This is a genomic window from Rickettsia hoogstraalii (genome assembly GCF_000825685.1).
Lineage (GTDB): Bacteria > Pseudomonadota > Alphaproteobacteria > Rickettsiales > Rickettsiaceae > Rickettsia > Rickettsia hoogstraalii.
Genome location: NZ_CCXM01000001.1, coordinates 1323504 through 1438846 on the forward strand (window position 1 = coordinate 1323504; position 115343 = coordinate 1438846).

A 115343-nucleotide genomic window follows, 5' to 3' on the forward strand; every position below is an offset into this window, starting at 1 on the left:
ATATCGTTAATTCTCTCATCTTTTTGAGAAGTCGATACCATACTTGCTAAAAATTCGCTTCTTCCTAAATTTCTATTAACATTACTTAAATATAGAGGTATGGTAGAGGCTTTAGTGTAATCTTGTGGAAATTTATCTATCTCTTCTTTAAATCTCTTTAAGAACTTTATTGTATCACCGAATATAGGATGAGTATTCCAGGAAAGAGCAGGAGGAGTCGGTATTGCTTCCTGCATTGGCGATGTATCTTTAGCTAATTCATCATTAAACAAGTTACGTATTTGGGGTAATACATTGTCGATATTAACTTGTTTCGGTGATGTATCTTTAGCTAATTCATCATTAAATAAATTGCGTATTTTGGGTAGTACATTATCGATATTAACATGTTTCGGTGATGTATCTTTAGCTAATTCATCATTAAACAAGTTACGTATTTTAGGTAATACATTGTCGATATTAACTTGCTTCGGTGATGTATCTTTAGCTAATTCATCATTAAACAAGTTACGTATTTGGGGTAATACATTGTCGATATTAACTTGCTTCGGTGATGTATCTTTAGCTAATTCATCATTAAACAAGTTACGTATTTTAGGTAATACATTATCGATATTAACTTGCTTCGGTGATGTATCTTTAGCTAATTCATCATTAAACAAGTTACGTATTTGGGGTAATACATTATCGATATTAACTTGCTTTGGTGATGTATCTATAGATAGTTTTTCATTTTGTAGCTCAGATATATAATCATCTACTGCTTCTTTTAATTTATCTAAAACGGCACTATTTTGGGAAGGAGGCAGCATTCCGGTGTCATCCCACTCTAAATCAGTATCAGTAGTTAGCATTCCGGTGTCATCCCACTCTAAAGCGATATTATCGCTTCTACGCTCCTCACGAGGGTCAGTTAGCTTATAGTAGTTTTTATTTAACAAACGAGGATCACGTGAATTTTCGCTCTTTTCATATTTCTTAATTTCTTCAAATATACCTAGTGTTTTATAAATATTATCTATTTCTTCTTGAGTAAGTCTTTCATTGCTTACTTCTTTTTGTTGGATAGATTTTTGTAGTTCTTTTGTTGCCGTTAACTTATCTTTTGTTGTATTTGAATTTGATAAAATTTTCGCTTGTGCTAAATCAAGAGCTTCAATTAAATTAGTAGAGCTGCTTTTTCCAAATGTGGTAGATAATTCTTCTTGACTTGAACCGATTCCTGAATCAATAGAAGAAGCTCTAGAAACATTATTAGATTTAGGATTAATATTTGCCTGTTGTACATAAGATTTGCCGGCATCTATTAATATTTTATCAGTGAATTGTTCTAGTTCATTGAATGAGTTTTCTAGTTTTGCAAAAAGTTCTGTTGAGGAATGTACTATTGCCGGTGATAACTTAGGTATAGAATCTTCAGGTATAGTTTCTAAAGAAGGAGAATATTTACTTGTTTCTTTCTGTAGTACTGATTCATTTTGCCTTATTAAATTTGATATATTTTTAAATTTATTTGCTAATTCTTCAGATAATATATCAATCTGGTTATTGTTATTACTTCCGGCATATAAGACTAGAGCCTCCTTTATATTTTGGGATATATTATCTGCATGATCTATTAATAACATCTTATATTGTAAATCTAATTCGCTTGAATTATTAGTATTACGGAAGTAATTTTTATTTACTGCTATACTTTTGCTGAATATATTTTTAGAAGCTTCTATAAGTTCTTTTTGCCCTTTCTCTTCTTTATTTTTTAACTCTTCAAATAAATTTTGTAAACCGTCTGAAAAATCTCCGGCATTATCAAGGTATAAAAATTTACTTCTTATAATCTCTTGTGCTTTTTGATTGGAAGCTTGTTGAGCTTTTTGTTTCTCTTGCATTGCTCTTAGAATGATATTTTTATCTAATGAATTAATCACATCATAAAAATTTTTCATTTCATCTAATTTTTCTCTAGGTTCTTTTATTTTTTGTAATCTTTCTCTTAATTCTTGAAATTTATCCCATTCATGTTGTTCAAGAAAAAATTCTTCTATTTTTGTATTTTTAGCATTAGGGCTTCCTCCGCTACTCAGGATTTTATTTCTAGCTGCCTGTAATCTAGATGGTTGATGAGAGTTGATATTATTAATCAAATCTAAAATTTCTTTTGATGTCTTATTAAATTCTTCATTATTAGTTGGATTTTTGATTGTTTCTTGAACTGCTTCCCTTAACTTTATTATCTCTTCTTTAAGGCTAAGCTCTACTTTTTGTTGAGCGTGTGTTATAGCTTGTTCGTTTTTTTGTGAGGTAAGTATTTTTTTATCTTGCTGTATATTTAAGCTATTTTTCCCTACTTTCTGAACCACTTCTTCCATCAATTGCAATAGATTAATATTGCCCTTTATTTCTAATCCTTGCTCATTAGTGATCGGTAATGAATTACTTAGTCTTAATAATTCTGAAAAATCTGAAGGGGATATTAGGACATCAAGTTGAGCCTTTGTTTTTCTACCTTTTCCGTCTTCCTTAAAGCCTTCAACTTTACCAATACTAATAGGTAGATTTTTTAAATAAATTTCTTTACTAGCACCCTGTATATTTTTATCATTTGCTACTTTGAAGTTAGCTTGTTGCTGAGAAACATACGGTCCCGGCTTTCTGGGGTCTAGTTTGTTTATTAGAGCTTCTATAAAATTAGTTGTACGTGTTATAGCTAGTTTATCTGTTTCTAAAATATTATTTAAATTAGTATTTTTTATTAAATAAAGATTTCTTATTAGCCGGTCTAATTCATTCTTATGTTTCATAATTTCCCTCTATTAATAAAAATAAACCAAAATATAATACCATTTATGTTAAATTAACAATACTAATAATTAGTATTTAATTCAATATTTTAAATCTTGTTGCATTTGTGCTTCAATAATATAATTTTATCATTTATTTTATCGTCTCAATAAGTTTTTTAACTCCCTCGACTGATTTATCAAATAGTGCTTTTTCCTCTGGAGTTAACTGTAGTTCTATTACTTTTATGACACCTTCTTTACCTATAATAATAGGTACTCCGACATATAAATCATTAACCCCATATTCACCTTGTAGATAAGCGGCACAAGTTAGAATTTGACGTTTATCTTTTAAATATGCTTCAAGCATTTCTATTGCTGAGGCTGCAGGGGCATAATAAGCAGAACCTGTTTTAAGTAATGCAACAATCTCACCGCCGCCGTTTCTAGTACGATCGATTATTTTTTCAATATTCTCATTACTTGATAAGCCCATTTTTATCAAGTCAGGTATCGGTATGCCTGATATTGTAGAATATCTTGCAAGAGGTACCATAGCATCACCATGACCGCCGAGAACCGTGCTATTAACATTGCTAACCGATACTTTAAATTCTTCAGCGAGAAAAAGATTAAATCTTGATGAGTCAAGTACGCCTGCCATACCTATTACTTTATTATGAGGTAGTCCGCTTTCTTTAAGCATGACATATACCATAACGTCAAGCGGATTGGTAATTACTATTACAAAGGCATCAGGAGCGTATTTTTTAACATTCCCTGCAACATTTTTCATAATACCGGTGTTAATATTAATTAAATCGTCTCTACTCATTCCTGGTTTTCTTGGTAAACCGGCAGTAATAATTATTGCATCAGATCCTTCAATATCTTTATAGTCGTTTGTGCCTTTTATTTTGATATCAGATCCGGCTATTGTACCGGCTTGCATCAGATCCAATGCTTTTCCTTGCGGTACTCCTTCAGCTACGTCAAATAACACAATATCACCGAGTTCTCTAAGGCTAATTAAGTGAGCAAGCGTACCACCTATGTTACCGCTACCTATTAATGAGATTTTTGGATTTTTTTTCATTACTCCCTCTACAAATATTAAATATGCTTAAATATGCCTATTACTATATTACAAATAGATTCAAGAAAAAAGAATTTTTAAATTATATTGTTAATTGGTTAATTCATAAAAATTAACCATTCACATTGACTTTATTAAAATAGATTAATATAATGCCGAGTCAAAAAAATACCATGAAACATGGAATTTTAATAAAATAACTAGAAAAAAGAAAATAACTATGCCTAAAATTTCTAAGTTAATAAATATTTTAAAATCTTGTATAGGAAAGGGGAATAATGCAAAAGAATGTAAAACCGTTCCAGATGTGTTTCATGATTTACGCATTAGTATTAACAATAGTCTTAATAGTAAAGATGTAAGCTTTGTACGGTAGATAGCCCAGAAAACAAAAGTACCCTACATCATGTAACTGACCTAGTAGAGCTTAAAGAATTGCTTCAAAAAAATATTGATCCTAATATACAAGATGAGAATGGTGATACTGCTTTAGAGGTTACAGGTAATTTTGAAAAAGCCAAAATGTTACTTGAATATGGGGCTACGGTGAATGACTATAAACAGATGGGTGAAGTATTATATTACTGTGGTCGTAACTCAGTAGAAAACAAAATTATTCTTTCACTATTAATGTATAATAATGCTAATACTAATTTTACAAAAGCAAACTTAGTAAGACAATGTAAAGAACCGCATGAAGAGGCAGAGCGGTTAATAAAACGAATTGAAAAAATAAAGGGCTTAATATATCAAAGTAAAGAAGTAGAGACGTTAAGAGTATATGTTGACAGATTACAGAACTTAAAAAATAAATATGAAAAAGCAAAGGATAGTAGCCAAGCTGTTTCAAAAATAATATTAGATTATATTGAAAATCAAGAGAGTGATAGTTTAAAAGCTAAACTTGTTACTACTTGTCAAAATCTAGGGTTAATCGAAGATTATTCGGAAGTAGCTCAAGAAAATGCATTATATAAGTGCTTGGATGAGGCTTTTGATTTACTTGATCAAGGATTAATAGGAGAGGATGCTCAAAATAACAGTAGTTTGATCAACTATTACGTGGATCGATTTCACGATTGTCCCTAGTGGTTAAGCTGACTTTGTTGTATGGTTTGATTTCATTCCTGCGTGGATTGGTTTTCTCGTCATTGCGAGAAAGTATTGTTGTGTGGATATAAAGGTCGTCATTGCGAGGAGGCATTGTTGCGTAGACCGGTAAAACCTACTGTGTTACTCCGTGGCTTGCTAACTAGGTCCATAAAAACAATAAAAAATACTAATAATTTTAGTATTTTTAACTGGATCCCGTGGTCAAGCCACGGGGGATGACAGAGGTAAAACTGATCCACGCAACAAGACCGCTCGCAATGACGACTTGGTATTCACGCTGGCAATGTCTTGCAGGATGATACACAAAACTATCAACGTTTTATCATCTTATTATAGTGTTCCGATAAAACTTTTACGCCGTATAGCCATAATAGACATACGATTACAAAGCTAAACATCAATAAACCGGCTATGTCGTTATGTACGGCGTTCGGGAAAATACTAAAGGATATGAATTGAATAATAGCACCTATTGATTTACCGATTTTAGTACCCATAACATCAACGGCAGCTTTACCTTTGGTCTTCATTTCACTATCGAGCGGAATATATACCATTTCTTTAGTAGCATCAAAAAGTGAATATTTTACGGATTTAGAAAGTACATGCCAAAGTCCGCCGATAAAAACTATAACGACAAGCGGCGAACTATAACCGAGAGTATTTACGATATTTCCTAGGTGATTTTCAAAAACCGTGAATGAAAAGAACATAACGCCTGCTCCAAACATCATAATCGGTGTTATAATAGCTCCCCAAAACCAGCCGCATATTCTAATTAAACTACTTCCTAAAAACGCACTAACTAACGTGAGTACTCCCGTCCAAAAAAACACTTCACCGTGATAGGATATAAAATCCTTTGTAGCAGGATAGAGTTGTTTTACTTTTGACATCCATAATCCTTCTATTAAGCTAATACTCATAGAATAAGACATTACAAGAAGACAAATAAAACCGAGATATCTAGAAGTTAATATTACTTTTGCACTTTCGATTAAGCTTAATTTTAATATATCCGTTCTTTGGTTTTTAAATTTAATATTTTTGTCTGTTTCTACGACTGATTTATCAATAAGTTTATGAAGAGCTAGACAAATTAATCCGGATATTAAAATAACCGTAATAAATGATTTTAAAAGGATTTCATTTGTATCGTTTAGATGAGAAAATAAAGGTAATAAGAAATGCTCACTCTTAGCAAAATAAATAATTACGGTTCCTGAGATGAGTAAATTAGTTTGTCCAAATAAAGTAAAAAATGAGTAAAATCTCGGTGCTTCTTCGACTTTAGTAATTTTATTTGCAAGCTGCCAATATAAAAGAGTAAATACTATAACTGGCCATAATTCTCCCATAATATAAAATAATACTAAACTCCACTGTCCCCAAATTATTAAAAACCATTTTAAGTGAGGAAGAACAGTGATATAGTGCTTAATTAATTCGGGATCGGGATGAAAAAACTCTCTGTATGGAAATAAAATAAAACCAAAAATTGCAAAGAAAAATAAAAAAGTACCGGTAATTACCCTAAAAACTTGCTCTGTTGTCATAATATTACAGAGTTTAGAATAAAGAATAACAAATAAAATTCCCATCGGCATTTCGCCCCAAAGTTTGATAAAACTCAATACTTCCGAGCTAATTAAGGTAACAACAAAACTATCTTTAATACTACGAACTAAGTTTTGATTAAGTAGAATAAAAAACATTAGTAAAGCCATCGGGATGAACTTGGTTAATTCATACGATCTAATCGGCCATACTATATGCCTAAATTTACTGTTTCTGGCTTTATTCCAAATTGTGAAGTTAGAATCCACGGCATCCATTGATTTACTATGAGCTTATTTTTTTAGTACCGGAGTGGATACTAGAGTCGTCATTGCGAGAAGAATTACGTAGTAATTCGACGAAGCAATCTCAGGAGTTTGTTATTATTTCATGAGATTGCCACGCAGCCTATGGCTGCTCGCAATGACGGAAAAACCGTTCCACGCAACAAGACTTTTGTAGGGATGACCCCCAACGTTTTTCAAAAACTGTCCGGCTATATTATTTTTTATGCAACCTAGACTATAATAAAAACTATGTCAAGATTTTTTAAAATAGTCTCATATATTGTTGTTAATTACATTTGTTATACTCAATCGCTGCTTTAATAAACTGAATAAATAACGGATGAGCTTCAAAAGGTTTAGATTTAAATTCCGGATGAAATTGTACTCCTACGAACCAACGAAGTTCCGGTAGTTCAATTATTTCTACAATCTCTTCATCTTTTGAAAAACCGCTAAATACTACTCCGTTTTTTTCAAAAATATTTTGAAATTCATTATTAAATTTATATCTATGACGATGTCTCTCATTTATTTCAAGGCTTTTATAAGCATTAGCTGCAATGGTACTTGCAACCAAACTACAAGGATAAGAGCCGAGCCTCATAGTCTTTTTTACATCAGACATCTTCCCAAACTTCGCTTCTAGGGGTAATTTGTACGTCGATCCGGTAACTCGAATCCTCACGTACGTTTGTGTACGCTGCGGTTCTGCGTTCCGTGTCTCCTTCAAATTCCTCCCTATAAGCGACTTTGGAAAGATGTCTATTTTCAATTGTTATTTTTGAGTCTTCACAGTTTTTATTTATTTTCTCAATAATTTTTGTACCGTCTACTTTAAATTCTTCCGTTACTGCATCTTTAATACCGATTAAGTTCTGAGCTATTTCGATTGTCGCAAGTTGCATACCGAAACATATTCCAAAAAAAGGTATGTTATTAGTACGGGCATATGTTATTGCTGTAATTTTTCTTTTAGTTGCCCGTTCTCCAAATCCGCCTGGTACTAAAATCCCGTCTATATTTAATAATTTTTTATTAATATTCTCTTCAGTTAGATTTTCAGCATTTATCCATACTAAATCAATTTTGTATTTGTAATAAATACCTGCATGATCAAGTGCCTCGATTACTGATTTATAAGCATCTTTTAATTTATGATATTAGCTATTATAGCAATTCTTACTTTTGAATTAGAATCTTTTAGCCTACCAATTATATCATACCATTTATCTAATTTGGACGGTACGACATTAATATTAAAAAATTTTAATACTTTATTGTCAAGACCTGAATTATGATACGCAATCGGTACTAAATATATATTTTTTGATCTATTGCTGGAATAACATACTCAGATTCTATATTACAAAATAAAGCTATTTTATCTATTTCGCTTTTTGAAATGTTACGTTCTGCACGACAGACTAGTATATTAGGTGTAATACCTATAGCACGTAATTCTTTAACTGAGTGTTGGGTAGGTTTTGTTTTTAATTCACGGGCAGTTTTAACATAAGGTAATAATGTTAAATTGAATAAATAAACAATTCTCGCTTTTTAATTTGTTACCGATTTGCCTTATAGCTTCAAAAAACGGTAGACCTTCAATATCACCGACTGTACCTCCTATTTCACAAATAATAAAATCAAAGCCCTTGGTGTTTGAAAGTATAAAATCTTTTATTATATTTGTAACATGCGGGATGATTTGAACGGTAACGCCGGTGTAATTTCCTAAACGTTCATCTTTAAGTAATTTTGAGTATATCGCTCCTGTCGTGATGCTATCAAACTTGCACGAGGAAACTCCGGTAAAACGTTCATAATGTCCAAGATCTAGATCAGTTTCTGCTCCGTCATCCGTTACATATACTTCTCCGTGTTCGTGAGGATTCATAGTCCCAGGGTCGACGTTAAGATAAGGGTCTAGTTTTCATACGCAAACTTTAAATCCTTTCGCTTGTAATAGCATAGCAAGAGATGCTGCCGTTAGACCTTTACCAAGTGATGAAACAACGCCGCCGGTAACAAAAATGAAACGTACCATTATTTATTATAAACCTAGTTTACTAATATTTTCGTAAAATTTTACTGCTTTTTTTTAAGTCTTCTTCCGTATCTACGGAAATAGGAACATTCTCAACTAAACATGTACCTATAGTCATACCGTTTTCAAGGACACGTAATTGTTCTAAACGTTCTGTTTTTTCTAAAAAAGTCGGCTTAAGAGATACAAATTTTTCTAAAGCGTTTTTGCGAAAACCATACATGCCTACATGATATAAAAATTCTTCTGCACCGTTTGGAATAAGACTACGCGAAAAATACAATGCTTTCCCCGCCGAGTCAACCGCTACGGTAACATTACTACTAGCTTCCACTGATTCCCTATCTACCTTTACTACCGGTGTAACAATATCGTATTCGCTGTTTTTTAAATATTCTATAATTTTCAAAATAGAGCTAGGTTCAATGAAAGGCATATCTCCCTGTACATTAACTATGTAATTAATATTTTGATTATTTGGAATTAATTTAAAAGCTTCATAAGTACGATCAGTACCGGTTGGGATAGCACTATCCGTAAATATTACTTTCCCTCCGACTTTTTTAATAATATTTGCTATCTCTTCCGAGTCGGTCGCAACATATGTATGCTCAAGGTTAGCCTGATTTACTTGTTTGAATACCCGCTCGATTAAAGTTATAGAACCGATAAGCTGCAGCGGTTTTTGTTTAAGCCTAGTTGAACTTAGCCTTGAGGGGATAATTATAGCCACATCCTGATGCTGCATAAACTTCCTATATATTAAATTAAAAATAATTGTTGACAGATTAGCCTTTTTCGGCGATAAAGTAAAACATAATTTTTGAATATATTTTCGTCATTGCGAGCGACTAAAAGGAGCGTGGCAATCTCGTTACTATTTACTGAGATTGCTTCGTCAATTACTTTGTAATTTCCTCGCAATGACGTAGGCTTTTTACTTATAAGCATAAATATATTTAAGAGCTCGTAGCTCAGTCGGTAGAGCATTTGACTTTTAATCAAAGGGTCCCGGGTTCGAATCCCGGCGAGCTCACCATACTTCTACACTGTGGGTTTGTAGCTCAGCTGGTTAGAGCACACGCCTGATAAGCGTGAGGTCGGAAGTTCAAGTCTTCTCAAACCCACCATTCAATCCACTAAAATCTATATTACATATCTAAAGAAGAATAAGAAATATTAGATTAATCAGTAATTTCTTTATATAAATAACATTTTTTCTCAATGAGTCTTTTTAAAGGTAGGAAGAGGTTAGAAGGTAGATTATCAAGAGCAAATCACTGCCAGCTTTCTACCTTATGAGGCTCAAGGTTTTGTAATTCATGCTCATTTAAACAATGAGCTTTAAGGAAAATCGAGACATAATGCTTTTGTTCTTTTTCAAAAATATCGTTAGTCACCGCTATAAATTGTGGGTTTTCAATGATTAGATTTGTTTCTTCTAAAACTTCACGGATAGCACATTCTTCAAATGTTTCTCCAAATTCTAAATGTCCACCGGCAGGAGCATAACTAGACTCACCATGGGAACTAATACGTTTACCTAATAAAATTTCATTTCTATTATTAAAGATTAAAATACCGATACCGATGCGTGGGTGGTTAGTCATATATTAAGTAGCTCCGAGTAAATGAAAAGTCGATATACGAAGTTCTATCTATTGACTTAATTAATAGCTTACGTTAATTTCCAAATCAAATAAAAAATATTGCTTATTTAAATACCGTGAGCTATTTGTAGATTATATTTAATATTTACCTGTAGTTATGAATTCTACCAATCAATCACCAAATAATAGCTTAACTCTCTCATGGCTTAAGCTTGGTATAGTGTCTTTAGGGCTTGCCGGTTTATATTCGATTATTTTGGTGGTATTACGTACCCCACAACTCGCTAGCTTTTTCCCGAATCCGCATATTTTCAAATCTGCTTTAATTATTCATGTTAATTTATCGGTATTAATTTGGTTGTTATCCATTACGGCTAGTGTTTGGGGGCATAAAACGTCATTGCGAGGAGCGAAGCGACGCGGCAATCCCAGGAATTTTGCACTTTTTCATGAGATTGCCACGCTCTCTACGTTCGCTCGCAATGACGTGTTTCGCTTTTACCCTAAACTCGCTTTTCTAGCTACTCTTCTAATCGCTATTTCCCCAATAGCCGGGCATAATCCGGTGATGAATAATTATATACCGATGCTTGAAAATATCGTATTTATTTTGGGGTTAAGCTTATTTGGTGTTACGTTGCTGTTATACGCTATGAGTGTTTTATATTTCTTCGATTGGATGAACTTAAATAGTCTAGTTAATTTTACAATATTATCGACTATTATAATGTTTATTTTAAGCTTCGTTTGTTTTGGATGGTCTTATAACGGCTTACAAAATATCATTCAAATTATTCCTATCGAGATAGAATTCTATTATGAATTACTTTTTTGGAGCGGAGGTCATTTATTACAATTTATATATACTCAAATATTAATATTTATTTGGGTGGTCTTATTTCAAAAGCTAATAGGTAGAGAATTAAAATTCCAAAAATTCTATCTGTTCTTACTTTATTTGAATTTTGTTTTCGGCATTCTTATAGTTTGCGGTCATATATCTTATGATATTATTGATGGTAGTTTTAAAGAGTTTTATACAAACCATATGAAATATCTAGGTGGTATTGCTCCTGTTTTATGTTTGATAGGTATGGGGTTTGAGTGGGTATGTCACTGTACCGTCATTGCGAGCGACTGTAAGGAGTGTGGCAATCTCAGGATGTTTGCTGAGATTGCTTCGTCAATTGCTATGCAATTTCCTCGCAATGACGATATCACCAAAACCACCTTCCTTTGCTCTATTACTTTATTTCTACTTGGTGGGCTTATAGCAATGAATATCACAGGTATAAATGTGGTAATCCCCGCTCATTATCACGGGTCTATAGTAGGGATTAGCATTGCTTGTATGGGGTATAGTTATTTGGGTATTGTGGGGTATCAACGTCATTGCGAACGACTAAAAGGAGCGTGGCAATCTCATGAGGTAATACAAAAACTCCCGAGATTGCCGCGTCGGCACTTCATGCCTCCTCGCAATGATAATATTATCAACTTCACATTCTACCTACTAACATTCGGGCAGATTCTGCACATACTCGGGCTAGCATTCGCCGGCGGTTACGGGGTTATGCGGAAAGATCCAAATAGCGTAATGCCGATGTCTGCTAAGCTATTAATGGGAATGATGGGCGGAGGAGGGCTGATTGCTATAGTAGGCGGCTTGATGTTTGTATATATTTGTGTTAAAGTAATGTTTTTTAAAAGTATAAAACCAGAACATGAGTAAACCGACTAGAGAAGAAGCTAAAGAAGCGGTAAGAACATTACTAAAATTCATTGGTGAAGATCCAAATAGAGAAGGGTTACTTAAAACTCCCGAGAGAGTAATTAATAGCTATGAAGAGATATTTTCCGGTTATGAAAAAGATATAGCTGAAATATTAAGTACCAAATTTTACGATACTTGTAATTTTCAGGACTTTATCTCGCTGGAAGGCATAAAATTTACCTCTTTTTGTGAACATCATATGTTACCTTTTAACGGTACGGTACATATAGCTTATATTCCGGATAATTGTATTATCGGTATAAGTAAGCTAGCACGAATAGTAAATATTTTTGCTAGAAGGTTACAAATTCAAGAAAAAATGACGGTACAAATAGCAGAAAGCGTACAGGATAATTTAAAACCGCTTGGTGTTGCCGTTAAGATTTCTGCTTTACATAGTTGTATGTCGATGCGTGGAGTGATGCAAGATAATAGCGTAATGAACACTATGCATTATACGGGTATATTTGCCGAGCAGCAGAAATATCGCCATGAGTTTTTAAACCTTACTGCTAAAAGATAGAATATCGATAACCAGTGGGTCATTGCGAGGAGCGTAGCGACGTGGCAATCTCGTCAAGCATCCTGAGATTGCCACGCTCCTTTCAGTCGCTTGCAATGACGATTAGGCATCTACGCAGGCAATGCCTTCTCGCAATGACGGAAAAATATATTAAACTAAAAAAATTCTATGTTATTATCAAAATATTTTTTACCTGTTTTAAAGGAAGAGCCAAGTGAAGCTCAAGTAACTTCACATAAATTAATGCTTAGAAGTGGAATGATTAGGCAACAAGCAGCAGGTATTTATACATGGCTTCCGCTCGGCTTAAAAGTATTAAAGAATATCGAGAATATAGTACGCTCGAATATGAATAAAGCAGGAGCTTTGGAAGTTCTAATGCCTTGCATCCAGCCGGCACATTTATGGATGGAATCGGGACGTTTTGATAATTACGGTAAGGAAATGCTAAAATTTCAAGATCGCCACGATAATACTTTATTATTTGGTCCGACTAACGAAGATATGATTACGGATATTTTTCGTCATAATATTAAATCATATAAGGATTTGCCTAAAAATCTTTATCATATCCAGTGGAAATTTCGTGATGAGATTAGACCACGTTTTGGCGTTATGAGAGGACGAGAGTTTCTTATGAAAGATGCTTATTCTTTTGATATAAACGAAGAAAATGCCGTTAAGACCTATAATCAGATGTATCAGGCTTATATAAATACTTTCAGGGATTTAGGCGTGTTTGCTATCCCTGTTATTGCCGATAACGGTCCAATTGGCGGCAATTTAAGCCATGAATTTCATATTATTGCCAAAACCGGTGAAAGTACTATTTATTACGATAAAAGATTTAAGACTTTAAAAGATAACCCTAATATTGATGTAGAGGAAATTAAAAGCTGGTACGCAGCAGCCGAAGAAAAGCATGATGTGAATAAATTGCCTATATCTGAACAAGAAATAACTAGCAGTAAAGGAATAGAAGTCGGGCATATTTTTTATATCGGCTCAAAATATTCGGTTAATATGAATGCTCTTATTAATGACGAACACGGTAAACTAACTCCTGTAGAAATGAGTTCTTACGGCATAGGTATTTCAAGGTTAGTGGCAGCTATTATAGAAGCAAATTGTGATGAGAAAGGTATTATATGGTCTTCTAACGTTGCTCCTTTTAAAGTTTCTTTAATTAATTTAAATATTCATGATAGTAAATGCGTAGAGCTTGCGGCAAAGGCTTATAAAGAGCTATCTGCTCAAAACATAGAAGTGCTATATGATGATACTGAAGCACGTGCCGGCAGTAAATTCGCAACACACGACCTTATCGGTTCACCTTACCAAATTATTATCGGTCCAAAAAAAGCAGCCGATGATATTGTTGAACTGAAAAACCGTAAAAATGGGGTGATGGAAGATATCGAGGTAGATGGTTTATCTAAACAAAGCAAAGTCTTATTTGTATGATAGATAGAGTAATATAGTACAAAAAATATCTTTATAAAAAATTTTAAAAATATCTCTAAAATTGTAAAGTTTTGTCGAACTTCTGAATAGCTCATTAAAATAAGGATTTCTTATCTAATATTTGACTAAATGTACTATGTGGCTAGCCGTAGAGGACTCGAACCTCTAAAATTAACCTAATCTTTAACAGCTGCTACGAAAAATGCTGTAAAAAATCAAATTAGACAACTATGTTATTAATTTTTGTATGGTGATAAAAATTAGCAATTCGTAGTGCTTTAGTTTAGGGTAATTAATGATTAGAAAAAATTTCTTCGTAGACAATGATAGTATCATATGATACTATCATATAATGAATAACAGACCGCCTTTTCAAATAACTAATAAAGTTTTGGAGTTATCCCAAGATATCTCTTATGAGCTTGGTATTTTAGCCGGTAGTAAGATTTATTCTCAGCCTATAAAACTTCGCAAAAATAATCAAATTAAAACTATCCACTCTTCTTTAGCAATTGAAGGAAATAATTTAAGTATAAAACAGATAACAGATTTAATAGACGGAAAAAGGGTACTTGCACCGGAAAAGGATATTTTAGAAGTAAAAAATGCTATAAAATTATATAATGATCTGACTATATTTAATCCTTTTAAAGTTGAATCATTGCTAAAAGCACATGAGATATTAATGCAAGGATTAGTAGAAGATAATGGGGAGTGGCGTAAAGGTAATGCCGCTATATTTAAAGGCACGGAGATTATACATTTTGCACCTCCGGCAAGTCGCATATCTTTATTAATGCAGGATTTATTTGAGTTTATAACACAAGATGAGAACATTTCCGGAATAATTAAAGCTTGTATATTTCATTATGAGTTTGAATTTATCCATCCTTTTTTTGACGGTAACGGGCGAATTGGTAGATTATGGCAACAATTATTACTAATGCAAACTAATAAAATTTTTGAATATATTTCCGTTGAAAGTTTGATAAGGAATAATCAAAGTGAATATTATAGTGTTTTAAGTAAGTGTGATAAACTCGGCGAATCGAGGTTATTTATTGAGTTTATGCTTAATCAAATAGTTGCAGCATTAAGATTATATAGTAATAATATAACATATGAGGCAAGCACTCCATTATCTAGAATTGAATTTGCTAAGGTTAATTTAATGGATAAATGGTTTTGTAGAAAAGATTATATTAATATACATAAAAATATTTCTACGGCAACGGCTAGTAGAGATTTGTTATATGGTTTAGAGCATAAGCTTTTAATAAGTAAAGGTGATAAGAACCAGACTTATTATAGGTTTGTGTAGTTGTTATATGGTTACAACGTATCATTGTCATCTAGTTTGCTTGACTACAGGAGACGTTGTTGCGTGGATATTGAAGATCGTCATTGCGAGGAAATTACGAAGTAATTGACGAAGCAATCTCAGGAGTTTGTTATTATTTCATGAGATTGCCACGCTCCCTTTGGTCGCTCGCAATGACGACTTGGTATCTACGCAACAATGCCACGCGGGAATGACATAGAGTAGGTTTTTCGTTCCATGCAATAATGTTGACAATGACATAGTTGATTCACAGTAGATTAACATGAAGAATTTTATAGAATAATTTGTTTGTAATTAGTCTATAGAGATAGTATTATAGGTATATTAAATATAATACGTAAAATATATGAATATATCTGCAACTGAGTTAAATAAAAATCCTGGAAAAATCATTGATCAAGCATTGAGAGAGCCTATAGTCATTAATAAGCAAGGTAGGCCTACCGTTGTTTTAGTAGATTATGAATATTTTACTAAACTTGAAGATGATTATTGGGGGAAGGCAGCAACAAATATTACAAAACAGCCGGAATGGTTATCAGCAAAAGAATCAGAAAAATTTCTTAAAAGCTAATGAAAGAAATAATTTTAGAAAAAAAGGTAATAAAAATATTAGAACGTTATCCCGAAAAGCATCAGCGTCAAATTAAAAATAAAATTCTATCCTTGATGAATAATCCAGTGCCGCATGATAGTAAATTATTAGCAGGTTATCCCGATTTCCATAGATGCGATATTGGAGAATATAGAATAATTTATCGTTTTAATGAAACCACAATCTATGTGATATTAGTTGGAAAGCGTAACGATTCTGAAGTGTATAAATTATTAAAAAATATTTTCTAACAAAATATACTGTAAGAGAAATGAGTGTATGACACCGTTGATTCACAGTAGATTAACATGAAAAATTTTATAAAATATTTGTTTTTTACCGGTCTATATATAGTAGTAACGATAATAGTTGCTTATATGGTTTTGGCTCAAACTATTCCTAATGATGGGCAGTGTCATATGATGGATAGACCGCTTGTTATTCATTACATTTTAGCAGCAATTATTACCGCTTTACCGGCACTAATTTTAATATATAGTAGAAGTAAGAAAAAGAAGAAATAAATTATATGATCGGTAAATTAAGTGGTAAGATTGATTCCCAAGGCGATGATTACATTATAATTGACGTAAATGGGGTAGGGTATCTTGTTTATACTTCAGGTAAAACTTTAGGTAAACTTGCTGAAGGGGAGTTTTATAAACTATTTATCGAAACCCATGTTAGAGAGGAGCATATTCATCTTTACGGTTTTCTGACTCTAGAAGAGAAAAATTTTTTTAATTTGTTACAATCAGTAAACGGTATCGGTACAAGAATGGCTTTATCTATCTTATCAAGCCTTACACCTTCAGATATTCAAATTGCTATAAATAATGAAGATAAAAATATATTTAAAGCAATATCCGGCGTTGGGGCTAAGCTTGCTGAACGTATAGTGCTAGAGCTGAAAGGTAAAGTAGTGAAAATATCAAGCGGCTCTGCTATTATTAAAGATAGCTTAAATATTAAGAATATTACACCTGTCGTAAGCAATGAAGTAATAAAAGCTTTAGTAAATCTAGGCTTTTCTAGATTTGAAGCTCAAAACGCCGTTCAAGGCATCATTACCCAAAACCCCGAAATCTCTATTGATGAATTAATCAAAACAGCCCTGAAAAATCGAAATGCTGGTCTTTAAATCAAATATTAATTCATTAATATTTTCTTTACTTTTATTTAATTTTGATATATAATACGTATTCAAAAGAAATATCATTAAAATTAATAGGTAAAATTATGTCAAAATTAAAAATATTTTTAGCAAGTATAAATGCTAATAAATTAATTGAGGAACTAAAAAAAAGACCCAGCTACATTAAATATCAACGATGAGGTATTACCCAATCATTTGGAAAATTTAATAGGAACTTTAAAAGGAGATGATACTGTAAAAACGCTAAAGATTGAAAGTTCTGTATGGAATTCAGCATCATTACTATCACACAACGGTATAACAGAAGAAAGTAAAATAGAATTATTGAAAGCGATACCAAAAATGAATCTAAACGCTTTAGGTTTGACCGGTCTTACTCTAAACAATAGCGATATAGATATTTTTTGTGAAGCAATCAAACATAGCAAAATTAATGAACTTGAGTTTTTTTAGGTAGAGAAATAAGTGATGAATCAAAAGCAAAATTATTCACTTCTATAAAAAATAATAAAGCTCTTCTTAATTGTTTGGTTACGGGTCCAAATAATATGTCATTACAAGAGAAATACGAAAAAAAAGAATGGACAAGTCAAATTAAGAAGATAACTGATAAAAATCAGATTATTCTAGAAGAAGTAGCACAAGTTTTAAAAGATTGGTCTGAAACGCCTAACGATTTGCATAAAAGTAACTGATGCAAACTTTATTCTAGAAAACGCAGATAAACATATTAATGAGCATTTTTTTGAGATGGTGGGAATTGCAAAAGAAGTATATGCTGATGGTTTATTTGTGCCTACTGATATAACTAGTTACATCGCATCTTGTATTGGGGATTTATCTAATATAATAAATAAATCAAGTGATATAGAATCTTAAAATAATTTATAGCATAAAACTATTTTTTAGCTATTATTAGTCATTATATTCGATTTAAAATAATGACTAATATATTATCGCCTGAAAAAATTGAAAATGATCAAGAATTGCCTATAAGACCGTCATATTTGCAAGAATTTGTCGGTCAACAGCAGATTAAAGAAAATCTTTCGGTATTTATTAAAGCTGCAAAATCTCGGAATGAGCATCTTGATCATACTTTATTTTACGGTCCGCCTGGTCTTGGTAAGACTACGCTTGCCAAAATTATTTCCAACGAAATCGGCGGTAATTTCAAATCCACCTCTGGTCCTGCTATACTTAAGGCAGCTGATCTTGCTGCTATTCTCACCAATCTTGAAAAGAACGACGTATTATTTATTGATGAAATCCACCGCTTAAATACTGCAGTTGAAGAGGTTTTATATCCTGCTATGGAGGATTTTGAGCTTGATATAGTTATCGGTGAAGGACCTGCCGCAAGGTCAGTGAAAATAACCTTGCCGAAATTTACCTTAATCGGGGCTACTACACGCCTTGGGCTGCTTAGTAATCCTTTGCGTGATAGGTTTGGTATTCCTATGCGGCTTAATTTTTATAATACTGAAGAATTGAAGAAAGTTCTAAATAGAGCGAGTAAATTATTTGATATTGATTTGACCGATTCAGGTTCGGAAGAGATAGCAAAAAGAAGTAGAGGAACGCCAAGAATTGCATTAAGATTGCTTCGTCGTATAAGAGATTTTGCAGCAGTTGACGGTAAATCAAGAGTAGATAAAGAAATCTCTGATTTTGGGTTAAATCGTTTGGAAGTTGATCGCATAGGACTTGATAGTAATGATTATCGTTATTTGAAATTCATAGCGGATAATTATAACGGCGGTCCTGTCGGAATTGAAACGATTGCTGCTGCATTATCCGAACAGCGTGACGCACTTGAAGAAACCATAGAGCCTTATCTAATACAGATAGGTTTACTACAAAGAACTCCTAGAGGTAGGGTAATCACGATTGCCGCTTTTGAGCATTTGAAAATGCCGATACCTAATCAATCACATCATCAATTTAATATTTTTAACGAGAATGAGTAATAATAATTTAAATGATAGTTATACAGCCGCAGATGTTATAAAAAGGCTGATAAAAGATCATGTTAAACCTTACGCAAATAAAATATATTTTTCGATATTTTGTATGGTTATTGCAGCACTGTGTACGGCAGTGATTGTACATGCGGTTAGACCTATTATTGATAAGATTTTTTTAACGCATGATAAGAAAATGCTTATAATAATGCCTATAGTGCTTACTGTAACTTTTTTTATAAAAGGAATTTCAGAGTATTATCAGAATTATCTAATAAAATTTGTTGGGCAGAGGGTACTAAATGATTTGCAGATAAAAATGTATGAGCATTTGTTACTTGCCGATATTTCTTTTATTCAAAACCAATCTTCAGGACGTTTAATATCTCGTTTTACTAATGATATTTCTTTGATGCGTGGGACTGTTTCTAATTTACTTGTTGGATGTGCTAAACATTTCCTAACTGTAGTATGTTTAATAATAACTATGTTTCATTTAGAACCGCTATTATCTTGCGTAGTTTTTCTTGTGTTCCCTTTGGCTGTTTATCCGGTGCAAAGGATGGGCAGAAAGATAAGAAAAATATTTTCACAATCCCAAGAGGAGCTTGGGCATTATACTTCTAGGCTTGATGAAACATTTCAGTCAATTAAGATTATTAAATCTTTTGTAGGCGAAAAAATAGAAAGTAATAGAGCATCGTTGATTATTAATAATATTTTAGAGTTTTACAAAAAAACATCTAAGCTAGATGCGATGGTTTCACCGATTATGGAGGGTTTAAGCGGTCTTGCAGTCGGAGGGATGGTTTGGTACGGAGGTAATCTAGTTCTTGAGGGTAAAACAACACCCGGTGCATTATTTGCTTTTTTAGCTGCTTTTGCTGCAGCTTATAGACCATTTAAAAGTTTGGTATCGTTAAATATTAATTTGCAGGAAGGAATAGCCGCAGCTAATAGGGTATTTAGTATTTTGGATACCGAACCTCTTATTAAAGATCATGAAGATGCTAAAGAAGTAGATTTATATAATCCACAAATTACTTTTGAAAAACTGGCTTTAAGTTTTGAGAGTAAAATAGCTATAAAATATATAGATTTAAAGCTAGAGCCTCATAAAATGATTGCGTTTGTTGGGCGTTCAGGTAGCGGTAAGACGTCCCTTAGTAATTTATTAGTGCGTTTTTATGATCCAAATGAAGGAAGAATTTTAATTAATAATCATGATATTAAAGATATTAAGCTTACTTCACTTAGAGGTCAGATTTCCTTAGTTACTCAAGATACTCATTTATTTGATACAAGCGTTGCCGAAAATATAGCATACGGTCAGGAAAACGCTACAAGAGAAGAAATAATTGAAGCAGCAAAATATGCAGATGCTCATGAGTTTATTATGCATCTGCCGAACGGTTACGACACGCAGATAGGAGTGCAGGGGACAACTCTTTCAGGCGGTCAGCGTCAGCGTTTATGTATTGCTAGAGCTTTCTTAAAAGACGTACCTATTTTAATTTGGGATGAAGCAACAAGTAGCTTAGACCAAGCTTCCGAACAGAAAATTCTAGAATCTTTAAAGAAATTACGCCAAGGAAAAACCACTTTAATCATTACGCATCGTTTAAGTAGTATTACCGATCTTGATAATATTATCGTCATGAAAAACGGTGAGATTTGTGAGCAGGGTACTCACACTCAATTGCTTAAGAATAAGGATGAATATTATAGGTTGTATAATAAGGAGTTAAGAGAAAATGGTTGATTTATAAAGTAAATAGTTTATATTTCTTAATTTTTGTTAACTATTATTACAATACTAATATTTTCGTCATTGCGAGGAGCAAAGCGACGTGGCAATCTCGTCAAGCATCCTGAGATTGCTTCGTCGAATTACTTCGTAATTCTTCTCGCAATGACGATTTAATGGAACACCACAATGCTCATTACCAAGATTTTTAAAGACTATCGATTATTTGAAATATTTATTTTAGGAATAGTTAGCGGTATGCCACTGGTTATAATTTTTTCTACTCTTTCGGTATGGTTAAAAGAATCCGGTATAGATATCGCCGTTATTACTACTTTTGCGGTTGCTAGATTATCATATTCGTTAAAAGTATTTTGGTCACCGTTAGTCGATAATTTTAAAATACCTTTTTTAAGTAGGTGGGGGCATCGAAAAAGTTGGCTTATATTATGTAGCTCTTTAATGGTTTTAGTGCTAATTGCTATGAGCAAGGAAAATCCTGAAGTTTCTTTAACTTCTTTATATTTTTTGACTATAGTATTAGGCTTTTTATCCAGCACGTTCGATATTGCTGTTGATGCGTTGCGTATAGATAAGTTTGATCAGGAAACTCAAACTATTGCTAGTGCAACTGCCGTATTCGGTTATCGAATCGGTATGCTTATTACAGGGGCAGGTGCTTTGTACCTTGCAGAAATAACCGGAAATAATTGGCAACTAACTTTCTTTGTTATAGCTATAATATTTGCTGTTGCAACGATATTTATAATAACCGTAAAAGAAAAAGAATTAGTAAGAGAAAAAATTAATATTACTTCTATTACTTCATGGATTTCTACAGTAATTAATCCTTTCAAGGATTTTTTCAAAAGAGAATTTGCTGTAACTATTTTACTTGCGGTAATATTTTTTAAATTAGGCGATGCTATGCTTGGAGCGGTTGCTTCACCTTTTTATATAGAGCTTGGTTATACAAAAGGTGAAATAGCAATAATCGCTAAGCTTTACGGGTTGATTGCGACCTTAGTCGGAGGCTTTGCCGGTGGTATTGTAATGTATAGGGTAGGGAATTTTAAAGGTTTGATTATTACCGGTATTGCTCAAAGTCTAACGCATTTTGCATTTATTTGGCTTAATCACCAACCTCCTTCTTTTGAAGCTTTATTAATTGCTATTACTATAGAGAATTTTGCTGCTGCTATGGGGGCTACCGCTTTAGTCGGATATATAGGTAATTTATGTAATAAAAAATATTCGGCAACACAATATGCTTTACTTAGTAGTGCTAGTAGTTTATGTAACAATACTATCACTATTTATGCCGGAAAACTTGTAAATATGATGGGTTGGGACGGTTTTTTCATCTTTACTATAATTTTAGCCTTGCCTGCTTTGTTTATATTAATGTATCTTAATAAAAAGGTTAATGTGTAGTAAGTTTGTTAATGTGTAGTAAGTTTTGTTTTTAACGTCATTGCGAGGAAATTTACAAGACGAAGCAATCTCAGGAGTTTGTTATTATTTCATGAGATTGCCACGTCGCTTCGCTCTTCGCAATGACGAAATCTATACTTATTGAGCAATGATGAAAAATCCCACTTGATTTAATTTGAATAATATTTTATTTATTTAAAATGTTTAGTAAATTTTTATTACCTTATATTTTTATTGCAACATTTTTCTTTGCTCCCATAAGCGAAGCGAAGAAAGCTGTAAAAAATACCCCTAAACCTCCTGTTCAAACTAGTTTAGTAATTGATGCAAAAAGCGGTAAAGTATTGCAGGCCCATAATTCACAAATTCGGATTTATCCCGCTTCTTTAACTAAGCTAATGACTCTATACTTAATGTTTGAATCAATTGAAGCTGGTAAATTGCCTTTAGATAAAAAATTACTTGTATCAACAAAAGCTTCAAAAATGCCGCCTTGTAAGCTGGGTTTAAAAGCAGGGGAAACTATAACCGTTCGAGAAGCAATTAATGGATTAATCATAAAATCTGCTAATGATGCTGCCGTAACGGTCGCTGAGAATATGAAAGGTTCCGAAAAAGCTTTTGCTCATTTAATGAATGTTAAAGCTAAACAGCTCGGTATGAAGAATACCTATTTTAAAAATGCTTCAGGTTGGCATGACCCATTGCAGCAAACTACCGCAAGAGATATGGCTAAACTTGCTATGGCCTTAAAGAGAGATTATCCTAAATATTATCCGTTATTTGCTAAAACCAGCTTTGTATTTCGTGGAAACATAGTAAACGGACATAATAGGGTTACTAAAAATTATCAAGGTGCAGAAGGTATGAAAACAGGTTTTCATACACCGGCAGGTTATAATTTAGTAACTACTGCTTCTAGGAACGGTAAATCATTGATTGCCGTTGTTACAGGAGGAAAAAGTGCCGCATCTCGTGATCAAAAAATGATGGGGCTACTAGATCAGCATTTTAATATTAAGCCTATAGTCCCTAAACCTTCAATCAAACTTGCCTCTAATAATAAATCTACTACAAAAGCTAAATCAAAAATAATAAAGAAAAAGAATATACGTAGTTGATATATATCGTCATTGCGAGAGGCATTGCCCGCATGGATCGTTTTATGTCATTCCTAGCTAAAAGCGGGAATCCAGAAAAAAAGTATAAATACAGCAAATTTTTGAAATTAAAAGCTCGATTTATCTCGCTTTATGCTGGATTCCCGCTTCCGCGGGAATGACATAAAGGCGGTATCAATATTAGACTTCTTGCATAACGTAGCTAATAAGGAGAAATTTGAAGGAGACACGGAACACAGAACCGCAGCGTACACTTGGTACGTGAGGATTCGAGTACCGGATCGACGTACAAATTACCCTTAGAAGCAAGTTATGCAAGAAGTCTATTGACTTACCTAAGGATTTACGGCTAGCTTATATTTTAGATTTACAAGTTTTATATGACAATTAACACTACATTTAGCGTTTTTTGTAACTTTAGTAGATGAAGATTTTTTAGAGTTTTTAGCTAAAGTTTTACTTTGTGGTTTTTTTAAATTAATATTTTTTAGAAATTTCTCAGTTTCATTAGGTAAATATTCTATTTTTACTTTAGTTATACCTTGATTTTTAAATGCTAAAATTTCGGCTGCTTTTTGAGAAACATCTATTATACGATTTTTCTTAAAAGGACCTCTATCATTAACCATTAAAATTACTGATTTATTATTGGCTTTGTTGGTAACTTTAACTAAGCAAGGAAGCGGAAGAGTTTTATGTGCGGCAGTTAATAAATTTCTATTAAATCTATCACCGTTAGCTGTTTTTTTACCGTGAAAACCGTCTTTACGTCCACCGTACCATGAAGCATAACCTGTTTCGGTAAAAGATTTAGGACTGTGAGGTTTGTAAGTCTTTCCTTTTATTTTATAATTTTTTCCAACTTTATAATGTCCTTTATAAGTTAGATTATGAGGATCATCTTTTGATAATTCTTTGTAAGAATATTTGTGGGAATAAGGTAATCTTTTTGAGGTATTACAACCGCTTAGACTAAAAATCAATAAAAAAATTAATACAATAAGTTTATGGCGTCGTATCATCATTATGCTTATTAAAATTATCCATTATTTTAGCGTAACACACAACTTTTTCAACACCTTTTATTTTTGATGCAATAGAAGCAAGCTTTTCTAGCTCTTCTTCTGATCTTGCAACTCCAAATAAATAAACAATATTATCTATAGTTAGAATAGTATAATTAGCAAATTTAATGTCTTTTCTGACTAAGTTTTTAGCTTTAATTTGTGTGGTTATCATACTATCTTTAGTATATTGGGCTAAGTCAAAATGATTACTATTTTTATTTACTTTCAACTCATTAATAACTTCTTTTACGCCTTTTTGATTCCAAGCAATTTCTACGGCTTTTAACGTATCAGATTCTTTTTGAATATTTCCTGTTAATAATACTCTTCCTTGTGATACTTCAACCTTTATTTTGGCTCCTAAATCTCTAAAATTATTTTTTACTAAATCAGCTTTAATACCGGCAGAAATCTTTGAATCATTTAATGTTTCAGACATTGGTTGATCTTTTGAAGCAACAATGCCGGTAGTGGTTGCTGCGGTAAAAATAGCAGGTAAACAAGCAGATAGACTAAAAGAAAGAGCTATAAAAATTAGAACTCGTAATATCATAATAATAGTACCCTACGATTTTTAAAAAGATTGTATTTGTTTAAGAATTAACTGTTTGTTTATGTCATTCCCTATAGTACCGGACCTTGTTGCGTGGATACCGAGTCGTCATTGCTAGCGACTGAAAGGAGTGTGGTAATCCAGAAAATAATTAAAAAATGCTAAAAATTAGCATTTTTATACTTCCTTGCTTCGTCAATTACTCCGTAATTTTCCAGCCTTGTTGCATGGATCGAAAAACTCACTCGATGTTATTCCCGCGTAGGCGGGGATCCAGTACTTTAAAGCCTTTTAAGCTTTATTTGAATAAAATCTTAATCTTAAAATATTTTTTTAAAGCTCGACTTATCTCGCTTTACCCTAGATTCCCGCCTACGCAGGAATGACATAAGTGAGCCGTGCAACAAACGCTAATTTTCCTCGCAATGATGGATAAACCTATCCATGCAACAACGCCAAAGCCTACGCGGTAATGATATAGAGTAAAAATAGTAAGGTATTATATCTTACTATCCGGTAATTTATTCTTTAATAAAAGAGGTAATTGCAGTAAAATAAATATAAAAGTAATAGGTATTACACCGAATACTTTAAATTTTACCCATGTTTCATCTGAGAAATTACGCCAAACTATTTCATTAACTACAGCCATAAAAAAGAAAAAAGCCGCTGTTCTATAGCTTAAAGTTATCCAGCTTTCTTCTTTAAGACGTACTATACTCTCTAAAGCATATTTGATAAAAGGATTTTTTCTTATACCGCTTATGAGAAATATTATTCCAAAAATAACATATAGTATAGTAGGTTTGATTTTTATATACATTGAATCGCCGCTAATTAAAGTAATGCTTCCCGAAACTAATAAAACAGTCGTAGAAATAATAGAAAGCTTGGATACTTTCTTATCGATAACATAACAAAGGGTAATACAAATAACAGAGGTAATAAGCATATAAAGAGTAGCGTTTTGTATACCGCCTCCATAAAAAAAGCCTGCAAAAAATGCTATTACCGGACCAATTTCTGATAAAAGTTTTAACATATTTAATTTAATTGTTCTCTTTGATAAAATTAATTTGATTCATTTTTTTGTACTGATATTAAGTTATTTTTGGAATATCTTAATTTTATTTGTATGAAAATATTTATCAGTAATATAGTAGTAAAATAGGCAAGTACTTGTAGCCCGTTAGGTCTTGCAATATAACCGGTAACAATATGTAAGATTTTACCTATCATACTTCTATCTGCTACTAACCATGAACTATCCCAAAGTTGATCGGATAAAAACATAACTAGACCGGAAGAGGTTAAAATACCTGCAGCACTTGCTGCAAATCCGCCTGCTATTAGCATTAATAATACAGTAGAGATTTTAAAAATATATTTTTGATTAGTAATCTTAATTAAACCGAAATATATTACTAAACCAAGTAAGAAGCCACTTGTAGCACCTATTATCACTCCTTGCAAGTAAATACTGCTTGATATTGTTTCAACTGAAGATATGCTATATACTAAAATAATAATTTCTGCACCTTCTCGTAATATGGTAGTGGCAACTAAAAAAAACAACATGAAATAACTGGCGTTACCTTCATGAATTTTTACTGATAAGTCGTTTATATGTTGCTTTACTTTTATACCGTAACCTTGCATCCATATTATTGTCCAGCTAATCAAAATTGTTATTAGTATCATAATTCCGGAATCGAATAGCTCGTCGCCTATTCCGCCAAAAGATAAAGATAATTTACGTGTAAAAAATGCAAAAATTGAAGCAAATACTACTCCAAGCATTACTCCGGCAATAATATAAAGACGAGATTTTTCTATTTGTTTTGTTACGGCGAGTATTACACCAAGTAATAAGGATATTTCTAAACATTCACGAAACACTACTAAAGCAATTTTAAACATATTTTTTATCTAATCATTAACAATTATAAGACCCTGAGCTGTATCTTGATGAAAATCCCCAAAAATTTCATATTTTCCAGGCTTAAGCGGTGCAAGTATAATATTGATTGACTCATTTGGCATAACTATTTTTTCACGATGTAAATCATGACTTTCAAACTCTTCTACCGTATCATCTTCATTATGAACAATTAACCTTATCTTAGTAGATTTTGGTACTTCAACTATATTCGGAACAAACTTATGATCTTTTATAGTTATCTTTACTTCTAATAGATTATTATTTGTTTTATTATCGGAACTCTTATTTGTAGAGATATAAATAATTACTGCTAAAAATATCAAACCTACTAGTACAATAATATTTTTGTTTTTTTTAATAATTTCCATACTAAACTCCTAGCTTAATTAAAGTTTAAAGTAAGATTCTTATATACTCATTTAATTTGAGTTTTAAATTTTTAATAATTACAAAATTTATCCTGCAATTTTTATTAATGCTATAAGATATACAATTATTATCATTATGACAAGGATAGATAATAAAATATAATTTTTTTGTTTTTTATTATCCGATATTTTATTTTGTTTCATATTTATTTAATTTTGTTTAAAGTCTCCTAGTTCAAGCAAAAGATATTCATTTATCGGTAATAATTCATGAGAAATAATTTTATTTATGTTAGAACCTAAAGCTTTAAATGTTTTGCCTTCGGCAATAACACTGCGTGTTCCAACCGTTACTTTACCTTGCAAGGCGTAAGAAAAAATTAAAGGATATGTAATATCGCCTATTTTCATATCTACTTGTTGTCCTTTTGCTTTAGAATCATATAGTATTTTACCGTTTGATAAGCGAGTAATTTTAGCATTAAAGCTTACTTTTTCACCGCATAATAAAGGAACACGATAAGCTATCTCATCGTCATAAATTTTAACTTCATTACTTTTAACAAAATTTTGCGGTAATATGGATTTTAAAATTACATTAACTTTATAATTATAAGCATCATCGAAGATAATATTATTACTATTATTAACGGCGTATTTTGCCGGAATAATAGCTTCTCGTGCTTCTCCTACCATCATACCGATTATTACATTATCTAAGCCAAGCATTACAGGAGCAGAGCCTAAAGTAAAAGTTTTAGTATCTTCAGATATTAAAGTATTGTTCATATCTGATATTTGATAAAATACGGTAACTACATGTCCGCAAGAAGCGGGACCGATATTACCGCTACCGAGCGTATTAATTTTGAACAGTGTTTTTACTAAATCCTTACGTACTTCAATAGTGTAATCATTAGGATTGATAGGTCCATTTAACGGTTGTAAAATATTTTCAAAAAATGCTTTCCCTTCTTCGGTTTTAAGAGCATTTATTACTATTTTTGAAACCGTACGTTCAAATAAATTACCGTTTAATGAAATAGGGGGTTCATTATTTATACTAGTTTGGTTTTCATCAGTAGATGAATTATTTGAAGCCGTTTGCTCTATAGTTGTAGGATTATTGTTGTCGGGAGATATTTTTAACTTTACTATATTGTAAAGTATTAGGATTACAATTATTAAAGATAAAAATTTTTGCATATATACTCGTTTAATTTGAAAAATTGGCTACGTCGTATTATAAGTCTGCGGTGCTCACGTAGTTTATCTACGTTCCGCTCCTTGCCTTATATACTCCTTGCTCTTTTCCAAATTAAACTTCGTCTATCCACTATGTCATTTATCAGGAGTATATGTTTTAGTACAACAAAGTTTACTATAACAATCAATTACTTAATAATCAAATGAGAATAAAAATAATTTGATTAATAAAAATAATTGATTTAAATTTAGATGCAGAATTTTATAAATATAGTGGTGAAAAGTGAAAAAATTTATATTTTGTTTTTTATGTTTATGGACATTAAACATATTTGCTGCTTCTAAAACTTACCCTAATAAGCTTAATCGTTGTAAAATTACTAGAAATATATTTAATGATTATGAACCGAAAGTTTTTGAGACTACTAATAATTTATTACGTAAAACAGGAAGATTATCAAAATTTTACGGTGAAAGGATATTAATTAAAGGAAAAATATTAGATCAAAATTGTGTGCCAGTTGCAGATGCTAAAGTTTATTTATGGCAAGTAGGAAGCGGAGGTAAATACCCTTATGAACCCTTAAAAACTAGAGTTGATAAAAGAAGGTTTACAAGTAAAAGCGATTCAAGCTTTACCGGTTCCGGTATTGCTACTACTAATAATAAAGGAGAATATTACTTTATTAGCATGTTGCCTTATAAATCTTCTCGTTATTTGAGAAGTGCAAACATAAGAATAGAACATCCCAGTCTTACTACTCTTGAAACACTCTTAGACTTATCTGATAAAAATATGTGTGATAATGAGTGCGGTGAAGTAAATCCGATATTGATCGAACCGCAAGAAAATATGCTGTCTTATTGTTTTGATTTAGTATTACAAGGTACGACGCTTAAGAGGTATTGATTGCAGTACGTCATTGCGAGCGACCATAGGGAGCGTGGCAATCTCAGGATACTTGACGAGATTGCCGCGTCGTTGCTAACGCAACTCCTCGCAATGACGTTTTGCCTCTTTCTCAGGTGCTTCTAAAGGTTTTTTTATACCACAACTACATAATGTAAGTGCTAATACGAATAAATAAAAAGTTTTCATTACTATAAATTATTATATGACCTTAAGAAATTATAATAAATATCTTATATATATTATAGTGTTTTTATTATCTATAATAATTTTTATTCCTAAAATTTATGCTAAGCATCAGGATAAATTAGAATTTTTAAGAGGTTCAAGCGTTCCTGATAATATAATTTTTTTTGATGAAGAAAAAAATCAATATTCTCTTGATCAGTTTGAAGGAAAGACTATATTGTTAGTGTTTTGGGCTACTTGGAGTGCTCCTTGTGTCAAAGAAATGCCTGACCTTGATATGTTGCAAAAAGATTTTAGGAAATTACCTTTTTCAGTAATTCCGATTTCAGAAGATTATCAAGACATAAAAGTTGTTAAAGAATATTTTAAAAGCTATCAAATAAGATATTTGCCGATTTATCATGATTATAGAAATGAATTATTTAAAGCCTTAGGGGTTGTTAGTTTACCGACTAGTATATTAATAGACCCAAACGGCAAAATAGTAACTAGCTTTGTCGGCAATACAAATTGGTATGACGAAAAAGTTAGAGATACTATTTTATCTGCCATTCCCGGAAATTATCCTGAACCTAAAAATAGTTATAACGAGCAATCTCTGAATAAACCGGCTAAGCCTTTGCCGCCAATAAAAAAGGATATAATTAAAAACGAGCAGAATAATGAATGAAGTAAATAAATCAACTATGGCGAATGCAGAATTTGATCAGATAATAACCAAACGGCAGATAAGTAAATTAGATCAATTATTTGCTTCGGTTTTTGGTGATTCTAAAGAGGTGATTGCCGTTTTACGCCTTAGCGGCGTTATCGGTAAAGTAAGTACTATGCAATCGGGTCTTACGTTAGAATCATTAAATGAACTAATAGAAAAAGCTTTTAAAATAAAGAAGTTAAAAGCATTATGTTTAATTATTAATTCTCCCGGCGGTTCTCCGGTACAATCTGAACTTATTGCGAAACGTATTCGTGACCTTGCTAAAGAAAATAAAATAAAAATTTATAGTTTTATTGAAGATATGGCGGCTTCAGGCGGATATTGGCTTGCTTGCAGCGGTGACCAGATATATGCTTCTTATAGTTCGGTTATAGGTAGTATCGGAGTAGTGTCAAGCGGATTCGGTTTCCATGAAGCGATTAATAAACTTGGAATAGAGCGTAGAGTTTATACGGAAGGAAAAAATAAAGCAATTTTAGATCCTTTTAAACCTATTAATAAAGAGGACCTTAAAATTATCAAAGATTTGCAAAAGCAGGTTTACGAGCATTTTGTAGAATATGTAAAAACAAGAAGAGTAGGGAAGTTAACACAGCAAGACGAGATTTTATTTAACGGTGAATTTTGGGCAGGACAAACGGCTCTTGATTACGGTTTAATTGACGGTATAGGTGATATGTATAGCATAATGAAAGAAAAATTCGGCGATAATATTAAGTTTCAATATCTGTGTGCTAAACAGTCTTGGCTTAAAAAGAAACTTGGCATGGGAAGTAAGATATTAACCGATAATCTTGCTAATTCTTTAATTGATGCGGTAGAAAATAAAATTATTAACGATAAATTTGATATAAAATAAATATACTCGATGAACTTGAAAAATTGGCGACAATGTCTTTGTAAGTCCTTGGATGCTTACGTACTTTTGTACGCTCCGCTCCTCGGCGTGCAAACTCCTTGCTCTTTTCCAAGTTGATCTTCGTATATCAACTCTTCACTTATGAGAAGTATTATGAATATAACGCAAGTTAAAATTAAGAAATTAGAAAATTTTTCAGGTAGTTTGCCAGAATATGCTACAGAGCATAGTGCGGGGATGGATTTAATAGCCGCAAATGAGCAACCTATAACAATAAAAGCAGGTGAAATACAGCTAATTCCAACCGGCATCGCTATAGCATTACCTGACTCATTTGAAGCACAGATAAGACCTCGTTCGGGTCTTGCCGTTAAACACGGTATTACGGTTGCTAATTCACCCGGTACTATTGATGCAGATTATCGAGGCGAAATAAAAGTGATTCTTATTAATCTCGGTAAAGAAGATTTCGTTATAGAAAAAGGGATGCGAATTGCTCAGATGATAATATCCAAGTACGAACGTATATTATGGGAAGAAAGTAGTAGCCTTACGGAAACGATGCGTGGTAGCGGTGGCTTTGGTTCTACGGGTGTTTAAGAGTTCTAAAAACGTCATTGCGAGTGGGTATTGCCCTAATCGTCATTGCGAGCGACCGTAGGGAGCGTGGCAATCTAGAAAAAGATTTAAAAAATTCTGTAAATTAGAATTTTTAACTGGATTGCTTCGTCGAATTACTACGTAATTCTTCTCGCAATGACGGAAAATCGGTCCACGCAACAAGACCTCCTCGCAATGATGACTCCAGTATCCATGCAATAAATCATAAAACTTATGAAAATCACAATAAAATTATTAACTTCTATATTTTTGTTAGCTTTGAACTGGATCCCGTGGTCAAGCCACGGGATGACAACTGGGGTAAATTCTGATTCTGTAGATAATGTTAAGCAAGTTTTTACCTATATTGATCAAAAAAATTGGTCACAAGCTGAAGATTTAGCTCTAGAGGTAAATAGTAAAGTTTTAACAAAAATTGTACTTTCTCAGAAATATTTAGATAATAAATATTCAGATAATAGTTTTGAACATGTAATAAGATTTTTACGCAATAACCCGGATTGGCCTCAAAATAAGCTGCTTGAAGAAAGAGCGGAAGAATATCTAGATAATAATACAAATAAAAAAGTAATTTTTGATTGGTTTAGTAAACATCCTCCTATTACAGGCAAAGGTTATAAATTTTATGCGGCAGCTGCAAGTAGTTTAATCAAAGAGCAGAAGATATTACTACCTATTATTAAGGAAGCTTGGGTATATGCCAATTTCACTCCTGAAGAAGAAAATGCATATTACAATAAGTGGCATAAATATTTAACGGCAAATGATCATTTAGAGCGAATAGAAGAGCATTTATGGAAAAATGACGTTAGGTCCGCTGAGCAATCCCTAAAATACGTTGATCAAGGTTATCGTAATTCTTTTAAAGCGCAAATTGCGATTATAGGTAAATCGCCAAATGCTGAAAAGCTTTTTAAAAGTGTTCCTGAAAAATACTATAGTTCCGGTTTATTATATCGTTATTTAGATTTTAAAAAAATGCAAAAGCCGACAAAGGAAGTTATTACTTTGTTTAAGAAAGCTAAAAATAACCGTAAACATTTTGCTAAATGGTGTCGTATTCAATCCTATTATGCTCGTGAATTCATCGATTACAAAGATTTTGCTAATAGTTATAGAATGGCAACGCTTCCTTTTGCTACTTGTCCTGAAACTATAAGGGAGCAGGAGTGGCTTGCAGGTTGGCTTTCTTTAAGCTTTTTAAAAAAGCCTGATCAAGCATTAGTACATTTTAATAAGTTTATCAAAGTTGTTAAAACCTCAATTAGTTTGGCACGTGGATTTTATTGGCTCGGTCGTACTTATGAAGCAAAAGGCGATAAGCAAACGGCTAGAAAATTTTACGAGCAGGCAGCCAAATATTCTTTTACCTTTTATGGGCAGGTAGCAAATATTGAATTAAATAGGACAAAATTAGTTTTACCTCCTATTCCCGTAATAACTTCTGAAGAAAAGAAAAATATCGAAAATAAAGAGATTATCAAAGCAATAAGGTTACTGGTTAAATATAACAAAAACCACTTAGCTATGATATATTCTAAAGAAGCAATTAAAAATACTAAAAATCCTGCAGAAATTCAAATAATTGCGAATATTATTAAAGCAAATAATAATACTAATCATATGGTTGAGGTGGCAAAAATTGCTGCCCAAAATAACGCTTTTATTCCGGATTGTGCTTTTCCAACGCCTTATAATCTAGGAGGTTTGCCTATCCCACCTCATTTAACTTATGGAATAATTAGACAAGAATCGGTCTTTGACCATAGGGCCGTGAGTTATGCAAATGCCATGGGGCTGATGCAGCTTATTAAGGGTACTGCTTGTGATACCGCAAAATCTATAAATATGAAATGTAATGTAGCAGATTTAACTAGGAATCCGGTATATAATATTAAACTTGGTTCGCATCATTTCAAAAAATTATTAGATGATCATAAAGGTTCTTATATTCTATCCATTGCTTCTTATAATGCCGGAAGTCATAACGTAGTAAAATGGATAGATAGGTTTGGTGATCCAAGGGATATAAAAGATACAAGAAAAGTTATTGACTGGATAGAACTTATACCTTATCGAGAAACAAGAGATTACGTTCAAAGAGTACTTGAAAATGTTCAGATTTATAGGGTAATCTTAAATAAGAATAGTAACTTGTACTTTAAGCGTGACTTACATGCTTGTGATATAGTAAAAAGTTAATTTTTATTAGTGTTTTATTTTGACATATAGTAATATATAAGTATGATATAGAAACTAATTAACAATATGAATTAAGGAGGAGAGTAATATGAATTAAGGAGGAGAGTATGAAAAAATTAGAGCAACACTTTAAGAAACAGCGTAATGATACCGATACTCAAATAAAGAAATATAAAAAAGATCTTGATGTAATCGGCATTAGATATGGCCATAAATCTGCACATGTTGAAGTTCCAAATCATGCTACCGGCGGGTTTGAATATTTTAAATGGGATTGGATGACAAGCACTACGAGTAGTCATTCAGAAATAGTACAAATATTTAAGAAAATAGTAAGAACTTTAAAAGAAGCTAAAAATAACCCAGCCCAGTATGAAAACTTAGTATCTAACTTGGATGCTAGTACCAAAAATGCACTTGATGTTAATATTAAGAAGCATAATATTACTGTACCGACACAAGACACTAATAAGGTAATATCAGAAATATTATCAGGAATGCAAACATGGCTAGATACAAAAAGTCATATCCCTATGGACCTTAAACAAAAATTCTTAGAGTTAGGTTCTAATAATTTAGAAGAGTTTATAGAAAGTGCTTTTAATAAATTTAACAATAAGTGGATAGTTAAAGAATTTATTGATAATGCTTTTGTACCACCTAGAGAGGAAAGTAACAAATATCTAGCTGATAGTGGTTGTGATTCAGCTGAGCAGCTATGGACTAAAATGGAAAATCTTAGAATAAGCGATGATTCAAATAAAGCTACAACCTCTCAGGCTTCATCAGAGAGTATAAATTCTAGTGACTTTAAAGGTAACACGTCAGATGAAGATTCTGATGATGATATAGAGGTTATATCACAATTACTAGAATCTAAAGTAACGCTTAATAATGGTGCTGAATTTGGAGTTAAGTCTATTCTGAAATGTCTATCTGATAAAGGTTTTATGGATATGATTTTAAAAGAAGGGCCATATAATACTCGTGAACCGCTAGAAAAAGAAATAGCATTACAGCTTGTATATAATAATATACAGATAATATACAGGAAGGTCGTGTCGATAAATCAAGCACTGTTAATGTAATTAACTCTTTTGGTAATGCATCAACCTTATTAGGTTGGTTTGTAGAATATAGTGACCTTACTATTTAAGAAATAAAAGTTAAAGAAGTGGAGCTTACCGGCGGTGCTTCTTATTTAGAATAGTTTCTTAAGGTTACTCTATTTCCTATGTCGTTCCTGTTTCTTATGTCATTCCCGCGTAAGCGGGAATCCAGTAAAACCTATAAAAACATGTTTTTTATAAATTTATTTTATCGAGTATTTACTATTATTAGATTATTTTTTCTGGATTCCCGCTTTTGCGGGAATGACACAAGAAAATACAAGAATAACATAATTATTTTCTTTCTAATACTATCCTTCTCAATCCCTGCTTTTTCTGCTGCTACTAACCTAAAAAATATCCCTATTACTGTTGTTGCTCCGGCAACAGGTGCTGATAATAAGACTTTATCGGATTTAAAAAATATTAATGGATTAAATTTACAAATTCCTTCTAAATGTTTTGCTAAAGGTAAGCTACCCTTTCTTGCAAGTAGCGATGAAGTAAGATTTAATTGCCTGCGGGATGCATTATTTGATGAGTCTGATAATGTAGTATGGAGTTTACGAGGTGGTTATGGCTCTGCTAGAATAATTCCAGGTTTACTAAAGCTATCAAAACCAAATAAAGAGAAATTCTTTATAGGATATAGCGATATAACGGCTTTACATCTTTTTCTATCACAAGAATGGGGATGGAAAACTATTCACGGCAGTAATATAGCTGATTTATTAAAACCTGATAAAGAACAAAGTAATTTTACCAAGCTTGCTGAAATATTAAAAGGTAAGGTAAAGCAGGTTACTATAGATAATTTGAGTCCGCTTAACGATATAGTAAAATCAAGTGATCTTGTTAACGGTAAACTAACAGGCGGTAACTTAACTATGGTGCAGACTAGTATAGGAACGAGTTGGCAAATAAAGACTAAAGGCAAAATTCTTTTTTTAGAAGATGTGAATGTAGCTCCTTTTAGATTAGATCGTGAGCTTTTACACTTAAAGCAAGCAGGGTTACTTGAGGATGTTAAGGCTATAATATTTGGTTCATTTGGTAAAGATCTTGACGCCACAATGTTAGTGCTTCGTAATTTTGCAGATAATTTAAATATTCCGGTATTTAAAACAAATAGATTCGGTCATGAAAAAATTAATGATCCGATTATTTATAATACAGATAGTAAGATTATCATGGGGAAGAATAAAGGATTTAAGTTAGTGATGGGGTTGTAAGATTCATTGTTAGCAGTACCTAATCCGTCATTGCGAGCGACCGTAGGGAGCGTGGCAATCTCAGGACTTTGACACGAGATTGCTTCGTCAATTGCTATGCAATTTCCTCGCAATGACGGCTGTTATAATTAACTCTGCCTAATCAAATGCAAATAATCATTATATTTTGATAAATTCAAATCATAAGAAAAAGACTTATTTGTAACGTAATATTCAAGTAATTTTACTAATCCTGCTTTATGTTTATTTAAAGTCTCGATGCTTAAAGCTATTTCTGTTGTTTGCACATAAGGTTCGGTACTGGTTATTTTTACATAGGCAATGGTGATTGGATTCCCGCTTTCGCGGGAATGACATAAAAGAGGCTGGGAATGACATTCCAGGAATCCGTTTTCTAGCAACATTAAACTTTCTATAATAAGTTGCGGAGAGAGTCCTAGTTCTATTTCCTTTTTAGTTGGGATAGTACCGGTTTTATAATCCAGTATAGTTATATTATTTGATTTACTTATTTCAATTCGGTCAGCTATACCGATTATTTTTATATCTTGACCTGCAATATTTAGTCGTAATTCCCCTTTAGTTTCAAAATAGATTTCTTTGCAGTTTTTTCGGCGTTCTATATCAAATAAAATAAAAGCTTTGCTGAAAGCCGTGAGTTTTATTTGCCAAGTTTTTTTTGTGTAGCTTGGTAAAATAGTGCCATATAAAATATGATTACCGATATTTATTAAAGCATTTTGTTTATCAAGCAAATTTAAATTAATAAATTGTTTGTCGTAATTTTTAGAATATTCCTCTAAAACTTTATGAATAAAATTACCAAAATCCGATATTTTAGGCTCTTCCCATATATTATCTTTTTTACGTAGTCCAAGGATTTTCTTAGCATAAAAACCGTATGGATTTCTTATTAATGTTTCTATGTCGGTTACTGATAAAATGCTTGGGAAAGAGTGGCTATGTGCTGTGGACTCGTCCCCTATGTCATCTTTCCTTATGTCATTCCCGCGTAGGCGGGAATCCATGTCTAGGTGGATTCCTGCTTCCGTAGGAATGACATAATAGGGGGCAGGAATGACATCCTGTAATTTCAAAAATAAATTACTCGGCACTGACAACTTACCATCATATTTTTTAGCGTTTAGTATAATTACTTGTTTATTTTGTAGAAATAAATTGAAGTAATCTGAATATAGAGTAGGGGCGATTTCCTCGTAATCTATATTTAGTATCTGCAAGGCTTTCTTGCTAAGCCATGGGTGAGCTTTAGTGGTAGGTGTCCAGTTTTCACTATTAAAATGCGGTAATATAATTAAGTCGAATGCACATAATGCTAGATCTTCAGGTCGTCCTATAATAATACTAGCAGAGTCGGTATTTTTATAATATTTGATATTAGAGAGTAAAAAAGAAAAAATTTTAGGAAAATCCTTTTTATCCGTTGAATTTATATATTTGCTATATGCAGTTAAATTTGTTAAAAACTCAAATAGTTCTGCTCCTCCTTCTTTTTCCCAAATAGTAGGCAAAAGTTTTTCAGCTATTTCTTTAGTTAAGATCAGTATATCTAGTATATTATGCGGGTTATCGGTAAATAAAATATCTATTAAGTTATGGCAATATTCTTTTGTATCCTCGTTATCAAATTGTAATTGCAATAAATATTTAGGCGAGGATGTAAAACGGTTTTTATTAGATAGCATTAACTCTAACTTCTGCACAGCGTCATTCACAAAGCTTGATACAAGCGAATTTTTTGAATCAAGCCTTTGCTCACGTACTATTGTACGCTCCGCAGGCTTGCTCTTAAATTCATCTTGTCTGAAGCTTCGTGAATTTAGCTGTTCTATAGGACGATTAATTAAAGGATTTTTAAGTAATAAAAATAGGAGTTTTAAATCAAAATTATTACATAATATTTTAATAATGGAAGTTAGTAATTCACCTATATTAGTAAGCCTTAAGTCATTACCTAGTAGATCTTCGTATCTGTCTAAAAAATTGCAATATACTCTTTTAAGTTTATTATTATTTGTAATGATTGCTATTCGTTTATCTTTATTACGGCTACATATATAAGCTATTTGTTTAGCCTCTTCATAAATGTCATTAGGTTCATAATAAGATATACCATCGCTAATCTGCTTGGAGGCTGGATTATAGTGAATTATGTAATTCTTTAATTCTTCTTCAAATCTTTTTAAAAAAACATTAGGCTTGAACATTCTGGCGAGTATTATTTGCTTATTCCTATTCTTTATTCTTATTATTTCTTCTTGTAATAGCTTCAATTTATAAGCTGCTTTAGTTTGTTTTTGAGTAAACGATATTTCTTCTTGCCATCTTAAAAAGCAATATTCTAGAAATTTATAAATCTTTTGCCAATAGTTAGAATTGTTATAGACTTCAATTAATTTTATATCGATATTATTGATTATAAGATCATTAAACAATTTTCTTAGAATTTCTGCAGCTTTTAATGATTCATTTTTATTAAATTGTAAGTCTTTATATTCTGTAATTATTTTTGATATAATAAAAAGTTCTTCTATTTTAGATATATAATCCGAATCGGTTTTTTTTGAAATAAGAGAATTAAAAGGAATAATGATAGGTAACTTAATTTTATATTTATCGGCCAAAATTTTCTTTAATTCTAGGCATGAGAAATTATTAGGCAATATTATTTGAACTTCTGTACCTTTCTCTAATTTATCAATGATATACTCAGCAAATATCTCTAAATAAGCCATAAATATTTATTTTATGCTTAGTATAACACATTTGTAAAATGAAACAAATATTGTTAAAAATCATAATTCATGATAATAACCCTTGATTATTAATTTTTATTAACTATTGTGCATAAATCATTAACTAAAATTAAGGAATATATAATATGCCTAATATAACATATATATTAGAGACACAAGAGAAAGGTAAACATTTAGTTTTAAATAAAGAAATCTTATCTAAGCTATCTAAAGGTAAAATTAAAGGTTTGGCAGCTAAAATTTTTAATAATGATTTATATTGGAAACCTAATGATTCTAATACTGTTATTTTAGATGGGGATATGTATATAGCAATTACCGAATTATTATATATAGCTAGTGGAATTAATTTAAATAAGTTCAAGGGTTTTATTAATTCTCTAATATCCTTAAAGGACATACATCCTACTTCACCTATTCCTTACGGTGCTGCAATGTTAGAATCTGCTAAAGAAAAAATATTACAAACTATTAATGTTAGTAATATATTATCTGTTTTAGTATATAATCCATCGGAATTATTAAATTCTAAATATGAAAAATATATAGTAGATGTAAAAGATTTAGCATTAAAAAGATTTTGCTTTTTAGTAGCAAATAATGAAAAGTTTGAAATATCTGAAGATTTAGAAGCAGAACTTTTATTATCGGAAACAAATAATGAAAAGCTTGAAATATCTAAAGACTCAGAAGCAGCAACTTTGTTATTAGAAGCAGAAGGTTTATTAAAGGTTATTAGTTTTAATAATAGCAATGATGATATTTACGATAATTTTAAAAAATATTTGATAAAAGAATGTGAAACTTATGAAAATTTTAAGAAAATATTAGATGCTTTTAGTGATAAAATAGCTAGAATAATTCAATTTAAAGATGGAATTAGTGTCTAAGCTTTTAGATTGGGGAAAAAATTTTGAAGATAATGTAGATATATTAACTAACGAAATTGAAAAATTATTAAATCCAAGCCTTAAAGATGTTTTACCTAAAAGTGTTTTTCTAAGTTTAACTAGTGACAACAAAGAAGAAAAAATTAATGAAAATGATAAGAAATTACTAGAGAATAATTTAAAATTCTTTACTGCTTCAAGTCTATTTCAAGTTCCTGAATATGATAAATTAAATCAAGAAATATTTGAAAATTCTATTGCGTATTATAAAAATAACCAAGATGCTCTAGTACCGAATTTAGTATTGTTAAAAACTGCAAATGATGAAGTAAAGTTTTCTAAAATAAAAGATATTTTAAATAATCATTATATAAAAGCTAAATCAACAGTGGGAGCTTGTTTGAATGTCATTTTAGATGGGCAGAAATATTTAAAAAGTTTAGAAATAGCAGATTTAGATATAACATTAGACAAGCAAAATTTAGTAGATAAATTACCTCTATTAACAGATAAAATAAAAGAAAGCTTACATAGTTCTGAGGTAGAAAATGTTAAAAATATTACTTTATTATGTAAGGAGGTAAAAGATTTTTTAAATATTTCTCCTATTGCTTCTGTATTTGAAGAATATGATAATAACTATCAAGCACTTGAATCCGAGGTAAGTAATACTGAAAAAGTTTTAGGCGAGATAGGTATAGAATGGAGTTTTAGTTAATATTGTAAAAGCTAGTATGCTTTTATGTACTAACTTTTACGAGTTCTTTAAATAATTCTAAATCTACTCCATTATCGTTAAGATATTCAGGATGCCATTGAATGCCGATAACAAATTTATGTTTTGTTGATTCAATGGCTTCAATTATTCCGTCTTCTGCTTTTGCAGATATTATAAGATCGTTACCGAGTTGTTTAACTGCCTGATGATGAGTCGAATTAACCATAGTTTGTAGCCGGTTATTAGCTATTTTAGCAAGCTGAGTATTTGCTTCTATATTAATTGCATGCGAAACTATGTTTTTAGGAGGAAGCTGTGTATGATTAATTACAGTGTCAATATAATCAGGAATATGTTTAATAAGCGTGCCCTTAAAAATAACGTTTAATAACTGCATACCTCGGCATATTCCTAAAACCGGAATACCTCTCTCTAATGCTTTCTTTAAAACTAATATCTCAAAATTATCACGTTCTTCATTAGAAATTACTACATCTTCGGCGTATTCCGGCTCATAAAATTTAGGATGTATGTCCTCATCACCTCCTGGAATTACAACACCGTCAACAAGTTCCATAAGCTGATTTATTGTATCACTTTGATAAGGTAATAATAGCGGTACACCACCGGCTGCAATAATCGTATCGGTATAGTTTCTTCGCAAGGCGTACCATGGAAAAGCAGCGTAACTATATTTTTCACAATTTTGAGCTAAATCAGGTGTAACACCTATTATCGGTTTTTTATGCATTTTATTATCGTTTTATTATTTTTCTTTCAGCTATATCATTAAGTTGTCATTGCGAGCAGTCGTAGACTGCGTGGCAATCTCATGAAATAATAACAAACTCCTGAGATTGCCGCGTCGTTGCTAACGCAACTCCTCGCAATGACCACTTGGCATCCACCAAAGCCGCCATTACCCCTCAATATGTGGTGGTGTTTCAAAAGTATGGAACGGTGGCGGTGAGGTAAGTGTCCACTCAAGCGTATCAGCACCGTCACCCCAAGGATTGTTAGGACAATCTTTTCCGTATTTTAGCGTATAGAAAACGATAAATACAAAATAAAGAGCAGCAAACATAGAGATACCTGCTCCTATCGACGAAACCATATTCCAGCCGGCGAAAGCTTCAGGGTAGTCCGGTATTCTTCTTGGCATGCCCGCAAGACCTAAGAAATGCTGCGGGAAGAAAGTTAAATTAACACCAATAAATGTAGTCCAAAAATGGATTTTGCCTAAAATTTCCGGATATTGTTTACCGGATATTTTGCCGAACCAGTAATAAAATCCTGCAAATGCCGTAAATAAAGCACCGAGCGACATTGTATAATGGAAATGTGCCACAACATAATATGTATCATGCAGAACTCTATCAAGTGCCGAATTTGATAGGATTATGCCGGTTACGCCGCCAATCGTGAATAATATAATAAATCCTATTGAAAATAGCATAGGAGTCGGGAATGTAATAGAGCCACCCCACATAGTCGCTATCCAACTAAATATTTTAATGCCCGTCGGAACTGCTATAATCATTGTTCCGGCAGTGAAATATATAAGTGCATTATAAGAAAGACCAACAGTAAACATATGGTGAGCCCATACGATAAACCCGACGAATCCGATTATTATCATAGCTCCGACCATTCCTTGATAGCCAAATATTGGTTTGCGTGAAAAAGTTGAGATAACCTGGCTAACTATACCAAAGCCCGGAAGTATTACGATATATACTTCAGGATGACCGAAAAACCAAAATAGATGCTGAAATAATACGGGATCACCGCCGCCGTCCGGTTTAAAGAAATTAGTTCCAAAGTTACGGTCGGTAAGCAGCATAGTTATAGCTCCGCCAAGTACCGGCATGGCTAAGATTATAAGGAATGCAGTAACTAATATAGACCAAACGAATAACGGCATCTTGAAAAGCCCCATGCCCGGAGCTCTCATATTAAATATAGTAACGATTAAATTAATTGATCCGAGGATTGACGATAGACCGGTTAAATGTAAGCTGAAAATAGCCATATCGACTGCTGCACCGGGATGACCGCTTAAATTACTTAAAGGAGGGTAGAGCGTCCAGCCCGTTCCAGGACCGCCGTCAACAAAAGCAGAACCCATAAGTAAGAGAAAGGCAGGAACTAACAGCCAAAAACTGATATTGTTAAGGCGTGGAAATGCCATATCAGGAGCCCCTATTAATAGAGGTACGAAATAGTTACCAAAACCACCGAACAAAGCCGGCATAATCATAAAGAATACCATAATAACTGCATGTGTGGTAATAAGCACGTTATATAGCTGGAAATCGTGATTTAAGAAAGTGCCGCCGGGCATTGCAAGCTCTAACCTAAAGAGAAGAGAAAATAACCCTCCGACAATTCCGGCAAAAACGGCAAATATGATATACATAATGCCGATATCTTTATGATTGGTAGAAAAAAGCCACCGCCTCCAACCGTGTGGGGTATGGTGGTCATTGTGATAAATTTCGGTAGTAGTTATATCCATAATTATTATTTTGCCTGTTTTAATTTTTCACTTTGTTTGTTCTTGTATGCAATTATGTCATTGTTGTTTGGCTCTAAAAAAGTGCTGTATGTCATTCCTGCAAAAGCAGGAATCCAGGCTTTTCTTTGTCATGCTAAACAAGTTTGCCGTATCTCTCTCTTAATTAGTAGATACTGAAATAAATTCAAGATGACTATAAATTTTTCTGGATTCCCGTTTTCACGGGAATGACATAAAAAATATTGTATTATTTTCCCTAAAAATCAGGAATGTTATACTTAATCTTTTCCCTTTTAAGGTTATTTAAGTGTAATTTTAGTATTTTCTCGAGTTTAATTTGATCTTTTGGTTTATTTTAGTTATTACGTAATTTACAAATGTTGATGCTATTAGATGAACATAAGAATATTTTTTTAAAAATGTAATTGCTTTCATACGTAATTTCGGTATTACAATTGCTATATCCTGCAAAAGTGATTCAGCATATAGATATTCACATTTTGTTCCCATTCCCATAGAATAACTTAAATATTTTCTGATAAAAGGTAACACGGTCTTAAACTCTATTTTTCTGAACCTAAAGACTATATAGGTAAGTCCTTTAAAAGCTGCTATATTTATTTCCTCACTTTCATTTTTTCTAAGAAAATATAAACAAACTTCTAAAGCTTTCTGATAATTTAATGAATTTTGACAGAAGCTTAAAATAAACTCTTTTTTTTCTTCTTCATTATTTAAAGAATAGATTAAACCTTTATCGGTAAATATTTTTAATTTTTTACCAGTAAAAAAATCAACTCCATTTTCAACATATGCTAAGTAAATTTTTCTTTTTAGTCTTGGTACATAACCTAATATCTCTCAATAAACTAAAAGTTTCTCCATAAATGCGTTTATTACTGCTTTTCAAGTTTTCAAATAATAATGGTAATATTAAATCCTCTTTAATATTATAAAATCTACGTACTAAAAAACCTAAAGTTTGAATTGCTGCAGCTTGCGATAATTCTTCCAGATTCCTTAAATTTTTAGCAAGATAATCTATTGCATAGTCATAATCTTCATAACGCCCTACATATATAAGATAAAAAAAGTTTTTTTCCACTCAGACCAATCAGCTACATCAGGATGATTTTTATATTCTTCCTCACTCATTATCATATAATTAGTTAGCCGCCAATTTTGGATTCTCGCCATTCATGGCCGTCTTGTTCTTGCTTGCAATCCAATTGTCGAAATCCTCTTTGCTTACTACTTCTATAGCAATCGGCATGAAGCCGTGATTGATGCCGCATAGTTCGGAGCATTGCCCGTAATATACACCTTTCTTGGCAACTCTTGTCCATGTTTCGTTAATTCTTCCAGGCACTGCATCTATTTTAAACCCAAGTGACGGAACGGCAAAACTATGTATTACGTCACCTGCGGTAATGAGAAACCTTACGGTAGCATTTTCAGGGATAACAATTCGATTATCAACGTCTAATAATCTTTTTTGGTCAGGTTTTAAATTCTCATCAGAGATCATTACGCTATCAAATTCTAAATTATCATGATCAGGATATATATAATGCCAATACCATTGATAACCTACTACTTTAATAGTTAAATCTGTTTCGGGTATTTTTTCGGCATGACGCAATATTCTAAAAGACGGCACTGCAATAATAACTAAAATTATAATAGGTATTACAGTCCAAATTATTTCTATTAAAACATTATGTGAAAATTTTGCCGGTACTGGATTATTTTTTGCATTAAATCTGATACATACAAAGCCGAGTAATCCGGCAACGAATAAAACAATAGCTGTTGAGATATAAAGCAGAAAATTATGAAAATGATGTAATTCCTCCATAATCGGGCTTGCCGGCGGCTGGAACGTTACCTGCCAAGGTAACGGCTCGGAGGCAAAGCAGCTACTACTAACAATTAAAAAACAAATTAAAGCAATAGACATCTTCCAAAACTTCGCTTCTAGAGGTAATTTATACATCGAGCCTAGACTCGCATCTGCACGATTGCTTATGTATGCTGCGGTGCGAAGTGAAGTGTCTCCTTTAAATTCCTCTCTATAAGCTGGTTTGGAAAGATGTCTAATAATATTTTTCATAGCACATATAAAGTTATTTCTATATATAATATAAATGTATATACAGTTTTATTAAAGTAAAAATAGATAAATTTTTGTAAAAACTATATATTTTTAATAATATTTGAGCTAGAAAGTGTGCCTATATTAGGATGTTGCAGTAAGTCAATAACTTCTATTACTTTCGCATTTATTAATTTTGCTTGAATTTGTTTATTTATTAACTGAGGATCGTGCTTTGTTACAGCGATTACAGAAGGACAAATATTTTGCACTAACCGAGCGTAATCATTAAAATCTTTTAGTTTAGGTAATATAAGTACTTTATCAACAAATGTGAAAGAACTTAAAATTTTTGCTCGTTGTAATTGACTATGAATAGGTTGACGTTTTTTATATTTAATAATTGTTTCATCCGGCTCTAAAGCAACGATTAAGTATTTACCTTGTTTTTTAGCTTTGCATAGAAATTCTATATGACCGTAATGTAATAAATCAAAACAACCGCCTACTAGAACTATTTCACTATTTATAGGACAGTTTTTATTTAAAGAAATATTCTCATAATATTCTATTTTGGGCAATTTGACAGCATTATGGTTAGATGAGCAGGACATAAGTTAATAAAAATTAACTTATATAAAAAATTTAATTTTAATCAATAAAAAACTAATAAAACAGAAATAAAACAGAAATAAAACAAAATTTTACAATTTTCTATTGTAATTTGTTTGTATATTGTATATAATTCATATTATTATTAGTAATGAAAAATTGATTCAAATTCTTCAGAGCAATTTTAATGAATGATACAGCACTATCTTATGATTTTAATGACATATTACCATCATCTTTTATTAGTGCAAGTCTCAGGAAAATTCTCACCTCTTCCTCCTTATTATTATTTATAGCATTAGTTGTTTTTGTCTCTTTTGCCGTTAATAATTATGTTAACGACACTTTATCCATAACTTTAGTACAACCTGATAGTAGTGAAGAAGAAACAATTTCATTTAAAGAAGTAGTAGTAAAAAAAGGCGATACTATAAAGTCAATTTTGATAGAACAACATATCCCTAAAAATGAAATAGAAAAAATTGTAAGTTTAATAAAAGAAGGAAAATTATCTTCTGCTCTTAAAATAGGGCAGCAAATTACTTTTGAATATGAAACAAAAATTACCGAAAACGAAGATGAAGGTTTAACTTCAGAGGTAACATTCTTAAATAAAATCGTTATAATTATCGATAAGCTAAAAACTATTGAAGTAATTAGAGAAGGTGATAATTTTAAAGTTGAAGAAATTATAGTACCTTTAAGTAAAAAAGTTGCTAAATCGTCGGTAAGTATTGAATCAAATTTTATGTCAGCCCTTAAAAAACTAGGTTTATCGAATAATAGTATAATAGAGCTGATTAATGCTTATGCTTATCAAATCGATTTTCAGCGTCAAATAAAAAGCGGAGATACCGCAACCGTAATAACGGAAAAATACGTAACGGAAGACGGTAAATTTTCTCACCACGGTAAAATTCTATATGTTTCATTAAATCTTTCAGGGAAAGAATATAATATATATCGTTATTCTCATGACAATAATGCAAATAATCATGCATTTTTTTCCGAAGATGGTAAAAGCGTAAAAAGAAGCTTACTTAAAACTCCGCTAAAAGTTATAAAAGTTTCTTCACATTACGGTAATAGAAAGCATCCGATACTCGGTTATACTAAAATGCATAAGGGAGTTGACTTTGCAGCTCCAACCGGTACGCCTATATATTCCGCAGGAAACGGAGTTATAACGGAGATAGGTTGGAAGTCAGGTTATGGAAAATTTATTCAGGTAAAACATAGTGGTACGCTATCTACTGCTTATGCTCATGCTTCAAATTTTGCAAAAAATTTAAAAGTGGGAAGCATAGTAAAACAGGGGCAGGTTATAGCATATGTCGGAAGTACCGGCAGAGCTAGCGGACCACATTTGCATTATGAAGTTAAAATTGACGGCAAACATGTTAATCCTATGTCGGTTAAAACAACACCGGGTGTAGAATTAAACGGAAAAAATTTAGAGAAATTTAAACAATTTAAAAAAGAAATAAAAACTTTAAATGTTAAGCTTGATAAGGAATTGCAAGCCGGTAAAGCAGTTGAAACTTCTTTGTAGGATAGTCGTCATTGCGAGCGACTGAAGGCGTTGCTCGCGTGGATCGATTTTCCGTCATTGCGAGAAGAATTACATAGTAATTCGACGAAGCAATCCAGTTAAAAATTCTGATTTACAGAATTTTTTTTATTTGTTTTTCTGGATTGCCACGTCGCTTCGCTCCTCGCAATGACGATTCGGTATCCGCACAACAAAGCTTACAGCTGTTTGCAACGACGATTCTAGTATTCAACTCATTCACAAAACATCTATGTTCCTACTCCTAAAAAAACTATATATAACATTGGCTCGTAGTAGTCGTATAATAATAACCTTAGTGATTATTGATCAGTTAAGTAAATGGTGGTTTATTGATAATTTGAGATGGAAACCAGGCTTAATGCTCAAGGTTACTTCTTTCTTAAATATGGTTTATACTTGGAATTACGGTATTAGTTTTGGTCTAATGCGTGAATATTATCAATATAGCAATGCTATTTTTTTAATAACTAACACGCTTATTGTCTGTTATTTATATTATTTGATGATATTTTCAAAAACAATAGGGAGTTTTGCAGGTTATAGCTTTGTAATCGGCGGAGCTGTTGGTAATCTAATTGATAGATTTTTTAGAGGAGCAGTTTTTGACTTCATCCATTTTCATTATCAGAATTATAGCTTCCCCGTATTTAATTTAGCTGATTGCTTTATTACAATAGGAGTAATTATCCTAATAGAAGATTATTATAGTACTAAAAAAGTTATTGAAGAAAAGGCTAAAGGGAATTATGATAATGCTCAAATTGAAGCTATGGCTGAAAAAATTCGTAATGTCGAACAAGGCAATGACGATAAAATATAATTTTAATTAAAGGTGTATTAAGTGAAAAAGATTTTTTTATTATTTACTGTTTTATTAATTACTTCTGCTTGTAGTAAAAAGTTAAAAGAAACTGTAGGTATATCAACAGCCGGACCTAATGAGTATCAAGTACAGCGTGCTAAAGCACTAGAAGTTCCGCCTCATTATTATTTACCTGATCCTGGGAATAGTAAAACAACTTACAGTAAGGTAAAAGGACAAGATGAATTTAATGAAGGTGAACAAGCCTTAATGCAGGACATGAATTAAGAATTGTGTCATCCCGTGGCTTGACCAGCGTTGTTGCATGGCTCGTTTTATGTCATTCCCGCGTAGGCGGGAATCCACTTTGTCATCCCGCGACTTGATCGCGGGATCCAGCTTTAAATACTAATAGCTATTAGTATTTAAAATTGTTTTTATGGACCCCGTGGTCGAGCCACGGGGTGACAGTAAAGGTTACTGGATTTCCGCTTTCTCGGGAATGAAATAAAACGAGCCATGCAACAACGCTGGTCAAGCCACGGGATGACAGTTTCTCGCTCACCCCTTCAATTACAAAATCATGAATTCTCATACAAAACAAAAAATAGGTGTTTTTGGGCTTGGTAAAACCGGTATATCGGTTTATGAAGAGCTGCAAGGTAAATGTGACGTAATTGTTTATGACGATCTAAAAGCAAATAGAGATATATTTGAAGAATTATATATAGTCAAATCATTTGACTATAGTAAAACCGCTATTGCTGCTTTATCTGATTCAAGATGGCAAAATTTAGATAAAATTGTCTTAAGCCCTGGAATTCCTTTAACGCATAAGATAGTAGGTATTGCAAAAAATTTTAATATTCCAATCATTTCCGATATAGATTTATTATTTGAAAAATCAAAAAATTTAAACTTTATCGCCGTAACTGGTACAAACGGTAAAAGTACTACTACTGCTTTAATAAGCCATATCTTAAATAGTAACGGTTTAGACTATCCGGTTGCCGGTAATATTGGAGTTCCTGCTTTGCAAGCTAAAGCAAGTAAGGATGGATATATACTTGAATTGTCTTCTTTTCAGCTAGATCTAGTAAAAACCTTTACAGCTAAAATAGCTGTGCTTCTTAATATAACTCCCGACCATTTGGATAGACATCAAGACATGACCGGTTATATTGCAGCAAAATCTAAGATTTTTGATCGAATGGATATAGATAGTTATGCAGTAATTAATATTGATAATGATTATTGTCGTGAAATTTTTATAACATTGCAGCAGGAGCAGCGTATAAAACTAATTCCTTTTTCGGTTACTAAAATTCTTGAAAACGGCATTTCGGTAGTTGATGATAAAATTAACGATAATTTTTTTGATAATATAAGTTCAGAAAGCTTTAGACAAGATGAATTTCAAGGCAAGCCTGCGGAGCGTATAAAAATATGTGAGCACAGGCGAGGCCTGCAAAATTCGCTTGTATCAAGTTTTCTGAATTATGCTGTACCTTTTAATAAAAATTTGCAAGGAGCTCATAATTATGAGAATATTGCTGCAAGCTATGCAGTAGCTAAAATAATAGGAGTAGAGTCTAAAAAAATACTTGAGTCTATAAGTAGTTTTCAAAGTTTACCTCATAGAATGCAATATATCGGTAGTATAAATAATATAAGTTTTTATAATGATAGTAAAGCAACAAATGCCATATCTGCCGTACAATCAATTAAAGCACTAGATAATATTTACTGGCTTGCGGGAGGAATCCCTAAAGAGGGCGGTATTGAGGAAATAAAGCCTTATTTCAGTAAAATTAAGAAAGCTTATTTTTATGGTCAAGCTAAAGAAATATTTGCAAATACTGCTAAGAATATAGTAGATTTTGTAATATGTGATAATCTTGAGCAGGCTTTTGATCTGGCTTATAAGGATGCAGTAGGTGATAACGCGGAGGTAAAAAATATCTTGTTAGCACCTAGTTGTAGCTCATATGATCAGTTTAAAAATTTTAAAGAGCGTGGCGAGTTGTTTATAAAGTTATCCAAACGTCATTGCGAGGAAATTACAAAGTAATTGACGAAGCAATCTCAGGATATTTGATGAGATTGCCACGCTCCTTATAGTCGCTCGCAATGACGAAAAGGATATATAACATGAATAACGAAATATCTAATAATTTTATAAAATTATGGTGGCGGAGTACCGATAGGCAAATAATAATTTCTTTAATTATCTTATTTGCTTTTAGTCTAATGCTTGTTACTACCTCAGGTTCAGCAGTAGCAAGTAGAATAGGGCTTGAGGAAAGTTATTTTGCATCTAGACAAATATTTTATTTAGCTGCCGCTTCAGGGCTTATATTATTATTTTCATGTCTTAATAAAAAATGGTTAAGGCGTTTTGCAATAGTTGGGTTTATTGCTAGTATAGTTTTATTAATAGCAGTTAAATTTTTTGGTTATGAAGTAAAAGGGGCAGTGCGATGGATTAATATTTTAGGTCTATCTATTCAGCCTTCGGAATTTATCAAACCGTTTTTTGCAGTCGTTACGGGCTGGATATTATCGCTAAAATTTAATGATGATTTTCCAAGTTTTACGATTTGTGTAATACTTTATTCTATTGTTGCTATTCTTTTAATTATTCAGCCGGATTTTGGAATGCTTGTAATGATTACGGCAGTTTTCGGTATTCAGCTGTTTATTGCGGGTATGCCGATATTTTGGATTGTTCTAGCCGGTTTTTTAGGAATGATAGGAGTAACTATCGCTTATTTTTGGTTACCGCACGTCACGCAAAGAATTAATTCATTTTTAGATCCCGATAGTAGCGAGAATTATCAAGTTAGTAAGTCTCTTAAGGCTTTTGAGCATGGCGGTTTATATGGACGCGGTCCAGGGGAGGGAGCAGTAAAGCAGGTGCTACCTGACTCACATACGGATTTTATTTTTGCTGTAGCAGGTGAGGAGTTTGGAGCTATTATTTGCCTTATTGTTATAGGTATATTTGCTTTTATAGTATTAAGAAGTCTTATTAAATTATTAAACGAAACAGATAAATTTGTACAATTCGCTGCTAGCGGTATAATTGCACAATTAGGGCTTCAGGCAATAATCAATATGGGTGTGACTTTACATTTACTTCCTACTAAAGGTATGACATTGCCGTTTATTAGTTATGGTGGTTCTTCAACGCTTGCAATAGCTATCGCTACCGGTATGCTTCTTGGCTTTACAAGACACAGAATACCTTTAAATTCGTACAAAATTCGTAATATTGAAATATGAAAAAAATAATTTTAGTAGCAGGTGGTACGGGCGGGCATTTTTTTCCGGCAGTCGCTCTTGGGGAAGAATTAGTGAAACGTGGGTATGAAGTTCATTTTATTACTGATTTAAGATGCAAAAAATATATAAATCAGGATATGAAAGTAATTTTTCATATCTTAGATTTAAAACGATCAATTAATATTTTTTTATTTTTACCAAACTTATCAATTGCGATCTTAAAAGCTATTAAATTATTATATAATATCAGGTCTTCAGCTATTATAGGATTTGGCGGTTATCCTGTTATAGCTCCAATGTTTGCGGCAATTTTTTTAAGAGTACCGATTATAATTCATGAACAGAATTCTTACCTTGGAAAAGTTAATAAATTTTTTGCAAGCTTTGCTAAAAAGATAGCTATTTCTTATGAAGACGTAAAAAATTTACCGGAATTTGCAAAAAGTAAAATAGTAGTTACCGGTGGGATAGTTAGGGAGAATATTAGAAATGTATGTCATTCCCGCGAAGGCGGGAATCTAGAAAAATTAAGTCTGGTTCCCCGCTTTCGCGGGGATGACATAAAGAAAAGCAAAGATAATATCTTTACAATATTCATCTTCGGAGGGAGTCAGGGAGCTAAGTTATTTTCGGAGTTAATACCTGCAAGTATCCAAATTTTAATACAAAAAGAGCCAAAGCTAAAGTTGCATATAATTCAGCAGGCAGCATTAGATGATCAAGAAAAAATAAAAGATATATATTCAAAATTAAACATTAATTATGAAGTTGCCGAATTCTTTGATAATATGGCATTAAAATATAAAGAAGCTGATTTAGTGATTTCAAGAGCAGGAGCATCTACTATAGAGGAATTGACCTATATAGGGTTGCCGGCAATCTTTATTCCACTGCCTAGTGCTGCGGATAATCATCAATATTACAATGCAAAATTGCTTGCAGATAAAAAAGCAGGATGGTGTTTAGAGCAGAATAATATTTCTGCAGGAAAATTAGCAGATAAAATACTTGATTTGATAAATAATCCTAAGATATTAGAGGATGCTTCACAAAATTTATTAAAAAGAAGAAAAGAAGGGCAGGTGTTGTTAAGTAACTTAATAGAAAAAGTGATTTGTCACCCCGTGGCTTGACCCGGGATGTGTTTTCCGTCATTGCGAGAAGAATTACGCAGTAATTCGACGAAGCAATCTTGTGCTAAAGTCCTGAGATTGCCACGCTCCTTTCAGTCGCTCGCAATGACGTGGTGGTATCCATACAACAAGACCAAAAATACCTCAGAATAACAATAATTTAATTAAGCACACAGAACTTTAGTGCTTTATCCTTGCAAGTTTAGCTATTATGTGGCATTAATCATAATAAAAGTTTTGGAATAATATAAATATATGTTAAAAAAAATTATAATATTATTTTTAGGAATGTTTTTACTTTCGGCTTGTACCGATAATTTTAGAAGCTATTTTCAAAGATCCGCAAATAATAGATTGGTTGATAGTAAAGGTGCTAAAGGCGGCAAAAGAAAACCTGTATATAATAATAAATATATTACTTTGGCTAAAAAGAATATAGTAGAAGATAATCTTGATTATGATAACGACGATGATGATGACTATGATAGCGATAGTCCTTTAAGAGGAGAAAGAATCGATCCTGTAAAGAGAAATCGTGAAATGTATCTTAAGATGATTAAAAGGGATATAGCAAGGCAAAAAGCAGAAGCCGGCTTCGCTGAATCCGATGACGATATGACTTTAAGTAGAGCGAATAAAAAAGTTAGAAAAGACGATAGCGATAAAGAAAAAAAGATGCAAGAGGAATTAAATCAGATAAAAGCAATGCTTAGAGAAACTAAGCGTGATATATCAAAATATACTTGTCCAAATGCTACGGTAAACCAAAATTATGCACCGCCCGTTACAAATTATGAACCTGTAAATTATCCACCGGTAAAAAATAGTAAGCCGTATAATAATAATTCTAAAGTAAAGCAAAAATTTATCCGTGAAGATGATGATAACGGCAGTAATGCTTGTTCGATATAATATATATTATTTTTCCTGTAAAGTGCTAGCCTTGTTGCATGGCTACCAAATCGTCATTGCGAGGAGGCATTGTTGTGTAGACTGGTAAAACCAACTGTGTCACCCCGTGGCTTGACCCGGGGTCCATAAAAACAATAAAAAATACTAATAATTTTAGTATTTTTAACTGGATCCCGCGATCAAGTCGCGGGATGACAGAGGTAAAATTGATCCACGCAACAATGCCTTCTCGCAATGACGAAAAACTGAGCCATGCAACAAGACCAGTCAAGCAACGGTATAACAATTGTAATATATTTATCACTATTTAATAGATTTATTGTTTTTCAAATAAGATTATTATTTATTAATAAAAATTAATATTTGAATATAGAAATATATGCAAGTACTGCTAGTCTTACCTCTATAAAAGGCCTTCAAAATCCTATTGTTACTGAAATAAAAGAATTAACAAAAAAATTACATTTTAAAGATCAAGAGCTTGAAAAAGCTTACGGGATGGCTTCAGATGATGTTTCTATTCAAGCAACAAGAGAACATTTTAATTATGAATCTTTAAACTATTATGTCAATATAGACTATTATTTTTTCAACTAAATATTTTCAGATTATATAATAATGTTGCTAATTTTTCAGAAACAACTTTAATGTCATAATTTTGTTTGAGAGTAAGGTAGGCATTTTTAGAAAATTCCTTTGCTTTTATAGGGTTATCTATTAAGTAGGTAATTTTTCCTGCTAAATCTTCAGCAGAGCCGGTTTTACAAATAAGCCCGTCTCTCATATTTGTTATAATCTCTGTAGGTCCTTCGGTATCCGTAATAACTATAGGCACACTTGCTTCCATTGCTTCAAGTATTATAATACCAAACGGTTCATGTAGTGACGGAAGACAAAAAATATCAATCTGTTCAAAAAATTTATCTCTATCATTAACCCATCCTGTAAATGATATTTGATCTTGTAAATTAAGTTTATGTACTAAAGCAATTAAATTATCGTTTTCCTCGCCGCTTCCACCTATAACTGCTTGAATATCATATTTTTTTTCTTTTAATATTTTTATAGCATTAATAAAAACATCAATACCTTTTTTAGCTACAAATCTTGCTAGTACACCAATTACGATAGGTTTTCTATATGTTTTATTTGGAGTAAAGTCTTTAGAAATATTTATCATATTCGGTAGGATGCATATCCTAGATTCGGCAAAGTTATTTTTTAGTAAAAATTCTTTCATATGATGCGTCAAGGCAATAACAAAATCACATTTACGTAGTCCTTTTAAACTATAATTATGAGCGATACCGATTAATTTTATATTTTGTGATTTAGCAAATTTACTAAAATTTATTGCTCTATTACCATGTGCTATAATTATATCAGGCTTAATTTTGTAGATTATATATTTAAGAATAAGTACCGATAACGGATCAATCGGTACTAAGTTAGGTAGTTTAAAACTTGTCTTACGTAGAAAAGAATTTATTTTTGTTTTGTAAGAAGTGATATTTATAATCTCAATTTTTTGCATTTCAAGAGCTGCATTATAATCTAAAAATGCTTGTTGAATTCCGCCAAGATCACGACTTAGCATAATATTAAGTATCTTCATTACTTTAACTTTTCGATTTCTTCTTCTGTTAAATCGGTAAATTCTATAATTTCATCTAAAGGTCTATTTTTTGCTAACATTTTTTTAGCCATAGAAATTTTTTGCCTGGCTTCTCCTTTGGCCTCTCCTCTTGCTTCTCCTCTTGCTTCTCCTTTAGCTTCAGCATCCATAATTTTTTGTTCTTCTACGGCTAAATTATCCATTTCGGTTTTTACCATTTTTTCATAAGTATTTAACTCTTCTTCAGACCAGCTAGCTTGATCTAGAGCATAAAAAGCTTTTTTAATTATTGGGTCTTCACCTATCAAATGCTCCATTTCTTCTAGAGAGCTTTCGTGTGCATGCTTAAAAAAATACGCCCATTTTTCTTGAAGATTCTCTAATTGATCTAATTCTTTATTAAATTTTTCTAGTTCTAAAAAGATAAAATAAAAATCTTGTAGGTCATTTTCATAAGTTTTAGTATCAAGTAATCTATGATTTGATTTCCAATCTTTTTTATCAGGAAATAAAATAAAATCGGCAATAGCTAAGAATATTACTCCTCGAAGTTTTGCATATACTGCCATTTTCTTATGATTCTCATCCTCTTTGAGTATTTGCCTTGAGTAGGCTTTTGCTGCATAAAGCTGAGCTCTTTTTTCAAAGCCCGGATGTTTACTTACTTGCATCTCTACGATGAATTGAGTACCGTGTTTATCTTTGCACAATACATCTACTATAGATTGTCTATAAGCAGCGATGTCTGGGTCCTGGGTAGTTTTTAAAAATGTAACTTCGGTAATTACTTCCTCTCCCGTATAACCTAAAATGTCATTTAGGAAATGAATAAGTATATCCTTGTTTTTTTCCGTACCGAAAATTTTTAAAAATGCATAGTTATTTTTAGGGTCTAAGAAACGTGAAATTAGCATAATAGTCTATTTTTTATATATCATCACTTCATTATAGCAAATTCCAAGAAATTTGCTATAATACAATTCCTAATATATAAAACATTATGATTAGTAAAATTAATTTTGTAAAAATGCATGGTCTCGGTAATGATTTTGTTATTGTTAACAAACGAGATTTATCAAGTTCATATGATTTATCGCAGCTAGCAAAAAATATGGCTGATCGTCATACAGGTATCGGTTGTGATCAGTTTATTATTTATGAAGAGCATGATGATTTTTATGAGATGATTATCTATAATATAGACGGCTCTAGTGCTAAATTATGCGGTAATGCTACAAGATGTTTAGCCAAGTTAATTTATCTTGATACGGGAAAGAAAGATATTACTGTAATGGTAGGCAATAAAAAATTGCTATGTAATGTGGAGGATGAAAATAATATTAGCGTTAATGTAGGAAGTGTTAGTTTTAATGAAGCTTGGATGCCAAGCCGTGATAAAATTTGGGAACTCGCAGAGCGTTATATGATTGATTTAAAGGAAACTATTTGTGTTGATATAGGTAATCCGCATTTGGTTATTTTTAGTAAGTTAGAACCTCAAGATCAAAAAATTGTTGGTGAAAAATTACAGGCTAAGGAATTATTCGCAGATGGGGTAAACGTTAATTTTGCTGAAGTAAAAGATAATAAAATCTATTTATCTGTTTGGGAGCGAGGAGCAGGATTAACTCTTGCTTGCGGAAGCGGGGCTTGCGGTAGTTTTGCTGCCGGTTTAAAGCTCGGTTTTATCCATTCACCAAGTATGGCAGTATTTAAGCATGGCAGCCTTACTATAAAAGAAGAAAACGGTAATATAATAATGCAAGGAGCAGCTACGCTTGTAGCACGTGGGGAATATTATTGTGAGCAATAATTTAAGACAAGAAGTAGTAACATTCGGCTGTAGACTTAATATTTACGAAAGTGAGATAATACGAAAAAACTTGGAATTATCGGGTATCGATAATGTGGCAATATTCAATACTTGTGCAGTAACTAAAGCAGCTGAGAAACAAGCAAGACAAGCTATCCGCAAGGCTAAAAAAAATAATCCTGATTTAAAAATTATTGTTACCGGCTGTAGTGCTCAAACAAGTCCGCAAATGTACGGTAATATGCCGGAAGTTGACAAAGTTATAGGTAATGAAGAGAAGTTATTACCTAATTACTACCAAATTACCGATGAAAAAATAACAGTTAACGATATAATGTCGGTGAAAGAGACTGCAGGTCATTTAGTAAGTAGCTTTGACGGTAAATCTCGTGCTTTTATTCAGGTACAAAACGGTTGCGATCATTTTTGTACTTTCTGTATTATCCCTTACGGTAGAGGTAAAAGTAGATCAGTACCGATAGGAGCTATAGCAGAGCAGGTAAAGCATCTAGTACTAAACGGCTTTAAAGAAGTAGTTTTTACCGGTGTTGACGTTACGGTTTATGGTAGTGATTTACCCGGAAGCCCAACATTTGCACAAATGATTAAACGAGTTTTAAATTTAGTGCCTGAACTAAAAAGGCTTCGTTTATCTTCAATAGATGTTGCAGAAATAGATGATGAACTTTTTGAGCTTATAGCTTATAGTGAGAGGATAATGCCGCATTTTCATATTAGCTTGCAAGCAGGCGATGATATGATATTAAAACGTATGAAAAGACGGCATAATAGAGCAAACGTAATAGAGTTTTGTCGAAAGCTACGAGCAATAAGACCGGAAGTATCGTTTGGTGCGGATATTATAGCAGGTTTCCCGACTGAAACTCCTGAAATGTTTGAAAATACAAGAAAATTAATTTCAGAAGCGGAATTACAATATTTACATGTTTTTCCTTATTCGGAAAGAGAAGGAACGCCTGCAGCACGTATGCCGCAAGTACCGAAAGCTATAAGGAAAGAAAGAGCCGAAATTCTAAGACAAGAGGGGCAGAATCAGCTATCTGAGTTCTTTAAGAAGCATATAGGTCAGAAAGTAGAGTTATTGGTAGAGAATAATAATATCGCCCATACCGAGAATTTTATTCCGGTGAAGTTAGATAAACCTTTAGAAATAGGGCAGATATTTAAAGCGAAGTTGGTGGGGATAGAAGAGAATTATATGAAGTGTATGTTGGTTTAACGTCATTGCGAGGAGCCGTAGGCGACGCGGCAATCTCATGAAATAATAACAAACTCCTGAGATTGCCGCGTCGCCTACGGCTCCTCGCAATGACGTTCTACCGTACAATAAAAAATCTAAAAAACAAAAAACAATCATGGAAAATATAGAAACAATATTAAGGCTTGCTGAGGAAAAAATCTTATTAGTACAAAACTTAAAAGATCTGCAAGAATATAAAGTAGAATTTTTAGGTAAAAACGGTATAGTGACCGGTGAGCTTAAAAAATTAGGTAGTTTAAATGAACAGGAACGTAAAGAATTTGGCTTAAAAATCAATAAATTAAAAGATAAAATACAGAATATAATAAAAGCAAAAGAAGAAATTTTAGAGGAGCAGGAACTAAATTTAAAACTTGCTGCCGATAAAATTGATTTAACAATCCCTGCAAGGAGATATAAACAAGGCTCTATTCATCCAATAACGCAATGCATGGAGGAGTTAATACAAGTATTTTCGCAGTTTGTTTTTACTATAGAAAACGGACCGAATATAGAGAATGATTTTCATAATTTTACTGCTCTCAATTTTGAAGATGACCATCCCGCAAGGCAAATGCATGATACTTTTTATTTGAAAGGTCAGGAAAATAATAAACCGCTGTTATTACGTACTCATACCTCAACAGTGCAGATTAGAGCCATGAAAAGCGGCAAACCGCCTTTTAGGTTTATAGCACCTGGTAGGACTTATAGATCAGATTCGGATATGACGCATACGCCGATGTTTCACCAAATAGAAGGACTTGTTATTGATAAAAATATCAATATGGGGCATTTAAAATATGTTATCACGGAATTTATAAAAAGCTTTTTTGAAAATTCTAATATTGAATTACGTTTTAGACCCAGCTTTTTCCCATTTACCGAACCTTCTGCCGAAGTTGATATTCGGATGAATAAAAACGATAAATGGCTTGAGGTACTCGGTTGCGGGATGGTTCATCCAAACGTGCTTAAAAATGTCGATATCGATAGCAGCGAGTATCAAGGTTTTGCTTTTGGGCTTGGGGTAGAGCGTTTTGCAATGCTAAAATATAATATCAAAGATTTAAGACAATTTTTTGAAGGAGATATGCGTTGGCTTAAACATTATAATTTTGGGAGCTTTGATATACCGAATTTAGCAGGAGGGTTTACGAAATGAAATTTACGTTATCATGGTTAAAACAATTTTTAGAGACATCGGCTTCAGTTACTGAAATAGCCGAAGCCCTAACAGCTATTGGTCTTGAAGTAGAAGAGGTGATAGATAAAGCGGCAGAGCTACAAAAGTTTGAAGTAGCATATATAGCAAGTACTAAACCTCACCCGTCAGCCGATAAGTTAAAACTTTGTGATGTTGAGACTAAAAGCGGTAGGCGACAAATAGTTTGTGGTGCGAGTAATGCAAGAGCAGGTATAAAAGTAGTACTTGCAAATATCGGAATAGAAATACCAAACGGTAAATTTAAGATTAAGGAATCTATTATTAGAGGTGAAAAAAGCTGCGGTATGCTTTGCTCTGAAGAGGAATTACTGCTAGCTTCAGAGTCTGAAGGGATTATAGAGCTATCTGAAGATGCTGTAGTTGGAGAGAATTTTACTAAATATTACGGTTTAGATGATCCTATATTTGTTATTAACGTTACTCCTAATCGTGGTGATGCACTTGGAGTTTACGGTATCGCAAGAGATTTAGCAGCTAAAGGAATAGGAATACTTAAAGAGCTAGAAATCCCAGAAATAAAAAGTACATTTACTTCTAAAATGAAGCTTAACGTGCAAGACAAAGAAGCCTGTCCTTTATTTACTTTTAGAGAAATAAGAAATTTAAAAAATAAACCAAGTCCTGATTGGTTACGGAAATTATTAAAAAATGTCGGGGTAAAAACTATTTCAAGCTTAGTGGATGTAACAAATTATATTTCTTATAGCTTTGGACAACCGATGCATGCTTATGATGCGGATAGGATAAAAGGGGGGATTAGTGTAGCACGTCATTGCGAGAAGCGTAGCGACGAAGCAATCTCAGGACAACAAAATGAGATTGCCACGGCTGCTTTGCAGCCTCGCAATGACGCAGTTACTTTCCACGCTCTAAACGGCAAAGAATATTTACTTACCGAAAATGATTTAGCTATAAAAGATGAAAGCGGTATTCAAGGTCTTGCCGGTGTCATTGGCGGGGCTAAGAGTAGTTGTACTGATAGTACGACTAATATAATACTGGAAGCTGCATGTTTTAATGCTAAAATGGTTGCAGCTAGCGGGCGAAGATTTCAAATTGATACGGATGCTAGATATCGTAATGAGCGTAATATCGATAGAAATTTTACGGAAAAAGCTTTAGACATAGCGACTAATCTTATTTTGTCAATATGCGGAAATGGTGAAGTGTCGGAAGTAGTGAAATTCGGTGAGAAAGAGCCTCAAAAAAAACCTTTAGATTTTTCAGCATGCTATTTAGAAAAAATTACGGGAATTAAATTAAATATCAAAGAGATAGAAGCTATATTAAATGAACTAGGATTTATTACGGATGTTAAAGGTGAGATTATAAAGGTAATAGCTCCCTCTTGGCGTCATGATATAACTATTTTAGAAGATATAGCTGAGGAAATCGCTCGTATTTACGGCTATGATAAAATAGAAAGCATAAAATTACCCGAATTAGACCAAGATAATAATAAGCTAAGAGAGCATAAAAGAATATCTAGTTTTAAAAGGATATTAGCAAGCAAAGGCTATGATGAGGTAGTAACTAACTCTTTTATGAGTAGTGAAGATGCAAAGTTGTTTGCTGAATTAAAAGAAGAGTTATTTTTGCTTAATCCTATTAGCATAGGAGACAATTATATGCGTCCTACTATACTGCCAAATTTGTTAAGTATAGTAAGTAAAAATCTAGCACGCTCTATAAAAGATATGGCTTTTTTTGAAGTTGGACCGAGTTTTATAGATTTAAATACGGAGGCAACTTATTTAACGGCAATTATAAGCGGTTCATATAGTAATAAAAATCCTCATTCGCTTGGACGAGGCTATGATATTTTTGATCTTAAAGGTGATTTAGAGGTGGTAGTGGATTATGCAGGACTATCTATAGATAAATGTATAGCAACAAATGGGACAGCATTGCCACAATATTATCATCCAACTAGAGCAGTAAATATAGGGCTTGGTAAAAATTTATTAGGTCATTTGGGACAGATACACCCTAAAATCTTGAAATATTACGATATTAATCAGGAAATATTTGCATTCGAGCTAAATATTACGAATTTGCCGTTGATAAAAGCTAAATTCGGTAAAAGAGACAAATTTGCAGTATCGGATTTCCAAGCTAATTTTAGAGATTACGCATTCATTGTTGATCAAGATCATAGAGTTGGTGAAATAATATCATATATAAATAATTTTAATAAAAAGCTTGTCAAATCAGTTATATTATTTGATATTTATAGCGGTGATAAATTACCTGAAGGTAAAAAATCTATAGCGGTTAAAATAGAGCTACAAGCAGATGATCGGACATTATCTGATACTGATTTAAATTCGTTCAGTAAAGATTTAGTTGCTGCCATCTCGCAAAAATTTCAAGGAACATTAAGAGAATAACAATATGTTAAAATTAATAGTTGAAACAAAAACGTTAGTTCAGTCCCTAGGGTTTGCAAGTTCCGTTGTTGAAAAACGTAATGTAATACCTGAATATGCAAACATTAAATTATCGGCAAAAGACGGCAATCTGGAGCTTAGTTCTACTAATATGGATTTGTACTTAAGTCAAAAAATAGCAGTACAGGTAGTAAGTGAAGGTGAACTTACCGTTTCTACGAAAACTCTAAATGATATAGTCCGAAAACTTCCGGATTCCGAGCTTACATTAACAGATTTCGGTACAACGGGACTTGAAATCAAAGGAAAAAATTGTAAATTTAATTTATTTACTTTGCCGGTTAGTTCTTTTCCTCCAATGGATAGTATTAATCCTGAAGCAAGTTTTAAAATTTCCTGCACGGATTTTGCTAAAATAATCGAATCGACAAAATTTTCGATTTCTTTAGATGAAACTCGTTATAATTTAAACGGTGTTTATTTACACATAAAAGACAAAGAGTTTTGTTCGGCAAGTACCGATGGGCATAGGCTTTCAATTTCATGGGTAACATTAGAAAAACAAATAAAGAATTTTGGAGTTATATTACCGCAAAAAAGTGCAGAGGAAAGTTTAAAAATAGTTAAAGATCCTAAAAATATAAATGAAGATATAGAAATTTTATTAAGTAGCAATAAGATTAAATTTATATGTAACGAAAATACTATTATGCTATCAAAGCTTATAGACGGTACTTTCCCTGATTATAGTGCTTTTATTCCGGAAAGTAGTAGCTCAAAATTAGTAATTAATCGTAAAATATTTGCAGATAGTATAGAAAGGATAGCGATAATAACCGTTGAAAAATTTAGAGCGGTAAAATTATCGTTATCTCGTGAAACCTTAGAGATTAGTGCCGTCGGTGAGGCAAGAGGTAACGCAAAAGAGGTTATTAATTCTTCACAAGATAAGGAAAGTTTTTATGAATATAATAGTGATGAGCCTTTAGCTATAGGCTTTAATCCGCAATATTTGGAAGATGTCTTAAAAGCCGTGAAGTCGGATTTAGTAGAACTATATTTTTCAGATGTTTCAGCACCGGTACTTATTAAATTTCCTGAGAATCCTAAAGATATTTTTGTCGTCATGCCTGTTAAGGTGTAGAGTAGTTATATGTGTCAGTTTTTCCGTCATTGCGAGCGACTGAAAGGAGCGTGGCAATCTCATAAAATAAGACTCCTGAGATTGCTTCGTCAAAATTTTCAATTTTTCTTCGCAATGACGAAAAGTAGGAAATGATATATTAGTTAGTTCAAATAATTTTTGACTAATAGCCAAAGCTTCTCTATTATTTCCCTCAAGTACCCTAATTAAATATTGGTTATGAAAAAAATTATCGGATTATTTTTTGTAATTATACTTAGTGCAATAAGTACTAGTATCTTAGCGGATGATTATCCAAAAACAGAACGAGAGCAGAAATGGGACGAAGTAGGTTCTATAGCAGGTGAAGAAGGATTAGTTTTTAGACCGGGCAGGGTAAAAAACGAATCTACTAAAGCTGTAGGAGGCTCGGTTAATAAATATCTTTGGCAAGCAGCATTAGAGACTATAAGTTTTGCTCCTCTTGCATCAGCTGACTCAAACGGCGGTGTGATTATTACGGAATGGTATAGCCCACGCTCTAATCCTAATTTTCGGTTTAAAATCAATATATTTATCAAAGACGATGTAATAAGCCCTGATTCAATTGAAGTGAAAGTATTTGAAGAAATGCTTAAAAATAAACAATGGGTACTTAATGAAAACACCTCAAATCTTGCTATCACGCTTGAAGATAAAATTTTAAGAAAAGCTAGAGATATATATATTAATAGTGTGAGGTAATAACAGTATTTCCGTCATTGTAAGAAGGTATTATTGCGTGGATACCGCCCCGTCATTGCGAGGAGCGAAGCGACGTGGCAATCTAGAAAAATAATAAAAAAAATTCTGTAAATCAGAAATTTTTACTGGATTGCTTCGTCAATTACTTCGTAATTTCCTCGCAATGACGACTTTCAGTGCCCACGCCGGCAATGCCTGCTCGCAATGATGATTCAGTATATAAATTATAAAAAAATATGAATCAAATAGAACAAAAATGGCAGCAAATTTGGCATGATGAGAAAGCTTTTGAGGTATCAAACGAGAGTAGCAAGCCAAAATATTACGTACTTGAAATGCTGCCTTATCCTTCCGGTAAAATCCATGTAGGTCACGTACGCAACTATTCTATAGGTGATGTTATTGCAAGGTTTATGACTATGCAAGGTTTTAAAGTGCTTCATCCGATGGGCTGGGATGCTTTCGGGCTACCTGCCGAAAATGCCGCAATAAAAAATAATTCTCATCCGAAAGATTGGACTTATTCTAATATTGAGAATATGAAAAAGCAGCTAAAATCTATGGGCTTTTCTTATGATTGGTCTAGAGAGATAAATAGTTGTGATCCGCAGTATTATAAACATGAGCAGAAATTCTTTTTAGAGCTTTATGAGAGAAACCTTGCTTATCAAAAAGAATCGCTTGTTAATTGGGATCCGGTTGATAATACCGTTCTTGCAAATGAGCAAGTTGTAGATGGGCGTGGTTGGCGTTCAGGTGCAATTGTTGAGAAACGTTATTTAAAACAATGGTTCTTAAAAATCACCTATTATGCCGAAGAGTTATTAAATGAAATTCAGAATTTAAAAGAATGGCCTGAAGCCGTTCGCTCTATGCAAGAGAAATGGATAGGTAAATCGATAGGTGCTAACTTTCATTTCAAAATTAAGGATAATGAAGATACTACTATAGAAGTATTTTCAACAAAACCCGAAACTATTTTTGGTGCTGGCTTTATAGGAATTGCTTTTAATCATCCGATAATAGAACGATTAGTTTCTAAAACACCTGAAATATTGAATTTTATAGCTAAATGTGCAAATATAAACGGTTCTGCTGAACTTGATAAAGCTGAAAAGGAAGGTGTATTTACCGGTCTTTATGTTACTCATCCTTTCGATTCAAATATAGTTTTACCGGTTATTATTACTAATTTCGTGTTAATGGATTACGGTACTGGTGCTGTTTTCGGTTGTCCTGCTCATGACGAACGTGACCATGAATTAGCTGTTAAAATGAATTTGCCTATTAAGCAGGTAATTGAAACGGATATTGATGTACAAAAGATCGCTCATACGGAAGATGGAATTTTGGTTAACTCAGATTTTCTAAACGGCTTAACTAGTAATGAAGCAAAACAAAAAGTAATCGATGAATTTGAGAAACTAGGCATAGGTAAACGCAGTGTAAATTATCGTCTAAAAGATTGGGGGATTTCTCGTCAACGTTTTTGGGGATGTCCTATTCCTATGATTCACTGCGAAGCTTGCGGTATAGTTCCCGTACCTTACAAAGACTTACCCGTTACGTTACCTGATGATGTTAGTTTTGACGGTCACGGTAATCCGCTTGATCATAATCCTAGTTGGAAACATGTTAATTGTCCGAAATGCGATAAGCCGGCTGTTCGTGAAACTGATACTTTTGATACATTTTTTGAATCATCTTGGTATTTTACGAGATATTGTAATAGCAATGCTACAGAGATAACCGACAAAAAAGCTTGTGATTACTGGCTACCGGTCGATAAATATATAGGTGGCATAGAGCATGCAGTGATGCATTTATTATATGCAAGGTTTTTTACAAAAGTAATGAACGAGCAGAATTACGTAAGCGTTCGTGAGCCTTTTAAAGGGCTGTTTACTCAAGGTATGGTGTTGCATGCTACTTATAAAGATGAACATAATAATTGGTTATATCCTGAAGAAGTAGTTAAAAAAGGTAATGAATTTTTTCATAAAGAAAGCAATAATAGAGTAGTGCAGGGACGCATTGAAAAGATGAGTAAGTCTAAAAAGAATCTCATCGATCTTGAGACAATGCAAGAGCAGTACGGAGCAGATGCTATTAGGCTTTTTGTACTGTCCGATAGTCCGCCTGAGAAAGATCTAGAATGGTCGGCAAGCGGTATTGAAGGCTGCTCACGTTTTATTAATAAGCTTGAGCATATGTTTGAGGCGATAGCTTCTTTAACAGATGATGTGAATAGTGAAATTAACAAGGAACTCAATAGATTAGTGCATTTTACCATAAAGCACGTCGCCGAAGATATAAAGCATTTTGCCCTAAATAGAGCAATAGCACGTATGCGTGAGCTTTCTAATGCTATATCTTCTGAAATATCTAAAGATAAGATCGATGTAAAAACTGTAAGGCATAGCTTTAATGTTTTAATTCAGCTGCTAAACCCTTTTATCCCGCATATTACGGAAGAAATTTGGCAGAAGCTTGGCAATAAAGAGCGATTATATAATTCAGTTTTTCCTGCATTTGATGAATCAATGTTAGAGTTAGATACATATATTATGGCAGTGCAGGTTAACGGCAAACTCTGTGATACTTATGAGTTTAAAACTGCCGCAAGTGAAGATGAAATAAAGCAAATTACCATCAATCTGCCGAAAGTGCAAAAGTTCTTAGAAGAGAAAGAGCCGAAGAAGATTATTCTCGTGCCTCGTAAAATTGTGAATATACTCGTTTAATTTGAAAAATTGGCTACGTCGTCTTTGTAAGTCCTCGGATGCTCACGTATTAAATATACGCTCCGCTCCTCGGCTTACAGCCTCCTTGCTCTTTTCTAAATTAAACTTCGTCTATCTACTTTTTATTTATCAGAAGTATATTATTTTTTGAATCTGTCATCCTGCGACTTGATTGTGAGATCTAGTTTAAAATACTAAATTTAGTACTTTAAATTGTTTCTAGATACTGTAGTCAAGCCGCAGTATGACAGCTAGTATACTTTTATTGTATTACCACCATACTAACCCAAAAAAAGTAGTAGTATTACCTAAAACTACCTCCTCATGTTTATCGAATGAAGAGTCATAATGCTGCTTCGTCTCATTTATAAAGTTACCGCAATTATTATGGTAAGTACCTTTTGAAGCACCCTTAGGACTCTGATAAGATGAAGTTTCATAATGCCCTAGATCTTCTCTAAGGTAATAGAGAACATTGTCTGTTATTGGCATTAATACTTTTATCTATTATATAATTGGCTGCCCACCAAAATGCAGCAAAAACACCGCCATCAATACTTAACGTGTCGTCGTCTGTTTCACAAGTTATAACCCTAGGATAACAGAGGTTTGCTATAGTATCTAGACTTAGATTTAGATTTAAATCTGAATTTGAATCTAGCACGTCTATTTCTTTTTTATTAGTCATAAAGATCCCCTTTTTAGTTACTAATTAATTAAACTTTTTATATAACTTGCTTCTAAGCCTCCTCACGTACTGTTATGTATGCTGCGGTGGCAAGTGCTTCCGTGTTTCCTTTAAATTCTTCCTTAATTGTAGGCTAAGTAATTAAAAAAATCAATTAGCTAATAAGAGACTATCAGTAAATAAATTTTAACCGGTAATTTATTCTTTTTTGCTGTAAATTATAAGATTTTTTTGAAATAGGAACTACAATTTCTGCAAAAATCTTATTAATTTTCGCTAAAAAAGCTCTTCAATTACTAATTAAAATTTATTACAGATAACCTCTTTAAATAGTGTGCAGGATTTTATACTTGAAGTCAATTTATTAAGTTAATAATTTAATCTTTTTATTAACTTATATTAATTTAAATTAATGCATGAAAATGTCGATTTCATTCCAACCTATAAGGTCTAAATTAGCTCTTGTAGGTAAAAAGCGGAAAATATCTTGGGCAAGTTCAAACCTATTTTCTCTAAGTAGCATTTTTTGTAAAATATCTTTTAACTGATGCAAATAAAGCACATCTTTTGCTGCGTATTCTTGTTGTTCCAAAGATAAATTTTTAGCTCCCCAGTAAGAAGATTGTTGTTGTTTGGAAATATTTATGGAAAGTAGCTCCCGACATAAATCCTTAAGACCATGGCTATCAGTATAGGTTCTGACAAGTTTTGAAGATATTTTAGTACAAAAGATATTTTCTAAATCTATACTCAAATATTTTTTTATAGCTGCTAAATCAAATCTAGCAAAATGAAATATCTTGCATCTAGTTTTATCTAACAATAATGCTTTTAAATTAGGAGCAGTATAATCTTGATTTACAAAATGAACAAGATGGGCTTCACCGTTGCCGTTACTAAATTGTAGCAAACAGAGTTTATCTCTATGTAGATTTAACCCCATTGTCTCGGTATCTATAGCAATATCCCCTTCAAGTTCAAAATTATTAGGTAGGTCATTTTGATAAATTTTAATGTTCATAAATTATGTTCAATTCCTTTTAATCAATAATGTTGTTGTGTGGTTCGTTTTTTCGTCATTGCGAGGAGCGAAGCGACGTGGCAATCTCATGATGAAATAATAACAAACTCCTGAGATTGCTTCGTCAATTACTTCGTAATTTTCCTCGAAATGACGGGAAAACCGGTCCACGCAACAATGCCTCCTCTCAATGACGATGTTTACTTTTGACTAAGTGTGTCTTTTATTGTAAACACCTGTTCTTTAGGATCTGCTACTCCTAAAACTTTCTTTGCTTGTTCTTCTAACATATCCTTATTTAGCGATTCCGTTCGGAGTAATTTGACGTTATGTTCAAGTTCTACTCTTTCTGCTCGTAAGCCTTTTAGTTCATCATAAGCTTTTTCAAGCTGCCTATTTACTTTTAAATATGCAATAATCCCTTTGTTACCATATATGCAATGAAAAACAAAATATCCAAGTAGTAAAGCTAAAAAGATATTTAAAATTATTTTTTTAGAATGATTATTTAAATGTAATAAATTCATAAGCATCATAGTATCTTACGATTTTTACTCGATGTCATTCCCGCGAAAGCGGGAATCCAGTAAAAATTTAAGAAATTCAAAAGATTATAAATATCTATCAAAACCTTTAGTAAAAATAAAAATTTTTTGAGGTTTCTATATTTTCTGGATTCCCGCTTTCGCGGGAATGACACCGGACAGGTCGTATCATTCATAAAATATTACTTATAAGAAACAATACCGGAGCAGTTAGAATAATACTATCAAATCTGTCTAGCACTCCTCCATGACCGGGTATTATATGACCGCTATCTTTAATATTAAATTTTCGCTTAAAATATGAAATAAATAGATCACTTGATTGAGCTATTAATGCTAATATATAACTAATTATAAACAAATAAATTTTATTTGAAAAATAGTAATTTTCAATATGAAAGTTTGGTATAAAACTAACTAATACCGCAACCAAACCTGCTGATAATGTTCCCGTAATCAGACCGCTCCAAGTTTTTTTAGGACTGATTTTTGGAGCAAGTTTTGCTCCTTTAAAAGTTTTGCCGCCAATCATTGCAAAACTATCTACCGACCAAATTATGCAAAAATAAAGCATAATAAGCCATCTATTGGTATCTTCCATACTTAAAAATATTAATAGGCTTATAGGAATCGGAATAATAATTAGCCCGATTAATAGATAAGGAATAGAAGAATAGGTCATATTATACCATTCACTTAACATTCCCATACCCACTAATATCATTAGAATATAGAATAAAGGCTTAAACCATAATATAGCTATAACAAATAACGGCACTAAAACTATACCGGACAGGATTCTTAAATATATATTTTGTTTATCTTTTGCCAAATGTTCTTTTCCTTTTTGAGTAATCATTTATAGCTTCTATTATATCATCTTTATTAAAATCGGGCCAATATTTGAGTGAGAAATATAATTCAGCATAAGCTGCTTGCCAAAGCAAGAAATTACTGATGCGATAAACCCCACCCGGTCTTATTAATAAATCTACATCCGGCATTTCAGGGTCATATAAAGCGTGCCCTATATCGCTTTCACTTATTTCTTTTTTACCGCTTGCAATAATTTTTGTGCAGGCATCAACTATTTCTTGACGACTTCCATAACTAAAAGCTATACAAAGAGTTATTTTATTATTATTTTTTGTTAATTCTATAGCATTATTTATTTGTTTTTGCAATGAGCTACTTAATAAATTAAGCCTACCTATTACTTTTATTTTAACGTCGTTTTTATGTAAACTGTTTAATTCATTTTTTAAATAAATACTTAATAATTTTATTAAGAAATCTACCTCCGTGCTTGAACGTTGCCAATTTTCGGAAGAGAAAGTATATAAAGTTATATAATCTATATTAAGGTTAATAAACTCAGGCAGTAATTCACGAATTTTATCTGCTCCTGCTTTATGCCCTTCAGATTTTGTTAAGTTATGTCGATCTGCCCAACGAGCATTACCGTCCATTATTATTGCTAAATGTTTTATGTTAGTCATTATTTTATATTTTAGATGTTGCTGCATGGGTCGATTTTTCCGTCATTGCGAGCGGGTACTGTTACGTGGATACTAAAACCGTCATTGCGAGGAGAGGCAAAGCCTCGACGCGGCAATCTAGGAAAATATTAAAAAAATTCTGTAAATCAGAATTTTTTACTGGATTGCTTCGTCGAATTACTACGTAATTCTTCTCGCAATGACGGAAAATCAGTCCACGCAACAATGCCTCCTCGCAATGACGATTTGGTATCTACACGGAAATGACATCGGCGTCATATTTTAGGTATTTCGATTCTTACCGATAACCCGCCTAAATCCTTGCTATCTTCTAAATAAATAGAGCCTTTATGATCGTTTATTATTTCTTTAGTAATAGCAAGCCCAAGTCCTACATTACTTGCATTATCAAGCTGTCTTGCTTTATCCGATCTATAAAACGGTTTAAATACAAGATGTTTTTCCGTATCATCTATACCGATACCATTATCCTCAATAATTATAGCTACGGTAGATGGATTATCTGTCAAAGATATTTTAATTTTAGTTCCATATTTTATAGCGTTACCGATTAAATTAGACAAGGCTCTTTCAAAAGAATTCGGTTTAATTTGTACTTTTGAATTATCTATATTATTAAGTTTTATAAATTCAATATCTATATGTGACCATTTGTTTAAAAAATGTTCTATCCAAGGTAATAATAAAATTTCTTCAAATTCTTCTGTACTTTCACATTTAGCAAAATCTAAATAAGAATTTATCATTTGCTGCATAGTTAATATATCTTGTTTTAATCCTTTAATTTCTTCACTTCCTTCCATCAATTCAAGTTGTAGCTTCATTCTTGTTAAAGGAGTTCTAAGGTCATGCGAAATCATAGCAAGCATAGTGGTTCTTTTAGTAATTTGTTTTTCAATACGGGCTTTCATTTTTAAAAAAGCAAGCCCTGCTTTTCTTATTTCTAAGGCTCCTGAAGGTTTGAAATTTTTGCCTTTTAAAACACCTCGACCAAATTTATCCATGCTATCCGCAAGAGTGAGTATTGATTTAATTTGATTTTTGGAGAAAATAATAGAAACAGAAAGTAATATAACAGTTAAAGATATAATCCATAAAACAAATATATATACTGTAGGATTAAGTAGTAATTTTGCAGGAAAAGTAATATATAATATTCCATCTTTTAATTCTAAAAATACTTCGATTTTATTTTCTTTATTTAGTTTAACTATATTTTTTTCATGGATTTTTGTAGCTAAAATATTTTTAAATATAGTTAGAGGCTCACTTAATTTGGGTTGTTTTATAGATAACTTTTTATTAAGCTGAAATTGATAAGATAAATTAAGATAATTTTCCGATAAATGGGTTATCTCTCTTGAATTATTTCTATGTTCTTTAATCAGTGATTCTATTTCATTGATAATAATAGTACTAGTATAATATGAAACATTATACCAATGACGATCGTAAAACAAAAATATAGCAACGATTTGCCCTATTAAAATCGGAATGATTATAATGAACATAAATCGTACAAATAATGTTCTCGGTAATAATTTAGATATAAAGTGCATAGCCCTCATTACGCACGGTTTTTAAATATTTCGGCTCTTTTGGATTATCTTCTAGTTTACTTCTTATTCTTGTAATTTGTACGTCGATAGAACGCATACTAAGCCCGCCCATAATTTTTGAAAGTTCAAAACGACTAGTAGATTTACCGGAATTTTTTATTAATATCTCAAGTAATTTTTGTTCGGTAGAGCTAAGAGATATGATTTGATCGTTCTTAGTGAATTCCTTTGTATCAAAATTATAGAAATTATTGCCGAATTTAATTATATTCGTTTCTTTTTTAAAGTTATTATAATTATTAATTAAATTATTTATCCGAAGTAATAATTCTCTCGGTTCAAAAGGTTTAGTTATATAATCAGAGGCACCGGCTTCAAGTCCTTTAACACGGTCATCGGCTTCCGATAAAGCAGTAAGCATAACTATAGGAATATTATTACCGGCATCCCTTATAGTAGTAGCAAAATCAAGTCCTGTTATTTCAGGTAACATAACATCTAAAATAATTAAATCATAATTAGAAGTTTTTAATAGATTTTTAGCTTCTATGACTGAGCTTGCCGTTGATACTAAAAACTCGTTTTTATTTAAAAACTGCTTTAAAAGTGCTAATATTCTGCTATCATCATCAACGATTAAAATATGTGCTTTGTATGTATGCATGTATACTCATTTAATTTGAAAAATTGGTATTAATTTTTCCGTCATTGCTTGTGTGGATAACGAATCGTCATTGCGAGGAGCAAAGCGACGTGGCAATCTCATGAAATAATAACAAACTCCTGAGATTGCTTCGCCGAATTACTACGTAATTCTTCTCGCAATGACGGGGCAACTGATCCACGCAACCACGCTACTCGCAATGATACTTTAATATAAATATAGGTTAATGACAATGATAAAACTAGAGCAAATTTTTTGGCATGTTTGGATTAATGGTGATTTAGTTCCGTATCAATTCGCAAGGATTCATGTTTTAACTCATAGCCTGCATTATTCAGGATCGGTATTTGAGGGTGAGAGAGCTTATAACGGCAAAGTTTTTAAACTAAAAGAACATACGGAAAGATTAATAAAATCAGCAGAAGCATTAGGTTTGAAAGTACCTTATAGTGTGGACGAGATAATAAAAGCTCATGAACTTGTAATAAAACAAAATAATATTAAGGATGCATATATAAGACCGCTTATTTGGTGCGGAGACGAATCGCTAAATATTACTAATCCTGATTTGTCTACTAATCTTTTGATTGCCGGTATTCCATCAATGCCAAGGTCTTTTGAGAAAGGTATAAATTTGCATGTAAGCCGCTGGCGTAAAGCAATACCTGATAGCACCCCGGTACAATCTAAATCCGCCGCTCAATATAATATGGCAATAACGAGTAAAAAAGAAGCTAAAGCTCTTGGCTATGATGATGCATTATTACTTGATTATGAAGGATATATTGCTGAATGCACTACAACAAATATTTTCTTTGTTAAAGATAAAACATTATATACTCCAATTGCCGATAGATTTTTAAACGGTATAACAAGACAGACTATTATTGAAATTGCAAAAGATTTAGGTCTAGAAGTAAAAGAAGAGCGTTTGAAATTAGAGCAAATAGAGAATTTTACCGGATGTTTTGTTACAGGCACGGTAATCGAGGTACAAAATATTGATTCTATAGATTTAGGCAATAAAAAGATTACTTTCGATGATCATCAAATTGCAGATCGTTTGAAAAAAGAGTATGGGTGTATTGTTAGGGAGTAGGAAAAGCGTCATTGCGAGGAAAAACTGTAAGTTTTGACGAAGCAATCTCAGGACATTTGACGAGATTGCTGCGTTCCCTATGGTTCCTCGCAATGACAAATTAATAAAAAAATAAAAAACAATGAATAACATATTTAAAGGTTTAATTACCGCAGCTATAACACCTTTTAAAGATAATAAGTTAGACTTATATGCTTTAGAGAGAATTTTAAAACATCAAATAAAGCATGAAGTCGATGCAGTATTAATTGCAGGCTCAACCGGAGAAGGTAGTAGCTTAAGCTTTGAAGAATATAAGTTATTACTGCAAACTAGCGTAGAAATCGTTAATAAGCGTATTCCTATAATAAGCGGATGTTCATCAAATAATACTGCTTATGCAAGAGAGCTTGCAGCGGAATCTACAAAAATCAAGGTTGATGGTTTTATGGCTAGTCCGCCATCTTATGTAAAACCTACTCAAGAAGGGATTTATAAGCATTTTGAAGCATTACATGAAGCGTGTAATCTACCTATTATATTATATTCAGCTCCAACTAGAAGCGGAGTAGATTTTTCTGATGAGACGATATTGAGGCTTAGCGAGCTACCGCGTATCTTAGCATTAAAAGATTGCGGCGTAGATTTAGAACGTCCATTGCGGATTAGAGCAATAGTTAAAAAGGATTTCAACATTTTAACCGGTAACGATGAAGTAGCCTTAGCTTTTAACGCACAAGGCGGGGTAGGGTGGACTTCCGTAGCTTCTAATATTGCTCCCGATATGTGTAAAGAGTTATTGGAGAAATGGAATAAGAATGACACTAAAGGAGCATTAGAAATCCATCAGAAATTACTGCCTTTATATAAAGCATTATTTGTAGAGTCTAATCCGATTCCGATAAAATATGCTGCATATTATTTAGGTTTATGTGAAAATGAAATTAGACTACCATTAACTGAAGCAAGCGATAGTGCTAAAAAACAAATTGAAAACATTATAACATCACTATCCATAAAATTATGACCGAGTATAAGAAAGTTATTGCACAAAATAAGAAAGCCCTTTTTAATTATTTTATTGAAGAAAGATTAGAAGCAGGTATTGTATTAAAGGGTAGTGAAGTACAGTCTCTGCGTCAAGGCAAAGCTTCTATAGAGGAAAGCCATGCGGCAGATACCGGGCATGAGGTATTTTTGTATAACTGCCATATTGCGGAATATGAAAAAGCGAATAGATTTAATCATTCTACTCGTAGACCTCGTAAATTATTGTTGCATACTAAAGAGATAAAGAAAATTATCGGTAGAATTAGAATAAAAGGCTATACGCTAGTAGCTCTTTCTATGTATTTTAATAAAAAAAATAAAGTGAAAATTGAACTTGGTATTGCTAAAGGTAAGAAATTACATGATAAAAGAGAATCAATTAAAGAAAAAGATTGGAAAAGAGATCAGAGCAGATTAATAAGACAGAAATAAGCGTCATTGCGAGAAGGCGTTGTTGCGTGGTTCAATTTCATCTCTGTCATCCCGTGGCTTGACCACGGGATCCAGTTAAAAATACTAAAATTATTAGTATTTTTTATTGTTTTTGCTGGATTGCCACGTCGCTTCGCTCCTCGCAAGGCTTTGTTGCGTGGATATCGATGTCATTCCTGCGAAAGCAGGAATCCAGTAAAACCGACAAAAAACTTGTTTTTTTAGGTTTATTTTGTCAAGATTAAGACTATTTTTTCTGGATTCCTGCTTTCGCAGGAATGACATAAAGAGCATTTACCGGTCCACGCAACAATGCCTCCTCGCAATGACGATTTCAAGCAAAAACAATCTAAAATTTTTAAAAAAGGTATTTATGCAGCATATTATAGGTAAAATATTGGTTATATTTGTAGTTGTTATAGGAGTTTTATTTGTTTTCAAAACAATGAAAACTTATTCTACAAATCCGGTTTCCGTTGAGGTTAAACAAAGCGAGGAGGCAAAGAAATGTGAAGAGGAAAGAGTCCAAGAAATAATCAAAGATTATTTGCTTAAAACTCCGGAAATAATAATAGAATCAATAGAAGGCTTGCAAAAACGTAAAGTACAGGAAAATGAGACTAAAGTTAATAACTATCTAAAAGATAATAAGTTAGGTATTGAAGATAGCACAAGCTTTCCTATTATAGGAAATAAAGACGGTGATATAACAATAATTGCTTTTTATGATTACAATTGTTCTTATTGTAAAAAAGGCGATGTTTCTATAAATGAATTATTGCAAAACGATCCAAAAGTTAAAGTTATATTACGACCGCTACCTATCCTTGGAGATGCTTCCGAATATCTTGCAAGAATAGTTTTAGCCGTTTATAAGGTTAATCCAAGTAAATTTAAAGCTGTTCATGATGAACTGATAAAAATAAGAGATGTTTCTAAGGAATCTATAAAAGAATTATTAACCGAGAATGGCTTAAATGCTACGGAAATTGAAGAAACTGCCGATAGCAATGAGATTAAAGATTTAATTACTCAAAATATGAAAATAGTTAGAAGCCTTAGAATCCAAGGAGTACCTGCGTATATAATTGATTCAAAATTAATACCCGGGTTAATAGATTTCCCACAGTTACTAAATATAGTTAAAGAAATTAGGGATAATAAGAGTTCTTAAGAAACTTGGAGGGGCTTGGTGTTATTGCATGGCTCGTTTTATGTCATTCCCGCGTAGGCGGGAATCCAGTAAAGTAAAGCTTTAAAAAAACTATGTAATAAAAAATCTTTAATTTTAAAGATTTTTTAATATGGATCCCCGCTTTCGTGGGGATGACATCGAGATTTTTTTAAAAAATGTCCGATATTATAACCTTAACCACGGGGTCCATAAAAACAATAAAAAATACTAATAATTTTAGTATTTTTAACTAGATCCCGTGGTCAAGCCACGGGATGACAGAGATAAAACTGATCCACGCAACAATGCCTTGCGAGCAGCCGTAGGCTGCGTGGCAATCTCGCCGAATATCTCGAGATTGCTTCGTCAATTACTTCGTAATTTCCTCGCAATGACGTTAAAATCGATCCACGCAATAATAGCTTTTCATATAATGATTAGCCTTTATTCAGTAAATCTAACATAGTTTTACCGATATCGGCAGGGGATCTAGTGATAGTTACGCCGGCACTTTGTAGAGCTTCAAGCTTATCTTCGGCACTTCCTTTTCCTCCGGCAATAATAGCACCGGCATGCCCCATTCTTTTACCGGGAGGTGCTGTAATACCTGCAATAAAGCTAACAATAGGCTTCTTGATTTTTGATTGCTTGATAAACTCGGCTGCATCTTCTTCTGCATTACCGCCGATTTCACCAATCATAATAATTGCTTTTGTTTCATCATCTTTCAAAAACATATCAATACAATCAACAAAATTAGTGCCGTTAACAGGATCGCCGCCTATACCGACACATGTAGATTGTCCAAGTCCTACGGCTGTTGTCTGTGCTACTGCTTCATAAGTTAGAGTACCTGATCTTGAAACAATACCTATCGTTCCTCTTTTATGAATATGCCCAGGCATAATACCGATTTTACATTCACCCGGTGTGATAACTCCAGGGCAGTTAGGACCGATTAATCTAGTTTTAGAACCGACTAAAGCACGTTTTACTTTCACCATATCAAGTACCGGAATTCCTTCCGTTATACATACTACTACTTCAATTTCGGCATCGATTGCTTCTAATATCGAATCAGCGGCAAAGCCGGGCGGAACATATATAACGCTTGCATTTGCACCGGTTTTTGCTTTTGCTTCATGTACGGTATTATATACAGGTAAATCAAGGTGAGTATGACCGCCTTTGCCGGGTGTAACACCGCCAACCATGTTAGTGCCGTAAGCTATCGCTTGTTCAGAGTGAAAAGTTCCTTGTGAACCAGTAAAGCCCTGACAGATAACTTTTGTTTTTTTATTTATTAATATTGCCATGTTAAATAATTTTTATTGTTTTTATTTTGTGTAATTGTCATCGTCATTGCGAGCAACTGAAGGCGTTGTTGCATGGATCATTATTATGTCATTCCCGCGTAGGCGGGAATCCAGAAAAATAACTTCAAATATCAATATAGAAGTTATACATTTGATAAAATAAACCTAAAAAAACAAGTTTTTTATAGGTTTTACTGGATTCCCGCCTACGCGGGAATGACATAAAAGCCACGTAAGTACTACGACTGCTTAGCTCATGACGGTTATCTACCGTATCGCTTCAACTATTTTATTTGCAGCATCTGCTAAATCATGTGCCGGTATTATTTTTAAACCGGAATTTGATAAAATTTCTTCGCCTTTTTCAACATTTGTACCGGCTAAACGAACTACTAACGGTACTTTTATACCGATGTCTTTTGCAGCTGCAATAATCCCTTCCGCTATAATATCACAACGCATAATACCGCCGAAAATATTAACTAAGATCCCTTGCACTTCTTTATCGGATAGAATTATTTTCAAGGCTTCTTTTACACGCTCACGATCAGCCCCGCCGCCAACATCTAAGAAATTTGCAGGTGACGCACCGTAAAGCTTAATAATATCCATAGTAGCCATAGCAAGACCGGCACCGTTAACCATACAGCCGATATTACCGTCCATTTTTACATAGCTAAGTCCTGCATTTGCGGCTCTAGTTTCTAAAGGATCTTCCTCATCGTGATCACGCATTGCCGTAATATTTGGATGTTTGAATAAGCCGTTATCGTCAAAAGTGATTTTTGCGTCTAAAGCGAGTAAATTTCTGTCCGTTTGTACAATTAACGGGTTGATTTCAATTTGTGCCGCATCAGTTTCAACAAAAGTATGATAGACTGATTTTACTATTTCTTTCATCTGTTTTGCTTGGTTATCCTTAAAGCCTAACTCATAAGCTATGCCTCGCATATGAAAATCTTGTAAACCAGTTGCAGGATCAACAGAAAATTTAACAATTTTTTCCGGAGTTTTTTCTGCTACTTCTTCAATATCAACTCCTCCTTCGGTAGAAGCTATGAAAGTAATACAGCTAGCTGATCTATTAAATACGATACTGAAATAATATTCTTTTAAAATATCACAACCTGATTCAATATAAAGACGGTTTACTTTTTGTCCTTGAGGTCCTGTTTGATGTGTTACTAAATTAATACCAAACATGTCATGAGCAACTTTTTTGGCTTCTTCTTTACTCTTAACAACCTTAACACCGCCTGCTTTACCTCTGCCGCCGGCGTGTATTTGTGCTTTAACCACATATACTTCCGTATTTAACTTATCTATGGTTTCGTTAATCTTTTCGGTTTTCGTAACAACGAGGCCAGTGGAAGTAGGTACGCCGTATTTTCTTAAAATCTCTTTTGCTTGATATTCATGAATATTCATTTTAAATAATTTATTTGAATTGTTATTAATTTTTATGGATAAGATGCATTCTTAACTTCTCGTATTATTTCTCTATCAAAGCTTATAAAACTATTAATACTGTTTACTTCCCCTTCAGCAATAATCATATAATCAGCAAAACCTGCTTTCCCTTTAATGTACTTCTCGGTTGCAGATATTATTACTTCTTGATTGCCAACAACAAAACCGGAATTATCAATAAGATTCATAACTGCTTCATAAATTTCTTGCCGAGTAAATTTTTTAACTTTTAATATCCACACAAACTCAAGTATTGCATATGAAGAAATAAAAACTTTATGTTTAGCATTATTTTTTAGAAAATTTTGAGCAGCCTTAGACTGTATCTCGTCGTCTTCAAGGAAAGTACGAGTTAAAATATTAGTATCAATTCCTATCATTTTCTATAACCGCAATACTTATAGCTTCATCTATATCAGCCGGACCATTTTTGGCTTTGTGTTTACCTTTGCCAAAAAAACTGTAAATATCCTTTTTTATAGGAAACAGTTCTAAGGTTTCATTTTTTTTGTAATTAATTATCAACTCAGAGCCTGAGTGTAAACCAAGTTTATTTCTGATATATTTAGGTATAACTACCTGTCCTTTCGATGAGACTATTACTCTAGCACTTTTGCTCATAATACTAATATAGTAAGTTATATGATCTTACTTTGTATATAAAACACAATTTATTATATGTCAATAAGTTTATAATTAGGTTACTCATTCCACATCCTCTTAAGTACGTTATCTTTTCTAATAAAGTGGTGATATAATGCAGCTAGTATATGCAAAATAATTAAGGCAGTAAATAACAAAGCAGCTTTTTTATGGATTTTTTTAAAGATTTTGGCAAATTGTAAATCTTGAGCAAAAGAATTTATAGTAAACAAACCGTAAAAATCAATATGATGATTTGATAGGATAGTCAAAAGCCGCTTATCGGCATTAATAATATTAAAAGATATAGCAAATTTATATTAATATTAGCGGCTTTTTTCTGCCAATTCGGTAAATCAGTTGGTAATAAAACATTAGCATTATAGAACTTCCATAAAAGCCTTATTATTACTAAAGATAAAACAACTATACCGGTTGCTTCATGTATCCCGTATAATTGCCATTTTAGAGGCGGTTCTATATAATTATCCATTAAGAAACCAACAACGAGCATTACTATAACTATAATACTCATGATCCAGTGGAAAAATTTTGCAATTAAGCCGTAAGAATTTTCAGTATTTGTCAGTAGCATGATAGTACTCTATTTATGTTATAGCGTCATTGCGAGGAGCGTAGCGACGTGGCATCTCATAAAGTAGTATAGTATAATTACTGAGATTGCTTCGTCAAAACTTGCAGTTTTTCCTCGCAATGACGATTTGGGAGTCATACAGACTGCTTGCAATGACATGAAGGTTCTAATTCCCAATTGCCGTATCTATAATCTTTTCTGCCTCTGTACCGCTAATTTTTTCTTTATCATTCAGAATGAGATTAGCATTCTTTAAGTCATCTCCTATTGCTTCCGCTCTTCCTTTTAAAATCTTAGCTAAAAACTGCTCGGCAAGAGCGTAATATGAGATTCTGTTACCTGGTTTTGCAAAGCCGTGTCCTTCGTCTTTATAAAGTGCATAAACTACCGGTATATGCTTTGCTTTCATGCTATTTACAATCTGTTCTGATTCTGCCTGTACAACTCTCACATCGTGAGCACCTTGTGCTATAAATAAAGGCTTTTTGATATTATCAACAAAATTAATCGGCGATCTTTGCCTTAAAAACTCTTTTTCTTCTTCAGTATCCCAAAGTCCTATACGTGTTTTATATATACTTAACAATGGTGTCATATAAGGAGCTTTAGATTGCACATGAGTTAATAAATTAGACATACCAACAACGTCAACACCGCAAGCAAATATGTCAGGGGTCATGGTAAGACCGACAAGTGTAGCATAACCACCATAACTTCCGCCCATAATACAAACTTTGTCAGAATCAACTATATTATTCTTAATAGCCCAGTTAACACCGTCAATTAAATCGGTGTGCATTTTACCAGCATATTCTAAATTACCGGCGTTTAAGAAATCTTTCCCAAAACCGGTAGAACCACGGTAATTTATACTTAAAACTGCGTAACCACGATTTGCAAGCCATTGATGCTCAGGATTGTATCCCCAGCTATCACGAACCCACGGTCCGCCATGAACATTAATTATTAGCGGTACTTTTTTATCAGGAATATTATTTTCATCAAGTTTTACATCATTTGGAAAAGTGATATAGCTAACTAAATCAAGCCCGTCACGTGACTTGATAATTACCGGTATCATCTTAGCAAGATTATATTGCTCAAGTTCTTTACGATTAGTAAATAAAAATTCGGCTTTTTTATTTGCCCTATCATATTTATAATATTTCACCGGTGCATTATCAGCCATATAAGCAACAATCCAAATTTTATCGTCTAGCGTCCTACTATTAATAATTAAATCACCGCGATCGAGAGCTTGCAAATATTTAATATCATCTTCAATATCTTTATCTAATATCTTGTATGAAACTCTATCATAATCTATAGATACTGCTTGCGGAGTTTGCTTTGTGGGATGAACTGTAAATAAGCCAATATCGGCTTTTGAATCTTCAGCTAATATTTCTTCGTTGCCTGTAGCGAGTGTTATCGCCTTAAGAGCTGAAGTATTGCGGTTACGCCCCTCAAGCATATAAAGAATTTCGCCGCTAGCATCAAAACCGAGTATAGAAGTATTGAAAGAATCTTCCATTGAGATTTTAGTATATAATTTAGGTTCGCCGTCTTTTAGTTCATAATATTCAACAGCTCCGTCTTTATCTAGTAAACTACCGAATCTTAAATTTAAATTTTCATCGACTACGCAATCAGTAAATCTATCATTTTTATAAATTAGTTCTTTTTCTAGAGTATCTAGATTTAACTTATAAATATCGAAATATTCAGGATTACGCTCATTTAAATATATTAATATCTCATTTGGCTTTTTATAACTCACTCCGGCTATACCGGCTTTAACACCTCTTTCAGGAGTAAGTAGCTTTGACTCTTTCGTTTCTATATTATAACTGTAGATTCGGTCATTTTCATCACCGTTAAAATCTTGGGTATATAAAATATTTTTATTATTATAAGCTTTAGCATAAGACCAAATACCACGTCCTTTGTCATGGGTTATGGCTTCTGCTTTACTAATATCATCTGAGGGGGCTAGCCAGATATTTAATACACCGTCTTTCGGTGCAATATATAGAATATATTTGCCGTCGTGGGTTAGAGAAACCCTTGCTTTATCAGGGTTACCGAATAAAACTTTTCTTGGGATTATTTGATTGTTATCCGTTATCGTTTGCTTTTGAAACATAAAAATACCGACACTTATTATTAATATAGTGCCTATAATATAGAAAATTTTACTCATTACTAATGGTTTGTTGTGTGATTTAGAGGAAATTGCATGGCAATTGACGAAGCAATCTCAGGACTTTGGCACGAGGTTGCCGCGTCGCTTCGCTCCTCGCAATGACGTAGAATTTTATTTACACTCTCTCAATATTGCTTAAAAACCAATCAACTTCTTTGGTATTAGCATTACGTGTAAATGTCCATTCTTCTTTTAAATCTTCAATTTTGTCAACTACATTTTTACCTTGAAATAGTAATTTAATAAATATGTTATTACCGAACATGTAAATTTCTGAATATTTTGCACTTAAAGCCGATGAGTCAAAAAAATCACCGTAAGACGGTGTTATTTTTTCAAATTCTTCCAAGTATCTTTTATCTATCAGTTCAGATAATTCTTGAGTGTCTTTTTTATAAGCAGCTTCTATAATCATTTGAAAAGCAGTTTTAGCATTATTTATAAATTTAACCGGGTCAAAGGAATAAAGGCGTTTATGTACTTGTTCCATTCCATCTACGACCGCAGTTATATTATGTTCCACTATTATATCTTTAAAAGCTTTAATATCTTGGGCTGTTGGAATGTTTTTTTCTTCTTTATTAGATTTAACTGTACTGTAAGTTACGTCCTTAATAACCGGTTCGCCAAAATAAGATTTTTGCTTTGTTTGTTCCTCTTCTGAAGTAGAACCGAGAGTCGTAATTAATTTGTTGATGATGTAAAAGGCAATAACGGCAAAAATTAATAACTCTATTATTTGAGGAGACATTTTCTATTTATTTTTATTAAAAGATTATTCTTATATCTTAATATAAAAAAATAATCTTTTAAAGTTATTTAATAAAAATAAGGATTTATTTTTATTTGAGTTATACTTAAAGTTTAAAAAATAACTAAAATATCTTGATTATTTTAATTATTATGATATTATTGTTTTCAATGATTGAGTTTATCCCCTAGCACCTATATATTTTTTAGCAACTCTTCCACTTTTATAGCATTATCAAATCCGTGATCATAATGAAATCTTATATCAGGCGAGAATTTCATATTTATTTTATTAGTAATAAAATTTCTGATAGCATTTTTAGAATTATTTAATGCATCCATAATTTCATCTATTGTTAGTTTAGTATTAAAAGGCAAGAAATAACAATTAGCTATTTTTAGATCAGTAGTAACTATAACTTTCGTAATAGTGAGAGGACAATCAAAAAGTCTGCTATCCAGCATTTTACCACGTCTTAGAATTTCGATTAATGCTTCATTTATAATGCTTGCTAATTTTTGTTGTCTATGAGAATTAGTTTTGGTTAATTTTTTCATGAGTTAAAATATATACAATTCTAGAGCATAATAGCATGCTTTTGCCAAACAACCAATACCTAAAAATTTTAGAAATTTTGTTTTAAAAAAACCAGAGAATAAAGAAATAAAGCATTCCCAAAAAGGAAAGGTCATTAAGAAAATTATAAATATCTCATATTTATAATATAATTTTGTTAAATTTTTATGTCTTAAGATACTTTGTTCGTTTTTGGAAGCATAAAAGATATTTAAAACTATTCTTCCAAAAATATAATTGACTGCATTACCGCTAAGAGAAGCACAAATAGCTACTAACAGCATTATTAAACTATTATAGCCCCCAAACATTTTCATAGAATGAAATATTAATTCATTCTGAAAACCGATAACAAGATTTGAGACAAAACTATCAACGAATAATAAACTATATGCTTCAAATTGATTCATAAATGTAATATATTGAATTTTGATTATGTATGTTGTATTGCTCGATCCTTTTGTCACCCCGTGGCTTGACCACGGGGTCCAGAAAAAAATAAAAAAGACTGGATACCGTGGTCAAGCCACGGGGTGACAAAATAGCACCATACCACAACCCTTACTATCTAACACCAAAATAAAGTAACCGGCAATGAAAAAGCAAATTATTTATCCTGATTTTATAGCACGAATTTTTTCTACAGCACTTGATTTATCATTATTTGCCTTTATAGCAATTCCAATATCACAATTTTGTTCTTTTAATTTATTATGGTTGTTCTTTAATGATTATTTCCTTAGTAATAACATTAATCTTCATAATTCCAATGAAATGTTTAACTCTGTTATGAATCAGGAATTTTATGAATATCTTAAAGCAGGGAATTTTAATAAATATATTTTGTTTAATATTTCAATTTTTGCTACTAATATATTAGTAATAGGCTCATATTTCGTAACGCTTTGGTATTATAAAGGTGCAACGCTTAGTAAAATGTTTTTACGTATGAAAATCGTAGATGCCGTAACATTAAATCGTCCGACTTTAAAGCAGTTAATTAAAAGATTTTTAGGGTATATGACTTTTCCTATAGGTATTTTTTTCATACTTTTTTCTTCTAAAAAACAAGCATTGCATGATAAGATAGCCGGAACAGTCGTTATTAAGTCTTAATATATACTCGCTGAATTTGAAAAATTGGCTACGTTGTTTTTTGCTTTTAATCCTCACGTACTAGTATGTACGCTGCGGTTAAAAGCTTCAAAACGCCTTGCTCTTTCCAAATTGAGCTTCGTATTGTATACCAACTCTTCATTTATAATGATATATACTCCGACTATGAATAAAACAAATGATAATGATATAGACCAGCTAATTTATCTTTTTTCCAAATTGCCTGGGCTTGGTAGTAGGTCGGCAAGACGTATAGTGCTTTATCTACTACAAGACAAAGATGTTAGGTTAAAAAGCCTGATTAATAACCTTGTAGAGATAGATAAGAAAATAGTAAAATGCGAGATTTGCGGTAATATGGATACGGAAAATATTTGCTGTATTTGCTCTTCTGAATATAGAGATAAATCGGTTATTGCTGTTGTTGAAACCGTAGCTGAACTATGGGCAATGGAGCGTAGCGGTAATTTTAAAGGTTTATATCATGTACTAAGTTATAATTTATCGGCAGCTAGTAGGCAAAATCCTAGCATACTTCGGTTACCTGAACTACTTAAAAGATGTTTTGCAGAAAATATTAAAGAAGTTATTATTGCTACTAATTCTACTTTAGAAGGTCAAACTACTGCGTATTTTATTACTGAATATTTAAAAGAACATCCTGCCAAAATTTCTCGCCTAGCTAGCGGTATACCTATCGGAGGTGAACTTGATTATTTAGATGAAGGTACCTTATCTGCCGCTATTAACCTACGCCAACCTTTTGAGTAAAATATTAATAAATTTTAATAAAATGTTGACAACTTTATTAAAAATATTTAACTTTTAACCTCTATTATTAAAAAAGAGGTTTTATGCAAGATTTTAAGATTAACTCAAAATCAGTTCTTCACATGGTAGCTCAAATTAGAGCTAAACAATTAGCAATTAGAGATGTGCAAAATAAAGAGCAAGATGCTATAGTTAAGGCATGGGAAGAAAATGGCATTGATAAAAGCGGTGAGATAACAGGAAAGGAAATTATCCAAGCTTTAGAGGATTTTTATAACAAAAGTAAATCAGTAAATGACTATTTAAAAAAACAAGATGTAAATGATATAGATTACCCTATAAAATTTAATAAAACTGATTTGCAGTTAAAAATGGCTTTAGGTTATGCAAAGCAGCAAGAGGATAATTTAATAGATCAAATAATAAAAGGAAAGTTTTATAGTGGTTTATCAAACGAAATAAATTCTAATGAATTACCTGTTTTATAATCTGATAGCACGGTATCGTTTTGGGGGAATGAGAACTCTTCTGTTAGTTCTGTGTTACTTGAAAGTATTGCCCAAATACTTGATATTGAGCCGATACCGTTGGTAGGAGCTGCCACCGGTTATAAATTTTATAATTCTCAATATGAGCTGCCGAAAGAGTTAATACCGGAAGACTATCATTTTGTCGGCGAAAAAGGTATGCTACTTTTTGGAGATTATCAATATGGCGGACATCGTTATTTTAAAGATCAATTAGTGTTTGGACCTGAGGATTGCTCAAGTAGCGTGGGTAAAGCAACTTATTTACCTACCGAGCAGATAAAAAGTATAACTACAGCTCAAATGAGAGAAAATCATTCTAAATATGGTTATGAGTTAGTTGCAACTTTAAATGATATAGATCAAAAACAATTAGAATTAATTGAGCCGGGTGATATTTATCTTTATAAAACTCATTGTGCAATTATTGCAACTAAACCTGACAATACAGCAGAGATTACTACACTACAGTTTTCAAGAGATATAGATAGAGAAGAAAAAAAGCTTTTAGGCGGCGGAATTTATGGTTACAACTTAATTGACAAAGTTAAAGAAGATTCAATTAGTCCTATTTATATCTTACGTGCAAAAAATTTAGAACCGCTGCATGCAGAATCATCTTTACCGTATTTCTTAAGTAAAATAGATGCAGAATATATAAATTTATATCCTGAAGGTCCTAGTGAAGAAGTTGTAGGAGACTGCAGAATGTTTTTTGAAACTCAAGAGCAAGCATAACTTTAATCGGGTTTGTTGTGTGGATAACTAAGTTGTCATTGCGAGGAAAAACTGTAAGTTTTGACGAAGCAATCCAGTAAAAAATTCTGATTTACAGAATTTTTTTATTATTTTTCTGGATTGCCACGCAGTCTACGACTGCTCGCAATGACGGGGGAGTATCCACGCAACAATGCCTCCTCGCAATGACGAAAAATTTTATAACAAATCTTGGTGAAATTCTAGATGATGTTCACCGGCGAATTTTATTACATCATTATGATTCCCTTGATGATCAAAATTTATCAGTAATTCACCTTGTTCGTTTGAGTGTAATATATTTGTGAATAAACGTTGGTCCCCATCAATTTTAATTTCAACTGCTTTTTTACCGATAAATTTAACGCCGTTATCCCCTTGTTGTCTATATATTATACTTTTTTTTAAGGCATTTACAAATTTATCCCATTGATTCTTATCTAGTTTTTCTTGTAATTTTTCACTAATTCTTCCATAACATTCAAGTCCTTGATATTTGCCTAAAGGAGTAGTGTTATTACTTGTAATTTTTCCTTCTTTATTAACTTTCCAACTGCTATAACTAGGAATAACCTGCCGATAGTATGAAGTAAATGTGCATTTTTTATTGATTGATAATATTCATGAATTTCTATAGGATTTTGATTTTCATACTGCTCTAGCTCTTCTTTAAGTGATAATAAGCCAATATATTCCTGTATCTTTTCTTGATCATTAGCTAGCCTTGCAGCTGTGAGTCCATTTTCAATGGCTTCCTGATTTTTATTATCATATTGTAAAATTTCCTCAACTTCGTTTAAAGCTAAGTCGTATTTCTTAATTGCGATTAAACAAGTGATAATCTTATTAATTTTTTCTATAGCTTGTGCTTGTGAAAAATTAAGGTTGCTAACAAGAGCTTCTATATGAATTTGGTTAATATATTCTTCAGGATTTAATAAAAATTCTATTTCCTGAAAGATATTACTGAGATATGGAGTTATTTTATTTTTAGGTATTTTTTGTATAAATTGTTTAGCTAATTCATATTGTTTGGTCGATCCTTTAAAATGCGTAATAATTGCTCTTCGGCTAATGACAATTTTCCTGTATTATTATAGGCTGCCGATAGATTATAACGGCAAAAATAGATGACTTTACTTTCCTGTTTTTGCTCATTGTTTACTAGCTTTGCTAGTCGTGGTTCAAGTAATGTTATTATTTCATCATATTTTTTGGTAGTAAGCAATATTTCAGAAAAAGAGCTTAAAATAGCAAAATCTTCTATATTTGCTAATTGTTTAATAATATCAGGTTGAAATTCAGGTTTTACAAATAATAGAATTTCTGCAATAAAATTTAGATATTTTTGATACCATTCTCCTTGAGTTTTAAGTAAATTTAAAACTATAGGTGCTGATTTAAGTGTATCTGTGGCTACTTCTTCCATTAATGAAATATTTTTTTCTATTACGGCTAAACGAAAAATATTTTCCTTAGCGATAAATTTATTGATAATTTTAGCAATAGGGTTAGAAGAATTAGAGCTAGGTTTGTATTCAAAAAATATTTCTACTTTAGAATTTTTATTAATTAAAGAATTATATTCACTAATCTCATAATCTTTAAATAACTCATGATTTTTAAGTTCTTCGTAACTGTAATTTTTTAATACACATTCCAATAGCTAATTTTGAGTTTTTTATTTCTTCAATAGTTTTTAAATAATCTTTTTTTATGTCAAAACTTCTAACTATTGTTGAGTATAATTCTATAGCTGTATTTAAGGTAATATTGTGAGTTTCAAGCGGTAACCATAAAATATGGTTATTTTCAGAAAAGTTAATAGAAGACTTTTTTGATTTCATATATAATGCCTAGTTATTTTTAACAAGGCATCATATTTTAACAAGGCATCATACATTAATTTAATTCTTAGTCAAAAAATTATTAATATTTTTTAATAATTACCCACCGAATTGCTCTTTAATAATTCTATCTTCCAGCGTATGGTTTTTATTAAAGAGCAGTTTGATAGGCTTATCCTTGGTAGATTTAACGGTAACATTTGTGATATTATTAAACTCCTGAAAGTCGGCAGTAGCATTTACCGGTCGTTTATTTGTATTAAGTATTTCAAATTTAATTGTAGCAGATGAAAGCAGTAAAGCACCGTGCCATCTACGCGGTCTAAAAGAGCAGATAGGGGTTAGGCATAGCATATTTGATTCAAGCGGTAAAATAGGACCGCCGGCAGATAAATTGTAAGCACTACTTCCGGCAGGCGTTGCAACTAAAGCTCCGTCTGCTACTAATTCGCTCATCCTCTCTATTTCGTTTACGTCTATTCTAAATTTAGCAGCTTGATTAGTTTTACGAAATATCGATACTTCGTTAATAGCAAGTGCGGTATATATTTGACCGCTTATATCTTCAGCTTGCATAAGAAGAGGATTTAGAATAGAAACTGTACTTTCATGTATATTTTGTAATAAATTCTTGGTATCTAAAGGATTCATTAAAAAGCCGAGACTTCCTAAATTAACTCCATAAAAAGGGATATTAAGATTCATATAGCGGTGAATATTATGTAGTAATTCTCCATCGCCGCCTATTACGATAATTGCTTCTGCTTCCTCTATTTTACAATAATTATAGAGTTTTTTTATTTCCTCTATAATAGTTAGATGTTTGGAATTTTGGTTATAAATCAATGCTATTTTATTTATATTCATTATATGAATTTTTTTTAAATATATAGACGCTTAACTAATAATAAGTTATAAGAATAAAGTAATAAAATAAATATTAAGTTAAATTATGTCATCATTCAACATCAAAAATCATAAAAATGATCTGCTATTTGTACCGCTAGGAGGATCTAATGAAATAGGTATGAATCTTAATCTTTTCCATTATAAAGGTAAATGGTTAATGATTGATTGCGGTAGCGGTTTTGCCGATGACTACTTACCTGGTGTTGATATGATAATTGCCGATAGTAGCTTTATAGAGAAATATAAAAAAGATATAGTAGGTCTGATTTTAACTCATGCTCACGAGGATCATTTAGGCGGTGTCCAATATTTATGGAATAGCCTTAAATGTCCTATTTATACTACTACTTTCACAGCAAATTTTTTAAAAATTCGTTTAAATGAATATGATTTTGCTAAAAATATAAAAATTCATGAAGTAAAACCGGGTAGTAAAATAAGTCTAGATCCTTTTTCCTTAGAGATGGTGCCGCTGACTCACTCGGCTCCTGAAATGCAAGCAATTATGATCCGTACGGATGCAGGTAATATTTTACATACGGGAGATTGGAAATTTGATAATGATCCGGTACTTGGGAAAAAAGCCGATGAGGAGCTTCTAAAATCTTATGGAGATGAAGGGGTTCTTGCACTTGTTTGTGATTCAACTAATGTGTTTAATAAAGGAAGCTCAGGTTCTGAGGGAGATGTTAGAAAAAGTTTAGTAGATATCATAGCCGGCTGCCCTCAAATGGTAGTAGTTTCAACCTTTGCCTCTAATTTAGCACGGCTTGATACGATAATTCATGCAGCTGAGCTTGCTGGTAGAAAAGTAGTCTTAACCGGTAGAAGTTTACACCGTATGATGCTTGCTGCTCAAGAAAGCGGCTATTTTAAAGATATTGCTCCTCTAATTAGTGAACATGACGTTAGTAGATTTAGAAGAGAAGAATTATTAGTAATTGCTACCGGTTGTCAGGGCGAACCTATGGCAGCAACCGCAAAATTGGCTAGTAATTCTCACCAATCTATAAAGCTTGCTCCTAAGGATACAATGATTTTTTCTTCAAAAATTATTCCGGGTAATGAAAAGAAAATATTCAGGCTATTTAATATATTTGTTAAAGCCGGTGTAGAAGTTATTACTGAGCGAGATCATTTTGTGCATGTTTCAGGTCATCCATCGATTGATGAGCTGCAAAAAATGTACTCTCTGATTAGACCGAATATCTGTATTCCAGTTCATGGCGAGCCGGTACATATTCATGAACATGTTAAGCTTGCTAAGAAAAACGGTATAAAACAGGCGGTAGAGGTTGAAAATGGTAGTGTAGTATTGCTTGAGTCCAATAATGCGAAAGTAATTTCAAAGGTTGAAAGCGGTTATTTAGCCGTTGACGGTAATTATTTGCTGCCCGTCGAATCCCCGATTTTTAAAGCTAGAAGACGTATGCGTGAGGCAGGTATCGTGGTAGCATCAGTAGTAATTAATAAAAAAGGGTTGCTTGCTGCAAACCCAATGCTGTCTATGCCGGGGCTGCTTGATCCGAAAGAGGATATGGCATTAGTTAACCTCATTAAAAACGATATTAAAGAACTTGTTACCATTCAAAATAAACAGGCTAAAAAAGCATTGTCGGATGAACAAGTAATCGAAGCAATAAAAGGAACAATCCGTAAAACCTTGAAACAGGAAATTAATAAATCCCCTGTGATAATAGTAAATCTTGAGAAAGCTGTGGAGTAGAGGAGTTGTAGATCGTTTTTTCCGTCATTGCGAGGAAAAATTGAAAATTTTGACGAAGCAATCTCAGGATATTTGACGAGATTGCCGCGTCGTTGCTAAAGCAACTCCTCGCAATGACGATTTGTGTATTGCGGGGTGACAAAGAAAAAATAAAATGAATAAATTTAAAAATATTGCGGTTTATGGAGGAGGGAGTTTTGGTACTAGTCTTGCTTCTTTAGTAGCACAAAACTGTAATAACGTTACTTTATTTTTACGTGACGAGGAAATAGCAAAAGAAATTTTACATAAAAAAACTAACATAAAATATTTAGGGGATATTAAATTACCTACTCATTTACAGGCTACTACAAACTTAGATATAATTAAGGATTTTGAACTAATTATTATTGCAGTGCCGTCTTACGCTTTTGATGACTCAATAAAATTATTAAAAACTCACGGCATTTCTAAAGACAATACTCTTCTAATCGCAACAAAAGGCTTTGCTCGTAACCCTACCGAATTATTTTCAGATAGGTTAGAAACTCTATTACCGCATAGCACTACAGCGTTTTTTGCAGGTCCGAATCTAGCGAAAGAACTAGCTAAAAATTTACCGGCTTCGGCAAGTATTGCAAGTTTAGATATAGATATAGCAAATAAGATAGCTTATAACCTAAGTTCAAAAATTTTTACTACTAATATGACAAGAGATATTGTGACATTACAGGTAGCAGGAGCATTGAAAAATATCTTTGCTATTAAAAGCGGAATTGATTTAGCAAGAGAGCAGGGCGAAAATGCAAGAGCAACGCTTATAGTAGCTGCCTTAAAAGAAATTGCTATTTTATCGAAAGCTTTAGGTGGTATGCAAGAGAGAGCAGATATATTAGACTTATTGGATAACGCAGCTAATAAGGAGGAATTTGTAGGAGACACTTCACCTCGCACCGCAGCGTACACTTTAGTACGTGAGGATGCGAGTACCGGATCGACGCACAAATTATCCTTAGAAGCAAGTTATGCAAGAGGTCTATTATTAGAGGCGGGAGTAGTAGGCGATTTAGTCCTTACTTGCTATTCTTTAGGCTCACGCAATACAAAATTCGGTTATGAGCTTGGAATTAGTAGTGATAAAAAGAAATTTTTACAAGAATATAAAGAGTTAGTAGAGGGAAGAGAAGCATTAAAATTAGTTTTGGATTTGATAAAAAAATATAATTTACGAATGCCTATAATTTCCGAAGTGGCTAACTATGTCATTCCTGCGTAGGTGTTGTTGTGTGGATATCACCCCGTCATTGCGAGGAAAATTATGAAGTAATTTGACGAAGCAATCTCATGCCAAAGTCCTGAGATTGCCGTGCTCCTTTTAGTCGCTCGCAATGACGATTGATTATAGCTACAGCATTCTCTTCATCTGTTCCTGCTCTAATTTTTCTTCTTTATCTAGTTTATTTAAAAATTCTTTATAAAAACCGTTTGTTATATACAAGTTCCATTTCGATATTTAATTCAGAAGATTCAAGTATGATTAAACATTCACCATCCTTGAAAGTAACCACTTTATCATTTTCTTCTTCTAAACTATATTTATCTTTTAAGATGTTATAAAACTCTTCAAATTTATTTTTATCTATAGTTAAGATAACGGCTTCTATTACATTAAAATCATTACATATTACTAAAGCTTTAGATATAGTTTTTTCATTTGGTTCTATATAATAATTATATCCTTGCCAATAATTAGGTTCTTTATTGATGATTTTGTATTTTTTTGTTAAATCTATATTGGTAGTTTTATTTAATTCAAGACCAAGCGGCATAGGATTAGAATAGGTATTTAAACAAAAAAATATAATTTAATAAGGGTAATAGATTTTGCATAAATATACTCGTTGAACCCCCAAAATTGGCTACGTCGTCTTTGTAAGTCCTAGGATGCTCACGTATTAAATATACGCTCCGCTCCTCGGCTTACTGACTCCTTTCTCTTTTTCAAGTTGAACTTCGTATCTCAACTCTTCATTTCACAGGAGTATATATAATATTAAACAACAAATCTTAAATACCATAATATTTATAATATTTCAATTAAAAGTTAATAAAATAAAAATCTTTACAAAATTTAGTGAAAAAAAATAAAACCTCATATATTATAAGTAATTATATCTTTAGCTCATTACATGATAATCTTTAGTATAGTTTTTTTTAAAACCGTTTCGGTATTATTAAGTGTAGTAATAGGATTCTTAGCAGGTAAATATTCAAATGTTGAAAGAGATAGTATCTCTTCGTTACTATTCTATTTTATATCACCTATAGTATTTTTTACGATACCTGCTAGTACAACCTTAACACTTTCGGCATTAAGTGTTACGGTCGTAACATTTGTAATTGCAACACTCTTATCGCTTTTTTCTTATTATTTTTTTGGTAAATTTTGGCAAGATCATACACGTAATATTATAGCTTTGTCTGCAGGTACGGCAAATGGCGGATATTTTATGTTGCCTATAGCTGCAGCACTTTTCGATGATTATACATTAAGTATTTATATGATGGCTGTTATAGGAGTTAATATTTATGAATGTTCCGTCGGCTTTTATATTTGTATGCGAAGTTTTGCTAATACCACCGATAGTATATTAAAAGTAGTAAAATTACCGATTTTAAACGCTTTTTTCTTGGGATGTTTATTTAGTTTTTGCGGTTTTACTTTACCGGATTTTTTAGATGATTTTATATATAATATGAAAGGTTCTTTTTCGATACTAGGTATGGTGATGGTGGGCCTTGCTCTTTCATCTCTACAAAAATTTGAAGTCGATATAAAATTTACTCTTGCTACGTTTGCTGCTAAATTTTTATTCTATCCTTTGGGAGTAGGGTTATTTATCATGTTTGATCATTTTGTAACAAAATGGTATAATAATGATTACTATAATGCTCTAAAACTACTTTCTACGGCACCACTCGCAGCAAATACTATAGTTATAGCGAATTTACAGAAATTTTATCCTGAGAAAGTTGCAGCTACCGTGTTTTTATCTTTGCTTTTTGTAGTTATATATATGCCGACAATGGTCAGTATATTTTTAAGTGACTTAAATTAATAACATGATGACAATGATTTTTTTGAAATTTATTCTAAATTGGTATTAATAGGTTCATATGAAAATTAATTCAATAAAAATTGGTCCCTATATTAATTTATTACCTCTTCAATATATACCGAAACATAAAATTTCTTATGTGGAATTCGGTGATCCTAAAAATAAAAATATAATAGTATGTGCTCACGGATTAACTAGAAATGCTCATGATTTTGATAAAATAGCTAAAGAGTTAAGTAAAAATTATAGAGTAATTTCAATAAATTATCCCGGTCGCAGTGATAGCGAAAATTTTAAAAAAGCTAATCATTATAATTATACTACCTATATTAAAGATACGTTATTCTTTTTTAAAAGACTAAATATTAAAAAACCTATTTGGCTCGGTACTTCAATGGGTGGTATTATAGGTATGGTACTTGCCAGTAAATATAAAAATATTTTTAAAGCCTTAATATTAAATGATATAGGGGCATTTATTGATGCCGCTCCTTTAATTAAAATTGGAGGTTATGCTAAAAAAACGATACTCTTAGATGATTTGGCTAGTGCAAAAGAACATTTAAAACTTATTTATGCCCAAATAGGTATTAAAGATGAAGAAGATTGGGATTATTTAACAAAATATAGCGTAATTTCTACATTTGGCGGAAAATATAAAATGAATTATGATCCTGCTATAACAAAAGGAATGAAAAATGCTAGTAATCAAGAAGATGTTAAACTATGGTCCGTATGGAATAAAATAAAATGTAGAATATTAGTAATTCATGGGATCAAATCTCAAATTTTAACAAAATCTACTGTTAAAAAGATGAAAGAAACAAAGACTTTTGATCTTTATGAAATAAAATATGCCGGTCATGCTCCTTCCCTAATGAATCCTGAAGAAATTAACTATATCAAATCTTGGTTAGAGAAGAAGTCTTGATGTCATTTCTGCGTGGATATCAAATCGTCATTGCGAGGAAATTGCATAGCAATTGACGAAGCAATCTCAGGAATTTGTTATTATTTCATGAGATTGCCACGCTTCCTACGGTCGCGGTGTTGTTGTATGGCTCAATTTTTTCGTCATTGCGAGGAAAAATTAAAAATTTTGACGAAGCAATCCAGTAAAAAATTCTGTAAATCAGAATTTTTTTATTATTTTTTCTGGATTGCCGCACGGTCTTCGACCGCTCGCAATGACGGCTTGGATATACATACAATAAAGTAAAGTCAAATCAAATAAACAACTAATAATTATGAAAATTACTACTAAAGTACTAATAATAGGTTCAGGTCCTGCGGGTCTAAGTGCCGCTATTTATACGGCTAGAGCCGCTCTAAAACCAATATTAATTAATGGTATGCAGCCAGGCGGGCAGCTTACAATTACCACCGATGTTGAGAATTATCCCGGATTTGCGGAAACGGTGCAAGGACCTTGGCTTATGGAACAAATGTCTATGCAGGCTAAAAATGTCGGTACAGAAATTATTAGTGATTACGTGGAAAAAGTGGATTTATCAAAAAGACCTTTTAAAGTATTTACCGGAGCTGGGAATGAGTATGAAGCAGAAAGTATAATCATCTGTACCGGTGCGGAAGCAAAATGGCTTGGTATAGCTTCAGAGCAGGAATTTCGTGGTTTTGGTGTTTCGGCATGTGCTACTTGCGATGGTTTCTTTTTTAAGAATCAAGAAATAGTTGTAGTAGGGGGAGGAAATAGTGCAGTAGAAGAAGCTTTATACTTAACCAATCATGCTAGCAAAGTTACTATAATACATAGAAGAGATAGTTTTAGAGCTGAGAAAATATTACAGGATCGATTATTTAAAAACCCTAAAATATCGGTAATTTGGGATCATGTAGTAGATGAGATTGTAGGTAGCGATAAACCAAAATCCGTTACCGGAGTTAAAATTCAAAATGTCCACACCAAAGAGGTTAGTTTAGTGAATTGTAGAGGTGTATTTATAGCTATCGGGCATGCACCGAATACGGGGCTATTTACCGGACAAATTGCAATGGATGACGATAATTATATCATCACGAAGTCAGGTACAACTAAAACTAGCGTAGAAGGGGTTTTTGCTGCTGGTGACGTTCAGGATAAAATTTATAGACAAGCAGTAACTGCAGCAGGAACAGGCTGCATGGCTGCACTCGAAGCAGAGAAATTTTTGAATAAATAATAAAATTCCTAAAAAAAAGACATAATCATATAAAAATTCATTAATTTTTTTTAATAAATTCTTGTATTAAAAATTATAGCAATATAATCTTTCTTTCTAATTTTATAAAATAGAGAGGAATTATGCCTACACAGCACTTAACTTCAGAGAAAAAATGGGAAATTTTTTTAAAAGCTATAGGAGCAGAAATAGGAGTTACAAAGGTAACTGATAATAAAGTTATTTTTAAAACAACTTCTAATGACTTAGAACATTTTCGTACATTATTAGCATCCCCTGATGAATTAAAGAAGAATGTGATACATGCTTTATTTAAGGATAATAAGGAGAATATAGTAGAATCTGAACTATATATGCGGATACTTCAGATATAGAAATAGGAGAGTTATTTTATAAGCTAGTAGATGGTGATCTTATAACAGAGTATGGTTTGTCTAAAATTTTAGAAACAATAAGGTTAGAAGCTGAATTTAATAAAGAATTATTAACTGCTTATCAAAAATTTTAACAGGTGAAGCAACACCGGCTACAGATTATACCTATCCACTTACTGAATTTTCTAAATTAATATCACAAATTATTTCTCATAAAGAAAATAATAGCTTAACTTTTACTCTAAATAACGGTGCAGTAATGCAAGCCGTTCAAGCTTATAAAGTTGACGGTAAACCACCTATTATCGCTTCTAATTTGGAATGCGGATTTATCCTTGATAAGCAGTATTTATTAAAATATTTATTTCCGATATTTAATGGTTTTGTCTGGCAGAAAGACGATAAATTTCCTATTATGTTTTCTTCTAAAGACCCGGAATATCTAAATACTAATAATAACTTTATTAATAGATATTAGATAGTATGAAATATACTTTTAGTGATTATAAAAGTAATATACAAAAGATACTAGCTAAATTAGTTGAGATCCCTAATTGGAAAATTAATATAGTTTCATTTAATGATCAATCTAGAATGGAATCTTTTTCTGATAAGGAAAATTCTATTGAAGATATTAAGAAATATGTAGAAACGTTAAATTCAATTTAATATGTATGCGGTAGGCTTTGGTGAGAACTACAATAAAGAATTTTTTGAAGAAATTGCAATGCGTGGAGGATTTACTCATATTAGTATCCGAGCGGCATGAAACAGCTTGAGCAATATATTGACAATATTGAGCAAAAGGTGGTTATTTGGAAAATATTAGGAGAACAATTAAATTTGATAACACGAGTACAAGAAGGTGATGTTTTTATTGGAGATAAAGTAGATACTGATAAAGAAATTACGTTCTCTAAAGACGGTAAACAATTCACGATTGGAGTAGAGGAGTTTGATACAAATATTGCCGGCGTAGTAAGAAGTTGTTACGATGAAGTAGCTTAATTATTATATTTTTCTTGCTAGTATTACCGGATAATTTTAAGATTAGAAAAGTACTATATGTCATTTCTGTGCAGCATTGTTGTATAGCTCGAATCGTCATTGCGAGGAGCGAAGCGACGTGGCAATCCAGGAAAATAATTAAAAAAATTCTGATTTACAGAATTTTTTTACTGGATTGCTTCGTCGAAACTTGTAGTTTCTTCTCGCAATGACGGAGTGGTATCCACGCAGGCAACGCTTGTGTTCGCTTGCAATGACGATTTTAGTATCCGCACAATAATACCAATAGGAAATTTATGAACTTACTTAAAAATATTACGGGAAAGAATTATATAAACGGTGAATTTGTAGAATTTGGGAAGCAAATATCCATTATTAATCCTTCAACCTTAAAAGAAATCGCTACAGTTCCGAATTTAGGATTATCTGAGATTAATTCAGCAATTAATAATACGGTGCAAACTTTTTCTTCATGGTCACAAAGTTCATTTGAAGAAAGAATAGCGATTCTTAGAAAATGGTATAATTTAGTAATCGAAAATATTGATGAGTTAAGTCATATATTAACACTAGAGCAGGGTAAAGTACTCTCTGAATCCAAAAAAGAAATTCTATACGGAGCATCTTTTATTGATTGGTATACATATGTTATACATAATATTCACGGGACTATTAAACCAGGCAGTAGTAAAGCTCATAAAATTGTTACGCAATATGAGCCGGTAGGACCTGTTGCTGCTATAACTCCTTGGAATTTTCCAAATGCAATGATTACTCGTAAGGTAGTACCTGCAATAGCTGCGGGTTGTAGCGTTATATTAAAACCGTCAAGCCTTACGCCTCTATCAGCTTTAATACTTGCGAAATTTGCAAGCGATGCCGGTTTGCCCGCCGGAGTATTTAACGTGATTACCGGTGATTCGGATGTTATAGGTAAGGCTTTTTGCGAAGATTTTAGGCTTCGGAAATTATCATTTACCGGTTCTACAAATGTCGGTAAAATTCTATATCAAAATGCTGCAAATACTCTAAAACGTTTATCTTTGGAACTTGGCGGCAATGCTCCTTTCATTATAACGGCAGATAATAATTTAGAGAAAGTAGCAAGTGATTTAGTAATCGCTAAAACTAGAAATAGAGGGCAGTCTTGTACTTCACCCAATAGGATATTTATAGAAGAATCTATATATGAAAAATTTATAGAAATTCTAAAGGCTAAATTTACTAAGCTTAAATCTGGTGACGGATTTGATAAAGCATCAGATATAGGTCCGTTAATTAACTCTGCTGCCATAGAAAAAATACAAAAGCTACTCGCTGATGCACAAAATAAAGGAGCTAAATTAATTTGCGGCGGTAAAGCTGTTGATAATTTTATTGAGCCTACTATTATTATTGACTGTTTGGATAATATGGATATCTTTAGAACAGAAATATTCGGTCCGGTGGTTGCGTGCTATAAATTTAAAGATTTGGATGAAGTAATAGAACGTGCAAATAATACCGAATACGGCTTGCAAGGATATGTATATTCAAATAATATATCTGTGGCACAAATGATAGCAACTAGGCTTGATTTTGGTATGGTTTCAATTAATAACCCATTGCCCGGAAATGCAAAAGCACCTTTTGCAGGGCGTAAAGCTTCAGGCTTTGGAGTTGAAGGCTCATTTGAAGGGATATTTGAATATCTAAATACGAAATATATAAATTTACAGAATTAAGAATGCCCGCATGGTTTCTTTTATGTCATTCCTGCGAGGTATTGTTGCGTGTATCAATTTCACCTCTGTCATCTCCCGTGGCTTGACCACGGTATGACAATGAAATAATAATTATGAATAAAAATTATGCCTGTTCCTATAAATGATATTGAAAGAAAAATTGAAGAAATTAGCCTTATACTTGATAATTATGAATCGCTTTGTTTAATAATAGGTAAAGAAAAAGTAAATCACCACTTACACATAACATCTAATAATCTTGCTGAATTGTTAGATAAAAAGATACCGCTTTCAATTGAATATTTTGATCCTATAGTACGACTAATTGAACAATTTTAATAAGATTGAAATCATAATACCTCAAGAGCTTAATAATGCTTTATGTAATACATTATTAAACTTTGAACATAATTATTATTCCGACGAATTACAAGAAACCGTAATTCAATATATAGAAAAACTTGATATTCTAGGGGTGGATGCATACTAACACTCTAAAAATCTCAATAGTTTTACCGGTTTATAATAGGGAGAAGCTATTACCTTTTGCTATTGAGAGCTGCCTTAATCAAAGCTTTAAAGACTTTGAGCTTATTATTATTGATGATTGCTCAAAAGATAGTAGCGTTATAGTAGCTAGGAAATATGCAGAGCAGGATTCACGTATTAAGGTAATAGTAAACGAGACCAATAAAAAATTACCGGCAAGTTTGAATGTTGCTTTTAAAGAGGCCAAGGGGGAGTATTTTACTTGGACTTCAGATGATAATCTTTTCCATGAAAATGCTTTAGAAAAAATGGTTAAGACACTTGATAATTCACCTGAGATAGGGCTTGTATATACTGATTATACTTTAATCGATGAGCAAGGTAGTATAGGTGCAAGACTTTATCAAGAACCGCCTGAGTTTTTACCGATTAGAGATTGTGTCGGTGCATGTTTCTTATATAGAGCCGATTTAGCAAGACAAATAGGGGGATATAATGAAAATATGCAGTTGGTGGATGATTATGAATATTGGCTTCGTTTTGGACTTGTTACGAAATTTGCTCATATACCGGAATCTTTATATTTCTACCGAGTACATGATCAAAGCTTAACAATAGAGCGTAAAGCCGAGGCAAAACATGCAAAAAGAGCTTTGAAAGAATTATTCAAAGATAAATATATTATTCCTGCTGAGATTAAACCTATAAATGATTTATATAATTGGTTTATTGAAGATAGAAATTTAAGCTCTTATTTTAGGTTATTTAAAATAATTATTTGTAGTCCGATAATTACTATTTCTTATATTATTAAAAATCTGAAAAGAATTAGGTGATATTTTAGAATAGTGTCATACCGTGGCGGCATTGTTGCGTGGATATCAAATCGTCATTGCGAGGAGCGAAGCGACGCGGCAATCCAGAAAAAATAACAAAAAAATTCTGATTTACAGAATTTTTTTGTTATTTTTTCTGGATTGCTTCGTCAATTGCTATGCAATTTCCTCGCAATGACGGAAAACCGAGCCACGGGATGACAACCAATTTACAACACCTTTAAAAACAAATGCAAAATCAAGATTTCATACATACATTAAATCCACAACAGCAAAAAGCAGTTCTTCATACTGAAGGACCGCTTTTATTGCTTGCAGGTGCAGGGACAGGTAAAACAAAAGTACTTACCTCAAGAATAGCTAATATTATTCACCAAAATTTAGCCTCACCTCAAAATATTCTAGCCGTTACTTTTACTAATAAAGCTGCTAAAGAAATGGCTGAAAGAGTTAACACTCTAATTAATTGCTACGGTCTTAATATAGGCACTTTCCACTCAATGGCAGCTAGGATATTACGTGACCAAATTGAGCATTTAAATCTTGGTTTAAATAATAGATTTACTATTATTAGTCATGATGATCAATTAAAACTAGTTAAGGATATAGTAAAACTAAAAGATATTGATACTAAAAAATATGCTCCTAAATTAATACATATCATAATTTCGAGATGGAAAGATCAAGGATTATTACCAAGTAAATTATCAGCATCAGATACTAATTTACCGCTGCAGAGGGTGGCAAAACTTGTATACGAAGAATATCAGAAAAATTTACTTATTTCTAATGTTTTAGATTTTGGAGATTTGCTACTTTATAATAATGAGCTTTTTATTAAAAATCCTGAAATACTAAGATATTACCAGGAAAAATATCGATATATTTTAATCGATGAATATCAAGACACTAACGTTGTCCAGTATTTATGGGCAAGAATGCTCGCAAGTTTATATAAAAATATTTGCTGTGTAGGGGATGATGATCAATCTATCTATGGTTGGCGAGGAGCGGAAGTCGGTAATATATTACGCTTTGAAAAAGATTTTGCAGGTGCAACGATTATTAAATTAGAGCAGAATTATAGATCAACTTTGCCAATACTTGCTGCTGCTTCCAATGTTATTAATAATAATAAAAACCGTCACGGTAAAACGTTATGGACGGATAGGGAAAGCGGTGAAAAGATAAAAATTATCTCTTGTTGGAGTGATAAAGAAGAAGCAAGATATATAGCCGGCGAAATAGATAAATTAGTGAGAGAAGACCGATATAATGCCGGCAATATTGCAATATTAGTACGAGCTGGATTTCAAACAAGAAGTTTTGAGGAAGCGTTTATAAATAGTGCTATGCCTTATAAAATTATAGGCGGTTTGCGGTTCTATGAACGTATGGAAATAAGAGACGTGCTTGCTTATATCCGTATATCTTTAAATCAAAATGACAATCTAGCACTTGAGCGTATTATAAATGTGCCGAAAAGGGCAATAGGTGCAGCTAGCTTAAATAAAATTAGAGTCTATGCACTTGAGCGAAATATTTCTAATTTCGCAGCCATTAAAGAAATGCTAGAAATGGGCGAGATTAAAGCAAAATCATATGAAACTCTAAAAGATTTGGTTACTAAAATCGATAATTGGCACGAAAGATTTAGTATAGATGCTCCAATAAACGTGGTTAAAGCAATACTTGATGATTCCGGTTATCTTGAAATGCTTCAAGAAGAAAAAACCGAAGAAGCATTCGGTAGAATCGAAAATATTAACGAAATGCTTAGAGCTATTGCCGAATTTAACGATGTTCATGATTTTATCGAACATTCAAGTTTAGTTATGGAAAACGAAGTGCTTGAAACTAATTACGGTGGCTCTGTTACTATAATGACCCTGCACGCAGCTAAAGGGCTTGAGTTTGACGTAGTGTTTTTACCGGGATGGGAAGAGGGGGTATTTCCGTCTCAAAGGTCTCTAGACGAAGACGGCGAAAAAGGCTTAGAAGAAGAACGCCGCATTGCTTATGTCGGTATTACGAGAGCTAAAAAAGACCTCTACATTACCCACGCTGAAAGCCGAAAAATATTTTATGAAATAGTCCGCTCTTACCCTTCAAGGTTCATAACCGAAATCCCTGATGAAATTACGATCAGGACCTCTTCTATGAAAAAATACAATTCTTTTTATAAGTTTTAATTAATTTTCATTCATAAATTTTAAAATGGTTTGCATACTTTAACTAATTATTATCTAATTTAATTGATAGACTTCTTACATAACTTGCTTCTAAGGGTAATTTGTACGTCGATCCGGTACTCGAATCTTCACGTACTAAATGTACGCTGCGGTTCGAGGTGAAGTGTCTCCTTCAAATTCCTCCTTATTAGCTACGTTAGACAAGAAGTCTAAAATAATAAATTAATAGAGGAAATGATATGGCTAAAGATGTTAATAAGCCTGAAGGAAATCGCCAGGCTCCATTAAGTACAGAAGAATTATATAATAAATTTTTAGACAATATAAGTAGCATTGATAGTAAATTTAATACTCAAAGTAAATTTTTTAAAGATACTTCTACTCCTCTTAACTATGTTGCCGCTACTAGACAAAATATTTTTACTGCAATAGAGTCGCAGTTTGCTCCTTTTAGTACTAATTATTTATCAAATGATGTAGTGCAATCTTTAACTGACACTATATATAACACTCATGATGAAGTAACTAAATTAATTTCGTCGGAAGAGGAAAAAGAAAAATATAGCTTTGCAAATGCTAAAAATGAAGCTGCTTTAAAAGGTTTTGCCATAGATTTAAGTGCGTCTCAAGTAGAGCAGATGAAAGACGAAAAACGTAATGGTTTAAGCGAAGATGAAGTGATGGATATTAAAAAACCACTAGAAAAAGCTATGTTAGAATTAGCTAACCAAAAAATATCTAAAGAACAATATAGAGAGAAATTAATAGATAAAACATTAGATAACCTAAAAAAGAATACTTCAGAAACGAAATTAGATAATTACAGAAAATTTCTTACTAAAAATACTACTCCTAAGCTTGATAAACAAGAGCAAATTAATGATCCAAAACAATTAGAAGCATTAACACAAGAAGCATTAAAGATAGCTGAATTTTTTAAAATTACTTTTCAAACAAATGAAAAAAGAAGCAAGAGCTTTATCGTCTATTAATGAGTTAGGAGTAAATGAACCTAATATAATTAAAACTTTATTACCGGCAATAAGTAAACTACCGCCTGAAAAAATGACAGAGCAAGGTAGAGAAATTATTAAGAATTTTGTCCCATTGCTTGAGAGCAATAATCCTGCACTTGTTAACGGTACTAAAAAAGTACTATCAGAGCTAGAACCTGGATATTTAACTGAACACGGAAAAGGAGAAGGTATAGCATTAGAATTACAAAGAGTAGCCAAACCTAAGCTATGGCAAAGAATAGTAAGTGCTATTACCGATACGGATTATGCTCAAAAAATATAGATAAAGCAGTCGCTAACTTTAAAGAAAGTAATAGTTTATATATAGATATGAAAAATTTGTCGGAAGAATTACAAAGAGAAAAACAAGCACCAAATAAAGAAATCAATATCGTAACAGCAAAAAAAGAGCAAGGTAAAGAGCAAAATAAAACAATATCCCAAAGCTATAAGTCTTCTATATCAACCCCTATATCTCATGTTGATAAGCTTAATAAAAGTAAAGAGAGTGGGCAACAGTCAGGGCATAGTAAATAATGATTTATATGATAATATAGTTGCGAATTTTTAAGAAGTTTGATAACTTGGTTCATTATATCAAATAACTTAATAATGAGTATTATATGGCAGAGATTATAACTAATATAAATGATACTATTGAAAAAATTAAAAAAAACGATGAAGTAACTGAGATATCAGCTGCAGTAAAAGGTAAAATAGTTGATATAAAAAACGTAGATAGTAGATTAGATACTTTGAATAAAAATATTTTTACTCTAGACCCTATTCAACAATATTTACAATCTGAAGAATATATCACTAGTACGCTTGAAGTACTTGCCAGTAAAATTATTAGTGAAGTTGTAGAAAATAAAGATGTACAAAAATTAGTCGATAACCTGCATATCAATTTAGGACAAGATACAAAACTAATACCTAGTACAGCAGATAAGTTAAAGTTTGATGTCGCAAGGGCTGAAGCAGCACTTAAGGGTTTTGTACTTCCTCTAAATAAAGGAGGACCTTTTGACGAATTATCATTTATGGGTATAGAAGATGAAGAAGAAATCTTTGCTGGTCCTATAAGAGCAACTAAAGAAGCATTAATAGCCGTAAGCGGAAATTCTATACCTAAAGAGCAATATGCACAGGCTGTAAAAGATAAAGCTATAGAAATCTTAAAACAAGATCCTAAAAACACTCCGGAAAAACTTGAGAAATATGAAAAATTTATTATTCAAGGAGATAAAAATCAGAAATTTAATGAAGATAGTAAGCAGTTTATCCCAAGAGTAAATCAATTATCTCAAGCGGAATTTAAGGAATTACAAAAGGCAGCCACTTATACGGTACAGCAGATTAGTAGTAGATTAGAAAAAAATAATAAAATTAGTAAGCAATTAGAAGAAACTATTATACTTACTAACTCATCAGGTATAAAGAATCCTGAATTAATAATAAGGGAATTAAATAAGTTAGATTCTACTTATCTAACTGAAAATAGTACTAAAGTAGCCACTGAATTAAAAGATATTAATGATAGAGGTACTTCTTTATGGGAAAAATTTAAACAGATATTTACAGGTAGAAACTATTTGGAAGAAAGATTAGGAAAAGTTGTAGATAAATATATTACTCTAAGTGATGGATATGTAGTGAAGATAATTAATGATAAAATCTTTTCAAATGCTTTAACAAATCCTGAAATAGCTGAAGGTCTAACAAAATTTTTGAATGAAAATAAAGATAAAGCAGCAACTAATCCTGAATTTAAAAATTTAATTCCTGTTAAGGGTGAGGCTATTATAGTTCAACCGCAAGAAGTTAATAATTTTAATTTAGCGGAACTCAGAAAAATCAATCCAATAGCATTTGATAAAACCATATTTGAAGATTTAATAAAACTAAGAAGTTCTAATATAAAACCTCCGCAAACTACTCCTGGTACTTCTACTAAAAATCAAGAAGCAGTAAGAAGTAAGGGTTAAATTTTAATATAATTTGGAAAGTCTATGTTATTGTGAGAAAGTCGTGTTGCGTGGATACCAAGTCGTCATTGCGAGGAAATTACGAAGTAATTGACGAAGCAATCCAGTAAAAAATTCTTATTTACAGAATTTTTTTAATTATTTCCTGGATTGCCGCGTCGCTTCGCTCCTCGCAATGACGACTTGGTATCTACGCAACAATGCCTTGCGAGCAGCCATAGGCTGCGTGGCAATCTCGTAAAATATCCTGAGATTGCTTCGTCGAAACTTACAGTTTCTTCTCGCAATGACGATATTTATTTTTAGTGAGTAATGCTTGGTGGAACGGTTAAATACTCCTCTTTCCATAATTCATTATAGAGAATAGGGGCGATATTACCGCCTGAGATTAGTACTAGTAATTTTTGAGGTTTGGATTGTGTTTTTAACCAATTTACCACTGAAACCATATTTATACTACTTGACGGCTCGCATATAACTTTAAGTAAATGAGTAAGCCACGCCGTCCAGTAATATATTTCATATTCTTCTGCTAAATAAAAATGATCAAGTTTTTTCAGATATTCAAATGTACGAGCTGATACACTTAAGGTTTTAAGACCGTCTGCGATGGTAGTCGGTGCGTCATCAAATCTATATATCTTATTATTTTTAACCGATAAATAAGCATCATTAGCCGTAAACGGTTCTGAACCTATTAACAAGCTTGTCGGTGATATTAATTCCTTGGCAAGATATGAGCCGGAAATTAAACCTCCGCCGCCGCAAGAGGCAAAAATAGCATCAGGACTAAAGCCTAGCTGCTGTAATGCTTCATAACATAACGTGCCTGCTCCTGCTATTGTAGAATCACTATCGGAAGGATGCATATAGTAAAATCCTTGCTTTTCATCTTCTTTTGCTTTTTCTTCCGCTTCTTGTCGAGTATATGTATATATAACTTCACCGCCGTAATAAAGAGCTGCTTGCTGTTTTACTTTTGAAGTATTTAACGGTAAATAAATCCTTGTTTTAATACCGAATAATTTACTTGCATAAGCAAGACCAATCCCATGGTTACCCGTACTATAACCGACTATTTTATCAGGTAATTTTCCTTGCTCTTTTAATTCTAATAAATGATTTAACACTCCTCTAACTTTAAATGCACCGGTTTTTTGTAATGATTCAACCTTAAAAAAAATCTCATGACCGAGCATCTCATTTAAGCTTTCAGAGTGAACGATCGGAGTTAAATGTAGATATTGTTTTATTCTATTATGTGCAGTAGCTACATTTTGAGAAGATTGTAGGAATAAATTCATAAATATAATTAATAAAGATGGCTTGAAATCGCATTTATACTATATTATATAGTTAATAATTAGAAATTTTAAAAGGTTTTAATTGATGAATAAAAAATCCCTGCCGCTTATGGCATTACGAGATATGGTAGTATTCCCGGGAGTAATTGCTCCTATTTTCGTGGGTAGACAAAAATCGCTGCAAGCGTTATCTCATACTACCGTTTCTGAGGAAGATAATAGTAAATATATTTTAGTAACTTTACAGAAAAAATTTGATCAAGAAAACCCTAGTAAACATGAACTTTATAACACAGCTATACTTGCCAAGATTATCCAAATAGTGAAGTTGCCTAATAATACGGCAAAAATCTTAATAGAAGCAGTAGCAAGAGTAAAGCTAAGCAATATCAAAGGCGAAGAAGCTTTTGAAGCAAATTATGAAATTATTCCGGATGAAGAAATATTTGACGTTAATAACATGCGTTCATTAGTGGATAATGCAGTACAATTATTTAGTAAATATGCGATTAATAATAAGAAAGTTAATGCGGAAATTATTGAAACTATCAATAAAGAAATAAGTAATAGCACTAATTTTATAAATATTATAAATATATTAGCTTCACATCTGATAACTTCACTTGAGGCAAAGCAGCATTTATTAGAAGAAACTAGTCCTTTTAAGCGTATCACTACGGTTATTAGTACGCTTACTTCCAATATAGTAAATTCAGAAACCGAGCAGGCATTGCAGCAAAGAGTAAGAAAGCAAATCGAAAAAACGCAGCGTGATTATTATCTGCACGAACAAATGAAAGCTATTCAAAAGGAGCTTGATGAAGATAAATCGGAACTTGCCGATATTGAGAAAAAAATTAAAAGTTTAAAATTATCTAAAGAAGTTAAAGAGAAAGCAGAATCAGAGCTTAAAAAACTCAGTAGTATGAATCAAATGTCGGCAGAGTCGGGAGTGACGCGTAATTATCTTGAGACTTTGCTAAGTTTGCCTTGGGGTAAGTATGATAATAGCAAAATAGATATTAACCAAGCAGAGAAAATTTTAAATCGTGACCATTTTGGACTCGAAAAAGTTAAAGAACGAATTATAGAATATTTAGCGGTATTACAGCGTTCAAGTAAAATTAGAGGACCTATATTATGTTTGATAGGTCCGCCAGGGGTCGGTAAAACTTCACTTGTAAAATCTATTGCCGAAGGAATGGGCAGAAAATACACTAAATTTGCTCTCGGCGGTGTTAGAGACGAAGCAGAAATCAGAGGGCATAGAAAAACTTACCTTGGATCAATGCCCGGTAAAATTTTAGGTCAACTTAAGAAAGTTAAGACTAGTAATCCAGTAATGCTGCTTGATGAAATCGATAAAATGAGTTCTGATTTTAGAGGTGATCCGGCATCCGCTTTACTTGAGGTATTAGACCCTGAGCAGAATAGTCACTTTGTTGATCATTATCTAGAAGTAGAATATGATCTATCAAATGTAATATTTATTGCTACTGCTAACTCTCATGATTTACCTAGAGCTTTAAGTGATAGAATGGAAAAAATATATATTTCCGGTTATGTAGAGGAAGAAAAACTCCAAATCGCCAAAAATTATTTAGTGCCGAAACAATTTAAAATGCATAAAATTAAGAAAGATGAAATTACTATATCCGAGACGGCAATTTTAGATTTAATTAGATATTATACCAAGGAATCAGGTGTAAGAGCTTTAGAACGTGAAATAGGGGCATTAACTAGAAAAGCATTAAAGCAAATTTTAGCAGATAAAACAGTTAAGCATATTGCCATAGATAGTAATAATCTTGAAGAATTTTTAGGGGCTAAAAAATATAATTTCGGGCTTGCCGAGAAAGAAGATCAAATAGGTAGTACTACAGGACTTGCTTATACTGAAGTAGGAGGAGAGCTTTTAACTATAGAGGCTTTAACATTTCCAGGGAAAGGTGAAATAAAGACCACCGGAAAACTTGGTGATGTTATGAAAGAATCGGCAATGGCTGCCTATAGTTGTTTTAGAAGCAGAGCAACAAATTTTGGATTAAAATACGACAATTATAAAGATTTTGATATTCACATTCACGTACCGGCCGGCGCTATTCCAAAGGATGGACCGTCTGCTGGTTGTGCTTTGTTTACTACTATTGTTTCGTTAATGACTAAAATACCCGTACACCGCACTGTAGCAATGACCGGTGAAATTACTTTAAGAGGAAATGTTTTACCTATCGGTGGTCTTAAGGAGAAGTTACTTGCTGCGAGTAGGGGAGGGATTAAAACCGTATTAATTCCTGAGAAGAATGTTAAAGACTTAAAAGATATACCGTCGAATATAAAAGAAAGCCTAGAAATTATATCCGTGTCAAATATCGACCAAGTACTTAAGCATGCTTTGGTAGAAACGCCGATAAATAAATATAAAACGCCTTGCTCTTTTCCAAATTAAACTTCGTCTATCTGCTTTTCATTTACTAGAAGTATATAGTACCGGATAATTTTTAAAAACCCTCGATGTCATTCCTGCGAAAGCAGGAATTCAGTAACCTTTAATGTCATCCCGTGGCTTGACCACGGGATCTCGTATCGCAGACTAAGTCCTAAGATACCGCGATCAAGTCGCGGTATGACACCAAAGAAACTTGGATTCCCGCTTTCGCAGGAACGACATTGGTATTCACGCGGGCAATGCCTTCTCGCAATTACGGAAAAACCGAGCCATGCAATAACACCGCAATCTTTCGACTGTGGTTCAATCCATAAAATTTATTACTTTCTTATAAATAATCCCAAAAATCTATTGTTGTAAAAAAGTTGCTACAAATTATTAATCATTACTAATTATTAATTAAAATTAACTTTATCTATATAAAATATATTAAGATTTTTTAACTAATTACTAATATTTATTAAAAAATAATTAATGTATTGGGGTTAATATTAATGAAAAAATCAAAAATATTAAGAAAATTTTTAGCAACGGCATCATTATGCGGAACATTATTCACTAGCTCTAATGCCACAGGAGCAACAATTCCTAATCTCGGTAGCGTAAGCTTGAGTACCGGTGCCGGTCTTGTAGGAGGAGTATTTCATAACGGCGATATTATTCAAATAGCGGTTGGAGGGCTTGGAATTAAAATATCGGCAGATAAAGCAAATGCTGTTGTTGGCGGGATAAATACATTAATAGCACTACCTGCTTTTGGTGGGGTTGAGGTAAGTCAAAATGTATCAATAGGTCCTCTTAGTGCAACAGTAGGGCTTACTCCTAATTTCGGTCCTCTTAAATTTATTAATAATAATGTTACGTCAATTATTACCGGAGTCGGTAATCAAACATTTAGTAATATAGATTTCGCCGGTAAGAATTCTACTTTACAAATTAATAACGGTTTAAATATTACAACTCAGATAGATAATACGGTAGCCGGAAATAACGGTACAATAACTTTTGCAGGTACAGGGACTATATCAAATAATATAGGCTTAACTAATTCTTTTTCTCAAATAAATGTAGGCAATGGGGAAGCACAGATTTATATGCCTGGAGCAGGTAATAGCATAATTAATGCTGCAAATATAAATCTTACTAACAATAACTCTATACTTACTCTTTTTGACGGTAATGTAACAACGTTAACGGGTAATATAAATAATACTACCGGAGTTGACGGTCAAGGGATACTAAATCTAGCTCATGATTTAGCCAGTGATAATATATAGGCGATATAGGTAATATAGGCTCATTAGCCGCAGTAAATGTTTTACTTGGGTCGGCCAACACTTAATTCTACAATATTAAAAGCTGCTAATATTAATTTACAAAGTAATACATCCATACTTAATTTAGATGACGACATAATTGTTACGGGTAATATAAACGGTGCTAACGGAGTAAACGGTACATTAAATTTTATAGGGAATGCTACACTTAACGGAAATATAAATAATTTAAATATACTTCAGTGTAGTGGAGGTAACGGTAAGATTCTTGATTTACAAGGTAATACTACAGTAAATAGTATTGTTTTTGCAGATAGTGTTTTAGCTTCGGGAACTATAAGTGTTAACGGTCTATTAGATGTAGGAGGTATTACTTTTAATAATAGTAATCTAGCGGCGGTACTTTATAATAATAAATACCAAAAATACAATCAATGTTGCATTATTAAACGCTATAAAAGCAAAAATACAAATAAATGCTAATTTAACAATCAATGATCCAAGTGCCGGAGATATAGGTGATATTAGAATAGCGGATAATACGACATATACAATAGATGCAGCAAATGGGAATGTAAATTTGCTAAATAACGGTGCTAAGATAATATTTGAAGGACCAAATTCAGAATTAGATTTAGTGAATACTAGTAACATAAATGATAGGCAATTTACCTTATATAATAATTTAGACAAATCCGGTAATGATGAATATGGAATAGTGAGAATAGGAGCAACCACAAAAGACCTAACTATAGCAAATAACGGTGGTCCTTATACTATAGGACAAGATAATACGCATCGCCTTAAGGAGTTTATAGTAGACGGAGCAGGTAATATCGTAGTGGATAATACGGTGTTTACGAAGTTATTGAGCATGAACAGTACGGGGCAGGTAACATTTAATCAAGCTTTAGATTTAGGTGCAGGCGGTAATATTGCCTTTGGAAAAGATGGTACACTAGTAGTAAACGGTGTAACCGGTTCAGTTACGACTTCTGCAAACAATCAAGGGACACTCACCATCAATAGCGGTAATATTAACGGTACGATAGGTAGCAATGGAAGTAGCTTGAAACTTGTAAATATCGGAGCAAATCCTGTTACGTTCTCAGCTAATGTATTTGCACCGGTAGCTTTGACTAATGCAGGTTCTGCTTTAACTTTAGCAGACGGTGTTACGCTAACCGGAGCAGTAACAACAAATAATAATACAAAAGGTATATTATCGCTTGGAATAGGAAGTAACGTGACCGGTCAGATCGGGGCAAATGGAGCAGCTCTTGAGAAAATAAATATCGGAGCCGGAGCTAGTAGCCTTGGTAGTAATATATATGTATATGCCGGCTCTACGGTATTAACAGATCAAACATCGGTGTTATAAACAATAATGTAGTTGTTAACGGAAATATAACTACTACTGCCGGAAACGATAGCGGTAAGTTAATATTTGCAGGCGATGGCAGCGTGATAGGTAACGTAGAAGCAAATGGAGCAGCGTTAGAAGAAGTAGTATTTAACGGTGTAGATAATATAGGCGGTACAGCAAATGGAGCATTTTACTGTAGCAAATATAGCAGCAAATGCAACGGTTACGGGACCTATGACCGGTGACTTAGTATATAATGCAGCAGGAAAAGTAACCACCGCCACCGGAGGACTTACAGGAAATATTGATTTTCAAAATAATGCGGGTACATTTAATTTAGGGGCGGGTAGCACACTTACTGGAACGGTAACTAGTACCGGCGGTGTAAATGGAACGTTAAATGTTTTAGATGCCGGTATAATTACCGGTGATATAGATAACCTAAATATATTAGAGTTTAGCGGTAGTACAGGTACAACGCTTGATTTACAAGGTAATACCACGGTAAATAGTATTATCTTTACAAATAATGCTGCAGCTTCAGGAACTATAAATGTAGGAGGCGAGTTAACTCTTGGTAGTCTTACTTTTAATGCTAATGCAGTAGGAGATGTTTTAGTAATAAATGCTCCAAGTACGATTAATGGAGCAATATTAAATGGTTTAAAAGGAAAGATAGAAATAAAAGCAAATTTAACAATTAACGATCCAAGTGCGGGTAGTGTAAACGAGATTGATATAGCTGATAATACAACTTATACGATTGATGCTAAAAACGGTAATGTAGATTTATTAGCAAATGGTGCAAAGATAATATTTGAAGGAGCTGATTCAGAGTTAGATTTAATAAATACTAGTAATGTAAATGATAGAACATTTACCTTGCATAATAATCTGAATCCATCGAATGTTCAGGATGAGTTTGGGATAGTAAGAATAGGAGCAACCAAAAAAGATCTAACTATAGCAAGTAACGGTGGTCCGTTTACTATTTGAGTTAGGTGATGGTGCTACGATTGATGGATCAGTTTTAGGTACTGGAGGAGTTGCCGATACATTGAATTTTATAGGTGACGGGAATGTAACTCAAAATATAGGTACGGATGCTGCAAATAGCCCTGCTACCATAAATATCCAAGGCGATAATACAAAAAACGTAACTATAGCAAATGATATATTTGTAGATAATATTAATTTTACAAACGGTGGAGTATTACAGCTTAGCGGAAATCTAACCACTCCTAATATTGATTTCGGAGCGAACGGTGGTACTTTAGAATTTAACGGTAATAATACATATAACTTAAATGCTGTTATAGCAAACGGACAAAACGGGATATTAAACGTTTTCACTACCTTGAAATCTACTGATGCAAGTATCGGTACGGTTAAAACGATTAATATAGGACAGGTAGGAACTCCACAAAACTTTACTGTTCAAGTTAATAACGGAAATTTAGCTCTTTTAAGTAGCCCAAATAGTAGCATTAATTTTGGTGATGCAGATTCACAATTAATATTATCTGCACCGATAGACCAGACTGTTACATTTGCTAATAGCTTAAACGGTATAAAAACCGGTGGCGGTATTGTTACTTTAGACGGTAACGGTAATAATTTAACTGTAAGCAGCAATAACGGTGCAACATTCGGTACTGTAGGTAATGAGCTAGCTAGTTTGAATATCAAAGGGAAAATTACTGTCACTAATAATTTGTAAGATTGCAAATATAAGTATCGGTGAAGTGGCCGGCAGTGCTACCTATGCTTTAGATGCTATAAACGGTGATTTTGACTTAAATACCGGCGGTATGGTATTTGAACATCAAGATTCAGTATTAGAACTTAAAAATAGTTCAAATGCTAATGACCGTACTATAACATTAACAGCTGCTTTAGATCCCGGTAATGATCAATTCGGTATAGTTAACCTAACCACAGATACTAACAAATTAACTATAGATAATAACGGTAATGCGGCTTATACGCTTGGTACTGTAAACCATAGGCTAAAACAATTAACTTTTTCTAGTATCGGTAATGGTGCTATAGCTTTAAACGTCGGAATCAATGTTGAAAATATTGCTTTGAACGTTAATGATATAGAGCTTGGTGTAGTTAATGCAAATGTTCTTTTTAACAAGAATACAACATATACGGCAACAGGTGACATAAACGGTAACGTAGACTTCCAAGGTAATGCAGGTGTAATAAATCTTGCTAACAGTGTAACAATTGACGGTAGCGTTACAAGTACCGGTAATGTGAACGGTACATTAAA

At 32.5% G+C, this 115343-nt stretch carries 123 protein-coding genes, 2 tRNA genes and 13 pseudogenes (2 of these 138 cut by a window edge); 81 read left to right on the forward strand and 57 right to left on the reverse strand.

The features are described from left to right. Together BN1174_RS12785 and mdh are read right to left on the reverse strand one after the other, a co-directional pair. A pseudogene (locus tag BN1174_RS12785) lies at nt 1-41 on the reverse strand (hypothetical protein); its annotated part reaches 172 nt to the left of the window's first position; the annotation flags it as partial. A 2893-nt stretch (nt 42-2934) separates the two neighbouring features. Then, a complete protein-coding gene (gene mdh / locus BN1174_RS06885; protein WP_040257568.1) occupies nt 2935-3879 on the reverse strand; it encodes a malate dehydrogenase in 945 nt (314 codons plus the stop codon). Nucleotides 3880-4099: 220 nt separating this feature from the next. Here mdh and BN1174_RS06890 point away from each other — a divergent pair, with 220 nt between their 5' ends. The 3 genes and pseudogenes from BN1174_RS06890 to BN1174_RS11975 form a co-directional block, all read left to right on the forward strand. Then, the gene (locus BN1174_RS06890) at nt 4100-4255 is read left to right on the forward strand and encodes a hypothetical protein (protein ID WP_040257569.1); all 156 of its coding nucleotides are present in this window, start codon (nt 4100-4102) and stop codon (nt 4253-4255) included. A 59-nt stretch (nt 4256-4314) separates the two neighbouring features. Next, nucleotides 4315-4968: a hypothetical protein gene (locus tag BN1174_RS11970; RefSeq protein ID WP_231555838.1), complete on the forward strand. Its 654-nt coding sequence runs from the start codon at nt 4315-4317 to the stop codon at nt 4966-4968. A 105-nt stretch (nt 4969-5073) separates the two neighbouring features. Continuing rightward, nucleotides 5074-5243 (forward strand): annotated as a pseudogene (locus BN1174_RS11975) (tRNA lysidine(34) synthetase TilS); the annotation flags it as partial. Nucleotides 5244-5303: 60 nt separating this feature from the next. On the opposite strand, the gene tlc2 reads toward BN1174_RS11975, so the two are convergent. Beyond that, nucleotides 5304-6827, reverse strand: a complete 1524-nt coding sequence (gene tlc2, locus BN1174_RS06900) for a nucleotide exchange transporter Tlc2 (protein ID WP_040257571.1) — start codon at nt 6825-6827, stop codon at nt 5304-5306. Between the two features lie 99 nt (nt 6828-6926). Here tlc2 and BN1174_RS10295 point away from each other — a divergent pair, with 99 nt between their 5' ends. After that, nucleotides 6927-7070: a hypothetical protein gene (locus BN1174_RS10295; protein ID WP_156138535.1), complete on the forward strand. Its 144-nt coding sequence runs from the start codon at nt 6927-6929 to the stop codon at nt 7068-7070. A 52-nt stretch (nt 7071-7122) separates the two neighbouring features. On the opposite strand, the pseudogene BN1174_RS06905 reads toward BN1174_RS10295, so the two are convergent. The 3 genes and pseudogenes from BN1174_RS06905 to BN1174_RS10300 all read right to left on the reverse strand — a co-directional run bounded on the left by BN1174_RS06905 (nt 7123) and on the right by BN1174_RS10300 (nt 9834). Then, nucleotides 7123-8883, reverse strand: a pseudogene (locus tag BN1174_RS06905) (CTP synthase). Nucleotides 8884-8889: 6 nt separating this feature from the next. Beyond that, a pseudogene (locus BN1174_RS06910) lies at nt 8890-9631 on the reverse strand (3-deoxy-manno-octulosonate cytidylyltransferase). A gap of 14 nt (nt 9632-9645) precedes the next feature. Beyond that, nucleotides 9646-9834, reverse strand: coding sequence for a hypothetical protein (locus BN1174_RS10300; protein ID WP_156138536.1), 189 nt, complete (start codon nt 9832-9834; stop codon nt 9646-9648). A 12-nt stretch (nt 9835-9846) separates the two neighbouring features. Here BN1174_RS10300 and BN1174_RS06915 point away from each other — a divergent pair. Both BN1174_RS06915 and BN1174_RS06920 read left to right on the forward strand, forming a co-directional pair. Then, nucleotides 9847-9922, forward strand: a tRNA-Lys gene (locus tag BN1174_RS06915). 14 nt (nt 9923-9936) lie between these two features. Next, nucleotides 9937-10013 (forward strand) — tRNA-Ile (locus tag BN1174_RS06920). 147 nt (nt 10014-10160) lie between these two features. On the opposite strand, the gene BN1174_RS06925 is transcribed toward BN1174_RS06920, so the two are convergent. Continuing rightward, on the reverse strand, nt 10161-10493 hold the full coding sequence (locus BN1174_RS06925) for a nucleotide triphosphate diphosphatase NUDT15 (protein ID WP_040257575.1): 333 nt from the start codon (nt 10491-10493) through the stop codon (nt 10161-10163). Between the two features lie 157 nt (nt 10494-10650). Between BN1174_RS06925 and BN1174_RS13225 the strand changes: the two are divergent. The 18 genes and pseudogenes from BN1174_RS13225 to BN1174_RS09250 form a co-directional block, all read left to right on the forward strand. Next, nucleotides 10651-11605, forward strand: a pseudogene (locus tag BN1174_RS13225) (hypothetical protein); the annotation flags it as partial. A 110-nt stretch (nt 11606-11715) separates the two neighbouring features. Then, a pseudogene (locus tag BN1174_RS13230) lies at nt 11716-12225 on the forward strand (hypothetical protein); the annotation flags it as partial. Continuing rightward, nucleotides 12218-12790 (forward strand): GTP cyclohydrolase I FolE, encoded by a 573-nt coding sequence (gene folE, locus BN1174_RS06935; RefSeq protein WP_040257579.1) that lies wholly within the window; start codon nt 12218-12220, stop codon nt 12788-12790. The pseudogene BN1174_RS13230 and the gene folE, both read left to right, overlap by 8 nt. A gap of 168 nt (nt 12791-12958) precedes the next feature. Then, on the forward strand, nt 12959-14254 hold the full coding sequence (gene proS, locus BN1174_RS06940; protein WP_040257581.1) for a proline--tRNA ligase: 1296 nt from the start codon (nt 12959-12961) through the stop codon (nt 14252-14254). Between the two features lie 352 nt (nt 14255-14606). Then, nucleotides 14607-15575: a Fic family protein gene (locus tag BN1174_RS06945; RefSeq protein ID WP_040257583.1), complete on the forward strand. Its 969-nt coding sequence runs from the start codon at nt 14607-14609 to the stop codon at nt 15573-15575. Nucleotides 15576-15658: 83 nt separating this feature from the next. Continuing rightward, entirely contained in the window at nt 15659-15790 is a 132-nt protein-coding gene (locus BN1174_RS10305; RefSeq protein ID WP_156138537.1) for an RND transporter, read from the forward strand. Between the two features lie 152 nt (nt 15791-15942). Next, the gene (locus tag BN1174_RS06950; protein ID WP_040257585.1) at nt 15943-16170 is read left to right on the forward strand and encodes a type II toxin-antitoxin system Phd/YefM family antitoxin; all 228 of its coding nucleotides are present in this window, start codon (nt 15943-15945) and stop codon (nt 16168-16170) included. After that, nucleotides 16170-16442, forward strand: a complete 273-nt coding sequence (locus BN1174_RS06955; RefSeq protein WP_040257587.1) for a type II toxin-antitoxin system RelE family toxin — start codon at nt 16170-16172, stop codon at nt 16440-16442. The genes BN1174_RS06950 and BN1174_RS06955 overlap by 1 nt, the downstream gene beginning before the upstream one ends. A 57-nt stretch (nt 16443-16499) precedes the next feature. Then, the gene (locus BN1174_RS06960) at nt 16500-16715 is read left to right on the forward strand and encodes a hypothetical protein (RefSeq protein WP_040257589.1); all 216 of its coding nucleotides are present in this window, start codon (nt 16500-16502) and stop codon (nt 16713-16715) included. A 5-nt stretch (nt 16716-16720) separates the two neighbouring features. Continuing rightward, nucleotides 16721-17332 carry a Holliday junction branch migration protein RuvA gene (gene ruvA, locus BN1174_RS06965; protein ID WP_040257592.1) on the forward strand — a complete coding sequence of 204 codons (612 nt, stop codon included), beginning with the start codon at nt 16721-16723 and terminating at the stop codon, nt 17330-17332. Nucleotides 17333-17542: 210 nt separating this feature from the next. Next, nucleotides 17543-17800 carry a hypothetical protein gene (locus tag BN1174_RS06970; protein WP_231555840.1) on the forward strand — a complete coding sequence of 86 codons (258 nt, stop codon included), beginning with the start codon at nt 17543-17545 and terminating at the stop codon, nt 17798-17800. Nucleotides 17801-17895: 95 nt separating this feature from the next. Then, nucleotides 17896-18042, forward strand: a complete 147-nt coding sequence (locus BN1174_RS11020; protein WP_197062060.1) for a hypothetical protein — start codon at nt 17896-17898, stop codon at nt 18040-18042. Nucleotides 18043-18097: 55 nt separating this feature from the next. After that, the gene (locus BN1174_RS12395) at nt 18098-18226 is read left to right on the forward strand and encodes a hypothetical protein (protein ID WP_269379091.1); all 129 of its coding nucleotides are present in this window, start codon (nt 18098-18100) and stop codon (nt 18224-18226) included. 62 nt (nt 18227-18288) lie between these two features. Continuing rightward, on the forward strand, nt 18289-19317 hold the full coding sequence (gene ruvB / locus BN1174_RS06975; RefSeq protein ID WP_040257594.1) for a Holliday junction branch migration DNA helicase RuvB: 1029 nt from the start codon (nt 18289-18291) through the stop codon (nt 19315-19317). After that, a complete protein-coding gene (locus BN1174_RS06980; protein ID WP_040257596.1) occupies nt 19310-21073 on the forward strand; it encodes an ABC transporter ATP-binding protein in 1764 nt (587 codons plus the stop codon). The genes ruvB and BN1174_RS06980 overlap by 8 nt, the downstream gene beginning before the upstream one ends. A gap of 174 nt (nt 21074-21247) precedes the next feature. After that, nucleotides 21248-22492, forward strand: coding sequence for an AmpG family muropeptide MFS transporter (locus tag BN1174_RS06985; protein ID WP_040257598.1), 1245 nt, complete (start codon nt 21248-21250; stop codon nt 22490-22492). Between the two features lie 200 nt (nt 22493-22692). Then, entirely contained in the window at nt 22693-23613 is a 921-nt protein-coding gene (locus tag BN1174_RS06990) for a D-alanyl-D-alanine carboxypeptidase family protein (RefSeq protein WP_040257599.1), read from the forward strand. Between the two features lie 180 nt (nt 23614-23793). Further along, a pseudogene (locus tag BN1174_RS09250) lies at nt 23794-23942 on the forward strand (palindromic element RPE1 domain-containing protein); the annotation flags it as partial. A gap of 6 nt (nt 23943-23948) precedes the next feature. Here BN1174_RS09250 and BN1174_RS06995 read toward each other — a convergent pair. From BN1174_RS06995 to BN1174_RS07020, 6 genes are all read right to left on the reverse strand, one after another. Beyond that, entirely contained in the window at nt 23949-24596 is a 648-nt protein-coding gene (locus tag BN1174_RS06995) for a septal ring lytic transglycosylase RlpA family protein (protein ID WP_231555841.1), read from the reverse strand. 22 nt (nt 24597-24618) lie between these two features. Continuing rightward, nucleotides 24619-25233 (reverse strand): BON domain-containing protein, encoded by a 615-nt coding sequence (locus BN1174_RS07000; protein WP_040257603.1) that lies wholly within the window; start codon nt 25231-25233, stop codon nt 24619-24621. Nucleotides 25234-25732: 499 nt separating this feature from the next. Further along, nucleotides 25733-26275, reverse strand: coding sequence for a septation protein A (locus tag BN1174_RS07005; protein ID WP_040257605.1), 543 nt, complete (start codon nt 26273-26275; stop codon nt 25733-25735). Between the two features lie 29 nt (nt 26276-26304). Beyond that, nucleotides 26305-27153, reverse strand: a complete 849-nt coding sequence (locus BN1174_RS07010; RefSeq protein WP_040257607.1) for an FTR1 family protein — start codon at nt 27151-27153, stop codon at nt 26305-26307. 9 nt (nt 27154-27162) lie between these two features. Continuing rightward, complete coding sequence (locus BN1174_RS07015) at nt 27163-27543, reverse strand: cupredoxin domain-containing protein (RefSeq protein ID WP_040257609.1); 381 nt, start codon at nt 27541-27543, stop codon at nt 27163-27165. A gap of 210 nt (nt 27544-27753) precedes the next feature. Beyond that, nucleotides 27754-28749, reverse strand: coding sequence for an FKBP-type peptidyl-prolyl cis-trans isomerase (locus tag BN1174_RS07020; RefSeq protein ID WP_040257612.1), 996 nt, complete (start codon nt 28747-28749; stop codon nt 27754-27756). Between the two features lie 283 nt (nt 28750-29032). Between BN1174_RS07020 and BN1174_RS07025 the strand changes: the two genes are divergently transcribed. From BN1174_RS07025 to dut, 4 genes are all read left to right on the forward strand, one after another. Next, entirely contained in the window at nt 29033-29659 is a 627-nt protein-coding gene (locus BN1174_RS07025) for a dioxygenase family protein (protein WP_040257614.1), read from the forward strand. Between the two features lie 205 nt (nt 29660-29864). After that, nucleotides 29865-30518 (forward strand): TlpA disulfide reductase family protein, encoded by a 654-nt coding sequence (locus BN1174_RS07030; protein ID WP_040257616.1) that lies wholly within the window; start codon nt 29865-29867, stop codon nt 30516-30518. Further along, nucleotides 30511-31425: a S49 family peptidase gene (locus BN1174_RS07035; RefSeq protein ID WP_040257618.1), complete on the forward strand. Its 915-nt coding sequence runs from the start codon at nt 30511-30513 to the stop codon at nt 31423-31425. Before BN1174_RS07030 ends, BN1174_RS07035 begins: the two co-directional genes overlap by 8 nt. 153 nt (nt 31426-31578) lie before the next feature. Beyond that, nucleotides 31579-32025 (forward strand): dUTP diphosphatase, encoded by a 447-nt coding sequence (gene dut / locus BN1174_RS07040; protein ID WP_040257620.1) that lies wholly within the window; start codon nt 31579-31581, stop codon nt 32023-32025. A 42-nt stretch (nt 32026-32067) separates the two neighbouring features. Here dut and BN1174_RS10315 read toward each other — a convergent pair whose 3' ends face one another. Then, on the reverse strand, nt 32068-32244 hold the full coding sequence (locus BN1174_RS10315; protein ID WP_197062061.1) for a hypothetical protein: 177 nt from the start codon (nt 32242-32244) through the stop codon (nt 32068-32070). A 15-nt stretch (nt 32245-32259) separates the two neighbouring features. Here BN1174_RS10315 and BN1174_RS07045 point away from each other — a divergent pair, with 15 nt between their 5' ends. From BN1174_RS07045 to BN1174_RS07055, 3 genes and pseudogenes are all read left to right on the forward strand, one after another. Continuing rightward, nucleotides 32260-34248 carry a lytic transglycosylase domain-containing protein gene (locus tag BN1174_RS07045; protein ID WP_040257623.1) on the forward strand — a complete coding sequence of 663 codons (1989 nt, stop codon included), beginning with the start codon at nt 32260-32262 and terminating at the stop codon, nt 34246-34248. A 107-nt stretch (nt 34249-34355) separates the two neighbouring features. Next, nucleotides 34356-35404: pseudogene (locus tag BN1174_RS07050) on the forward strand (hypothetical protein). A 96-nt stretch (nt 35405-35500) separates the two neighbouring features. Further along, on the forward strand, nt 35501-36589 hold the full coding sequence (locus BN1174_RS07055; protein WP_231555842.1) for an LD-carboxypeptidase: 1089 nt from the start codon (nt 35501-35503) through the stop codon (nt 36587-36589). On the opposite strand, the gene BN1174_RS10320 is transcribed toward BN1174_RS07055, so the two are convergent. Both BN1174_RS10320 and BN1174_RS07060 read right to left on the reverse strand, forming a co-directional pair. Then, nucleotides 36523-36702 carry a hypothetical protein gene (locus BN1174_RS10320; protein ID WP_156138540.1) on the reverse strand — a complete coding sequence of 60 codons (180 nt, stop codon included), beginning with the start codon at nt 36700-36702 and terminating at the stop codon, nt 36523-36525. The genes BN1174_RS07055 and BN1174_RS10320 overlap by 67 nt on opposite strands. Nucleotides 36703-36717: 15 nt before the next feature. Next, the gene (locus BN1174_RS07060) at nt 36718-39345 is read right to left on the reverse strand and encodes a palindromic element RPE3 domain-containing protein (RefSeq protein WP_040257625.1); all 2628 of its coding nucleotides are present in this window, start codon (nt 39343-39345) and stop codon (nt 36718-36720) included. 146 nt (nt 39346-39491) lie between these two features. On the opposite strand from BN1174_RS07060, the gene BN1174_RS07970 reads away from it, so the two are divergent. After that, complete coding sequence (locus tag BN1174_RS07970; RefSeq protein WP_052454756.1) at nt 39492-40256, forward strand: hypothetical protein; 765 nt, start codon at nt 39492-39494, stop codon at nt 40254-40256. Further along, nucleotides 40249-40974, forward strand: a complete 726-nt coding sequence (locus BN1174_RS07975; RefSeq protein WP_156138541.1) for a hypothetical protein — start codon at nt 40249-40251, stop codon at nt 40972-40974. The genes BN1174_RS07970 and BN1174_RS07975 overlap by 8 nt, the downstream gene beginning before the upstream one ends. A gap of 22 nt (nt 40975-40996) precedes the next feature. On the opposite strand, the gene BN1174_RS07070 is transcribed toward BN1174_RS07975, so the two are convergent. The 6 genes from BN1174_RS07070 to BN1174_RS07090 all read right to left on the reverse strand — a co-directional run bounded on the left by BN1174_RS07070 (nt 40997) and on the right by BN1174_RS07090 (nt 46201). Then, a complete protein-coding gene (locus BN1174_RS07070) occupies nt 40997-41725 on the reverse strand; it encodes a gamma-glutamyl-gamma-aminobutyrate hydrolase family protein (RefSeq protein WP_040257627.1) in 729 nt (242 codons plus the stop codon). A gap of 38 nt (nt 41726-41763) precedes the next feature. Further along, nucleotides 41764-41904, reverse strand: coding sequence for a hypothetical protein (locus BN1174_RS10325; protein WP_231555843.1), 141 nt, complete (start codon nt 41902-41904; stop codon nt 41764-41766). Continuing rightward, nucleotides 41894-43492, reverse strand: a complete 1599-nt coding sequence (gene ctaD / locus BN1174_RS07075) for a cytochrome c oxidase subunit I (RefSeq protein ID WP_040257629.1) — start codon at nt 43490-43492, stop codon at nt 41894-41896. Before ctaD ends, BN1174_RS10325 begins: the two co-directional genes overlap by 11 nt. An 805-nt stretch (nt 43493-44297) precedes the next feature. After that, on the reverse strand, nt 44298-44597 hold the full coding sequence (locus BN1174_RS11980) for a hypothetical protein (protein ID WP_231555844.1): 300 nt from the start codon (nt 44595-44597) through the stop codon (nt 44298-44300). A gap of 60 nt (nt 44598-44657) precedes the next feature. Beyond that, entirely contained in the window at nt 44658-45605 is a 948-nt protein-coding gene (gene coxB / locus BN1174_RS07085) for a cytochrome c oxidase subunit II (RefSeq protein ID WP_040257632.1), read from the reverse strand. A gap of 83 nt (nt 45606-45688) precedes the next feature. After that, the gene (locus BN1174_RS07090) at nt 45689-46201 is read right to left on the reverse strand and encodes an FAD synthase family protein (protein WP_052454758.1); all 513 of its coding nucleotides are present in this window, start codon (nt 46199-46201) and stop codon (nt 45689-45691) included. A gap of 185 nt (nt 46202-46386) precedes the next feature. Here BN1174_RS07090 and BN1174_RS07095 point away from each other — a divergent pair, with 185 nt between their 5' ends. Then, nucleotides 46387-47751, forward strand: coding sequence for a M23 family metallopeptidase (locus BN1174_RS07095; protein ID WP_040257635.1), 1365 nt, complete (start codon nt 46387-46389; stop codon nt 47749-47751). Nucleotides 47752-47863: 112 nt separating this feature from the next. On the opposite strand, the gene BN1174_RS12400 is transcribed toward BN1174_RS07095, so the two are convergent. Next, nucleotides 47864-47992 (reverse strand): hypothetical protein, encoded by a 129-nt coding sequence (locus tag BN1174_RS12400; RefSeq protein WP_269379092.1) that lies wholly within the window; start codon nt 47990-47992, stop codon nt 47864-47866. 9 nt (nt 47993-48001) lie between these two features. On the opposite strand from BN1174_RS12400, the gene lspA reads away from it, so the two are divergent. The 7 genes from lspA to BN1174_RS07125 all read left to right on the forward strand — a co-directional run bounded on the left by lspA (nt 48002) and on the right by BN1174_RS07125 (nt 53904). Beyond that, nucleotides 48002-48592, forward strand: a complete 591-nt coding sequence (gene lspA / locus BN1174_RS07100) for a signal peptidase II (RefSeq protein ID WP_040257637.1) — start codon at nt 48002-48004, stop codon at nt 48590-48592. Between the two features lie 21 nt (nt 48593-48613). Then, on the forward strand, nt 48614-48862 hold the full coding sequence (locus BN1174_RS07105; protein ID WP_040257639.1) for a DUF3035 domain-containing protein: 249 nt from the start codon (nt 48614-48616) through the stop codon (nt 48860-48862). Nucleotides 48863-49157: 295 nt separating this feature from the next. Further along, nucleotides 49158-50645: a UDP-N-acetylmuramoyl-L-alanine--D-glutamate ligase gene (gene murD, locus BN1174_RS07110; protein ID WP_040257641.1), complete on the forward strand. Its 1488-nt coding sequence runs from the start codon at nt 49158-49160 to the stop codon at nt 50643-50645. 80 nt (nt 50646-50725) lie between these two features. Beyond that, nucleotides 50726-51859 (forward strand): putative lipid II flippase FtsW, encoded by a 1134-nt coding sequence (ftsW, locus tag BN1174_RS07115; protein WP_040257643.1) that lies wholly within the window; start codon nt 50726-50728, stop codon nt 51857-51859. Continuing rightward, on the forward strand, nt 51856-52992 hold the full coding sequence (gene murG, locus BN1174_RS07120) for an undecaprenyldiphospho-muramoylpentapeptide beta-N-acetylglucosaminyltransferase (protein ID WP_040257646.1): 1137 nt from the start codon (nt 51856-51858) through the stop codon (nt 52990-52992). Before ftsW ends, murG begins: the two co-directional genes overlap by 4 nt. A gap of 21 nt (nt 52993-53013) precedes the next feature. Then, a complete protein-coding gene (locus BN1174_RS12405) occupies nt 53014-53145 on the forward strand; it encodes a hypothetical protein (RefSeq protein ID WP_269379093.1) in 132 nt (43 codons plus the stop codon). A 102-nt stretch (nt 53146-53247) separates the two neighbouring features. Next, the gene (locus tag BN1174_RS07125) at nt 53248-53904 is read left to right on the forward strand and encodes a hypothetical protein (protein ID WP_040257647.1); all 657 of its coding nucleotides are present in this window, start codon (nt 53248-53250) and stop codon (nt 53902-53904) included. A gap of 25 nt (nt 53905-53929) precedes the next feature. Here the strand turns inward: BN1174_RS07125 and BN1174_RS11025 are convergent, their stop codons facing one another. Continuing rightward, on the reverse strand, nt 53930-54139 hold the full coding sequence (locus BN1174_RS11025) for a hypothetical protein (protein WP_197062062.1): 210 nt from the start codon (nt 54137-54139) through the stop codon (nt 53930-53932). 128 nt (nt 54140-54267) lie between these two features. Here BN1174_RS11025 and BN1174_RS07130 point away from each other — a divergent pair, with 128 nt between their 5' ends. Further along, nucleotides 54268-54501 (forward strand): hypothetical protein, encoded by a 234-nt coding sequence (locus BN1174_RS07130; RefSeq protein WP_040257648.1) that lies wholly within the window; start codon nt 54268-54270, stop codon nt 54499-54501. Here the strand turns inward: BN1174_RS07130 and BN1174_RS07135 are convergent. Then, nucleotides 54494-55519 (reverse strand): glycosyltransferase family 4 protein, encoded by a 1026-nt coding sequence (locus tag BN1174_RS07135; protein ID WP_040257650.1) that lies wholly within the window; start codon nt 55517-55519, stop codon nt 54494-54496. The two genes, BN1174_RS07130 and BN1174_RS07135, sit on opposite strands and share 8 nt — an antisense overlap. Then, the gene (locus BN1174_RS09265) at nt 55519-56433 is read right to left on the reverse strand and encodes an Rpn family recombination-promoting nuclease/putative transposase (RefSeq protein WP_082022327.1); all 915 of its coding nucleotides are present in this window, start codon (nt 56431-56433) and stop codon (nt 55519-55521) included. Before BN1174_RS09265 ends, BN1174_RS07135 begins: the two co-directional genes overlap by 1 nt. Before the next feature lie 86 nt (nt 56434-56519). Between BN1174_RS09265 and dapF the strand changes: the two genes are divergently transcribed. The 5 genes from dapF (at nt 56520) to dnaN (ending at nt 63355) form a co-directional block, all read left to right on the forward strand. Beyond that, nucleotides 56520-57332: a diaminopimelate epimerase gene (gene dapF / locus BN1174_RS07145; protein WP_040257651.1), complete on the forward strand. Its 813-nt coding sequence runs from the start codon at nt 56520-56522 to the stop codon at nt 57330-57332. After that, nucleotides 57307-58572, forward strand: coding sequence for a tRNA (N(6)-L-threonylcarbamoyladenosine(37)-C(2))-methylthiotransferase MtaB (gene mtaB / locus BN1174_RS07150; RefSeq protein ID WP_082022328.1), 1266 nt, complete (start codon nt 57307-57309; stop codon nt 58570-58572). Before dapF ends, mtaB begins: the two co-directional genes overlap by 26 nt. 136 nt (nt 58573-58708) lie before the next feature. Continuing rightward, the gene (pheS, locus tag BN1174_RS07155; RefSeq protein WP_040257656.1) at nt 58709-59758 is read left to right on the forward strand and encodes a phenylalanine--tRNA ligase subunit alpha; all 1050 of its coding nucleotides are present in this window, start codon (nt 58709-58711) and stop codon (nt 59756-59758) included. Next, nucleotides 59755-62211, forward strand: coding sequence for a phenylalanine--tRNA ligase subunit beta (gene pheT, locus BN1174_RS07160; protein WP_040257658.1), 2457 nt, complete (start codon nt 59755-59757; stop codon nt 62209-62211). Before pheS ends, pheT begins: the two co-directional genes overlap by 4 nt. 4 nt (nt 62212-62215) lie before the next feature. Beyond that, a complete protein-coding gene (dnaN, locus tag BN1174_RS07165) occupies nt 62216-63355 on the forward strand; it encodes a DNA polymerase III subunit beta (protein ID WP_040257659.1) in 1140 nt (379 codons plus the stop codon). Here the strand turns inward: dnaN and BN1174_RS12410 are convergent. Further along, nucleotides 63345-63470, reverse strand: coding sequence for a hypothetical protein (locus BN1174_RS12410; protein WP_269379094.1), 126 nt, complete (start codon nt 63468-63470; stop codon nt 63345-63347). The genes dnaN and BN1174_RS12410 overlap by 11 nt on opposite strands. A gap of 104 nt (nt 63471-63574) precedes the next feature. Here BN1174_RS12410 and BN1174_RS07170 point away from each other — a divergent pair, with 104 nt between their 5' ends. From BN1174_RS07170 to leuS, 3 genes and pseudogenes are all read left to right on the forward strand, one after another. Beyond that, the gene (locus BN1174_RS07170) at nt 63575-64078 is read left to right on the forward strand and encodes a DUF3576 domain-containing protein (RefSeq protein ID WP_040257661.1); all 504 of its coding nucleotides are present in this window, start codon (nt 63575-63577) and stop codon (nt 64076-64078) included. Between the two features lie 33 nt (nt 64079-64111). After that, a pseudogene (locus tag BN1174_RS13245) lies at nt 64112-64235 on the forward strand (zinc ABC transporter substrate-binding protein); the annotation flags it as partial. Between the two features lie 79 nt (nt 64236-64314). Beyond that, complete coding sequence (gene leuS, locus BN1174_RS07175; protein WP_040257663.1) at nt 64315-66822, forward strand: leucine--tRNA ligase; 2508 nt, start codon at nt 64315-64317, stop codon at nt 66820-66822. On the opposite strand, the pseudogene BN1174_RS12790 reads toward leuS, so the two are convergent. The 11 genes and pseudogenes from BN1174_RS12790 to BN1174_RS12420 form a co-directional block, all read right to left on the reverse strand. Beyond that, a pseudogene (locus tag BN1174_RS12790) lies at nt 66819-66921 on the reverse strand (palindromic element RPE5 domain-containing protein); the annotation flags it as partial. The gene leuS and the pseudogene BN1174_RS12790 sit on opposite strands and share 4 nt — an antisense overlap. 171 nt (nt 66922-67092) lie before the next feature. Then, a complete protein-coding gene (locus BN1174_RS10345) occupies nt 67093-67314 on the reverse strand; it encodes a hypothetical protein (protein WP_156138543.1) in 222 nt (73 codons plus the stop codon). After that, a complete protein-coding gene (locus BN1174_RS07180; protein ID WP_040257665.1) occupies nt 67280-67510 on the reverse strand; it encodes a hypothetical protein in 231 nt (76 codons plus the stop codon). Before BN1174_RS07180 ends, BN1174_RS10345 begins: the two co-directional genes overlap by 35 nt. 409 nt (nt 67511-67919) lie before the next feature. Next, on the reverse strand, nt 67920-68531 hold the full coding sequence (locus tag BN1174_RS07185; RefSeq protein WP_040257667.1) for a ribonuclease D: 612 nt from the start codon (nt 68529-68531) through the stop codon (nt 67920-67922). Between the two features lie 9 nt (nt 68532-68540). After that, complete coding sequence (locus BN1174_RS10350) at nt 68541-68702, reverse strand: hypothetical protein (RefSeq protein ID WP_156138544.1); 162 nt, start codon at nt 68700-68702, stop codon at nt 68541-68543. A 29-nt stretch (nt 68703-68731) separates the two neighbouring features. Next, the gene (locus BN1174_RS07190; RefSeq protein ID WP_040257668.1) at nt 68732-69067 is read right to left on the reverse strand and encodes an FtsB family cell division protein; all 336 of its coding nucleotides are present in this window, start codon (nt 69065-69067) and stop codon (nt 68732-68734) included. A gap of 181 nt (nt 69068-69248) precedes the next feature. Next, a complete protein-coding gene (locus tag BN1174_RS07195) occupies nt 69249-69935 on the reverse strand; it encodes a phosphatidate cytidylyltransferase (RefSeq protein WP_040257669.1) in 687 nt (228 codons plus the stop codon). Beyond that, nucleotides 69895-70602 (reverse strand): polyprenyl diphosphate synthase, encoded by a 708-nt coding sequence (uppS, locus tag BN1174_RS07200; protein ID WP_197062063.1) that lies wholly within the window; start codon nt 70600-70602, stop codon nt 69895-69897. The genes BN1174_RS07195 and uppS overlap by 41 nt, the downstream gene beginning before the upstream one ends. Nucleotides 70603-70850: 248 nt before the next feature. Beyond that, nucleotides 70851-72155 (reverse strand): sensor histidine kinase, encoded by a 1305-nt coding sequence (locus BN1174_RS07205; protein WP_040257670.1) that lies wholly within the window; start codon nt 72153-72155, stop codon nt 70851-70853. Continuing rightward, on the reverse strand, nt 72139-72819 hold the full coding sequence (locus BN1174_RS07210; RefSeq protein ID WP_040257671.1) for a response regulator transcription factor: 681 nt from the start codon (nt 72817-72819) through the stop codon (nt 72139-72141). Before BN1174_RS07210 ends, BN1174_RS07205 begins: the two co-directional genes overlap by 17 nt. 98 nt (nt 72820-72917) lie before the next feature. Continuing rightward, nucleotides 72918-73052: a hypothetical protein gene (locus tag BN1174_RS12420; RefSeq protein WP_269379095.1), complete on the reverse strand. Its 135-nt coding sequence runs from the start codon at nt 73050-73052 to the stop codon at nt 72918-72920. On the opposite strand from BN1174_RS12420, the gene BN1174_RS07215 reads away from it, so the two are divergent. The 5 genes from BN1174_RS07215 to BN1174_RS07230 all read left to right on the forward strand — a co-directional run bounded on the left by BN1174_RS07215 (nt 73046) and on the right by BN1174_RS07230 (nt 76553). Beyond that, nucleotides 73046-73918, forward strand: a complete 873-nt coding sequence (locus BN1174_RS07215; RefSeq protein ID WP_040257672.1) for a branched-chain amino acid transaminase — start codon at nt 73046-73048, stop codon at nt 73916-73918. The genes BN1174_RS12420 and BN1174_RS07215 overlap by 7 nt on opposite strands. A gap of 121 nt (nt 73919-74039) precedes the next feature. Then, complete coding sequence (gene dapA / locus BN1174_RS07220; protein ID WP_040257673.1) at nt 74040-74924, forward strand: 4-hydroxy-tetrahydrodipicolinate synthase; 885 nt, start codon at nt 74040-74042, stop codon at nt 74922-74924. Next, nucleotides 74921-75379, forward strand: a complete 459-nt coding sequence (gene smpB, locus BN1174_RS07225; protein WP_040257674.1) for an SsrA-binding protein SmpB — start codon at nt 74921-74923, stop codon at nt 75377-75379. The genes dapA and smpB overlap by 4 nt, the downstream gene beginning before the upstream one ends. A gap of 6 nt (nt 75380-75385) precedes the next feature. Beyond that, on the forward strand, nt 75386-75604 hold the full coding sequence (locus BN1174_RS11035) for a hypothetical protein (RefSeq protein ID WP_197062092.1): 219 nt from the start codon (nt 75386-75388) through the stop codon (nt 75602-75604). 148 nt (nt 75605-75752) lie between these two features. Beyond that, nucleotides 75753-76553, forward strand: coding sequence for a DsbA family protein (locus tag BN1174_RS07230; protein WP_040258120.1), 801 nt, complete (start codon nt 75753-75755; stop codon nt 76551-76553). 263 nt (nt 76554-76816) lie between these two features. On the opposite strand, the gene BN1174_RS12425 is transcribed toward BN1174_RS07230, so the two are convergent. From BN1174_RS12425 to BN1174_RS07265, 9 genes are all read right to left on the reverse strand, one after another. After that, nucleotides 76817-76945: a hypothetical protein gene (locus BN1174_RS12425; protein WP_269379096.1), complete on the reverse strand. Its 129-nt coding sequence runs from the start codon at nt 76943-76945 to the stop codon at nt 76817-76819. Between the two features lie 45 nt (nt 76946-76990). Next, a complete protein-coding gene (gene sucD / locus BN1174_RS07235) occupies nt 76991-77869 on the reverse strand; it encodes a succinate--CoA ligase subunit alpha (protein ID WP_040257675.1) in 879 nt (292 codons plus the stop codon). 267 nt (nt 77870-78136) lie between these two features. Further along, nucleotides 78137-79297, reverse strand: coding sequence for an ADP-forming succinate--CoA ligase subunit beta (sucC, locus tag BN1174_RS07240; RefSeq protein ID WP_040257677.1), 1161 nt, complete (start codon nt 79295-79297; stop codon nt 78137-78139). Nucleotides 79298-79329: 32 nt separating this feature from the next. After that, on the reverse strand, nt 79330-79719 hold the full coding sequence (locus tag BN1174_RS07245; RefSeq protein WP_040257679.1) for a PIN domain-containing protein: 390 nt from the start codon (nt 79717-79719) through the stop codon (nt 79330-79332). Further along, nucleotides 79706-79960, reverse strand: a complete 255-nt coding sequence (locus BN1174_RS07250; RefSeq protein ID WP_040257681.1) for an AbrB/MazE/SpoVT family DNA-binding domain-containing protein — start codon at nt 79958-79960, stop codon at nt 79706-79708. The genes BN1174_RS07245 and BN1174_RS07250 overlap by 14 nt, the downstream gene beginning before the upstream one ends. 80 nt (nt 79961-80040) lie before the next feature. After that, the gene (locus BN1174_RS12430; protein WP_039595026.1) at nt 80041-80253 is read right to left on the reverse strand and encodes a cytochrome b; all 213 of its coding nucleotides are present in this window, start codon (nt 80251-80253) and stop codon (nt 80041-80043) included. Continuing rightward, the gene (locus BN1174_RS12435) at nt 80250-80576 is read right to left on the reverse strand and encodes a cytochrome b (RefSeq protein ID WP_269379097.1); all 327 of its coding nucleotides are present in this window, start codon (nt 80574-80576) and stop codon (nt 80250-80252) included. The genes BN1174_RS12430 and BN1174_RS12435 overlap by 4 nt, the downstream gene beginning before the upstream one ends. Nucleotides 80577-80594: 18 nt before the next feature. Continuing rightward, nucleotides 80595-80735, reverse strand: coding sequence for an RND transporter (locus BN1174_RS10365; protein WP_231555846.1), 141 nt, complete (start codon nt 80733-80735; stop codon nt 80595-80597). Between the two features lie 7 nt (nt 80736-80742). Beyond that, nucleotides 80743-82779 carry a S9 family peptidase gene (locus BN1174_RS07265; RefSeq protein WP_040257683.1) on the reverse strand — a complete coding sequence of 679 codons (2037 nt, stop codon included), beginning with the start codon at nt 82777-82779 and terminating at the stop codon, nt 80743-80745. Nucleotides 82780-82789: 10 nt separating this feature from the next. Between BN1174_RS07265 and BN1174_RS12440 the strand changes: the two genes are divergently transcribed. Continuing rightward, a complete protein-coding gene (locus BN1174_RS12440) occupies nt 82790-82921 on the forward strand; it encodes a hypothetical protein (RefSeq protein WP_269379098.1) in 132 nt (43 codons plus the stop codon). Here the strand turns inward: BN1174_RS12440 and BN1174_RS07270 are convergent. From BN1174_RS07270 to BN1174_RS07280, 3 genes are all read right to left on the reverse strand, one after another. Beyond that, nucleotides 82898-83533 carry a Tim44 domain-containing protein gene (locus tag BN1174_RS07270; RefSeq protein WP_040257685.1) on the reverse strand — a complete coding sequence of 212 codons (636 nt, stop codon included), beginning with the start codon at nt 83531-83533 and terminating at the stop codon, nt 82898-82900. The genes BN1174_RS12440 and BN1174_RS07270 overlap by 24 nt on opposite strands. Nucleotides 83534-83727: 194 nt before the next feature. Continuing rightward, nucleotides 83728-84090 carry a 30S ribosome-binding factor RbfA gene (gene rbfA, locus BN1174_RS07275; protein WP_040257687.1) on the reverse strand — a complete coding sequence of 121 codons (363 nt, stop codon included), beginning with the start codon at nt 84088-84090 and terminating at the stop codon, nt 83728-83730. Nucleotides 84091-84093: 3 nt separating this feature from the next. Then, complete coding sequence (locus BN1174_RS07280) at nt 84094-84519, reverse strand: YqaA family protein (protein WP_040257689.1); 426 nt, start codon at nt 84517-84519, stop codon at nt 84094-84096. Nucleotides 84520-84703: 184 nt separating this feature from the next. On the opposite strand from BN1174_RS07280, the gene BN1174_RS07285 reads away from it, so the two are divergent. From BN1174_RS07285 to BN1174_RS12000, 4 genes and pseudogenes are all read left to right on the forward strand, one after another. After that, nucleotides 84704-85225 carry an RDD family protein gene (locus BN1174_RS07285; RefSeq protein ID WP_040257691.1) on the forward strand — a complete coding sequence of 174 codons (522 nt, stop codon included), beginning with the start codon at nt 84704-84706 and terminating at the stop codon, nt 85223-85225. 165 nt (nt 85226-85390) lie between these two features. Continuing rightward, nucleotides 85391-85996: a recombination mediator RecR gene (gene recR, locus BN1174_RS07290; RefSeq protein WP_040257693.1), complete on the forward strand. Its 606-nt coding sequence runs from the start codon at nt 85391-85393 to the stop codon at nt 85994-85996. Between the two features lie 83 nt (nt 85997-86079). Continuing rightward, nucleotides 86080-86484, forward strand: a complete 405-nt coding sequence (locus BN1174_RS11995) for a hypothetical protein (RefSeq protein ID WP_231555847.1) — start codon at nt 86080-86082, stop codon at nt 86482-86484. A 12-nt stretch (nt 86485-86496) separates the two neighbouring features. Then, nucleotides 86497-87261, forward strand: a pseudogene (locus tag BN1174_RS12000) (RP439 family protein); the annotation flags it as partial. A gap of 1036 nt (nt 87262-88297) precedes the next feature. On the opposite strand, the gene BN1174_RS12005 reads toward BN1174_RS12000, so the two are convergent. From BN1174_RS12005 to BN1174_RS07315, 3 genes are all read right to left on the reverse strand, one after another. Further along, nucleotides 88298-88942 carry a hypothetical protein gene (locus BN1174_RS12005; RefSeq protein WP_231555849.1) on the reverse strand — a complete coding sequence of 215 codons (645 nt, stop codon included), beginning with the start codon at nt 88940-88942 and terminating at the stop codon, nt 88298-88300. Beyond that, complete coding sequence (locus BN1174_RS07310) at nt 88902-89126, reverse strand: hypothetical protein (RefSeq protein ID WP_040257695.1); 225 nt, start codon at nt 89124-89126, stop codon at nt 88902-88904. Before BN1174_RS07310 ends, BN1174_RS12005 begins: the two co-directional genes overlap by 41 nt. Before the next feature lie 99 nt (nt 89127-89225). Then, nucleotides 89226-89993: an NAD kinase gene (locus tag BN1174_RS07315; RefSeq protein WP_040257697.1), complete on the reverse strand. Its 768-nt coding sequence runs from the start codon at nt 89991-89993 to the stop codon at nt 89226-89228. Nucleotides 89994-90078: 85 nt separating this feature from the next. Here BN1174_RS07315 and BN1174_RS07320 point away from each other — a divergent pair, with 85 nt between their 5' ends. Together BN1174_RS07320 and BN1174_RS07325 are read left to right on the forward strand one after the other, a co-directional pair. Then, nucleotides 90079-91761: a ribonuclease J gene (locus BN1174_RS07320; RefSeq protein ID WP_040257699.1), complete on the forward strand. Its 1683-nt coding sequence runs from the start codon at nt 90079-90081 to the stop codon at nt 91759-91761. A 154-nt stretch (nt 91762-91915) separates the two neighbouring features. Continuing rightward, nucleotides 91916-93016, forward strand: coding sequence for an NAD(P)H-dependent glycerol-3-phosphate dehydrogenase (locus tag BN1174_RS07325; RefSeq protein ID WP_040257701.1), 1101 nt, complete (start codon nt 91916-91918; stop codon nt 93014-93016). Between the two features lie 196 nt (nt 93017-93212). Here BN1174_RS07325 and BN1174_RS11040 read toward each other — a convergent pair whose 3' ends face one another. After that, entirely contained in the window at nt 93213-93569 is a 357-nt protein-coding gene (locus BN1174_RS11040) for a hypothetical protein (protein WP_197062093.1), read from the reverse strand. A gap of 360 nt (nt 93570-93929) precedes the next feature. On the opposite strand from BN1174_RS11040, the gene BN1174_RS07335 reads away from it, so the two are divergent. From BN1174_RS07335 to pcrA, 13 genes are all read left to right on the forward strand, one after another. After that, on the forward strand, nt 93930-94859 hold the full coding sequence (locus tag BN1174_RS07335; RefSeq protein WP_011271009.1) for an AEC family transporter: 930 nt from the start codon (nt 93930-93932) through the stop codon (nt 94857-94859). Between the two features lie 58 nt (nt 94860-94917). Next, complete coding sequence (locus BN1174_RS07340; protein WP_040257704.1) at nt 94918-95790, forward strand: alpha/beta fold hydrolase; 873 nt, start codon at nt 94918-94920, stop codon at nt 95788-95790. A gap of 30 nt (nt 95791-95820) precedes the next feature. After that, a complete protein-coding gene (locus BN1174_RS11045) occupies nt 95821-96078 on the forward strand; it encodes a hypothetical protein (RefSeq protein WP_197062064.1) in 258 nt (85 codons plus the stop codon). A 28-nt stretch (nt 96079-96106) separates the two neighbouring features. After that, nucleotides 96107-97039 carry a thioredoxin-disulfide reductase gene (gene trxB, locus BN1174_RS07345; RefSeq protein ID WP_040257706.1) on the forward strand — a complete coding sequence of 311 codons (933 nt, stop codon included), beginning with the start codon at nt 96107-96109 and terminating at the stop codon, nt 97037-97039. Between the two features lie 122 nt (nt 97040-97161). After that, entirely contained in the window at nt 97162-97413 is a 252-nt protein-coding gene (locus tag BN1174_RS07350; RefSeq protein WP_045812427.1) for a hypothetical protein, read from the forward strand. A 259-nt stretch (nt 97414-97672) separates the two neighbouring features. Beyond that, nucleotides 97673-97891, forward strand: coding sequence for a hypothetical protein (locus BN1174_RS07355; RefSeq protein ID WP_040257708.1), 219 nt, complete (start codon nt 97673-97675; stop codon nt 97889-97891). 5 nt (nt 97892-97896) lie between these two features. Then, on the forward strand, nt 97897-98082 hold the full coding sequence (locus tag BN1174_RS07360) for a hypothetical protein (RefSeq protein ID WP_040257711.1): 186 nt from the start codon (nt 97897-97899) through the stop codon (nt 98080-98082). Nucleotides 98083-98178: 96 nt separating this feature from the next. Continuing rightward, complete coding sequence (locus BN1174_RS07365; protein WP_040257713.1) at nt 98179-98421, forward strand: hypothetical protein; 243 nt, start codon at nt 98179-98181, stop codon at nt 98419-98421. 296 nt (nt 98422-98717) lie between these two features. Beyond that, entirely contained in the window at nt 98718-100145 is a 1428-nt protein-coding gene (locus BN1174_RS07370; protein WP_040257714.1) for an NAD-dependent succinate-semialdehyde dehydrogenase, read from the forward strand. Nucleotides 100146-100271: 126 nt separating this feature from the next. Continuing rightward, nucleotides 100272-100484, forward strand: a complete 213-nt coding sequence (locus BN1174_RS12020) for a hypothetical protein (RefSeq protein WP_231555850.1) — start codon at nt 100272-100274, stop codon at nt 100482-100484. Beyond that, nucleotides 100471-100635, forward strand: a complete 165-nt coding sequence (locus BN1174_RS12025; RefSeq protein WP_231555851.1) for a hypothetical protein — start codon at nt 100471-100473, stop codon at nt 100633-100635. Before BN1174_RS12020 ends, BN1174_RS12025 begins: the two co-directional genes overlap by 14 nt. Next, the gene (locus tag BN1174_RS07380; protein WP_040257717.1) at nt 100625-101470 is read left to right on the forward strand and encodes a glycosyltransferase; all 846 of its coding nucleotides are present in this window, start codon (nt 100625-100627) and stop codon (nt 101468-101470) included. The genes BN1174_RS12025 and BN1174_RS07380 overlap by 11 nt, the downstream gene beginning before the upstream one ends. Nucleotides 101471-101700: 230 nt before the next feature. Then, nucleotides 101701-103662 carry a DNA helicase PcrA gene (gene pcrA / locus BN1174_RS07385; protein WP_040257718.1) on the forward strand — a complete coding sequence of 654 codons (1962 nt, stop codon included), beginning with the start codon at nt 101701-101703 and terminating at the stop codon, nt 103660-103662. Between the two features lie 61 nt (nt 103663-103723). Here the strand turns inward: pcrA and BN1174_RS09300 are convergent. Further along, nucleotides 103724-103875: pseudogene (locus BN1174_RS09300) on the reverse strand (palindromic element RPE1 domain-containing protein); the annotation flags it as partial. A 26-nt stretch (nt 103876-103901) separates the two neighbouring features. Here BN1174_RS09300 and BN1174_RS12030 point away from each other — a divergent pair. From BN1174_RS12030 to BN1174_RS07400, 4 genes are all read left to right on the forward strand, one after another. Beyond that, nucleotides 103902-104654 carry a hypothetical protein gene (locus tag BN1174_RS12030; RefSeq protein ID WP_231555852.1) on the forward strand — a complete coding sequence of 251 codons (753 nt, stop codon included), beginning with the start codon at nt 103902-103904 and terminating at the stop codon, nt 104652-104654. Continuing rightward, on the forward strand, nt 104620-104961 hold the full coding sequence (locus tag BN1174_RS12035; protein ID WP_231555853.1) for a hypothetical protein: 342 nt from the start codon (nt 104620-104622) through the stop codon (nt 104959-104961). Before BN1174_RS12030 ends, BN1174_RS12035 begins: the two co-directional genes overlap by 35 nt. A gap of 47 nt (nt 104962-105008) precedes the next feature. Further along, nucleotides 105009-105215 carry a hypothetical protein gene (locus BN1174_RS07395; RefSeq protein ID WP_231555854.1) on the forward strand — a complete coding sequence of 69 codons (207 nt, stop codon included), beginning with the start codon at nt 105009-105011 and terminating at the stop codon, nt 105213-105215. A gap of 86 nt (nt 105216-105301) precedes the next feature. Continuing rightward, a complete protein-coding gene (locus BN1174_RS07400) occupies nt 105302-106666 on the forward strand; it encodes a hypothetical protein (protein ID WP_040257720.1) in 1365 nt (454 codons plus the stop codon). 134 nt (nt 106667-106800) lie between these two features. Here the strand turns inward: BN1174_RS07400 and BN1174_RS10385 are convergent, their stop codons facing one another. Both BN1174_RS10385 and BN1174_RS07405 read right to left on the reverse strand, forming a co-directional pair. Continuing rightward, entirely contained in the window at nt 106801-106953 is a 153-nt protein-coding gene (locus BN1174_RS10385) for a hypothetical protein (protein WP_156138547.1), read from the reverse strand. Nucleotides 106954-106968: 15 nt separating this feature from the next. Further along, entirely contained in the window at nt 106969-107970 is a 1002-nt protein-coding gene (locus BN1174_RS07405) for a serine/threonine dehydratase (protein WP_040257722.1), read from the reverse strand. Nucleotides 107971-108055: 85 nt separating this feature from the next. Here BN1174_RS07405 and lon point away from each other — a divergent pair, with 85 nt between their 5' ends. Then, nucleotides 108056-110419: an endopeptidase La gene (lon, locus tag BN1174_RS07410; protein ID WP_040257724.1), complete on the forward strand. Its 2364-nt coding sequence runs from the start codon at nt 108056-108058 to the stop codon at nt 110417-110419. Between the two features lie 494 nt (nt 110420-110913). Further along, nucleotides 110914-115343, forward strand: a pseudogene (locus BN1174_RS12805) (autotransporter domain-containing protein) (it continues 3118 nt past the right edge of the window).

Bases quoted from the DNA above. Each gene is read 5' to 3' on its own strand.
- BN1174_RS07070 (WP_040257627.1), bottom strand. From the start codon at position 41,725: ATGCATAAAAAACCGATAATAGGTGTTACACCTGATTTAGCTCAAAAT.
- BN1174_RS12020 (WP_231555850.1), top strand. From the start codon at position 100,272: ATGCCTGTTCCTATAAATGATATTGAAAGAAAAATTGAAGAAATTAGC.
- BN1174_RS07135 (WP_040257650.1), bottom strand. From the start codon at position 55,519: ATGAAGATACTTAATATTATGCTAAGTCGTGATCTTGGCGGAATTCAA.
- BN1174_RS07170 (WP_040257661.1), top strand. From the start codon at position 63,575: ATGAAAAAAATTATCGGATTATTTTTTGTAATTATACTTAGTGCAATA.
- pheS (WP_040257656.1), top strand. From the start codon at position 58,709: ATGGAAAATATAGAAACAATATTAAGGCTTGCTGAGGAAAAAATCTTA.
- proS (WP_040257581.1), top strand. From the start codon at position 12,959: ATGTTATTATCAAAATATTTTTTACCTGTTTTAAAGGAAGAGCCAAGT.
- lspA (WP_040257637.1), top strand. From the start codon at position 48,002: ATGTTCCTACTCCTAAAAAAACTATATATAACATTGGCTCGTAGTAGT.
- BN1174_RS06950 (WP_040257585.1), top strand. From the start codon at position 15,943: ATGAATATATCTGCAACTGAGTTAAATAAAAATCCTGGAAAAATCATT.
- lon (WP_040257724.1), top strand. From the start codon at position 108,056: ATGAATAAAAAATCCCTGCCGCTTATGGCATTACGAGATATGGTAGTA.
- BN1174_RS07320 (WP_040257699.1), top strand. From the start codon at position 90,079: ATGTCATCATTCAACATCAAAAATCATAAAAATGATCTGCTATTTGTA.
- BN1174_RS12035 (WP_231555853.1), top strand. From the start codon at position 104,620: ATGAAAAAAGAAGCAAGAGCTTTATCGTCTATTAATGAGTTAGGAGTA.
- smpB (WP_040257674.1), top strand. From the start codon at position 74,921: ATGACCGAGTATAAGAAAGTTATTGCACAAAATAAGAAAGCCCTTTTT.
- BN1174_RS07125 (WP_040257647.1), top strand. From the start codon at position 53,248: ATGTTAAAAAAAATTATAATATTATTTTTAGGAATGTTTTTACTTTCG.
- BN1174_RS07000 (WP_040257603.1), bottom strand. From the start codon at position 25,233: ATGATATTACGAGTTCTAATTTTTATAGCTCTTTCTTTTAGTCTATCT.
- ctaD (WP_040257629.1), bottom strand. From the start codon at position 43,492: ATGGATATAACTACTACCGAAATTTATCACAATGACCACCATACCCCA.
- BN1174_RS07405 (WP_040257722.1), bottom strand. From the start codon at position 107,970: ATGAATTTATTCCTACAATCTTCTCAAAATGTAGCTACTGCACATAAT.
- leuS (WP_040257663.1), top strand. From the start codon at position 64,315: ATGAATCAAATAGAACAAAAATGGCAGCAAATTTGGCATGATGAGAAA.
- BN1174_RS11995 (WP_231555847.1), top strand. From the start codon at position 86,080: ATGCAAGATTTTAAGATTAACTCAAAATCAGTTCTTCACATGGTAGCT.
- murD (WP_040257641.1), top strand. From the start codon at position 49,158: ATGAATTCTCATACAAAACAAAAAATAGGTGTTTTTGGGCTTGGTAAA.
- BN1174_RS07265 (WP_040257683.1), bottom strand. From the start codon at position 82,779: ATGAGTAAAATTTTCTATATTATAGGCACTATATTAATAATAAGTGTC.
- BN1174_RS07030 (WP_040257616.1), top strand. From the start codon at position 29,865: ATGACCTTAAGAAATTATAATAAATATCTTATATATATTATAGTGTTT.
- BN1174_RS11020 (WP_197062060.1), top strand. From the start codon at position 17,896: ATGTCATTACAAGAGAAATACGAAAAAAAAGAATGGACAAGTCAAATT.
- BN1174_RS07370 (WP_040257714.1), top strand. From the start codon at position 98,718: ATGAACTTACTTAAAAATATTACGGGAAAGAATTATATAAACGGTGAA.
- BN1174_RS07355 (WP_040257708.1), top strand. From the start codon at position 97,673: ATGCAAGCCGTTCAAGCTTATAAAGTTGACGGTAAACCACCTATTATC.
- BN1174_RS07215 (WP_040257672.1), top strand. From the start codon at position 73,046: ATGACAATGATAAAACTAGAGCAAATTTTTTGGCATGTTTGGATTAAT.
- tlc2 (WP_040257571.1), bottom strand. From the start codon at position 6,827: ATGGATGCCGTGGATTCTAACTTCACAATTTGGAATAAAGCCAGAAAC.
- BN1174_RS07010 (WP_040257607.1), bottom strand. From the start codon at position 27,153: ATGTTTAAAATTGCTTTAGTAGTGTTTCGTGAATGTTTAGAAATATCC.
- BN1174_RS07270 (WP_040257685.1), bottom strand. From the start codon at position 83,533: ATGTCTCCTCAAATAATAGAGTTATTAATTTTTGCCGTTATTGCCTTT.
- BN1174_RS07335 (WP_011271009.1), top strand. From the start codon at position 93,930: ATGATAATCTTTAGTATAGTTTTTTTTAAAACCGTTTCGGTATTATTA.
- BN1174_RS07360 (WP_040257711.1), top strand. From the start codon at position 97,897: ATGAAATATACTTTTAGTGATTATAAAAGTAATATACAAAAGATACTA.
- BN1174_RS12435 (WP_269379097.1), bottom strand. From the start codon at position 80,576: ATGCTACTGACAAATACTGAAAATTCTTACGGCTTAATTGCAAAATTT.
- BN1174_RS07095 (WP_040257635.1), top strand. From the start codon at position 46,387: ATGAATGATACAGCACTATCTTATGATTTTAATGACATATTACCATCA.
- BN1174_RS06945 (WP_040257583.1), top strand. From the start codon at position 14,607: ATGAATAACAGACCGCCTTTTCAAATAACTAATAAAGTTTTGGAGTTA.
- BN1174_RS06890 (WP_040257569.1), top strand. From the start codon at position 4,100: ATGCCTAAAATTTCTAAGTTAATAAATATTTTAAAATCTTGTATAGGA.
- BN1174_RS07340 (WP_040257704.1), top strand. From the start codon at position 94,918: ATGAAAATTAATTCAATAAAAATTGGTCCCTATATTAATTTATTACCT.
- pheT (WP_040257658.1), top strand. From the start codon at position 59,755: ATGAAATTTACGTTATCATGGTTAAAACAATTTTTAGAGACATCGGCT.
- BN1174_RS06990 (WP_040257599.1), top strand. From the start codon at position 22,693: ATGTTTAGTAAATTTTTATTACCTTATATTTTTATTGCAACATTTTTC.
- BN1174_RS07185 (WP_040257667.1), bottom strand. From the start codon at position 68,531: ATGAACATTAAAATTTATCAAAATGACCTACCTAATAATTTTGAACTT.
- BN1174_RS07380 (WP_040257717.1), top strand. From the start codon at position 100,625: ATGCATACTAACACTCTAAAAATCTCAATAGTTTTACCGGTTTATAAT.
- BN1174_RS07210 (WP_040257671.1), bottom strand. From the start codon at position 72,819: ATGCATACATACAAAGCACATATTTTAATCGTTGATGATGATAGCAGA.
- BN1174_RS07090 (WP_052454758.1), bottom strand. From the start codon at position 46,201: ATGTCCTGCTCATCTAACCATAATGCTGTCAAATTGCCCAAAATAGAA.
- ruvB (WP_040257594.1), top strand. From the start codon at position 18,289: ATGACTAATATATTATCGCCTGAAAAAATTGAAAATGATCAAGAATTG.
- BN1174_RS07310 (WP_040257695.1), bottom strand. From the start codon at position 89,126: ATGAAATCAAAAAAGTCTTCTATTAACTTTTCTGAAAATAACCATATT.
- BN1174_RS06980 (WP_040257596.1), top strand. From the start codon at position 19,310: ATGAGTAATAATAATTTAAATGATAGTTATACAGCCGCAGATGTTATA.
- BN1174_RS07195 (WP_040257669.1), bottom strand. From the start codon at position 69,935: ATGATTACTCAAAAAGGAAAAGAACATTTGGCAAAAGATAAACAAAAT.
- BN1174_RS07315 (WP_040257697.1), bottom strand. From the start codon at position 89,993: ATGAATATAAATAAAATAGCATTGATTTATAACCAAAATTCCAAACAT.
- dut (WP_040257620.1), top strand. From the start codon at position 31,579: ATGAATATAACGCAAGTTAAAATTAAGAAATTAGAAAATTTTTCAGGT.
- BN1174_RS10345 (WP_156138543.1), bottom strand. From the start codon at position 67,314: ATGCCAATAACAGACAATGTTCTCTATTACCTTAGAGAAGATCTAGGG.
- uppS (WP_197062063.1), bottom strand. From the start codon at position 70,602: ATGCAGCAACATCTAAAATATAAAATAATGACTAACATAAAACATTTA.
- dapF (WP_040257651.1), top strand. From the start codon at position 56,520: ATGATTAGTAAAATTAATTTTGTAAAAATGCATGGTCTCGGTAATGAT.
- BN1174_RS07350 (WP_045812427.1), top strand. From the start codon at position 97,162: ATGCCTACACAGCACTTAACTTCAGAGAAAAAATGGGAAATTTTTTTA.
- sucC (WP_040257677.1), bottom strand. From the start codon at position 79,297: ATGAATATTCATGAATATCAAGCAAAAGAGATTTTAAGAAAATACGGC.
- sucD (WP_040257675.1), bottom strand. From the start codon at position 77,869: ATGGCAATATTAATAAATAAAAAAACAAAAGTTATCTGTCAGGGCTTT.
- BN1174_RS06955 (WP_040257587.1), top strand. From the start codon at position 16,170: ATGAAAGAAATAATTTTAGAAAAAAAGGTAATAAAAATATTAGAACGT.
- BN1174_RS07400 (WP_040257720.1), top strand. From the start codon at position 105,302: ATGGCAGAGATTATAACTAATATAAATGATACTATTGAAAAAATTAAA.
- BN1174_RS07020 (WP_040257612.1), bottom strand. From the start codon at position 28,749: ATGCAAAAATTTTTATCTTTAATAATTGTAATCCTAATACTTTACAAT.
- BN1174_RS07365 (WP_040257713.1), top strand. From the start codon at position 98,179: ATGAAACAGCTTGAGCAATATATTGACAATATTGAGCAAAAGGTGGTT.
- rbfA (WP_040257687.1), bottom strand. From the start codon at position 84,090: ATGAAAAAATTAACCAAAACTAATTCTCATAGACAACAAAAATTAGCA.
- dnaN (WP_040257659.1), top strand. From the start codon at position 62,216: ATGTTAAAATTAATAGTTGAAACAAAAACGTTAGTTCAGTCCCTAGGG.
- BN1174_RS07280 (WP_040257689.1), bottom strand. From the start codon at position 84,519: ATGAATCAATTTGAAGCATATAGTTTATTATTCGTTGATAGTTTTGTC.
- dapA (WP_040257673.1), top strand. From the start codon at position 74,040: ATGAATAACATATTTAAAGGTTTAATTACCGCAGCTATAACACCTTTT.
- BN1174_RS07060 (WP_040257625.1), bottom strand. From the start codon at position 39,345: ATGGCTTATTTAGAGATATTTGCTGAGTATATCATTGATAAATTAGAG.
- BN1174_RS07250 (WP_040257681.1), bottom strand. From the start codon at position 79,960: ATGAGCAAAAGTGCTAGAGTAATAGTCTCATCGAAAGGACAGGTAGTT.
- murG (WP_040257646.1), top strand. From the start codon at position 51,856: ATGAAAAAAATAATTTTAGTAGCAGGTGGTACGGGCGGGCATTTTTTT.
- ruvA (WP_040257592.1), top strand. From the start codon at position 16,721: ATGATCGGTAAATTAAGTGGTAAGATTGATTCCCAAGGCGATGATTAC.
- BN1174_RS06985 (WP_040257598.1), top strand. From the start codon at position 21,248: ATGCTCATTACCAAGATTTTTAAAGACTATCGATTATTTGAAATATTT.
- BN1174_RS10300 (WP_156138536.1), bottom strand. From the start codon at position 9,834: ATGCTTATAAGTAAAAAGCCTACGTCATTGCGAGGAAATTACAAAGTA.
- mdh (WP_040257568.1), bottom strand. From the start codon at position 3,879: ATGAAAAAAAATCCAAAAATCTCATTAATAGGTAGCGGTAACATAGGT.
- BN1174_RS07005 (WP_040257605.1), bottom strand. From the start codon at position 26,275: ATGTTAAAACTTTTATCAGAAATTGGTCCGGTAATAGCATTTTTTGCA.
- BN1174_RS07245 (WP_040257679.1), bottom strand. From the start codon at position 79,719: ATGATAGGAATTGATACTAATATTTTAACTCGTACTTTCCTTGAAGAC.
- recR (WP_040257693.1), top strand. From the start codon at position 85,391: ATGAATAAAACAAATGATAATGATATAGACCAGCTAATTTATCTTTTT.
- pcrA (WP_040257718.1), top strand. From the start codon at position 101,701: ATGCAAAATCAAGATTTCATACATACATTAAATCCACAACAGCAAAAA.
- BN1174_RS10365 (WP_231555846.1), bottom strand. From the start codon at position 80,735: ATGTCATTGCAAGCAGTCTGTATGACTCCCAAATCGTCATTGCGAGGA.
- BN1174_RS12395 (WP_269379091.1), top strand. From the start codon at position 18,098: ATGGTGGGAATTGCAAAAGAAGTATATGCTGATGGTTTATTTGTGCCT.
- BN1174_RS06960 (WP_040257589.1), top strand. From the start codon at position 16,500: ATGAAAAATTTTATAAAATATTTGTTTTTTACCGGTCTATATATAGTA.
- folE (WP_040257579.1), top strand. From the start codon at position 12,218: ATGAGTAAACCGACTAGAGAAGAAGCTAAAGAAGCGGTAAGAACATTA.
- BN1174_RS07190 (WP_040257668.1), bottom strand. From the start codon at position 69,067: ATGATGCTTATGAATTTATTACATTTAAATAATCATTCTAAAAAAATA.
- BN1174_RS07015 (WP_040257609.1), bottom strand. From the start codon at position 27,543: ATGGAAATTATTAAAAAAAACAAAAATATTATTGTACTAGTAGGTTTG.
- BN1174_RS07205 (WP_040257670.1), bottom strand. From the start codon at position 72,155: ATGCACTTTATATCTAAATTATTACCGAGAACATTATTTGTACGATTT.
- BN1174_RS11040 (WP_197062093.1), bottom strand. From the start codon at position 93,569: ATGCCGCTTGGTCTTGAATTAAATAAAACTACCAATATAGATTTAACA.
- ftsW (WP_040257643.1), top strand. From the start codon at position 50,726: ATGAATAACGAAATATCTAATAATTTTATAAAATTATGGTGGCGGAGT.
- BN1174_RS07230 (WP_040258120.1), top strand. From the start codon at position 75,753: ATGCAGCATATTATAGGTAAAATATTGGTTATATTTGTAGTTGTTATA.
- BN1174_RS07395 (WP_231555854.1), top strand. From the start codon at position 105,009: ATGAAAAATTTGTCGGAAGAATTACAAAGAGAAAAACAAGCACCAAAT.
- BN1174_RS07180 (WP_040257665.1), bottom strand. From the start codon at position 67,510: ATGACTAATAAAAAAGAAATAGACGTGCTAGATTCAAATTCAGATTTA.
- BN1174_RS07970 (WP_052454756.1), top strand. From the start codon at position 39,492: ATGCCTAATATAACATATATATTAGAGACACAAGAGAAAGGTAAACAT.
- trxB (WP_040257706.1), top strand. From the start codon at position 96,107: ATGAAAATTACTACTAAAGTACTAATAATAGGTTCAGGTCCTGCGGGT.
- coxB (WP_040257632.1), bottom strand. From the start codon at position 45,605: ATGAAAAATATTATTAGACATCTTTCCAAACCAGCTTATAGAGAGGAA.
- BN1174_RS07325 (WP_040257701.1), top strand. From the start codon at position 91,916: ATGAATAAATTTAAAAATATTGCGGTTTATGGAGGAGGGAGTTTTGGT.
- BN1174_RS06925 (WP_040257575.1), bottom strand. From the start codon at position 10,493: ATGACTAACCACCCACGCATCGGTATCGGTATTTTAATCTTTAATAAT.
- BN1174_RS07285 (WP_040257691.1), top strand. From the start codon at position 84,704: ATGAAAAAGCAAATTATTTATCCTGATTTTATAGCACGAATTTTTTCT.
- BN1174_RS07055 (WP_231555842.1), top strand. From the start codon at position 35,501: ATGTCATTCCCGCGTAAGCGGGAATCCAGTAAAACCTATAAAAACATG.
- BN1174_RS09265 (WP_082022327.1), bottom strand. From the start codon at position 56,433: ATGCTAATTTCACGTTTCTTAGACCCTAAAAATAACTATGCATTTTTA.
- BN1174_RS07045 (WP_040257623.1), top strand. From the start codon at position 32,260: ATGAAAATCACAATAAAATTATTAACTTCTATATTTTTGTTAGCTTTG.
- BN1174_RS12030 (WP_231555852.1), top strand. From the start codon at position 103,902: ATGGCTAAAGATGTTAATAAGCCTGAAGGAAATCGCCAGGCTCCATTA.
- BN1174_RS07035 (WP_040257618.1), top strand. From the start codon at position 30,511: ATGAATGAAGTAAATAAATCAACTATGGCGAATGCAGAATTTGATCAG.